This is a genomic window from Nocardia abscessus NBRC 100374 (assembly GCF_000308455.1).
Taxonomy (GTDB): domain Bacteria; phylum Actinomycetota; class Actinomycetes; order Mycobacteriales; family Mycobacteriaceae; genus Nocardia; species Nocardia abscessus.
In genome coordinates this window covers 1-115343 of the sequence record NZ_BAFP01000039.1, presented here as the reverse complement: position 1 = coordinate 115343, position 115343 = coordinate 1, and the positions used below count along the sequence as shown (strand labels likewise).

94 protein-coding genes and 5 tRNA genes (1 of these 99 running past the window's edge) are annotated in these 115343 nt (G+C 68.2%); 32 read left to right on the top strand and 67 right to left on the bottom strand.

The window, feature by feature from the left end; all coding sequences use genetic code 11:
- The 15 genes from ON19_RS07830 to ON19_RS07760 form a co-directional block, all read right to left on the bottom strand.
- Window positions 1–280 carry the 5' portion of a helix-turn-helix domain-containing protein gene (locus ON19_RS07830; protein WP_043688600.1) on the bottom strand. The gene continues 77 nt to the left of window position 1, outside the view, so the window shows 280 of its 357 coding nt (coding positions 1–280); it begins with the start codon at window positions 278–280; its stop codon lies off the left edge, out of view.
- 16 nt (window positions 281–296) lie between these two features.
- On the bottom strand, window positions 297–2018 hold the full coding sequence (gene eccE, locus ON19_RS07825; RefSeq protein WP_043688599.1) for a type VII secretion protein EccE: 1722 nt from the start codon (window positions 2016–2018) through the stop codon (window positions 297–299).
- Window positions 2015–3373: a type VII secretion-associated serine protease mycosin gene (mycP, locus tag ON19_RS07820; RefSeq protein WP_043688598.1), complete on the bottom strand. Its 1359-nt coding sequence runs from the start codon at window positions 3371–3373 to the stop codon at window positions 2015–2017. The genes eccE and mycP overlap by 4 nt, the downstream gene beginning before the upstream one ends.
- The gene (gene eccD, locus ON19_RS07815; RefSeq protein ID WP_043688663.1) at window positions 3373–4896 is read right to left on the bottom strand and encodes a type VII secretion integral membrane protein EccD; all 1524 of its coding nucleotides are present in this window, start codon (window positions 4894–4896) and stop codon (window positions 3373–3375) included. The genes mycP and eccD overlap by 1 nt, the downstream gene beginning before the upstream one ends.
- A complete protein-coding gene (locus ON19_RS07810) occupies window positions 4893–6482 on the bottom strand; it encodes a MinD/ParA family ATP-binding protein (RefSeq protein WP_043688597.1) in 1590 nt (529 codons plus the stop codon). Before ON19_RS07810 ends, eccD begins: the two co-directional genes overlap by 4 nt.
- Window positions 6483–6516: 34 nt before the next feature.
- Window positions 6517–7350, bottom strand: a complete 834-nt coding sequence (locus ON19_RS07805; RefSeq protein WP_043688596.1) for an ESX secretion-associated protein EspG — start codon at window positions 7348–7350, stop codon at window positions 6517–6519.
- An 84-nt stretch (window positions 7351–7434) separates the two neighbouring features.
- Window positions 7435–7737 carry a WXG100 family type VII secretion target gene (locus tag ON19_RS07800; RefSeq protein ID WP_043688595.1) on the bottom strand — a complete coding sequence of 101 codons (303 nt, stop codon included), beginning with the start codon at window positions 7735–7737 and terminating at the stop codon, window positions 7435–7437.
- A 46-nt stretch (window positions 7738–7783) separates the two neighbouring features.
- On the bottom strand, window positions 7784–8149 hold the full coding sequence (locus tag ON19_RS07795) for a hypothetical protein (protein WP_043688594.1): 366 nt from the start codon (window positions 8147–8149) through the stop codon (window positions 7784–7786).
- A gap of 24 nt (window positions 8150–8173) precedes the next feature.
- A complete protein-coding gene (locus tag ON19_RS38755) occupies window positions 8174–9547 on the bottom strand; it encodes a PPE domain-containing protein (RefSeq protein WP_083899212.1) in 1374 nt (457 codons plus the stop codon).
- A gap of 29 nt (window positions 9548–9576) precedes the next feature.
- Window positions 9577–9897: a hypothetical protein gene (locus ON19_RS07785; RefSeq protein ID WP_043688593.1), complete on the bottom strand. Its 321-nt coding sequence runs from the start codon at window positions 9895–9897 to the stop codon at window positions 9577–9579.
- A gap of 102 nt (window positions 9898–9999) precedes the next feature.
- Window positions 10000–14013 carry a type VII secretion protein EccCa gene (gene eccCa / locus ON19_RS07780; RefSeq protein ID WP_051168633.1) on the bottom strand — a complete coding sequence of 1338 codons (4014 nt, stop codon included), beginning with the start codon at window positions 14011–14013 and terminating at the stop codon, window positions 10000–10002.
- The gene (gene eccB, locus ON19_RS07775; RefSeq protein WP_043688592.1) at window positions 14013–15563 is read right to left on the bottom strand and encodes a type VII secretion protein EccB; all 1551 of its coding nucleotides are present in this window, start codon (window positions 15561–15563) and stop codon (window positions 14013–14015) included. Before eccB ends, eccCa begins: the two co-directional genes overlap by 1 nt.
- Before the next feature lie 104 nt (window positions 15564–15667).
- Window positions 15668–17428, bottom strand: coding sequence for a type VII secretion AAA-ATPase EccA (gene eccA, locus ON19_RS07770; RefSeq protein ID WP_043688591.1), 1761 nt, complete (start codon window positions 17426–17428; stop codon window positions 15668–15670).
- A 591-nt stretch (window positions 17429–18019) separates the two neighbouring features.
- Entirely contained in the window at window positions 18020–19696 is a 1677-nt protein-coding gene (locus ON19_RS38750; RefSeq protein ID WP_157229621.1) for a WXG100-like domain-containing protein, read from the bottom strand.
- 28 nt (window positions 19697–19724) lie between these two features.
- Entirely contained in the window at window positions 19725–20672 is a 948-nt protein-coding gene (locus ON19_RS07760) for a C40 family peptidase (protein ID WP_043688590.1), read from the bottom strand.
- Window positions 20673–20848: 176 nt separating this feature from the next.
- Between ON19_RS07760 and ON19_RS07755 the strand changes: the two genes are divergently transcribed.
- Window positions 20849–21973 carry a hypothetical protein gene (locus tag ON19_RS07755; RefSeq protein ID WP_157229620.1) on the top strand — a complete coding sequence of 375 codons (1125 nt, stop codon included), beginning with the start codon at window positions 20849–20851 and terminating at the stop codon, window positions 21971–21973.
- Window positions 21974–22480: 507 nt separating this feature from the next.
- Here the strand turns inward: ON19_RS07755 and ON19_RS38745 are convergent.
- The 9 genes from ON19_RS38745 to ON19_RS43255 form a co-directional block, all read right to left on the bottom strand.
- Complete coding sequence (locus tag ON19_RS38745; protein ID WP_051168631.1) at window positions 22481–24388, bottom strand: type VII secretion target; 1908 nt, start codon at window positions 24386–24388, stop codon at window positions 22481–22483.
- A 162-nt stretch (window positions 24389–24550) separates the two neighbouring features.
- On the bottom strand, window positions 24551–27073 hold the full coding sequence (locus ON19_RS07745; protein ID WP_043688588.1) for a hypothetical protein: 2523 nt from the start codon (window positions 27071–27073) through the stop codon (window positions 24551–24553).
- Window positions 27074–27080: 7 nt separating this feature from the next.
- The gene (locus tag ON19_RS07740) at window positions 27081–27401 is read right to left on the bottom strand and encodes a hypothetical protein (protein ID WP_043688587.1); all 321 of its coding nucleotides are present in this window, start codon (window positions 27399–27401) and stop codon (window positions 27081–27083) included.
- Window positions 27402–27436: 35 nt separating this feature from the next.
- A complete protein-coding gene (locus tag ON19_RS07735; protein WP_043688586.1) occupies window positions 27437–27805 on the bottom strand; it encodes a hypothetical protein in 369 nt (122 codons plus the stop codon).
- On the bottom strand, window positions 27802–28527 hold the full coding sequence (locus ON19_RS07730; protein WP_051168630.1) for an aldo-keto reductase family protein: 726 nt from the start codon (window positions 28525–28527) through the stop codon (window positions 27802–27804). The genes ON19_RS07735 and ON19_RS07730 overlap by 4 nt, the downstream gene beginning before the upstream one ends.
- Entirely contained in the window at window positions 28524–28862 is a 339-nt protein-coding gene (locus ON19_RS07725) for a YbaB/EbfC family nucleoid-associated protein (RefSeq protein WP_043688585.1), read from the bottom strand. Before ON19_RS07725 ends, ON19_RS07730 begins: the two co-directional genes overlap by 4 nt.
- A gap of 22 nt (window positions 28863–28884) precedes the next feature.
- A complete protein-coding gene (locus ON19_RS07720; protein WP_043688584.1) occupies window positions 28885–30354 on the bottom strand; it encodes a PPE domain-containing protein in 1470 nt (489 codons plus the stop codon).
- A gap of 46 nt (window positions 30355–30400) precedes the next feature.
- Complete coding sequence (locus ON19_RS07715) at window positions 30401–32059, bottom strand: hypothetical protein (protein ID WP_157229619.1); 1659 nt, start codon at window positions 32057–32059, stop codon at window positions 30401–30403.
- A gap of 11 nt (window positions 32060–32070) precedes the next feature.
- On the bottom strand, window positions 32071–32553 hold the full coding sequence (locus ON19_RS43255) for a hypothetical protein (RefSeq protein ID WP_043688582.1): 483 nt from the start codon (window positions 32551–32553) through the stop codon (window positions 32071–32073).
- Between the two features lie 750 nt (window positions 32554–33303).
- On the opposite strand from ON19_RS43255, the gene ON19_RS07705 reads away from it, so the two are divergent.
- Complete coding sequence (locus ON19_RS07705) at window positions 33304–34521, top strand: transglycosylase SLT domain-containing protein (protein ID WP_083899210.1); 1218 nt, start codon at window positions 33304–33306, stop codon at window positions 34519–34521.
- Window positions 34522–34546: 25 nt separating this feature from the next.
- Here ON19_RS07705 and ON19_RS38740 read toward each other — a convergent pair whose 3' ends face one another.
- From ON19_RS38740 to ON19_RS38735, 10 genes are all read right to left on the bottom strand, one after another.
- A complete protein-coding gene (locus ON19_RS38740) occupies window positions 34547–35707 on the bottom strand; it encodes a C40 family peptidase (RefSeq protein WP_157229618.1) in 1161 nt (386 codons plus the stop codon).
- A gap of 340 nt (window positions 35708–36047) precedes the next feature.
- Window positions 36048–36941 (bottom strand): NlpC/P60 family protein, encoded by an 894-nt coding sequence (locus ON19_RS07695; protein ID WP_043688581.1) that lies wholly within the window; start codon window positions 36939–36941, stop codon window positions 36048–36050.
- Between the two features lie 57 nt (window positions 36942–36998).
- Entirely contained in the window at window positions 36999–39428 is a 2430-nt protein-coding gene (locus ON19_RS07690; protein ID WP_043688580.1) for a hypothetical protein, read from the bottom strand.
- 47 nt (window positions 39429–39475) lie between these two features.
- A complete protein-coding gene (locus ON19_RS07685) occupies window positions 39476–42004 on the bottom strand; it encodes an ATP-binding protein (RefSeq protein WP_043688579.1) in 2529 nt (842 codons plus the stop codon).
- On the bottom strand, window positions 42004–42531 hold the full coding sequence (locus ON19_RS07680) for a hypothetical protein (protein ID WP_174377673.1): 528 nt from the start codon (window positions 42529–42531) through the stop codon (window positions 42004–42006). The genes ON19_RS07685 and ON19_RS07680 overlap by 1 nt, the downstream gene beginning before the upstream one ends.
- Window positions 42528–42788, bottom strand: a complete 261-nt coding sequence (locus ON19_RS07675) for a hypothetical protein (protein ID WP_043688578.1) — start codon at window positions 42786–42788, stop codon at window positions 42528–42530. The genes ON19_RS07680 and ON19_RS07675 overlap by 4 nt, the downstream gene beginning before the upstream one ends.
- 16 nt (window positions 42789–42804) lie before the next feature.
- On the bottom strand, window positions 42805–43809 hold the full coding sequence (locus ON19_RS07670) for a conjugal transfer protein (protein WP_227954429.1): 1005 nt from the start codon (window positions 43807–43809) through the stop codon (window positions 42805–42807).
- Window positions 43810–43877: 68 nt separating this feature from the next.
- Window positions 43878–45002, bottom strand: coding sequence for a GAF domain-containing protein (locus ON19_RS07665; RefSeq protein WP_043688654.1), 1125 nt, complete (start codon window positions 45000–45002; stop codon window positions 43878–43880).
- A gap of 383 nt (window positions 45003–45385) precedes the next feature.
- Window positions 45386–46276 (bottom strand): ROK family protein, encoded by an 891-nt coding sequence (locus ON19_RS07660; RefSeq protein ID WP_043688576.1) that lies wholly within the window; start codon window positions 46274–46276, stop codon window positions 45386–45388.
- A 50-nt stretch (window positions 46277–46326) separates the two neighbouring features.
- Entirely contained in the window at window positions 46327–46779 is a 453-nt protein-coding gene (locus ON19_RS38735; protein WP_157229617.1) for a hypothetical protein, read from the bottom strand.
- Between the two features lie 267 nt (window positions 46780–47046).
- Here ON19_RS38735 and ON19_RS07650 point away from each other — a divergent pair, with 267 nt between their 5' ends.
- Complete coding sequence (locus tag ON19_RS07650) at window positions 47047–47769, top strand: MerR family transcriptional regulator (protein WP_051168626.1); 723 nt, start codon at window positions 47047–47049, stop codon at window positions 47767–47769.
- Window positions 47770–48170: 401 nt separating this feature from the next.
- Here the strand turns inward: ON19_RS07650 and ON19_RS07645 are convergent.
- Together ON19_RS07645 and ON19_RS07640 are read right to left on the bottom strand one after the other, a co-directional pair.
- Window positions 48171–48247, bottom strand: a tRNA-Pro gene (locus ON19_RS07645).
- Window positions 48248–48294: 47 nt separating this feature from the next.
- Window positions 48295–48368 (bottom strand) — tRNA-Gly (locus ON19_RS07640).
- A 1085-nt stretch (window positions 48369–49453) separates the two neighbouring features.
- Between ON19_RS07640 and ON19_RS07635 the strand changes: the two genes are divergently transcribed.
- Entirely contained in the window at window positions 49454–50404 is a 951-nt protein-coding gene (locus tag ON19_RS07635) for a GGDEF domain-containing protein (RefSeq protein ID WP_043688575.1), read from the top strand.
- 26 nt (window positions 50405–50430) lie between these two features.
- On the opposite strand, the gene ON19_RS07630 is transcribed toward ON19_RS07635, so the two are convergent.
- Both ON19_RS07630 and ON19_RS07625 read right to left on the bottom strand, forming a co-directional pair.
- Complete coding sequence (locus ON19_RS07630) at window positions 50431–51243, bottom strand: Fpg/Nei family DNA glycosylase (RefSeq protein ID WP_043688574.1); 813 nt, start codon at window positions 51241–51243, stop codon at window positions 50431–50433.
- Window positions 51244–51266: 23 nt separating this feature from the next.
- On the bottom strand, window positions 51267–51740 hold the full coding sequence (locus tag ON19_RS07625) for a ribose-5-phosphate isomerase (protein WP_043688573.1): 474 nt from the start codon (window positions 51738–51740) through the stop codon (window positions 51267–51269).
- Window positions 51741–51917: 177 nt separating this feature from the next.
- Here ON19_RS07625 and ON19_RS07620 point away from each other — a divergent pair, with 177 nt between their 5' ends.
- On the top strand, window positions 51918–53027 hold the full coding sequence (locus tag ON19_RS07620; protein WP_043688572.1) for a M48 family metallopeptidase: 1110 nt from the start codon (window positions 51918–51920) through the stop codon (window positions 53025–53027).
- A 38-nt stretch (window positions 53028–53065) separates the two neighbouring features.
- Here the strand turns inward: ON19_RS07620 and ON19_RS07615 are convergent, their stop codons facing one another.
- On the bottom strand, window positions 53066–53707 hold the full coding sequence (locus tag ON19_RS07615; RefSeq protein WP_043688571.1) for a mycothiol-dependent nitroreductase Rv2466c family protein: 642 nt from the start codon (window positions 53705–53707) through the stop codon (window positions 53066–53068).
- A 179-nt stretch (window positions 53708–53886) separates the two neighbouring features.
- Between ON19_RS07615 and ON19_RS07610 the strand changes: the two genes are divergently transcribed.
- From ON19_RS07610 to ON19_RS07590, 4 genes are all read left to right on the top strand, one after another.
- Window positions 53887–55119, top strand: coding sequence for an NAD(P)/FAD-dependent oxidoreductase (locus ON19_RS07610; protein ID WP_043688570.1), 1233 nt, complete (start codon window positions 53887–53889; stop codon window positions 55117–55119).
- Window positions 55120–55228: 109 nt separating this feature from the next.
- Entirely contained in the window at window positions 55229–55630 is a 402-nt protein-coding gene (locus tag ON19_RS07605) for a YciI family protein (RefSeq protein WP_174377672.1), read from the top strand.
- A complete protein-coding gene (locus ON19_RS07600; RefSeq protein WP_051168625.1) occupies window positions 55627–56892 on the top strand; it encodes an RNA polymerase sigma factor in 1266 nt (421 codons plus the stop codon). The genes ON19_RS07605 and ON19_RS07600 overlap by 4 nt, the downstream gene beginning before the upstream one ends.
- A 279-nt stretch (window positions 56893–57171) precedes the next feature.
- The gene (locus ON19_RS07590) at window positions 57172–57654 is read left to right on the top strand and encodes an NUDIX hydrolase (RefSeq protein WP_043688649.1); all 483 of its coding nucleotides are present in this window, start codon (window positions 57172–57174) and stop codon (window positions 57652–57654) included.
- 3 nt (window positions 57655–57657) lie between these two features.
- On the opposite strand, the gene ON19_RS07585 is transcribed toward ON19_RS07590, so the two are convergent.
- A complete protein-coding gene (locus ON19_RS07585; RefSeq protein WP_043688568.1) occupies window positions 57658–58494 on the bottom strand; it encodes a phosphoribosylaminoimidazolesuccinocarboxamide synthase in 837 nt (278 codons plus the stop codon).
- Between the two features lie 219 nt (window positions 58495–58713).
- Between ON19_RS07585 and pepN the strand changes: the two genes are divergently transcribed.
- Window positions 58714–61296 (top strand): aminopeptidase N, encoded by a 2583-nt coding sequence (gene pepN / locus ON19_RS07580; RefSeq protein ID WP_043688567.1) that lies wholly within the window; start codon window positions 58714–58716, stop codon window positions 61294–61296.
- A gap of 66 nt (window positions 61297–61362) precedes the next feature.
- Here pepN and ON19_RS07575 read toward each other — a convergent pair whose 3' ends face one another.
- The 4 genes from ON19_RS07575 to ON19_RS07560 form a co-directional block, all read right to left on the bottom strand.
- Entirely contained in the window at window positions 61363–61827 is a 465-nt protein-coding gene (locus tag ON19_RS07575; protein ID WP_043688566.1) for a DUF5130 domain-containing protein, read from the bottom strand.
- A complete protein-coding gene (ctaJ, locus tag ON19_RS07570; RefSeq protein WP_043688565.1) occupies window positions 61814–62092 on the bottom strand; it encodes an aa3-type cytochrome oxidase subunit CtaJ in 279 nt (92 codons plus the stop codon). Before ctaJ ends, ON19_RS07575 begins: the two co-directional genes overlap by 14 nt.
- Window positions 62093–62196: 104 nt before the next feature.
- Window positions 62197–63801 carry a glycoside hydrolase family 13 protein gene (locus ON19_RS07565; RefSeq protein ID WP_372478623.1) on the bottom strand — a complete coding sequence of 535 codons (1605 nt, stop codon included), beginning with the start codon at window positions 63799–63801 and terminating at the stop codon, window positions 62197–62199.
- Between the two features lie 230 nt (window positions 63802–64031).
- On the bottom strand, window positions 64032–64436 hold the full coding sequence (locus ON19_RS07560) for a globin (RefSeq protein ID WP_043688563.1): 405 nt from the start codon (window positions 64434–64436) through the stop codon (window positions 64032–64034).
- A 243-nt stretch (window positions 64437–64679) separates the two neighbouring features.
- Between ON19_RS07560 and ON19_RS07555 the strand changes: the two genes are divergently transcribed.
- A complete protein-coding gene (locus ON19_RS07555) occupies window positions 64680–65384 on the top strand; it encodes an HNH endonuclease (RefSeq protein WP_174377671.1) in 705 nt (234 codons plus the stop codon).
- Window positions 65385–65388: 4 nt separating this feature from the next.
- Here ON19_RS07555 and ON19_RS07550 read toward each other — a convergent pair whose 3' ends face one another.
- The gene (locus ON19_RS07550) at window positions 65389–65955 is read right to left on the bottom strand and encodes a helix-turn-helix domain-containing protein (protein WP_043688561.1); all 567 of its coding nucleotides are present in this window, start codon (window positions 65953–65955) and stop codon (window positions 65389–65391) included.
- A 53-nt stretch (window positions 65956–66008) separates the two neighbouring features.
- Between ON19_RS07550 and ON19_RS07545 the strand changes: the two genes are divergently transcribed.
- Window positions 66009–66704 carry an AzlC family ABC transporter permease gene (locus ON19_RS07545; RefSeq protein WP_043688559.1) on the top strand — a complete coding sequence of 232 codons (696 nt, stop codon included), beginning with the start codon at window positions 66009–66011 and terminating at the stop codon, window positions 66702–66704.
- Entirely contained in the window at window positions 66704–67012 is a 309-nt protein-coding gene (locus ON19_RS07540) for an AzlD domain-containing protein (RefSeq protein ID WP_043688558.1), read from the top strand. Before ON19_RS07545 ends, ON19_RS07540 begins: the two co-directional genes overlap by 1 nt.
- Before the next feature lie 313 nt (window positions 67013–67325).
- On the opposite strand, the gene ON19_RS07535 is transcribed toward ON19_RS07540, so the two are convergent.
- From ON19_RS07535 to ON19_RS07500, 8 genes are all read right to left on the bottom strand, one after another.
- Window positions 67326–67991 carry a DUF8185 domain-containing protein gene (locus ON19_RS07535; protein WP_043688648.1) on the bottom strand — a complete coding sequence of 222 codons (666 nt, stop codon included), beginning with the start codon at window positions 67989–67991 and terminating at the stop codon, window positions 67326–67328.
- A 47-nt stretch (window positions 67992–68038) separates the two neighbouring features.
- Window positions 68039–68503, bottom strand: a complete 465-nt coding sequence (locus ON19_RS07530; RefSeq protein WP_043688556.1) for an acyl-CoA thioesterase — start codon at window positions 68501–68503, stop codon at window positions 68039–68041.
- The gene (locus ON19_RS07525) at window positions 68500–73440 is read right to left on the bottom strand and encodes an NAD-glutamate dehydrogenase (protein ID WP_043688555.1); all 4941 of its coding nucleotides are present in this window, start codon (window positions 73438–73440) and stop codon (window positions 68500–68502) included. The genes ON19_RS07530 and ON19_RS07525 overlap by 4 nt, the downstream gene beginning before the upstream one ends.
- A 192-nt stretch (window positions 73441–73632) precedes the next feature.
- A complete protein-coding gene (locus tag ON19_RS43620) occupies window positions 73633–73755 on the bottom strand; it encodes a hypothetical protein (RefSeq protein ID WP_255218373.1) in 123 nt (40 codons plus the stop codon).
- A 339-nt stretch (window positions 73756–74094) separates the two neighbouring features.
- Entirely contained in the window at window positions 74095–75771 is a 1677-nt protein-coding gene (gene ettA / locus ON19_RS07515; RefSeq protein WP_043688551.1) for an energy-dependent translational throttle protein EttA, read from the bottom strand.
- 80 nt (window positions 75772–75851) lie between these two features.
- The gene (locus tag ON19_RS07510; RefSeq protein ID WP_043688550.1) at window positions 75852–76349 is read right to left on the bottom strand and encodes a single-stranded DNA-binding protein; all 498 of its coding nucleotides are present in this window, start codon (window positions 76347–76349) and stop codon (window positions 75852–75854) included.
- A gap of 161 nt (window positions 76350–76510) precedes the next feature.
- Window positions 76511–77479, bottom strand: a complete 969-nt coding sequence (locus ON19_RS07505; RefSeq protein ID WP_083899205.1) for a serine/threonine dehydratase — start codon at window positions 77477–77479, stop codon at window positions 76511–76513.
- Complete coding sequence (locus tag ON19_RS07500) at window positions 77476–79509, bottom strand: bifunctional copper resistance protein CopD/cytochrome c oxidase assembly protein (protein WP_043688548.1); 2034 nt, start codon at window positions 79507–79509, stop codon at window positions 77476–77478. Before ON19_RS07500 ends, ON19_RS07505 begins: the two co-directional genes overlap by 4 nt.
- 202 nt (window positions 79510–79711) lie before the next feature.
- Here ON19_RS07500 and ON19_RS07495 point away from each other — a divergent pair.
- Window positions 79712–79785: transfer RNA gene (locus ON19_RS07495), tRNA-Arg, on the top strand.
- Between the two features lie 273 nt (window positions 79786–80058).
- On the opposite strand, the gene ON19_RS40000 is transcribed toward ON19_RS07495, so the two are convergent.
- Entirely contained in the window at window positions 80059–80475 is a 417-nt protein-coding gene (locus tag ON19_RS40000; RefSeq protein ID WP_083899204.1) for an aminotransferase class III-fold pyridoxal phosphate-dependent enzyme, read from the bottom strand.
- 246 nt (window positions 80476–80721) lie between these two features.
- Between ON19_RS40000 and ON19_RS07485 the strand changes: the two genes are divergently transcribed.
- From ON19_RS07485 to ON19_RS07475, 3 genes are read left to right on the top strand one after another with little or no spacing between them, the layout of a single operon-like run.
- Window positions 80722–81495: an ABC transporter permease gene (locus ON19_RS07485; RefSeq protein WP_043688545.1), complete on the top strand. Its 774-nt coding sequence runs from the start codon at window positions 80722–80724 to the stop codon at window positions 81493–81495.
- Window positions 81488–82315, top strand: a complete 828-nt coding sequence (locus ON19_RS07480) for an ABC transporter permease (RefSeq protein ID WP_043688544.1) — start codon at window positions 81488–81490, stop codon at window positions 82313–82315. The genes ON19_RS07485 and ON19_RS07480 overlap by 8 nt, the downstream gene beginning before the upstream one ends.
- Window positions 82312–83298 (top strand): ABC transporter ATP-binding protein, encoded by a 987-nt coding sequence (locus tag ON19_RS07475; protein WP_043688543.1) that lies wholly within the window; start codon window positions 82312–82314, stop codon window positions 83296–83298. Before ON19_RS07480 ends, ON19_RS07475 begins: the two co-directional genes overlap by 4 nt.
- Before the next feature lie 37 nt (window positions 83299–83335).
- On the opposite strand, the gene ON19_RS07470 is transcribed toward ON19_RS07475, so the two are convergent.
- Together ON19_RS07470 and ON19_RS07465 are read right to left on the bottom strand one after the other, a co-directional pair.
- Window positions 83336–84007, bottom strand: coding sequence for a DUF4389 domain-containing protein (locus ON19_RS07470; protein WP_051168622.1), 672 nt, complete (start codon window positions 84005–84007; stop codon window positions 83336–83338).
- 286 nt (window positions 84008–84293) lie between these two features.
- On the bottom strand, window positions 84294–84614 hold the full coding sequence (locus ON19_RS07465; RefSeq protein WP_043688645.1) for a hypothetical protein: 321 nt from the start codon (window positions 84612–84614) through the stop codon (window positions 84294–84296).
- 370 nt (window positions 84615–84984) lie between these two features.
- On the opposite strand from ON19_RS07465, the gene ON19_RS07460 reads away from it, so the two are divergent.
- Window positions 84985–85533: a DUF4254 domain-containing protein gene (locus tag ON19_RS07460; RefSeq protein WP_227954431.1), complete on the top strand. Its 549-nt coding sequence runs from the start codon at window positions 84985–84987 to the stop codon at window positions 85531–85533.
- Here the strand turns inward: ON19_RS07460 and ON19_RS07455 are convergent, their stop codons facing one another.
- Genes ON19_RS07455 through ON19_RS07445 form a run of 3 tightly spaced genes read right to left on the bottom strand, consistent with a single transcriptional unit; the run spans window position 85534 to window position 88141 of the window.
- The gene (locus tag ON19_RS07455; RefSeq protein ID WP_043688541.1) at window positions 85534–85851 is read right to left on the bottom strand and encodes a hypothetical protein; all 318 of its coding nucleotides are present in this window, start codon (window positions 85849–85851) and stop codon (window positions 85534–85536) included.
- A complete protein-coding gene (locus tag ON19_RS07450; protein WP_051168621.1) occupies window positions 85852–87000 on the bottom strand; it encodes a fatty acid desaturase family protein in 1149 nt (382 codons plus the stop codon).
- A 19-nt stretch (window positions 87001–87019) separates the two neighbouring features.
- Window positions 87020–88141: a ferredoxin reductase gene (locus tag ON19_RS07445; RefSeq protein WP_043688540.1), complete on the bottom strand. Its 1122-nt coding sequence runs from the start codon at window positions 88139–88141 to the stop codon at window positions 87020–87022.
- Between the two features lie 172 nt (window positions 88142–88313).
- Here ON19_RS07445 and ON19_RS07440 point away from each other — a divergent pair, with 172 nt between their 5' ends.
- Complete coding sequence (locus ON19_RS07440) at window positions 88314–88934, top strand: TetR family transcriptional regulator (protein ID WP_227954432.1); 621 nt, start codon at window positions 88314–88316, stop codon at window positions 88932–88934.
- 27 nt (window positions 88935–88961) lie between these two features.
- Here the strand turns inward: ON19_RS07440 and ON19_RS07435 are convergent, their stop codons facing one another.
- Complete coding sequence (locus tag ON19_RS07435; RefSeq protein WP_043688537.1) at window positions 88962–90326, bottom strand: MFS transporter; 1365 nt, start codon at window positions 90324–90326, stop codon at window positions 88962–88964.
- A 125-nt stretch (window positions 90327–90451) separates the two neighbouring features.
- On the opposite strand from ON19_RS07435, the gene ON19_RS07430 reads away from it, so the two are divergent.
- The 3 genes from ON19_RS07430 (at window position 90452) to cmrA (ending at window position 93926) form a co-directional block, all read left to right on the top strand.
- The gene (locus ON19_RS07430; RefSeq protein WP_043688536.1) at window positions 90452–91009 is read left to right on the top strand and encodes a PadR family transcriptional regulator; all 558 of its coding nucleotides are present in this window, start codon (window positions 90452–90454) and stop codon (window positions 91007–91009) included.
- 21 nt (window positions 91010–91030) lie between these two features.
- Window positions 91031–93061, top strand: coding sequence for an NADPH-dependent 2,4-dienoyl-CoA reductase (locus ON19_RS07425; RefSeq protein WP_043688534.1), 2031 nt, complete (start codon window positions 91031–91033; stop codon window positions 93059–93061).
- Between the two features lie 61 nt (window positions 93062–93122).
- Complete coding sequence (gene cmrA / locus ON19_RS07420) at window positions 93123–93926, top strand: mycolate reductase (RefSeq protein ID WP_043688533.1); 804 nt, start codon at window positions 93123–93125, stop codon at window positions 93924–93926.
- Window positions 93927–94062: 136 nt separating this feature from the next.
- Here cmrA and ON19_RS07415 read toward each other — a convergent pair whose 3' ends face one another.
- Entirely contained in the window at window positions 94063–95742 is a 1680-nt protein-coding gene (locus ON19_RS07415) for a helicase HerA-like domain-containing protein (protein WP_051168643.1), read from the bottom strand.
- Between the two features lie 201 nt (window positions 95743–95943).
- Here ON19_RS07415 and orn point away from each other — a divergent pair, with 201 nt between their 5' ends.
- On the top strand, window positions 95944–96582 hold the full coding sequence (gene orn, locus ON19_RS07410; protein WP_265336442.1) for an oligoribonuclease: 639 nt from the start codon (window positions 95944–95946) through the stop codon (window positions 96580–96582).
- A 55-nt stretch (window positions 96583–96637) separates the two neighbouring features.
- A tRNA-His gene (locus ON19_RS07405) sits at window positions 96638–96713 on the top strand.
- Window positions 96714–96882: 169 nt separating this feature from the next.
- Here the strand turns inward: ON19_RS07405 and ON19_RS07400 are convergent.
- Entirely contained in the window at window positions 96883–98070 is a 1188-nt protein-coding gene (locus tag ON19_RS07400; RefSeq protein WP_043688529.1) for a L,D-transpeptidase, read from the bottom strand.
- A 350-nt stretch (window positions 98071–98420) separates the two neighbouring features.
- On the opposite strand from ON19_RS07400, the gene ON19_RS07395 reads away from it, so the two are divergent.
- The 4 genes from ON19_RS07395 (at window position 98421) to ON19_RS07380 (ending at window position 100911) form a co-directional block, all read left to right on the top strand.
- A tRNA-Lys gene (locus ON19_RS07395) sits at window positions 98421–98493 on the top strand.
- A gap of 712 nt (window positions 98494–99205) precedes the next feature.
- Window positions 99206–99838, top strand: coding sequence for a transglycosylase SLT domain-containing protein (locus ON19_RS07390; protein ID WP_043688527.1), 633 nt, complete (start codon window positions 99206–99208; stop codon window positions 99836–99838).
- Window positions 99839–99971: 133 nt separating this feature from the next.
- Entirely contained in the window at window positions 99972–100286 is a 315-nt protein-coding gene (locus tag ON19_RS07385; protein ID WP_043688526.1) for a hypothetical protein, read from the top strand.
- A 94-nt stretch (window positions 100287–100380) separates the two neighbouring features.
- Window positions 100381–100911, top strand: coding sequence for a DnaJ family domain-containing protein (locus ON19_RS07380; RefSeq protein WP_043688525.1), 531 nt, complete (start codon window positions 100381–100383; stop codon window positions 100909–100911).
- Between the two features lie 30 nt (window positions 100912–100941).
- Here the strand turns inward: ON19_RS07380 and ON19_RS07375 are convergent, their stop codons facing one another.
- Complete coding sequence (locus ON19_RS07375; protein WP_043688523.1) at window positions 100942–101406, bottom strand: MarR family winged helix-turn-helix transcriptional regulator; 465 nt, start codon at window positions 101404–101406, stop codon at window positions 100942–100944.
- A 58-nt stretch (window positions 101407–101464) separates the two neighbouring features.
- On the opposite strand from ON19_RS07375, the gene ON19_RS07370 reads away from it, so the two are divergent.
- Both ON19_RS07370 and ON19_RS07365 read left to right on the top strand, forming a co-directional pair.
- Entirely contained in the window at window positions 101465–102442 is a 978-nt protein-coding gene (locus ON19_RS07370; RefSeq protein ID WP_043688522.1) for a pirin family protein, read from the top strand.
- A 135-nt stretch (window positions 102443–102577) separates the two neighbouring features.
- Window positions 102578–102874, top strand: coding sequence for an excalibur calcium-binding domain-containing protein (locus tag ON19_RS07365; RefSeq protein WP_043688643.1), 297 nt, complete (start codon window positions 102578–102580; stop codon window positions 102872–102874).
- Window positions 102875–102938: 64 nt separating this feature from the next.
- Here ON19_RS07365 and ON19_RS07360 read toward each other — a convergent pair whose 3' ends face one another.
- Window positions 102939–103160: a DUF3618 domain-containing protein gene (locus ON19_RS07360; protein ID WP_043688520.1), complete on the bottom strand. Its 222-nt coding sequence runs from the start codon at window positions 103158–103160 to the stop codon at window positions 102939–102941.
- 167 nt (window positions 103161–103327) lie between these two features.
- On the opposite strand from ON19_RS07360, the gene bcp reads away from it, so the two are divergent.
- The gene (gene bcp / locus ON19_RS07355; protein WP_043688642.1) at window positions 103328–103801 is read left to right on the top strand and encodes a thioredoxin-dependent thiol peroxidase; all 474 of its coding nucleotides are present in this window, start codon (window positions 103328–103330) and stop codon (window positions 103799–103801) included.
- Window positions 103802–103869: 68 nt separating this feature from the next.
- Here the strand turns inward: bcp and ON19_RS07350 are convergent, their stop codons facing one another.
- Complete coding sequence (locus tag ON19_RS07350) at window positions 103870–105093, bottom strand: DUF7159 family protein (protein ID WP_157229616.1); 1224 nt, start codon at window positions 105091–105093, stop codon at window positions 103870–103872.
- A gap of 296 nt (window positions 105094–105389) precedes the next feature.
- Between ON19_RS07350 and ON19_RS07345 the strand changes: the two genes are divergently transcribed.
- Window positions 105390–106010, top strand: a complete 621-nt coding sequence (locus ON19_RS07345; RefSeq protein ID WP_227954938.1) for a TetR/AcrR family transcriptional regulator — start codon at window positions 105390–105392, stop codon at window positions 106008–106010.
- A 36-nt stretch (window positions 106011–106046) separates the two neighbouring features.
- Here the strand turns inward: ON19_RS07345 and acpS are convergent, their stop codons facing one another.
- Window positions 106047–106484, bottom strand: a complete 438-nt coding sequence (gene acpS, locus ON19_RS07340; protein ID WP_043688517.1) for a holo-ACP synthase AcpS — start codon at window positions 106482–106484, stop codon at window positions 106047–106049.
- A 76-nt stretch (window positions 106485–106560) separates the two neighbouring features.
- Window positions 106561–115343: type I polyketide synthase (locus ON19_RS07335; RefSeq protein WP_043688515.1), on the bottom strand; the 8783-nt coding region annotated here is incomplete at its 5' end.

Sequence of the window (115343 nt, the reverse complement as noted above, 5' to 3'; positions counted from 1 at the left end):
GCCGCGGGATCGCGTCCCCGTGGATCAGCCGGTACAGGCCCGACTGCGACACCGGCACGTCCGGGTAGGCCAATTCCAGATGCTGCGCCAGCGAATAGAGCGTCAACGACCGCGTCGATCCGTCCTCGGTCGAGACGACGGATTCCGCGATCAGCTCCGACAACCGGCTCGAGAAGATCGCCGCGGCCGCCTGTCTCGGGGTCAGCGCGTCCCCGGCGTCCTGATGAGGGAGATCGCCGCCATCGGAATGGGGGGTGTCCGCAACCACGGTGATAGACATTAACCGACCACTCCCATCAGCTCACGCGACGGCCACCGGGTTGCGGAGGTGCAACCACGGATCCCGATGCCCCCGCACCATGCGGAGGCGGCCCGTCGACGGTATCGAAATATCGTGTCTCGCCTCGCGGCTCGATGAGGTCAACCCGCACCGTGCGCATCGGAATGCTTACGTCCACCGCGGTGGCGCTGACCTGGTTGATCGCGAGATCGACCGCACGCCTGCGCGGACCGCCGGGCTCGCTGATGGTGACCGTGGTGTGCGCGCTGGACGCACGCGGCGGCAGGTGGTCGAAGACCGCGATGGTGGCCGGAGTCTCCGTCTCCGCACTGGGGTCGCCGGTTTGCCCGGCACCGGGAGGTGCCAAGCGCATGGAGCGCGGGTCGCCGACCGCGGTCACCAGTTGGCGCCAGTTTTCCGGTCGCGCCGAATGGATCTCCACGTCCGCACCGACCACCATGGCCCGGAGGATGATCTGCTGTGCCACCGGCAGCACGGCCTGCACGTCGATGGTGCGCCTGCGCGGGTTGTACCGGGCCGGGTCGAACAGCGGCAGGGCCAGGGTGTGGCGTGGCTGGCCGCTGATCGCGCCGAGGATCTGGCCGTTCGGGCCGATCGCGATAGCCAGTTCGGCAATGAGATCCTCGGGCGCGATGTCGGCGCCGGACTCGAAGCCGCGCAAGGCGCGGACGGAGGCGCCGGTGGGCAACGACGCCAGCAAGGCCGTGGATTGGTCGCCGCCCAGTAGTCGCAGATACTCCGGAGGTTCTGTGGTCACGGCCGGACCGATGAACCGGACCAGCGCGCGCGGACCGGTCGTGTCGGCGGTCAGGCTCACTACGAGGGTGGTGCGGCCGCGATTCCAGGTCCAGCAGTCGTCCAGGCCCACCCCGCCCAGTTGGCTCCAATCGATCAGGAAGCTGGTCACACACCGGCCGGGCACCGACGACTCGAGATTGCTCCAGGTTTCCCGGAGATCGGAGAGTTCGACCCCGGCGTGCAGCAGGCGCGTGGCGTCTCGTAGCGCGTCCGCGGGCAGGGCGTGGGCGGCGATGCCGCGTTCGCGCAGGCGCCCCGCGATCCGATGGGTGGCGCTGGCCAGTGCTTTGGGAGCGACCACCGAGCACGGGCCGCGCTTGCTCAGCGCAGCCAGGTTGCGTTCCTGGTCGAGCCGGACCACCAGCCAGGTCAGCCGGTCCCCGACCACCGGGTGGGAGCCGATCAGCTGGTCGTAGAGCATGCTGTAGCTGCCGGTGGAACGGACCCGCTGACCGGTCGTGACGATGTCGATGTCGACCGAGATGCCGAACTGATCCAGCATCGGCAGCAGCAGATCGACCGGAATGGTGTCCTCGGTGTAGAGCGTTCGCTCGCCGATAACCGTGGGCAGGTCCAGATCGGGCGCGAGCTGGATCATCGCGATGAGCGTGGTGCCCGCCTCGTTGACGCCGCACACGCCCGCGGCGACCTGCACGTCCCGGATCTCGGCGCGCTGTGCCCGTTCGCGCGCCCGCGCGGTGCGGCCGCTTCGGTAGCCTGCCCAGTCGAGCAGCCAGCGGGCGCCGGTGCGTCCGTTCACCCGGACGGTCACCGTCGTCAGCAGGACGGTGACCACCACCGCGCTCACCCACCACGGCGTCTTGGCCGACAGGCCGACCAGCAGCGGGCTGCCGACGACGACGAAGGCGGCGAACGGACCACGCTCGACGCCGGCGACCCGAACGCTCGGAAAGCTCACCGGCGCCTCCGCTTCCCGGAGTTCAGGTGGCTGCCGGCCAGCCCGAGCAGCACGGCCGCCAGGATGACGACGGTCGCGGTGACGGCGGGTCGCAGATCCTTCGGGCGCGGCGGAGCGGGCATGGGCAGCTCCGCGGACCGGAACAGACCCGCGGGTTGCTGCGGCGGCGTGCGGTAGCTCAGGGCGGCCAGCGGGTCGATCACGCCCGCGCCGACCGCGTTGTCGATACCACGCGCCGGAGCGTGCGCGCTGCCCTGGAGGCGGGCGGCGATTTCCCGCGGGGTTTCGTTGGGGAAACGCGACCGCAGCAGGGCGGCCACCCCGCTGACGTAGGCCGCGGCGAACGACGCGCCACCGACGGGCACGAGCTTGTCCGGTTCGCCGACACCGTTGATCAACCCACCGCCGCCCGGGCCGAGCGACTCGATGCCGGTCCCCGGGGCGGCGACCGAAACCCACGGTCCGGTGAGCGAATCCTCCATGGGTGCGCCGGTCGCGGTGGTGAATCCCACCGTGAGCACGTCGGCGCCGAACCAACCGGGCGTCGAGATGGTCTTCACGTCGCGCCAATTGCGCGGGTCGGCGGGGCGAGTGGGGTCGATGTCCGGATTCGGCGCGCAATTGGCGCTGCCCGAGCTGTTGCCCGCGCCCGCCACGATGAGCGAGCCGCGCACATGGACGGCATAGCCGATGGCGGCCGAGAGCATGGACTGGTCCACCTGGGCGTTCACTGGCATGCAGATAGGCAGTGACACCGTGATCACTCCCGCGCCTTGGTTCGCGGCACGCGTGATCGCCCTGGCCAGCGTTCGGATTTCGATGGCGACCCGCTGGCTCTGATCGGAACTCGGTCGTTCGGGGCTGAACGCGCCGGAACGAGTGCGGATGGAGATGATCCGCGCGTCCGGGGCCACGCCGGCGAATCCGTCGGTGGGATCGGATGTCGCACCGATGATTCCGGCGACCAACGTGCCGTGCGCGTCGCAATCGGACAGTCCGTCGCCACCGGCCGCCAGGTAGTCCCCACCGCCGACCAGGTTGGGCAAGCGCGGATGGGGCTGCACTCCCGTGTCGATGACGGCGACGGTCACTCCGGCACCCCGGCTCAGGGCCCTGGCGCGGCGCAGATCCAGCGCCAGTTCCGGGGGCGGAGTGCGGGTGAGGTCGCTGTCCGGCAACACGCCCGCGGCCAGGCAGCCTTTATCCTGCTTCATCGGCTGCTCGGGCCCTGGCGGGTCGTCGGCGGGCGGCGAACCCACTATCACCTGGGGCGGTTCGAGCGCAACGGCGGGAGCGGCGGTGACGGCGAGCATCACCCCAGCGAGAACGGCCACAGCGGCGCTGCCGACCTTCATCAGATTCCTCGCATCGCGGTGTAGACGCCCATGATCCAGAACGCGATCACCGGAACCACCAGGATGAGTGCGTATTCCACCAGGTCGATGACGCGCCGAGTCACCGGAGACAGCCGTTTGCCCGGCAACCGGAGTGCCGCGAGACAAGCCGCGCACGCCGCCAAGGCCACCACCAGTCCGACCACAAGACGTGCGACCGGCGTCTCATAGGCGCCGACCAGAACGAAACCGACGCCGCACACCGTGACCGCGGACCCCGAGATCAGCGCGATCGCCTGGACCCGATCCGGGTGCCAGCGCGCACGCATCGCCAGCAGACCGCCGACCGCGGCGGCCATGACGATCTCGCGGACGCCGCCGGGGCTGACCGCGGCACAGATCACCACGGAGACCGCGAGCACCGTGGAGATCGCGGCGATCAGGCCGCGCAAGCTGGTCACCGCGAGCCGGGCGCGGCTTTCGATCCCGACCTCGTCGGCCAGGCGCTGCTGCTCGCCAACCGCGGTGTGCTCGTCCCCTTCGCGCACCGTCTCCGCGTCGAAGATGTCGGTCAGCGTGTTCGGCGAGACCTCGGTGCCCGGATCGGGCAGATCGGGGGGCCGGATGCGGGCGATGACCACGGCCAACCGCGGCGCCATGGTCAGCAGCACGATCCCGACGAACACCACGCCGCCCGCGACTTGCCCGACCGAAAGACCCGCGTAGGTCAGCGGTAAGGCCGCGGCGGTCAGCATGATGCCGAGAACAGTCACCGCCATGAGGGTCGCGATGCCCACCCCGCTCAACCGCATCATGGTGGCGGCGGCCACTGCGGCGACCACGGCTCCGGCCGCCAGGTTGGCCGCGGCGAACGGGCCGGGCTGGCCGTAGGCGGGCGGCACCAGCATCGCAGCGCCCGCGAACAGCAGCGGCGTCGCCGCCAGGGTCAAGCCGAGGGAGAGCTTCGCCGGAGCGTCACGACGGCGGGCCAGCGCGGCCGCGGCCCAGCCCAGCCCGCCGAGCAGCAGGGCGGGCAGCCCGCACCACAAGGTCGAACCGGTCATGGTCCACGACCAGGACAGCATCGCGGCCACCGCCGAGGCGCCGACACCGAGCGTGGCCAGACCGACGATCGCGGCGGTGTTCGTGTCGAACTCGGCGAATTCACGCTCGTTGATCAGCGCGAGGGCATCGGTGATGTCCTCGACCACCGGCGTGAACACCTCCGCCGACTCGACGACCGACAGCATCAGCACGCTGCCGTCGGTGACGTCGTGGTCGTCCAGGCTGCGCCAGCGCGGAATCGGCGGCTCGCCAGGGCGAGCCAGGCTCCACTGGCCCTGCGACGGAGTGAAGTCGACGCTTTCGTCGTCGATGGCCGAGGCCAGCACGACCAGCAGATCATCGATGAAGGTCTCGATGGTGAACTTGGTCGGCACCACCACGTCGACCTGATAGGTGGAGACCATCACGGCGATCCGGGCCCTTGCGACCTCTGCCGACGGCTGCGTCCCGGCAGGCGCGGGCGCGACGGCAGTGCTCATCGCCACCCTCCGCGGTCACCGGAGTTGTCCGCGCCGCCGGAGAGGTATCCAGGGAATCCATCGGCCAGCCACGCGGCCAGCTCCTCGAACGCGAGCACGGTCTCCTTCTCCAGCAGCCGCAGGTCGATTTCGCCGCCTTCGGCCAGATGCGCGTCGTAGGGCAGCACGCACGTGGGGCGCTGCGCGGTCTCGAACAGCTTCTCGATCGCGTCCACGTCGACGGTCGGCTTCAGCGGCTGGTGATGCACGATGCCGACGATCGACTTGGCGATCAAGTGTTGCAGGCCATGAGAACTCAGCCAGTTCAGGGTGGCCACGGCGCCGGTCACACCGCCGACCGTCGCCGGGGTGACGACCACGACGGCGTCGCTGGTCTGCAGCACCGTCGACGTCACCGAATCCAGCACACCGGTCCCGCAGTCCACCACCAGCAGGTTGAAGTGCTTGCGCAGCACTTCCACGGCGGTGCTGTACTCGCGGCCCGACAGCGCCTCGGTGGCCTCGGTCGACCACGGCGACGCGATCACGGCCAGGTCGGAGGAGTTGATCGAGGTGAACGACTGCACCGCGGAGAACGCGTCGAGGTTCTGCGACTGCGCCAGATCGCGCAGGGTCAGGCCGTAGGGGTGCCTGCAAGTACGGGTCGACAGGTCGCCGAAGTCCGGGTTCGCGTCGATCGCGACCACCCGGTCCGGGCGCAGACCCGCGAAGGTCGAGCCGAGCGTCGCCGCGGTGGTGGTGCGGCCGACGCCGCCCTTCACGCTGATCACCGCGATCTGATAGGTCGTGGTCAGCTGGCGCCGGATGCGCGTTTTGCGGTCTTCGGCGCGTTGCTCAGCGGGCGACAGGCCGAGGTTGAAGCCGACTTTGTTCAGCGCGCCGCGCATACCGGATTGCGAACGCAGCTGCGCGCGTTTCGCGGCGGAGATGTCGGCGAGCAGTTCGATGGAGCTCAGCGCGGCGGGCAGCACCTCGATCCGCGGCGTGGGTTCATAGGCGGACTGGTCGACGCGCTCGGGCACCCAGGGGGTCGCCGATCCCGAGGACCATTCCTGATTCGTGGACGCGGGATCGTTGCGCGCGAGCGCCTGGGAGGGCCCGACAGCGGAGTGCGGCGCCGGCTGGTGCTGCTCGGCTGCCTGCTGCTGAGCCGAATGAGGTTGTGACGCTTGCTGCTGCGCTACCGGCGGCGGCGGAGCGGAGTAGCTCGACGGCGGCACGTTCGCCTGCGGCGGCTGCGCATTCCCGTGCGCCGACGGCGTGCTCGGAGGCGACGGCGGCGTGTCGGGTCGAGCCGTCTGCGCATGCGCTTGCGGTGGCGGCACGACCGCCCCGGGTGGTGGCGCCACCACGCCCTGCGCGACACGGGAGTCGGGCTCCGCAGCGGGCGCCTGTGGCTCGCGCGGCGCGCCGATCACGGGGTCGACGTGGGTGAACTTGTCGGCATCCTGGGGGGTTTCCGGGGCAGGGCCCTGCGCGACGGCTGCGTCCGACAGCTCGTTCGACGGTGCGAAGTACGCGTCGTAACCGCCGCGAGCGCGCGCGGACTCGGCCGCATGACCGTTGATGCTCGGTGCTCGGTTCATTTCCGTCGTCCTCTCGACAACCATGGTCCGATGTTCAGCTCGTTCTGCTGGTGTCGAACCAACTCCGGCCGGGCAGCAGGTCGATGAGCGCCCCGATACCCGACCGCACGGCCGCATCGTCGCCAGGAGCGTACGTCGACCAGATCTCTCCATCCATCGCCCTGCTCGGGGTGACGATCAGCCTCCCCGAGAGCGTATCGAGCACGCTCAGGAATGCCTCGTTCTGGACCGAGCCGCCGTCCCGATGCTCGATCATCAGGACCTCGGCGCGACGCACCACCTCATCCAGCACCCGGGTCAGCACACCGGCGGTGTGTGGTTGGGCACCCAACTCCAGCAACGCTTGCCGCCGCTCTTCCGGGTCGGTAGGCACCTCACCGAACTGCTCCAGCGTCGCGGTCAGCGGGGTGAAACGCAGCGCCTCCGCCGGTCCCAGCGCGGCGGCCAGCGCGGCCGACACGTTCTCCAGGTCGCGCCCCTCTTGGAACACCGACTGGATGACCACATGGTCGTCACAGCGCACCGCGAGCACATGGGTGTCGTCGCTGCGCACCAGTGAAAACCGCAGCACATTCTCGAATTTCTGGTCCGGTCCGATATCCATGACCATGGCCAGCATTTCCATGTCCGGCCGGTACAGGCAGTGCAGCCAGTGTTCGACCGTCGGATGCACGCTGTCGCCGTCGATGATGCCCACCTCGGTGAGCTCTTGCGCTACGACAGCGCGCACCCGTCGCAGATCCTCGACGTGGTAGACGTTGGGCATCAGCGCCAGCACGGGAGGATAAGCGTCGATGCCGACCATGTCTTTCAAAAGCAGGGCGGCATCGACGTTCAGATCGATCGCTACGGGAGGATCAGATTCCACACTCTCACCACAGTCGTAGTCGGCCTGTGCAGCCTCACCGCACCACGTCCGGCGAAGCCAAGGCGGACAGGGGCTGCGGGCAGGCTAGATACCGAGTGCCAGGAACCGGCCGCCCTGTTCCTTGTCCTTGACCTGCATGCCACCGTTCTCGCCCGCCACCGCCTCGACCGTCTTCTTGAGCGATTCGAGCTTGGCATTGTAGGTTTCGATCTTTGCCATCAAGCGGTCGATCGTCGGATGCCAACCGTTTTCGGCCGCCTCACCGGTGAAGGAGCCCTTGAGGCCGTTCTCCAAAGAACGAAGGGCCCCGTTGTTGCCTTGGATATCACCCACGATCTTCTGGAAGGTGAGGTTGCTCGTCGTGACTGCCGTGTAGTTGTATTTCATGGATTTCTAACCTTTCTCGCGCTGGTAACTGCCGAACGGGCGGCACTCACCAAGTGAGGTCGACTTTGCCTGTCACGGCATCGTTGCCTGCGACGCCATCTATACCGAAGGCGGTCGCCTGCAAGACCCGAGCGGCGTTCTCCATATCCTGGACGTCTACCGCGATACCGGTGTCCAGCAGCGTTTGGATGATCTCCTGCAATTGGCGGCCGAGGTCGGCGCCCGCCTGGTGGGCATCCGTCATCGCCGCCACGATCTGGTTGCCTGCGCCAGGGCTCTTGACCGCAGCCTGCAACTCGTCCTGTACACCGAGAAGGGCTTTCAGGTAGCCCTCGTGATTACCTTGCAGGCCCATCGCGGTCTTCGCGCTGGGAATCAGTTGATCCGGAACCGCATTGAGTTCGCCGGCCATTTTCTGTTCCTTTCCCGTTTCGAACTAATCTCGGCCACGGTGTGTGTCACCGGGGACGTTTTCGACGACCAACGCCTGGTCGTCGTCGGAACTTTGGAGAACACCGGCCAGCACCAACTGTTCATCCACTTGCTCCTCCGGGCGTTCCTCATCGGCGTACTCGATGACGCCTATGACCGGAGGCTGCTCCAGAACGGGTACGTCCTGAGGTTCGCCGGGCACGAAGACCTTCGACTTCTCGCGGTCCTCGTCCCGCTTGCGCCGCCGCAGCTGCGCCTTCGGCGCGGTCGCACCGCGCGGTGGTGTGTTGCGCGAGGCCGGCCCGGCCGCAGTGGGATTGGGCGTCGCGCCGAAAGCGGTTCCGCGGCCGAGTTGCCAGTTCGACGGCATCCGGAACCCGGTCGCGGCGCCCGGCATCGCGCCGAGCCCGCCCTGCGTCATACCGAGCATGACAAGGCTGCCGACTCCGCCGGACAGCCCGGCGAGAGTGGGCGAATCCGGCGACGTTCCCAGAAAACCCTGCTGGTCCAGCGAACTCGTGCCGTCCAGCGACGAGTCGGACAGCGATTCGGGCAGCTGCTGGGACAGCGACTGATCGGCCTGCGACGGCAACTGCTCCGCCGGTTGGGTCGGATCCGGCCCCGGGTCGGTGGGATCAGGAGTCGTTTTCCCGGGGTCGGTGCCGGGATCGCCGGTCTGGTCACCGGTTCCGGTATCGGTGTTGTTCGTATTCGTATTCGTATTGGTGTTCGTATTCGTGTTGTTGGTATTGGTGTCGGTGTTCGAATGGTCACCGACTTGAACGGAGTCGTGCTTGGGGACGAAGTTCTCGAAATCCCTTCCCACCGGAACCGGCTGCTGGCCTCCTCCGGTGGTGATGGGCGTGGGGACGATCGGCGCGGGCAGACCTCCCAACGCCGCCCCGGCAGCACCCGCGTAGGCGCCCATGACACCTGCCGCCGCGCCCCAGATCGCCGCGTATTCGAGCTGATTCGCCACGATCCCCGCTGCGTTCTTGGTCGCGGTGTGGACGAGAAGCTCCGCCCGGTTCTTGGCCAGCCACGCTCCGACGCCCACCATTTGCGCCCGAGCTACCTCGTACGCTGCCGCGGCCATCGTCGTTTGAGCCGCGGCCTTCGCCGCGGCGGCGGCCTGCTGCCGTAACCATCCCGAATGCTTGCGGAATGCCGCTTGCGACATTTCGGACGACGGTCCGCGCCACGACTCCGCCATGTTGCTCATCGAGCCGTCGGTCCCGGACGCCGCTCTGCTCAACGCCGCGGCCAGCTTCGTGTACGCGGTCGAGGTGGCCTCCAAGGAGGCCGAGCCCGGGCCGGTGGTCAACCGGGCGATATTCACCTCCGGCGGCAACGCAGCGAATAGAAACCCTACCGGCATGACATCAGCCTTCGCTCAACCGACTTCGGCTATTTGACGGCAAAAGTAGTGCCCACGGAGCTGACGTGCGCACCGTCGAGGATGTCCTCGCCGGAATAGGCCGCACCGACCTGAGGTAGCTGTGCTTCGCCGTCGACGCCGTATGCGACTCCCTGGACGGTGTGGCCGAAGAACCCGGCTCCATAGACGCCGAATACCTCGGGCATCATGAGGCTGACGTCATCGATCGCCGGTGACATCGGCACCGCGCCCGCGGCGGAGGTACCGATCTCCTGGACCAGATCAGCGGTCGAGATGCCGAGCTGCGCGGCAATGATAGGGAGATGTTCCGGAGTGATCTCGACAAACATGGAATCTCCTAACAAGAGGTGCCGACTCGAATCGAGCGGTACAAACAGAACGCTAAGCCATTCCCAATATTGGGGATGGGACATCGCACAGCCCGGGCACTCTCACTCCTGAGGCGGGGTCCACGCCGCTTGCACGAGGTCCTTCCGCGAGTGCAGCGGTTCGACCAGGATGCCGCGGCCGACCGGTTGTTTCGACGGCTTGACGTCCCCGATGAGCATGCCGTCCAGCTTGGAGCCGTCCATGATGAGACCCGAGGAGTTCAAGTTCTTCATCTGGCCGAGCACGTTGTCGTACATCGCGGAATCGGCCTGCGCGATATTGCGCGCCACGATGAGGTGCAGCCCGGTGTCGCGACCGTCGATGATGACCTCTTTCAACGGCTCCAGCGGGTTGAGCGCGCCGCGCTGCGCGACCATGTGGTAATCGTCGACCACCACGAAGATCTCCGGTCCGGTCCACCAGGAGCGGTCCTTGAGCTGTTGGGAAGTCACGCCGTCGGGTGCCCGGCGGCTGCGCATCTTCCCGACGAATCCGGGCAGGCTCTCGGCCACGTCCCGTTCGGTGGTCAGATATCCGATCAGCTGTTCGTCCGGGATCGCGTCCATGTGCTGACGCCGATAGTCGACCAGCAGAACACGCGCCTGGTCCCGATCGAACTGCTGGCGGATCGATTCCAGCAGCGCGGCCAGCACGGTGGACTTTCCGCACCCGGAGGAACCGAGCACGATCATGTGCGTGGAGACACCGAAATCAATGGTGGCAGGTCGCAAGTCGGACTCTCGCACACCGAACGGCACCATGAGCCGGCGCGCCAACGTGGTGGGCTCCGGCCAACCTGCCCTGATCTCCGCCAGGCTGACCCGGGAAGGCAGCAGCCGCACTTCCGGCGCCCGCCGATTCTGGTAGGACCGCGTCAGGCGGTCGATCGCGGCCGCCAGACCCGCGCCCGCGGACTCGGGGTCCCCGTTCGCATCGGCGCGTGGCAGCGCGGTGAGCATGTGCAGGCCTTCGTTCGAGATGCATCGGCCGGGGCGGTCCGGCGGGATCGCCGTGACGACGTTGCGGTGGGTCATGAACACGGTGTCGGTGAGGTCGCCGAGACGCATCTCCAACCGGGTCTGCACCAGGTCCTTGATCGCGGGCCGGATCGCGGCCCAGCGTGAACTGCTCACCACCAGATGGATGCCGTAGTTGAGGCCTTGCAGGGCGATATTCTCCATCACCGGCATGTACTCGTCGTAGTACGGCCCGGTGACCGCGAAGCCGATGTCCCAACCGTCCACAACGATGAACACGTCGCCGTGCGCGTCACCGCGTGCGCTGAGTTCGGCCGACTCCCGCGGCGAGGTGCGTCTGCGCCGGAACTCGCGCATGGTATCGATGCCGAGTTCGGTGAACAGTGCCTGCCTGCTCGCGAGCAGATTCGTGATCAAGGCGAAGGTGCGGCGGATGCGGTCACCGTCGCGAGAGGACGCGACCGAGCCGACGTGCGGCAGGTTGCGCAGCCCGGACAGCCCGCCGGAGAAGTCCAGGCAGTAGAACTGCACCTGCTCCGGGGTGTGCGTGAGCGCCGCCGACATGACCAAGGTCTGCAGGGCGGTCGATTTGCCCGACTGCGGGCCACCGACCACGGCCACGTGGCCGCCTCCGGCGGACAGATCGACCCACCATACGTCCTGGCGCTGCTGGCGTGGCTTGTCCACGATCGCCAATGGAACTTGCAGCGCTCCTTGCGGAACCGAGCCGATGAGCTGGTCGAGAGTGGGCGGCGTGCCGAGCGGCGGGAGCCACATCTTGTGCGCGGGCCTACCGTGGCCGGCGAACTGTTGCAGCACCGTCTCCATGATGGTCACCGGCTCACCGTCGGCATTCGGCTCCGGCGCGACCGGCTCGGGATCGATGACCTGGACCGGACGCACGTCGACGATGTGCCCCACGGTGAACCGTTGCGGTGGTCGATATCCGCCGCCCGCGCGGCGCACCCGCTGCGCAGTGGCCGTGGAGTTCTGCACCGGCGGCGTATAAGGCGCGCCGACATACGCGGCTTGGAACCGTTGCAGATCCCCGGACCCGACACGCAGGTACCCGGCGCCCGGCTTCTTCGGCAAGTGGTAAGCGTCGGCGGTGCCGATGGCATCACGCGAGTCGCTGGTCTGGTTGGTGCGCAACGCGATTCGGTACGAAAGGTGCGCCTCCAGTTCACCCATCCGGTTGGCGGGCACTTTCTGCGAGGCCAGCAGCAGGTGGATGCGGAGCGATCGGCCCAGGCGGCCGATGGCGACGAACAGTTTGGAGAAGCCCGGATGCTGTTCGAGCAGTTCGGCGAACTCGTCCAGGATGATCAGCAGGGTCGGCAACGGCGGGAGGTCGGCGCCCTGCTCGCGAGCGCGCTCGTAGTCCGCCACGCTGGCGAAGTTGCCGGCGTCGCGCAGCACGCGTTGTCTGCGCGCCATTTCGCCATTGATCACGTCCTCCATACGGGTGACGAGATCGGCTTCCTCTTCCATGTTCGTGACGACCGCCGTCACGTGCGAGAGCCGGTCGAAACCGAGGAAGGTCGCACCGCCCTTGAAGTCGACCAGCAAGAGGTTCAGGACATCTGGCGAGTGCGTCGCGATCGCCGAGAGCACCAGGGTGCGCAGGAATTCCGACTTGCCCGAACCGGTGGCGCCGATGCACATGCCGTGCGGACCCATGCCTTCTTCGGCGGATTCCTTGATGTCGAGGTAAACCAGGCCGCCCGCCGGATCGTGACCGAACGGGATATTCAGCCGCGACCGGTCCGCGTCCCGCCGCCGCGGCCACTGCAGATCGATGCGGACCGCGCCCGGATCGAGCAGTCCGACCATCTCCTCCCACGAGGTGCCGCCGCTGGCCTGCTCGGCGGCTACCGCCTCCACCACCGTGGACAACCGGTAAGGCGAGATATTGCGCGCCATCGCCGTCATAGCGGCCACCGAGAGCGAATCGGCTACGCCGACGCGGCGGATCCCGCGGGTGGTCACCTCGTTGAGCGATCGGTCGTCGCTCACATTGAAGCGCAACGCACGCGGAAGATTCTGCTCCGTGGCGCCCAGCCGCAGCCACGTACAGCCATCGATGCCGGAGATGTCGCGGTCGGTCGCGGGCCCGGCGACGTCGACGATCAGCAGATAATGCGTCCGGTCCAGGGTCGGCTGCGAATTCGCGGAGAACGGACCGCGATTGAGTCCGGCGAGCACCTTGGTGCGCAGCTCGGCGACGGTGCGGTAGACCATCCGGCTCGAGCCGATCGCGTCGGTGTCGCTCGGATGCTGCGTGTGCGGCAGCCACTTCAGCCAAGACCATTCCGGCGCATCCGGATCCGACAGCACCGCCGCGACCGCCACCTGGTCCGGACCGTGCAGCACGACGACCTCGGCGATCATCGCGCGGAGCAGGCCGGCCACCAGTTCCGCGTTACCGTCGACGCCGACCTGCGGCGCCGACAGCAGGTTGATCGCGACCGGCATGCCGCCGACCGTCGAATACGCCTTGGCGAACCGCGTCAACTCGACGACGCCCACCGGGTCGAGATCGGACGTGGGCGCGGCTTCCGGGACGATGACTCGCACTTGATTGGCGATGCGTCCACGGCCGACCCGCACCCGCAGGAACTGCGGACTCGCGACCTGAACCTCCCACATCCGCTTGCCGCCGATCAGGCTGGCGATCTCACCGGGACCGGGGTGGGTGTAGCGCAGGAACGCGTACAGCTCGGCCTCCGCCCCATGCACCGTCTTGCGGTTGTCGGTGATACTGCGCAGGTAGTCTTTGCGTTCCTCGTTGAGGCCGGCCGCGCCGCCGGAGCCGTTGCCCGCGAAAGCGCCACCCATCATGCCGAACATCGACACCATCATCATGGCGGGGAACATCAGCATCATCGGGTTCATAGCCCCGCCGCCGCCGCGGAACATCATGACCATCATCCCGCACATGGCCGCCACCATGACCACGGGCATGATCATCCGCAGCCGCGACGGCGGCACCGGCTTGGGCAGCTCGGTGGGTGGCTGCAACCGCAGCTCGGTCACGGCGGGCGCTTTGGGCCCGCGCACCATCCGGGCGGGTCGCACGAAACGACGAGTGGTGGTCACTACGAACCACCGAGCCCGGCGACGATCTTGTTGTTCGGGATACCGTCGTGCTGAATGCGAGCGTCCTTCTGGGAGAGTGGCGGGCCGACCGCGAACAGGGAGACGATGCTCCACGGCGCGGGGACCGGCGCCCGCAGACCCAGTGCCGTCAAGGTGGGCTCGCTGGCGCCGCCTGCCGGATCGATGACGACGCCGTAGCGAACACCGCTGTCGGACACCCAGTAGAGCGATTCGCGCAGCGGCGAACCCGGTTCGCTGCCGGTGACTTGCACGAAACGGCCGGTGTCACGTGGCATGTAGGCCGCATCAGCGGTTGTGCCGCGCGAAGCGGACGAGGTCACCAGGTCCACCGCGCGGTTCTGCTCGTCCTGCGTGAGCGGCAATTGCCTGCCGACCAGCAGTTCGGTGGCCGCATTCGGATCGTTTCCGGAGCGCGACCAGTGCAAGCAGGTCACGCCGGATCTCTCGGGATCGACCAGCCGGATAGGCCGGGTCGGGTAGCTCGCGGTTCCCGGCCACTGCCCTGGGCGCAGATTCGCCGCGATCACGTCGGGTCCGACGGTCCGGGTGGACACCGCGCCTTGGGAGTCCGCATTGCGGACCATTGCCGCCAACACCGCGCTGATCCGCACCAGCCCCGACTGCGAGACGAGATAGTAGGAAGCGCCCTGGTCCGGCGTCGACACGGTGAGTACCGAGCCGACCGGCGTGGTGAATCCGTTGTTGAGGGTGATCGACTCGCCCTTACCGGGTACGTCGGGTACTCGCAGTGGCGGTGCCTCGGGGATCGCGTTGACCAAACCCTTCGACGCCGCCACCACCGGAGCGGTCGAGTCGATGCCGAGCGCCATGGCCACCGCGGTGCTGGCGAGGTCGATCGAGGCGCGCACCACGCCCTTCTCCGCATCGCCGTAGACCAGCCAGGTCGTGGTGTCGTCACGCAGCAGACGGGCCTCGCCGTCACCGAGCAGGCGGATGGCGTCGCCGTCGACGGTGAGCGGGCCGCCGATCGCGGTCGTCCGCACAGCCGAGCGGCTCACGGTGGGCAGGCCGGTCGCGGGGTTGACCGGCGCCGCCGCACCGGTTCTCGCCGTATCACACACCGTCCACGACGAATCCTTCTCGTCGGTGTCGGCGATGTTGCCGGGCGCACCGGGAATGCCGACCCACGGCCCGCGCGGATACTTCGACAGCTCGTCCCGGGAAACCTGCACCGGCTTGTCGGGAGACCCGACGATGAGCCGAGCGGAGGTCAGATTCAGCGCGGGGAACAGCCGATTGTTCAGACGCACGAACAACGCACCGGTGTCCTTCTCCGCCACGATCTTCGAGTCCCCGACCTTCTTGGCTGGTTTGAAGAATGCCAGAACGGCGGCGCCCGCGATGATCACGCATGCCAGCGCGACGCCGATCGCGAGCGCGGTGGACCGACCGCGCTGCGGGTCATCGATCATCGACGCGTCTCGACGGACGAGCGCGTGCTCGATCCGGCGCAGCAGAAACCGCCAGCCAGAGATCTGGTGTTTCGTCACAACCCGGAAGCGCGCCACCGGTTATCGTCCTTCCGCCGCCCTGCTGCCACATCGCGACCAGCGGTCACATCGTGGATACGACCTTCATTCCCAGCATCGGGAATGCTGGATCAGCGGACGCCTCACGCCCTTGCGCTCGGCGCCAGACCCTCGAGCGCCGCGCTGACGTCGAACGCGTCGATCGTCATCAGTTCCTCGTCGGTCATCGCGGCGATGTCGACGTTTTCCCTGGTGAAGCGGTAGTCACGCTCGGCTTCCGCGGCCTCGACCACGTTGCGCACGAAGCGGCCGTTGCCTGCCAGATCGATCAGCCGTCGACCGTTCTTGGTCTGTCCCGCCAATTCCTCACACCGCAGCCGCAGCACCTCGCGCGCCTGTTCGGACAGTATCGAATCCTTCTTCCGCGCGATGTGATCGGCGATCTGCACCAGTTCGTCGGCGTCGTAGCTGGCGAAACGGATACGCTTGGTGAAACGGGAGGCCAGACCGTCGTTGGACGCGAGGAACCGGTCGATCTGGTCCTCGTATCCTGCGATGATCACGACGAGCTTGTCGCGGTCGTTCTCCATCCGGGCCAGCAGCGTGTCGACCGCTTCCTTGCCGAACGCGTCGCCGCCGGAAAGGCCTTCCTGGATCAGCGTGTACGCCTCATCGATGAACAGCACACCGCCGAGCGCCGAGTCGATGAGCGCGTTGGTCTTGGGCGCCGTGTGACCCAGGTGGGTGCCGACCATGTCGTTGCGGGAGACCTCGATGACGTCGGCGTTCTCCACGACGCCCAGGCCGGCGAAGATCTTCGCGATCACGCGCGCGATGGTCGTCTTACCCGTGCCGGGCGGACCGGAGAAGATCAAGTGCTGCGACTTCGAATCCACGGCGAGCCCGCGCTTGGCGCGAACCTGGTCCATCAGCACACCGGACTTGAGCCGGTCGACCTGCTCCTTGACCGAATCCATGCCGATCTGCGCCTGCAGCAGATCCGAAGCCTCCGACAGGAGGCTCTCACGTTCGGCGCGGGCCGCACTGGCGGCCGCTTCGCGCGGGTCGTCACCGGTCTTGGGATCCCACTTGTTCGTCCGGGACGCGATGAGTTCCGCGGTGGCGACCTCGAACCGGTAGGACTTGTCCCGCACCGCGCGCTGCCATTCCTCGCGCTCGGGCCACAGCGCCGAACCTTGCAGTCCTTTGAGGATCTTGTCGGCGGCGTCGTGATCGCCGTTGTGCCGCATCAGCATGCCGAGCAGGAAATGCGCGTCGGCCCAGATGTAGGACAGATTGCCCGACGAGCTGTCCTCCACGATCCGCTGCGCGCGTGGCATGGCCTCACCGAAGCGCCCGAGGTGCGCCAGTGACTGGGCGGCCATCAGCTCGGCGGCGATATCCAGCAGGCCGTCTTCCAGCACCGGCCGCGCGGTGCGCGCGGCGAGCACCTCCGGCCATTGCTTCGTCCGGAAGAACAGCGACATGCGCACGAAATCCGCGACGTCGTCGCTGGGGACCTCGTCGAGAATCGCCGCGGCTTCCTGCCATTCACCACCCTCGGCATACGAACAAGCCTGCGCGATCGCGATCTGGTCGCGATCGGCCATCGCGACACGCAGCCCGTACATGCCGATTTCGACCTGGCACCACAGGGCGCGGTCGACCAGACCCGCCCGCTGCTGGTCGCGATAGAGGTTGTGCACCGACCGATAGGCCCCGTAGATCACCTCCGAGGTGACCTCCCCCGCCATCGCGCGCCCGAGCCAGGCGTCGCACATGTCCGGGTCGAGGTCGGTGGCGGCCCGAAACGCCGCCGCCGCATGCTGTTCGTTGCGCACGCCACCGGCGACCAACCCAAGATTCTGAACACCCGTGTAGAACGCGTCCTCGGCCGCTGACACTCGGACTTCCCTTCCGCCGAACTAGCCTGCTCGAACGATAGATTCCGGCGGTCACGCCCGGGACTCGACGCCTTCCCAACGATGGGAAGCGACCTCGGCGGCGGCGCACCCGGTTCCGGTCGATGTGCCACGACCGAACCCAAATCGTCTTCGACGCTGTCACGACGAGGGCGAGCCACCATCAACATGCCAATTTTGAACGTGCCGTCAGTTAACGGTATGTTTACTTCGGGGTCGGCGATCATCCCCCACGGACGACCCTTCGGCGGCGGCTGGCCAGCCGCGATCCGGTCCACCAGCCGCCGCGCAGCAGGTCACCGGTAGTTCCGAAAATTTCTTGCCGCTATTTAAGTGCACACTATTGAACGTTCCGACAGAAGAGGGTACTGTCTGAACACAGATCGCCGGTCCCTCATCCCGACGATCTGAACCCAAAGCAACGGCCGGTGGCACCGGCAGGTCACCGGCCGTTGCGGGGGTAGGAGACCCGAGGTATATAGCAACCTCCGGGTTGTGACTACGTTTACCACTCTCACCACTACGACTTCGAGACTCGTTCCCGCCCCTGGGAACGGGTCTCTTTCGCGTGCCCTACCGGGCGGTGGATCGCGCCTCGCCGGCCTGGGCATCCAGTGAGTCCATCCGAGCGGAAGGCGGGGCCGTGGCCCTCGAGGGCGCGGGCTTCGCGTGAACCGGACCGGCGTTCTCGGCGCTGCCCGCTTCGGCGTCCTTCTCCCGTAACGCCGGCATCGGGGGCCCATCGATGACGGGAGCGTGCACCACGGCGGGAACCTCGCGGGCGCGGCGCGCTTCGGCCCATGGCGTGACCGCGGGCCGACGCCCTTTCGGAGCGACCTTCGCCGGACGTTCGGCCTCGAGCGGCAGAGCATTCGAGGTAGCCGACTGCTGCCCGGTGCGCCTCCAAGGGGTAGTCGCAGCCCCTGTGCTCTGCTGCGCGGTGGGCGCGACGCCCAGTGGTCCGCCCTGGAGCGAGCCCTCGACCGCCGGATGCTCCGCGGCCGAAGCCGCCTCGGCTGCCGAGCCGGTCCGGTGGATCCCCGCCTCGTGAGCCGACCTCGCCGAATCGGCGACTGCCGCGTGGCGTGTTCCGGTGTCGGAAGCGGCGACCGCGGATACCGAATGCGGCGTCCCGGTTCCCGGCGGTCGTCCCGCCGCGTCCGCAGATGGGTCGTTCTGAATCCCAACCGGCACCGGCGAGTTTCGCGCGGCGTCCGTGATCGAGTTGCGGTGCTCCGCCGCCACCTGCGGAGCCGACGAATCCGGAGCCGACGAATCCGTGGCGCCGGTCCGTGCACCCGGATCGCCCGCGAAGCCGGCAGCCTTCTCGCTGGCGCCGACCGCGTTCGAGGCGACCGGGACGCGCGTGTCGTGGGGGTGGTCGGCGGCGGAGTCGCTCGGCCGGACCGGAGCGTTCGGATCGACCCGCGACCCGGGGTGATCGCGCGGGCGCAACGGGGCTTCGTCGCCGGGTGTGGTGGGACCGACAGGCGGCTTCGCGTCCGGCACAGCCGAGTACTCGGTGGCGTCGAATCGCGATGGCCTGGTGAAGTCGAGTGTCGACACGTTCGCGGCGAAGGTCGCCGCGTGCTGCAGGATGTCGTCGGCGTGGTCGTCGAGCACCTTCGCGAAGTGCTGCACCGCGTCGGGCTCGATGTGCAGCGGCGGGGTCCGGCCCGAGGAAGGGACGTCGAGCGCATCGCGAGTGGCGTCGTAGACGACGCCCTTGACCATGTCTTCGATGGCCTGCTCGAGCGGTTCGATCGCCTTACCGATGACCTCGGCGATGATGTAGCCGATCAGGTACTGCGACATCTGCTCGCACAGTCTGCGCGCCGCGGCGGCCACCAAGGGCGCGGAGGGGGCGAGCGGCGGCGTCAGCAGGATCGAGGTATAGGCCGCGGCCAGCGCTGCGAGTTCGGCCAGCACGACGACCTTCACGACGGTGATGACCGTCGCCGCCGCGTCGAGTGCCTGCCCGACGATCTCGCACGCGCTGTCGAGTTGCCGCATATGGGTGGCGCTCATGCCCGCCCAGGTAGCGACCAGCTGCTGATACGACTCGCCCGAGTAGAAGTCGCCCATCTGATTGATCACGCCGGTTGCCGAGTCGTGCGTTTCCCGCACCTGTTGGGCGAAGGCTCGGACATACCCGGCGAGGGCGCGCACATCGTCCTCGTCGATGTCCGGGTAAGGGATTCCGCATATGTTCAGGAAGAACACGACCTCGCTGGGAAGGTCTATGGCCACGCCGTGTTCCTCCCCCATGATCACCGCGTCACAGCACCCGCACGACGACGGAGTTGCTGTCCATACGGGACCACTTCACCACCGAGCCGGTGTACGGCGCCTCTATGACCATGCCGTTGCCCGCGGCGAGCTGCACGTGCTCCGGTCCTCTGGTGCTGAAGGATGAACCGGGGAACACCAGGTCTCCAGCACGCACGTCGTCCGGGTGCACCCGAACCCCGCTGTAGATCTGCTCGTATGTAGTGCGGGGCAGCACCACTTCCCCATTGCTGGCCTGGGCGATCGCGTATTGCGTGAGTCCTGAGCAGTCGAAGCCGCCGCCGCTCGGCCCGCCCGCACCTCCCCCGCCCCAGACGTAGGGTGTGCCGAGCCAGTTGCTGGCGGCCGATACGGCGCTGCCTCCCAGCGTCCCGTCCGAGCGCACCCCGCTGTTGCGGCGCAGCCGTGAAGCGGATCTGGTCCTGGATCGCGTTCGGCGCCGTCGGCGCGGCGCGGTGCCGTGCCGTGCCTGCCGCGTCGCCGGCACGGCGGGCGGCATGATCTGCGCGGCCTGCTGCCGAGCCGCCACGACGTCGGCATTGACCTGCTTCGTGGCATTGGAGATGGTGGTCTGCGCGGCGTCGAGCAGCGCGGGACCACTGAAACGGGTATCGCCCACGGAGGCGATCGCCTGCATCCGTGCCTGGAAATCCGCGATGTGGTTGGTCAGGCGGCCACGTCCGTTGACGGTTCCGTCACCGGATTCGCCGACCGCTTTGCGCACGATGCCGTCTTTGCCCGCATGCGATTCCGCGACCGCAAGCTGCATTCCCTGCGCCTCGCCATATCGCAGCGCCACCGCCCCGGAATGGGCACGCAGGTCAGCGGCAAGGGCTTGGGTAACGCTCGCCGCCTGTCCGGCAGGCTGACCATCGCCGTACAGCGCGACCAGCGATCGAAGCACTCCGTCCAAATCGTTCGTCAGTGCCGGCGCCATTCGACCGACTCGTCATCGCTCATCACCGACCGCCTCTCACATTCTCCTAGCTATTGTGTCGCCCGCCCCGATTCGCTCGTATTCCCATTCATGGGTGGGTGATCGAACTATGCACTACTTCCCAGAATCGGGAATCCGAGACAATGGGGGAACTCCTGAGAGGCGGTGGCGAGGGCATGGCTCCAACGGCGACGAAAACCGAAGCCGAGAAAACGGCGACGCTGACATCCACCCCCGTGGCGGCCACCCCCGTGGCAAAGGTCGCCTCCGAGGTCAAGCACTTCTGGCTGGTGGATCTGCATTGCCCGCCCGGCGCTTCGGAAGGCTTGCGCGCCTTCATCGCCCTGGCCGACACCGCTATTCAGACCGCCGTGGATCTGCTCGGCCGTGGCATGACCACTCCACCGCCGGCAGTCGCCGACCTGCTCAAGCCCGCCGTCTACGAAACGCTCGGCAAAGGCGAGGCGGACGAGGCATATCGCAAGACCATCGACAAGGTCGAGGCCAGGCAGCTGAAGTTGCTGCAGATGGACGATCAGGTGGTCAAGACCTCCGTCACGGTAGCCGCCGAGCAAGTACAGGCTCTGCGTTCCATCAAGACCATCGTGGGCGAGCTCAACACGAAGCTGAAGGCCGCGGGCACCGCCAAACTGAAAGCCGCTCAGGAACTCCCCCTGCTCAAGGCGGTCGCCGCCGCCGTAGAGGCGGTGTACGACAAGGTCACCGCGATCGCCGACCTCAACGAGGACATGGCGAACGGCGGCGGAAAAAACAATTCCGGTGGCGGCCAGGCCGGAGGTGGCGGCCAGGCCGGAGGTGGCCAGGCCGGCGGTGGTGGCGGCGGCGATATAGCCAGTAGCTTGGCTTCACTGCTTCCAATGCTCGCGATGCTGCCGATGGCGGCGATGCCGCTGGTCCAGCAGATCCCGGAAATGATGCAGAAAGCCGAAGAGGACAAGGCCAAGAAGGCTGAGGAGAACCAGAACAACGGCGCTCCCGGACAACCTGGCCAGACTCCGCCGGGCAATCAGAACGCGGCCGCCGCGCCGCCCGCGGGGCCTCCGAACGCTCAACCTGCCGCCCCGCAGTCCGGCGACCCCAACGCGGCTCCGGCTGCGAATACCGCGCCGCCCGGCGAGCAGAGTCCGGCTCCCGCGGTTGCCGCGGTGCCCGGTGTGATCCCGGCTCGGCGGACCCGAGACGGGTCACCGGCCGATCGGACGGGCCGAGGAGAGACCACGCAGGATGCGGCCGTCGATGACGAAGAGGACCAAGAGGCGAGTCCCGTCATCGAGGCGTAGCAGCCGTATCGAGGGGCTGCGCGTACGGCCCACAGAGCGTTACCCCTACCGCAGTCTGCGCCGTGTACGGCGCAGCGGGCTCCGGCGAGCGCACTCCCAGCGTTGCCTCAGTCGCGCAGCTCTGATGGACTGAGCCCGGAAACGGTCCGGCCGGTCGCGCGGATCGCCGACAGGTGACTCGATGTCGGCCTCGCGGCATCGCCGGAGCAAGCCGTTGCGGTCCGCTGCGCGGGGGCGGTGCTGCTGACCAGTCACCACGGCTCGCCGCACCGCTGGTCGGCGAATTCCGCTGCCGGGGGCTGTTGCCGTCACAGGATCGCCTCTTGTCCCCCAGCCCCGTCCTGCCGATCCCGGCCACGGTTGCGGCCGAAGCGCTGCAAAACATCTGTCATCGCACCGCTGAGGGTCCGTCCTGTCGGGGAATCGGCTGCGATCCAGGTCGCGGCGCAGGAGGAAACCACCGTGCCGTGACCCGGATACGCCGGATCTCTTACCCCCGTGTCACCTTCACGACCGCTCCGGCGGCGCCACCGACGGCGGTGGTGTCGTCGGCGCGACTACGACGCCGGGCGGCGGCCCGCCCGCGACGTCGGGCGCGGTGACCGCCGGGGCCGCGGGCCGCGTGACGCGCTCGGGCTGCACGGCGGTGGACACGGGTGCCGGTGTCGAGACGAATTGCGGATGCAGCGTGATCTGTTCGTGGGCGTAGACGGCGTCACGCAGCGTCTGCCTGCTCGGTTCGTTCGCCAGCAGCAGCACCAGCTCGTTGCAACGGCGCTCGAAGACCATGCTGCGCAACGGGGAAGCCCCGGCGTCGAGCCGCAGCTGCCCGATCTCCACCCGGCCCACGTCGACCCGCTGCCCGAGCATCGAGGCCGCCAGCAGATCGTCGGCGTCGCGCAGTTCGTCCCACAGTTCGCGTGGCACGGTTCTTCCGGCTTGCAGTTCGGCGAGGATTCTTTCCCGAACCCGGCGTGCCGTGGCCGCTTCCGCGGGTGCCGATCCGGAGCGTCCGACTTGCCCGTGCGCATCCGCGGCGAGTTCCACACACCGGGATCGCACCTGCGCGTCGGGTACCGACGAGACATGTTCCAAGCCTGGGATCGAACCGGCCAGACCGAGCCTGTCGGCGGTGTCCGGGGTGAACTCGCGCAGGTCGACGTCGTAGGACGGACCGACGAGTCCTTCCATCGCCGCCTCACCGAATCGGGAACGCAGGCCGGGGTCGATCGGTCCGGACGATACGAGGGCCGACAGTTGCGCGTTCGCCTTCGCACCCCAGGCCAGGCCGAATTCGGCCAACACCCGGGCCGGGTCCGTGACACCCTCCCACGGCGATCCGCTGCCGTCGTCCGCTGCGAGCAGTTCGTCCCAGTTCCACGGGGTGGAGACCTCACGGGGCAGGAACAGCCCGGCGGGCAGCCAACCACGGCCTTCGTTCGAAGTGATGAATATGCCCGTCCCCCCGGGACCTCGCATCACCGCGACCGCCCACGCCATACCCACCGGAGAGTCCACGGCGGCGAGCACGCTGCCGAGCAGCGTCCTGGCCAGTACCAGGTCGTCGTTCACCGGGTTGCCCACCATGTACGAGGGTTCGGCCTCCTTGTCCTTCGCCGAGGCGACAGCGGCGGCGAATGGACTCGAGACCGGTACGGGCATGGGGGGCAGGTCTGTACGCCCCGTCGCGCCGCTGGGCGGCTGTGTCGACCCACGGTCGTCCGCACCGGAAGTGAGCGGCCCCACCCCGGCGGGCGGCATGCCGCCCGCCGTCGGCGCTGTCACGCCGGTGCTCGACGGCCCACCCGGTGTGGTCCCGGTCGCGTTCGGCGTGCCGTTGGTGCCGACCGAGTCCGTCGGCGCGGTGACCGGACCAGGCAATCCCGTAGCCGACGGAGACGCCGACGTTCCGTTCGGCCCCGCTGCGTTCGGGCCACCGGGCGAAGTACCCAGCGGATTGTTCTGAGTTCCGTCGGGACCGACCGAATCGGGGGCCGATGAGACAGGGCCACTGGGCGGCCCGCCGGGCGGCGGAGTGAACGGCGGGGTCGGCCCGCTCGGGCCGAGGGGGTCGGTAGAGGTTCCGACCGGGCCCGTGAAGGAGGGCTGAGCGGTATCGCCGCCCGCCTGCCGGATCTGACTGGCGAAATCGTCGTCGGCTTGTTCGTAGGCGTTCGCGGACGCATCCAACGACTCGGCGGTGCGGAAGTGTTCAGCGGCCAGGGCCTCGCCCGCACGCTGCCGGGCGTCGTAGTACCGCTCCAGAGCTTCGTAGACCGGATATGCGATCTTGCCGTAGGTGGGCAGGAAGTTCGCGAGCCACTCCGTCGGCGGTTCGGCCCATTTCATGATATCGTCGCCGACCCGGAGGTGTTGGTCGCGCAGATGACGCAAAACCGCAGGGTCGATTTCCATCCCGTTCGGCATGCTCGATCAGATCCTTTCCCACCACACGTCCCCCCATTGTCGATCCTTCCCAGCTATGGGGAGCATGTTGCGGTGGCCGAGTCGTCGAGGCGCGCTAGCACGTTTCCTTGCGACGCTTTTCGACGTATCGACGCAGTGGCTCCGTTCTGCTCAGCGGTCTGGCCCCGCCGTGATCGTCGGGCGGCGAGCCGGACCGCCGGTGGGGGCGGGATCCGGAGCGACGAACGCCGGGTGTCCCACGATCTGCGCGTGCGCATACACCGCGTCGCGCAGACTCTGGCGTGTCGCGGGCTCCGCCAGCAACAGCACCAATTCGTCACACCGGCGCTCGAAGACCATGGCGCGCAGTGCGCTCATCTCCGACGCGTACCGTCCGTCGGATTGTTCGGCACGCAACTCCCCCAGCGCGACCCTGGACACATCGGCGCGCCGCGACAGCATCGTCGCGGTGAGCAAGTCGTCGGCATCCCGGAGCTCTTCCCACCACTCCTGCGGCACCTCGCGCCGCTGCCGCAGCGCGGTGAGGATCCGCTCGCGAACAGCGGGCGCCCCCAGCGCGGCCGGGGAGCCCAGACCGGCTTTGTGCACGCGGACATGCGCGTCCGAAGCCAAGTCCCATCGGCGCGCGACGATCTCCGCTTCCGGTGTCGTCACGGCCCGCTGCACCAGTGCCGGGGCCCCCACCAGTTCGAGACGGTCGACCAGACTCGGCCTCGGAGCGCTGAAGTCCATCGCCGACGAGGCGGCCACTTCGCCCTCGATCGGCACTTCGCCCAACTGCCGCCGCAGGTCGGCATCGATTTCTCCCGACGCGACGACGGCGGTCAACCGAGCGCCGGACTTACGTCCCCACGCGATCGCGAACTCCGCCAGCACGCGCGCGGGGTCACCCACACCCTCCCAGGCATTTCCTTCGGAGACCTCCCACACCCAGGGAGTCGAAAGCTCGCGCGGCAGATACAGCCCGGCGGGCAGCCAACCGCGGCCCTCGTTCGAAGTGACGAACGCACTGATACCGCTCGGATGGCGCATCACCGAAACCGCCCACCCGAGCCCGAGCACCGTGTCACCACCCGCGGCCAGAATCCCGCTCAGCAAGGTCCGGGCGAGCACCAAGTCGCCGTCCACTCGTTCGCCCAGCACGAATGCCGGGGCGGCTGCCGACGTCATAGCCGCGCCGACCACAGCGCGGATCGACTCGTCACTACCCTCGGCCTCGTCCTTCCCGCCGCCCGCGCGTTGCTCGTTCCGCTCCGGCGGCAGCCCTTTGCTTGCGCCGCCGACACCAGGAGGCGGCCCCGCACTCCCCGTGGTGACCTTGGGCGTGACAGCCGGTCCACGTGATTCACTCGGCGGCGTCTGCTTGGCCTGCACCGGTGGCGGGCCCGAGCCGGCCTGCGCCGCCGGAGCGGAGACCACCGGGCCGACGGTATTGGCCGATGCGGCAGGCACCGGTGGTGCGATGGACGCGGGCGGCGCCACCACGGGCGGAGGAAGAATCAAAGGCGGCGGCACGGACGTGGCCGAGTCGGCCACGGACGCAGCCGATGTGGCGTACTGGTCCGATGCCGTAGCGTCGTGCGATTCGGCCGCCGATACGGTGGTGTTCCGGTCTCGGGTCGCGGATTCGGTTTCATCGGCCGAGGCCTCCGAACCCCTTTCGTTCGAATCCCGCACCTCCGAACCGGACTCGTCCTGATGGTCGCCGTCCGCCGGTAGATCCCGGTCCGAAGCTACGGGCTCGGTGTCGGTGACCTGCGCACGAGGCGGGCTGTTCGCGGCGACCGGGCCCGGCCGGTCATCGAGGGATCCGCCAGGCATATCGCGCACGGGAATGGTCGTCGTCCCACCAGGTGTGTACTGGTCGGGTATCGGGCTCGCCGGCGGGGGATCGACCGGGATGTCCTCGGCTCGGACGGGACCGGGTTGCTCCTCCGGTTCGTCGCCGGGCAGGAGCGACTCGACCGGATCGGCAGTCGGTTGTTCGTCGGTTTTCTCGGGGAACACCGCGACCGGCGCATCGTCCTTCGGCGGATTCGTCGGCGGCGGTCCGTCCCGCCGCGGATCGGCGGAGTGGTCTCTCGCGGGCCGGTGCTGTTGGTGATCGTCCGCATCGTTGTGGCCCGGCCCCCACGGTCCCGGCTGCCCCAGCGCGTCGGCGATCAAACCCAAACTGGGCAGGCCCTGCGGGTTGATCGAGCTGAGCGCGGCCTTGACCACATCCTCGACATCATCCCTGGCGGCGGCGATCATTCCGGGAATCCGGCTCCGGACGGCCTGTGCGTCTGCTTCGTCCTCCTCCGCCGCGGCCGCGCGCTTGGTCGCGCTGATCCTGGCTGTGGTTTCGTCGACGATGTCCAGGATCTTGTTGCGAGTCCGATACACCAGGTCGGAGAAGTCCCGAAAGGTGTCCGCGGCGGCCTCCAGCGCGTCGGCGAACGACTGCGGGTTCATGCTTTGCCGCAGCATGTCGTCCTTGACCGGTTGCAGACCGGCACTGGAGCGGACCCGCTCGTCGAAGTCGCGGCGTTTACTGTCGGCGTCGAGCAGGTCCAACGCACCGGCGCCGTCTCGCGCGAGGCGTTCCAGCGCATTCCAGTCCGCCGGCGAGATCTCCGGCCAGTTGTCGCCGACGATCGCCTCCCAATGCGGACTGCCGCGCTCCGGTTCCATCAGCGCATCAGATGGATTCGGTGCTACGACGCACCGCGGCCGCACCTCCGCGATCGGCGTCGTCGTGGGCGTAAGTCGTCTCTCGGGTGAATCGCGTGGTCGCGTCCACACGGCGGCCGTTTGCACGCACGGCACGTTCGAAGGTGGTCTTCATCCACTGTGTATGCGCCACCAGTCGGCGGTCTATCTCCGACTCGGGTCGCCGCGGCGCCACGAAGTTGTCGATGACCTGCTTCGTCTGACCGCCGGCCGTGGTCATCGAGGTTCCCCACTTGTACACGGTGGCGATTACCTCATGCGGCTCGTCGGTATCGAGTTTGTCGGTCATATCGCTGTCCTGTCTCGCGAGTGCGGCGTGCGCGCTCAGGTGTCTCGTCGGAACTCGGACTCCTCCATGGCGCGATACGACGCCTCGGTCGGAAGGTCGAACGAATCGATCGTGTAGGAACGGGTGCCCTTGTACTCCATCTCGGCCCGCAGACCGACGCGCGACTTCGCGTGGGCGAGTCGCGCGAGCTTGACGATCTGGGACGCCAGCCACTCGTCGCCGTTCTCGCGGGCGTCGTCGGTGATGTACAGGCCGATGATCTCCCCGTCCCGGTCGCATCCGACGCCGACGGTGTGGTCGGGGTTGAACACCTCGTAGGTCAGGTTCCGCCAGTCCGGTGGGGTGGCTTCCCGCCCATCGTCATCCTCGACGTCGTCCATATCGAGGGGTTGCATGTCGGTCATCGGCTGCTCTCCGAGAATCGTTCGCCGGTCTGGGGACTGAGGGAGTGGTCGGTCTCGTCGGCCGTGGAGTCCAGGCGGGCCGCGAGCACGGACCAGGCGGCGTCCTCGATCCGCATGACTTGGCGCATCTGCCAGAACCGGGCGCCGAGATACATCTCGCCGGTGCCGTCCGCCGCGACATCGAGATGATCGGGACCTTCGGTCGTCGCGTTCAAGGTCACCGCCGTTACCGGCGGGCGGGTGTCGTCTACGTTGACCAGGGTCGCACCGCCGCCCGGGATGAAACTCTGCCGCAGCCGGCCGCTGGTGCCGATCGCGACGTCGGGGCTGTTGGTAGTAATCGTGACCTCTGGATTCAGCAGCAGTTGCAGCACCCAGGACCGGGCCACCTGCGCGGGATGGTCGGCGTTGATCGCGATCGTGAGGGTGGCCGCCAGATCGATCACGAGCACCGCATCCGTCGACGTGACACCCGCGACCACCAGCCGCCTGGCGGTGCCCACCGGGTAGGGCAGATCGTCGGCGGCCAGCGACACCACGTCCGCGCCGACCCCGCCTCCGGTCGCCGGGTGCGCGGAGACGGTTCCGGTCGCGACATCGATCGTGTAGGCGACGATCGTCTCGGTGATGCCGTCCGCCACCCCCGCCAGCCGGACCAGCCCCTCATCGTGCAGCCACCGCACCGTATCCGCGACCGTGACCTCCGGGGCGGGCTCGGTCATCCGGCCTGCCCCGAAGCAGTCGCGACCGGCTCGGTTTCCTCGACGGGAGATTCCATGACGCTCTGGTACTGCCGCGCCGCGTCGGCGGTGCTCTCCCGAATGGCGGCCATGATCTCGGCGACCAGTTCGGGACTGGTGAGCCGCGCGGCGGTGCCCGGCGCGAGGTAGAGATCGGTCAGCCTGCCCATCGCGTCGACCTCCGGGATGACCGCACCGCTCGGCGAGGGCCTGCGGGCGCGAATGTTGTCGATCTTCTCCCGCATCTCGGCGATCCGGTGCCGCAGATCGCGGGCGGCGTCCAAGGCCGCCTGCACGTCCGGGTGGATGGAACTCACGACTCCACCTCGCTGCGCTCACTCATGCGTTACCTCCGGGTTGAGAAGGGGTCTGGTTGCTCGGTGCGGGCGTCGGCGGAGTCACGGTCGGGGCTATGGTCGGCCGTTCACCGATCACCGCTTCGGTGTGCGGTGTGTCGTCCACGTACATCAATCGGTCGGGATGCCACGCCACGACTCGGTTGCGGTCGTTGTTGCCGCCGGCCCCGTTGCCCATGCCCGGCGCCATCGGCATGTACGGCATCATCGGTGCGCCACCGCGCGCGGCGGCGGCATTGGCGGCCGACGAGGTGGCGAGGGGTTCGATCACCGAGGTGCGCGGCATGCCCGAACCCAGGCCGGCCGCCGTGGCCACCGGCAGGGCGCTCGCTTGGATGGTCGCGGCCTCGACATCCGGGATGCCGACGCCGGGGCTGCCGACAGGCATCCCGCTCGGACTGCCCGCGCCGAGTCCGCTCGGGATGCCGAGGTCGTCGTAGCCGTATTCGTCGAGGCCGTAGTCGTCGTAGGCCTCCGACGAGTCCGACTGCCCGAGCTGGCTCAACGGCATTCCGGCCGAGGCCATCGCGCTCATCAAGGCGGGCAGCATCTGGGTCAAGGCGCTGCTGTCGCCGCTGCCGCTGCCCTTGCCGGTACCCTCGGCAGCGCCTTCGCCCGCACCGACCTTGGAGCCGACTTCGGTGGAATAGCCGGTGATCGTCTCCGCCGAACGGGCGTTCTGCTCGTTGAACTTGGCCAGCGCCGCCTGGATGCCGAGTTCGTTCTTGGAACGCATCGCCTTGATGAGTTCCTTGCGCGCGGCGATGATCTCCTCCGGCGTCGGATGTTTCGCTTTCGCGGTCCGGAATGCGTTGCTGTAAGTATCGATTCCGTCAGCCAGCAGCCCAAGGCCGGTCCCGAGCTGGTCCAGCCACCCACGGCGTTGACCGAGCTCCGCCGCGGCCGCGGCGCCGACCGGTTCCCAGTTCTGCATCGACTTCGCCGCGGAGTTCACTCCATCGATGGCGGCGAGATGCGGGCCACCGGTGAACTTGCGCAGCGCGTCCGCGAATCCCTTCGCCGCACCGGGCCCGGGGCCCGAGTGCAGCTGCTGAGCGAAGGTCAACGGGTCGACGGCGCCGCCCGCGACGGGAAACCGAAGCGCGGGCGGTCGCCGGTGTCCGATCTCCTGGACTTCGCCGACCGGATTGTCGACGAGTTCGCTTCCGCTGCCGTTGATCTCCCGAGCGCCGCGGTCATCGGCGGCGGTGTAGTCCGCGGCCGCCGCGCCGATGTTGAACGCGGTGCGCTGGACATCGGTGAGCACGCCGGCCAATCCGTTGAACAGTGACGCGGCCTGCGCGTTGAGCTGAGGCACCGCCGCGGCCGAGATCGGGTCAGCCCCCGCGGGCACGACCCATCCGCCCGGCAGCGCCGCCGCGGTATCGCGCGCCATCGCGGCGAGTTTCGACGCCGCAGCGACGAGTTCCTGCGGATCCACATTCAGCGCCATCGCGACCTCCTCTCCTCATCTGCCGCCTCCCGCACTGCTCGCGCGATCAGCCCGCCGCGACAACCGGCATTGCCGCGTCCGCGGGCTGATCGGCCGAACCCGACTTCGCCGGGGGCGCGCCCCCGTCCGTCGGCGCGGTCACCTCGATGCCCTTCGGGTGCATGAACCCCTCGAACAAGTTCGTATCGGAGGCGATTTCGGGCATCTTCGGGTCGAAAGGCTTCAGCTCGCCCTTGACGATAACCTCCACTGAGCCGCCCGATGCGTCGCTCCCCTCGGGAGGGAACACAACGAGAACCGCGGTCGTGTTCGTCCACGTGGCGACGTCGCCGGTCATCAGCTGGTAGTCACCGACACGGTCACCGATCTGCTTCTTGTCCGACCACTTCGCCGATGTCTTCTCGTACGCCTTCTGCGCGTCGGTGCCGCTGGCGTTGCCGTACGCCGCGTCGAGCATCTGGGCGACCATAACGGACACCTTCTGCGTACGCCCGTTGGGATGGGTGTAGGTCACGCTGCCATCCGCCTCCGGCGTACGGCCGGGCGCCACCGCGGGTTGCGTGGAAGACGCTGTGCCGGCGGGCGCCGCGCCGTGCTGCGTCGCCGCCGGAGTGGTCGCGGCAGCCTGCTGCACGGTCGCGGGCTGAGTCGTGACCGGCGCGGGGGCGGTCTGGGCCGGGACCGGCGCGTATTCGTCCTCGAAACGGCGCGGGTCCAGATCGGAGCGGCGTTGGTTCATGCCCTGGTCGGCGAGAGCTCGCATCATCATCTGCTGCGCCATCAGCGAACCTATGTCCATCCCACCCATGCCCATCGGCGACATCGCGGACGCGGGCTGCACGGGGGGTGTGGGAGGCGTCGTCACGCCGCCCGGAGTGTTCCCGATATTGCCGATACCGCCGGGCGTCTGGCCGTCGAGGCCGGAGTTGTCCACACCCGGGGGGGTGTTCAAATCCGGAGTGTCGACATCCGGGGTACCCAGGTCCGAGTTGTCCAAAGCAGGCGGCATCATACTGTCGAGACCGCTGCTGTCCAGGCCGGTGGGGAAAGTATTCGGATTCACGTAGGAAGGTTCGGTCGCAGCAGGCGGATAGTAGGGCGCGGGAGTCAGATTGACCGGATCCGCCAGGCGCTGCTTGAGGTCCTGGTTCTCTTCCGTGAGTTTCTTTATCTGTTCCAGCGCATCCTTGAGCTCTTTGCTCACGCCATCGACGTCGTCACCGAGCTTTGCCGACGCTTTGGCGGCGTCCTGCATCAGCCGGTCTCCCTCCTCGAGCGCCAGGGTCAGGAAGTTGAGAATGTGCTCGCTCTCGGACTGGCCCTCCGGCGGATACTGTTGCGCGGCCGTGTTGATCAAATCCACCACCGCGTTGACCTCGACCTTGCCGTTGTCCCCCACTGCTCCGGCCTGTCTGGTCAGCGGTATCAGTTTGCCGGCCGATTCATGGAGAGCGGTAAAGGCCTTCTTCAGCGCGAGGGAGGTCACCTCATAGTTCGCGAATTTCGCCTGATCTTCGCCCTTGACCTGGAGTACCGGCGGCGCCGAAGGCGGGTCGGTCTTGACGTCCTTGCCGCAAGCGTCGAAGTAACCCCGCAGCGTATTCGGCATCTTCCGGTAGTAGTTCTCGATCGAGGCCGGGAACTTGTGCTCGGGTGGAACGTTTGCCGGATCGGGCATCAAGAGATCCGTCATCGTCATCGCCACGGAAACACTCCTCAGCCCGGGCCGTTACCGATGTTGATGGTCGGCATGAGACCGGGCCCCTGTGGCTTGTTGCCGATGCCCAACCCCGGTATGGAATCATTCCATTTATACGCAGCCCATGAGCCGGCGCCGCGCCCGAGAGTTTGCCCGATGTATTGCCCGTTACGGTCCGTACCCTTGAACAAGCCGAGATTGTGCTTGAAGCCGTCTTTATAATCAGCGAATTTTGTCCAGCTATTCGGGCTCATCGGAGACCCCCCGGTCCCCGCGCCGATCTTGCTCAGCAGCTTGCCGCCGACGGCACCGCCGAGTAGAGCGCCACCGGCGCCCAAGGCACCGGCCTTGAATGCGTCGCCCCAGTCGTCGATGTTGCCATCTATGGCTTCGGCCGCGATATTTCCTACTGCGGCCCCGATGAGACCGCCCGCGCCCGGCAGGATCAGGTTACCGACGATGGGTAGGCCGACACTGAGCGCGGTGCCCCAAAAGCCCATCAGAACACTCCCTCTTCGTGACGATCCATCAAGGTGCGAACCAGTGCAGATCCGACCACCACGGGTACCGGGCCGGGGGTGGACCGAATCGGCACGCGCCATGCCCGTGACCGAGAGTCACCCTGGCCAGGCAGTAGGCCCCCCACATCGCGGACTCCGCCCGCTTCGCACACCTTCACGATCAGTCCGCCTTCCGGCCGAAGCCTCGGATGACGAGCCGCCATACCGGGGATCGGCAAACAAGCCATCTCGCCGTATCAGCCCACGGCACTCTCCGGTCGGCGTGCATGGATTCCGTTCCCGACTCACTCATTGTCTGCGATTCCCACCAGTGGGGATGACCCTCCTGCGAGAACACCGGCGCGATACATGCCCCAACGCGCAATGACGTGCACGAATCGGCTTGACGCCAGATTCTTCGAGGCCGGTTCGCGAGTGTCCGCCTTCCCCCCACGAGGCGGCATCCCATATTCCCGCCGCCGGGGATACAGACGGGCGAGAATTCAGCAATCCGAGTTAGGCTGCTGCGAATACGCTACCTGCCGAGTCTCGACCGAGAGTCCTCCTGTGGGCCTGCGCGGCAGGGTGGGACAGGTGATATGAGGCCAGCGGATCGACGGAGGTCACCATACCGATGTCACAGGTCGACACAGCCTCTCGCGCCACCACCGTAGTCGAGGTCCAGGCCGATCGGTACGGCTCGGTCGGCGACGGTGCCGCGCATAGCGCCCGCGCTCACCTGGGGTACTGATGACGCCGACCAAACGGGCCCCGACAGAGACGGACTCCGACGAAGCGGATGACGTACGCGATGGCCGGGCCACCGCCACCACGTCGGCGCCGCGTCGTCCGGCCAAGTCCGCCGGACGGGCCACTCCGGCTCCGGTACCACCGCCGCAGGCCGGTGCACCCGCGACGGCCGCGCCCGCCGCCGTTGCGCAACCACGTGGCCAGTCACCGGCAGTTGCCGAATCGCCGTCCGCCACCGCGGGGTCCATGGCGGCGCCGCGCTCGGACGGGCTCGGCATGGCCGGCTCATCACTGCCGATGGCAGGGGCCGCCATGGGTGCGCTGGCCGCGATCGCCGCCCACTACGGCGACGGTGCACCGACGGCGACGACGGGACAGCAACTCGCGCCGCCCGACGTCTCGGCGGCGCGGCCGAGCGGTCCCGTGCTGTGGGACGGGGCGTTGGGCACGCAATATGCGACGAGCAACCAGAACCGGGCACGCCACGCGGATTCGACGCAGTCGATGAACGCCGAACTGGAGCGCATCCTCGGCGGCGCGGTCGACAGCACCACCCACGGACGGGCCGCCATCGGGGCGATCATCGCCGAGGTGAACACGGCCCTGACGGCCCTGGGCACCATCCAGGACGCCAATGCCAGCAGGCAACTCGTGATCTCGACCCTGGACAGCGCATTGCAGCGGGCGGGAACCGTCCTCGGGCAGGGGCAGACCGCCGCTGTCCTCACCGCCGATCGTGTCGCCGCCTTGGCCGATCGTTATCTGCGGGAATCGCGTCCGGCCGCGCCCCCGCGCAGGCGTCGCTCGACACACTCGAACACGCACGGTCCCAGCGGCGGTCCGCCGCGCGCGCGGCCCACCGGGCAGCAGGGGCAATGGATCAACGAGGCACTGCAGGTCTTGCGCCAGCACGGATACGACACGCGCCAGATCGACCCGGCCGACATCGCGGCGATCATCCAGCACGAGTCCGGCGGCAACCCGCACGCGATCAATCTGTGGGACAGCAATGCCGCTGCGGGCATTCCGTCCAAAGGCCTTATGCAGACCATCGATCCGACGTTCAACGCGTATTCCGTGCCGGGACACCGCGATATCTGGAATCCGGTGGACAACATCGTCGCCGGTGTGCGGTATGCCATCGACCGTTACGGGTCGGTCGGCAATGTGCCGGGAATCGTGCAAATGCGCGGTGGCGGATCGTACGTGGGGTATTGAGGCCGGTCGAGCCCGCAGCGCACGGTCAGGCCCACCGTGCGGCGGCGAAATTACTGGGCAGTCGCCGATACTGGACGTGGCCGCCGGTCCTCGGGGCCTCGACGCACATGCCGTTGCCGATGTACATGATGACGTGGCCGGGATTGTTCGCCCCTTTGAACGAACTCGCGGGGAAAATGAGATCGCCGGGCTTGATGTCATTGGGATGGACCTTCGGGAGCTGCCGGTATTGATCGGCGGCGACTCGTGGAATCCGGACGCCTGCCGCCGCCGCGGCGTACTGCATCAAACCCGAGCAGTCGAAAGCGTTCGGCCCTTCTGCTCCGAAGACATAAGGGTCTCCGAGCTGGGCGAGGGCCACCTGGATCGCTTTCGCGGCGGCCGTGCCGGCGCCTGTTCCCGCCTTCTGAGTCGGTGGTGTGTAGTTCCTGCCCGCGATGTTGTACAGATACTGCGCGGTCAGCCTGTTGATCGCACCCGCGATATCAGTCGATTTGGCCTGACCACCCGCAACGATCGCATGCGCCTTCCGCAACGCCGCGGTCAAGATCTGATGCACCCTCCGCTGCCCGGCCTTCGTATACGCCTGCGGTCCCAACTCCGCCAACGCCACGTTCACCTCACGCACCAACCCCATGATCGCCTTCTTGTCGACCTTGTTCGACCCCGCCAAACCCCGCATATACGACACCAACTGGTTGTCCACATTGTTGAACGCCTTCGCGGCATTCCGCTGGAACAACCGCGTCGCCCGAATCGCCGTCGCCCCCGCACCCCGACTCGACGCATCCTGGCCCGACGACATCCCCAACTGCTGCCGCAACTCCCGCACCTGCGGATCCGACGGATCCGCCTCCCCATACATCTGCTCCAGCCTCTTCAGCACCTCCAACGCCCGCGCCGCCTCCGGCGACAGACCACCTCCCCCATCGGCGACAGCACCCCCGCCATCACCGGCGACCGGTGCGGCAGAACCACCCCCACCGCTACCACCCAAACCCGCCAACGCCGAGGCGATCATCGGCAGCATCGCCATCGCCATCGTCCCGGTCATCGCCGCGACCGGCAACAAACCCGCCACCAACTCCGCATCCACCGGCGGCACCACCGGCTCCGGCTGCCCGGGTCCCGCACCCGGCGCACGCTCCACCTGCGGAGCCACCACACCACCCGGCTGACCAGGCATCACCTCACCCGGCCGACCTGGCACCGACTGGCCCGGAACCCCCTGTGGCGTCGCGGGTCCCCCGACACCCGACGGCCCCACCGAACCAGGCTGACCCGACGGCCCCGCGGCACCCGGCTGACCAGACTGCCCGTGCGGAGCCGGCTGTCCCTGACCCACCGCCGGACCACCTGACTGGCCAGGCCCAGGCACACTCGGCTGACCAGGCATCCCGGTACCGGCACGAGGACGCGGACTGCCGGGACGCTCCGACCACGGTGTCACCGGAGGCGAAGGCGCCTCAGCGTCTTCGCCTGTTTCGATCTGGGGCTCTACATCGGTAGGTGGCATCGCGTACCCATCACATCCCGCCGCCGAGCACCCGCTTCACCCGCACGTCACTCGTGTCGGGTACGACCGACTTCGCCAGCCCTCCTGTCGCCGGATCGGCAGTGACGAGTTCGGTGGCGCTGACGGCGATTCCAACTCGAGTCGGTACGTTGTCCCGGTAATTCCAGAAGACCAGATCGCCCGGCGATACTGCGGAAGGGTCCACACGCTGGCCGCAGGGAGCCTGCGCGGCGATGGTGTCCGGTAGCACCACTACCGTCGTACCGGAGCCGTTGATGTTTCCGCACACTCGCGGTAGCGACCCACTAGCCGCGACCTGTGGGGATGGCTGCCCTGCCTGTCCAGCGACGGGTTCACACCGTCCCGTCGACTGCGCCGCCGAGGCGAGGTAGATGACCGATCTGGTGAAGTCCGCCGCGCCGCCGCGGCCATCGACACCGTTCTGGGTTCCGCTCGCCGACGATGCCAATCGGGCCAGCGCGAGCTCCCGTGCACACGCCGCTCCGATGCCAGAACTGCCCGTGAGCAAGGGCGGATCCTGGTACGGCGCGTCTTTCAGCACGGCAGCACACGCACGCTGCCAGGCGGACGCGCCGGTGTCGTCCGGCGCGATGGTCAGTTCGGCGTACGGATTTGTCGTCGGCGCGGTGGTCACACCGGCTCCAGCAGCGCTGCGTGTAGTCGGGCGCACCGCCGCCGAGGCACGACTCGGGGTCACGGTCACGGAAGGATCGGGCCCCACCGCACTGTCGCACTGGTAATGCAGGTCCGAGGCGATCGCCGAGGTGGCCCCACCCGCCACGAGCACGATCAGCACGACGATGAAGAACAGACCGCTCGTAACCGTCAGCACCACCCATACCCAGAGGGGCAGCAACGCGAGCGCCAAGAGACGACCGATCATCGAGTGCCTTTCTGTGAAATCCGACCCGCGGCCTCGCGCTCGGAACCTCGGTGCTGATCAGGGGCGGAATCTCAGGTTGTTCAGCAGACCCTCCGGGATGTGCTCGTCCGGGTCGAGATTCCCGGGGTGGTGCGGAAGTGGAGTCCTGACGACATCCGGTTGCGCCAACGAGACAGCGCCCGTGATATTTCGCCCTGCTTCCCATTGGTTCGTCATGGCGGCTTTGTCGATCTCGGAACGTAGCACCCGAACCCGCTCCATGTCGGTGGCGTCTTGGGCCACCCAAGTGGTGGCGGCTTGGACTCGAAGCGCGTGCTCGTTCGAAAGCCACTGCCGCAACCGGTCTGCATCGTTTTGTGTAATCGGGACCGGGGTACCCCGGCCGGGGACTGTCAAGTTCCCTCCTGAAGCCGACTTGGCAGCGTCCCGCAGACTCGTGATGAATTCCTCGTCGGGGTTTCGGATGTACGCGTACCCGATATCGTGCAGGGCCTGGTTGATCTGGACGCCGCCGGAGAACTCACCTCGATACCGATCGACGCTGGATTCCAAAGCGTGGAACCGGGCCATTGCCCTGTCCCCGCCCGGATTCCTGATGGCGTCCCGCTCGAAATGCTTGTGGGCGGCGACGACGTGACTGAGGTGCGCCGAAGCGAGCGGCTCCCTATCCGCGTGCCGCATGATGTCCACTCGTGCGTCGGTGGCCAGCTGCGCTTCTGCATCACTGAAGCCGGCCATCCGGAGGGCGGTGTTGAGACCACCTGTGAGGCCTGTCGCGTGCGCGACATTCTCCACGGCGAAGGCGGCCTTTCTCTTCATGCCCGAGCCATACCTGCCAGCGCGTGTTATACCGGTCCGCGCTATATTCGCCGTCCAGATGCGATCGTGCGCATTAGCGTGCGCGGCCTCTCGCAGGTCCTTGGTCGCCAGGCCCCTCGCCTTGTTCTTCTTATCGACCTGGTCCAACCAGGCCCAAGGACCCAACGGGTTGGGGCGGCCCCCGGCCATCCATGCCGTGAGCGGCGAACTGTTGATAGTGGCAGCCGCGGCGAAGAGGCCGAGCCCGGACATCGAATTGTTCGCACCGGCGTTTCCCATTCCCAAGGCGGTGCCACCGCCCGCGCCCCCCGGCGAACCTGGGTGCTGTATCGCAGACGCGAACCGGTTGGCAATCCAATCATTGCCGCTGTCGATACTGGCGCTGAGCCGCCGCAACTGCACGATGGCGACGACCATGACGATCGCCCCGATGACGAATACCGCCATGACCTGGCCGCGCGCCTGCTGGAACAGACTGCCCATGAACAGCTCATAGAGGCCGAGGAAGATGACGAAAGCGGCCATCTTCCCCGCCGCGACGAAGCCGTGCACCACGCACCGGACGGTGAACGTCTGAGTCGGGCCGTATATAAACCCGCCGGCCGCGAATCCGAAGATGGTCATGAAGCCGTAGTAGATCGTGTCGAGCGCGGCCCAGATGATCTTGAAGGCCAGGTACATCCCGAACAGCAGGAGAACGAGCGCGCACAGCAAAAGGAGCAATCCGGCGCCGATTTGGCCCACGCTCGGGTTGTCGGCCGCGGCATAGGCGACGCTGTCACCGCAAGCCTTCAGCCCATTCTTGACCCGGTCTTCGTCACCGGCCATGACGCCGACCGACCACGCCGACTTGCAGGACGGCCGTTCGTCCACGACGTGCCCGAAATTCCACACCTGCAACGGCCGCCGGACGAAATTATCCGCCATCTGGGCCTGCAGCGTGGAAACCAATTGATTCGGATTCGGGTTGCTGTCGCCGTTCAAGCCGGCAGCGACCGAGAGACCCAGGTCACGCCCCTGTACCAGTAAACCGTCGGAGGACAGGACCTCGGCCAGCGGCTCGGCAAGGAACAACGGTCCCACAAGCGCCACGCCCACCATCGTCACGATCTGCATCGTGCCCTTGGCGTAATGACCGCGCGCATAGAACACGCCCACGAATACCGCACCGATGGCCACAGCGGTGGCCAACATCATCGGCGTCGCGATCTGCGCGGTGAAGTTCTCGGCAACCCCACGCAACGGTGCTGAGAACATGTTCAGCCAGCTGAAATCCAGTGTGCCGCCCGGCATCCAGACCCCGACCGTCGCCACGATCAGAAATACCGCGAACACGAAGAGAATCAAGAACGCCAGCACAACGGTTCCGGGACTCAGAACCCCGCCGCGATCGGTCACGAACAGGTACTGCGAGACTTCGACTCCCGACGAGTCCTTGACCCTCATCCAGCTCAGCGCACTATTGGGGGCCGCCCGTGTGGCCACGCCGGTCTGCGCGGTGGATACCGCACCGATGATCCCCGGGAATACGAACAGCACGAAGAGAGCGATGAGAACCGACGCCGTCCAGCGTCGGCGGCGCGTCGCGGCGATCCAGGCACGACCTCGCCGGAAGACCACTTGCGGTCGCCAGCGGTCCGTATCCCAGAACTGCGGTTCCCACGGCATCCCGAATAGCGGCTGATCCGGTGTGGCGCCCCGTCCTGCAGCGGTTCTCACGGCCGTACCGATCGCTCGGGAAGCGCGGCGCGAGAACCGGAGACGGTGGTCGGCGTGCTGGTGATCGCCGCGGCGCGGTCCGGCCGCGCCGGGCCGAGCACCTTGCCCCGGCCGATCCGATTCAGCGCGTCGCGCATGAACATCTCGCCGCGACGTTCCTCGGGAACTTGGCGGCCGGGTCCGACCGGAGGCGAGGTCTCCTCGCGCAGGATCTGCAACAGGAAGGGGGCCTCGTCCAGATCGACGCCGAGCCATTCCAAGCTGTTGCGCGCCAGCGTCTCATCGCGCTGCCGGAAGATGAAGCGGTTCGGGATGAGGTTGTGTGCCGCCCCCTGGAAGTCGGTGGCCGGATCGTGTGAGGCCAGTCCGATCGCCGCCAAGTGCTTGCGGCCGTCACGGCTGAAGTCGGAGGTGACCGCGGAGCCGACCTGGGTTTGCGTGAAGTGGTGCGCCTCGTCGCCGACCAGCAGGCCGAACCTGCCGTTGTCGGTGAGGAACGCCTCCCGCGCCGCTACGCCGACCAGCTCGTACAGCGCGGTACCGAGCCGCTTGGTCAACGGCAGACGGTTGTACAGGTGCGGGGTGGTGAGTTCCTCGGCCGTCGGCAACTGCAGGTTGTGGCTGCGCACGACAGTCGCGGCGGCGTCGAGTCGCAAGGGTCGCAGCTTGGGGTCGAACAGGACGGGCACACGCTCGACCACGGTGCCCAGCCGCGCCGCCAGATCGGCGTACTCCTCGCCCTGACCTGGGTGCTCACGCAACCGGCGCACCACGTGGTACAGATCGAGCAAGCTGCGAATCCCGTGCTCGGCGATGCCTCGCGGCGTCAGCAGATTGCTCGCCGCGGCGCCCGCTCCGGAGGTCGGTGAAAGGTCGAGCAGCGGAAGGATCGAGTCCAGCGCTCGTTCCCCCGCGATCCGCGGGTCGAACAATCGCAGCGGGTCCAGCGACACCGTGGGATTGGCCAGATCGATGATGACCGCGTCATCGATCGACCGCGCGAAGTGCTCCCATTCGCCGACCTGACTTCGGTCGATGGCGAGGAACTGTCCGCCCATGTCGTGGACGAGCACCGCCATCAACTTGAGGAAATACGACTTGCCCGAACCGAGTTCGCCGGTCACCGCGAACGAGGCGGACAGGTCGTGCAGCGCGGCTTCCATGATGCCGAAGTGAATCGGCTCGAAATGGCCCGACAGCAGGTTGACTCCGATCACCGGCCCGCTGTCGTCACCGATCTGGCTGGTGGTGAACGGCACGAAGCCGGCCCACATATCCGAGGGGACGATATGCGCGTAATCGTCATAGGCCCGCCGCGGCGGGCTGCCGGGGATCAGCATCGACCAGAGGTCGACCTGCGCGCCCACCGGAGCGGTCATGTCGACCTGGAACCGCTTGTACCGGCGCTTGAGCGTGTTGACCGCGTCCATCGTGGCGTCCCTGGAGGGCCCGCCGATGGCGATGACGGTGGTGAACGACACCTCCGATTCACCGCCGTTGACCTCGAAATGGTTGTTGTACTCGCCGAGCATCCGCGCCTTGGAGGCCAGCGTGTTCTGCGCGAAGGAGACCTCTTGATCGCGCTGGTCCATCTGCTCGCCGAGCCGGCGCAGGTTCAATTCGTTGTTCTTGAGCACCTGGTCGGCGGGCTTGGTCGAGATTCGCATGCCCCAGTCGACGGTGACGTCGCCGAGTCCCTCGAGCACGTTGAGGAACTCGCTGCCGCCAGGGAAGGTCATGCCCGCGTAGGGGAACGAGTGCGGCGTGAGCATCGCCTGATAGGACGGCATGTACTCGTAATCCGGCTGCACGATCTTGATCACCGGAACGAACGACGGCCGGATGCGCCGATTGCTGTCGGCCTGCGCGCCCTCGTCGAGCGCGGCGGAGCGGAACACGGCCGCTGTCGCGTCGTCCAGCGCGCCCGCCCTGGTCGGAGCCACCGGGTCACTAGCGGCGCCACGGGAAAGGTAGTGCTCCCACAGCCACTGGAACAGGGCAGCGGGAACCGGCACGGGATCGAAGTCGCTGCCGACTCTGGACAGGATCTCGTTCGCTTTTTCGTCGTACTGGTCCAGCTCGGCGCGCGAGATCGCGGTCGCGTCGATCGTGGCGGTGCTGCCGCGCCACACGCGCGACAACGACGAGATACTGGAGTTGCTGGCGCCGACCGGAATCGACAGCAGGAAGATGCGGGTTTGCGGCATGATCGCGCGCACCCGCTCGTAGGAGGCGACCACCTCGTCGGCGTAGTCCTCGCAATCGTCCAGGTCGACGCCCTCGACCATTTTCGTGAGCACGTCGAGCGTGTTCAGCTGGGCCTGGATGCCCAGCAGCAGCGAACCGTTGGGCAGATTGGTGATCAGCGCGTGGTGGGCCAGCTTCACATCGTGCTTGTCCGAGGCCTTGCGTAGTCCGTAGCCGAGCGGATTGATGAAGTAGGTCGCGGTGACCAGGCCCGAGTGAGTGAACTGAAGGTTGCCGCGAATCGCCGCGGTGGGTTGGAGATCTCGTCCGAATGCCATCAGGGGCGTCCTCCGGATGCCGTGCCGTTGCCGTTCAGCCGTCTCCACAGGTCGGTGGCCTTGCCTGCCGCACCGGCCACCTCGAGCAGTCGCAGATCGCGCTTCGGTTTGGCGGCTGCCACCGTGTCGGCGCGGTCGGGCAGCAAGAGCACCACGGTCTCCTCGATGAACATGGTGTGGCGCACCGAATCACTGTTGATCGGCATGCCCGAGGCCGAGACCGGCCTTCGATAGACGATCAGCCTGCCCATCCACAGCGCGCGGGAGGTCATCCGCACGCCGGTGTACGGCACGAGTCCGAGCACGAAAGCCACCAGGATGGTCATCGCGAGACCGGTGATGAAGATGATGGCCGGGTTGACCGGGAGTGTCATGGCGCCTACCGACGTCACCGACATCATTACCACGGCGACCGCGACCTGGGGCAGGGTGTAGGGGCCGAAGGGGAGCTTCTGCCCGTTCTGTGCCTTGCCGATCATTGTGGGCACACGTTTGATCGGCGTGAACACCTTGATGACTTGCGTCATCGATAGCCACCGATAGGGTGATCGGGAACGATGAGGTTCGCGTCCGTTCGCACGTAATTGATGGACGTAGGCAGGATCCAGATCGCGAACCCGGCCAGCAACCCCGAGCCGAAAACGACAATGATCCTTCCCGGGGACAACTTGGATTTCGCTCCCTCGGAAACCAACACCCCGATGCTGACGATGGCGATGACGATCATTCCGCCCCATCGGATAAAGATCAGGAAACCATAGAGGATGTTCGCCAGATTACCCATTGGGCTGCCTCTCGGATCAATTCTGCGTCGCCGGTGGAATCTGCACCGACGACGATGGTGAGGAGGTCGAAGTGGGCGGCGCTGCGCCGCGGGAGTCCTGACCGCCGACCACGGCCAGCGGACTGGACAGGGCGGGTATCGGGTCTATGGACACCACCTGCCACTGGCCGGCGTTGCGAACCATCGTCAGCGGGTAGGCCAGCGTCGCGGTGGCGCCGGTATCGGCCTTGGGGTTGACGGTGGCCAGCACCTGGGCCTTGTTGGCGCCGACACCGCAGCTCGAATCATCCGAGGTGAGCGCGACCAGCTCGACGGCGGTGAACGGAGGAGGTCGCAGGGCGGCCAGCCCGGCATCCGGTGTGGTGTAGCGCGCCACATCGCCGGCGCCGGTCAACATGGCGCCCAAAAAACCGGACGCGACCTGCGCGAGCGGCGTATCCGTCGCACAGGGCCCGCCATAGGCCAGTTTGAGATCGGAGCCCTTCGCCGGGGGCTGAACCACCGCAGGCACCGACAGCGCGCGCAGGCGTCCTTCCGACACCGACACCGCGACTCGGTAGAACTGCCGATTCTCCGGCACGGTGGCGGCGCCGCTCTTGCCGACCCGGACCGATACCGTCACCGACCACACATCGAGCCCACCCACCGAAAGCGTGCGCGAGACATAGACGACCGACGGGTCGGAAACTTGTCGCGCGGACGAAGGTAACGCGATCTGCTGGTTGGAGCCGACGAATTCACCGAGCCGATCCTGCTGTCCTGCAACGGCGGTGAGGTAGGTGACGACGAATTGCTGGGCGAAAGAACCAGCCAATTGTGCGCGCCCGACGATCGCCGTCGTCGAATCGTCCGACGGCGCAGGCGGGCCGGACTCGAAGACACTGAGAATCGCGTGGCCACCGCCCAGCACGGCGAGCACGGCGAGCACGGCGACCGCTATGTTGTCGCGACGGCGGCGGGCGGCCATCCGGCGAAGCAGAGCCTCACCCGAATCTGCCGGTCCACGAACCACTGTCCTCACTCCCGAAATGGTAGAGAGGACAGTCCTTACGTAACCGGCCAGTAGTTCCCACTGATGGGAATCAAACGTCAGCAGGCCGGGTTGCTCTTCATCCTGCCCGCGAGCCAATGCCGCAATTGCTCGTCATAGCCGATCGGCGCGCTGCGCTGCCGCGGCTCCAGGACCTGACGTTGGGTTTCCAGCAGCGGAACGTCATCGGCGACGCGGACCAGTTGCGCGATGGCCAGCTGCCTGCTCGAGTACCCGGGATACGGGTAGAGCAGCAGCGACGTCGGCGTGTAACCGCCACCGTAGTTGAGCACCCGCAACGTCACACCGGCGCTGTCGCCCGACCGCAGCCGTTCGCCGAGCTCCGTCAGCCGGGACCGGTCATCGGGATGGAAGACGTCGACAGGCCGGAACAGATAATCCCACCGAACCCACGGCGCGGGATCGGTGAGCCAGTGCGAAATGCTGGTGTGCTCGAGTTGCACCACAGCCAGATGCGTACCCGCCCGGCGATGCGCCTCCCGCAACCCGATTCGCTCCAAGGTGGGCCACGCCGACGGCGCGTTTTCCGACGTCACGTCCTCGATCAGCCACCAAGCGCCGCGCGTGCGCTCGTCGTCGCGGGCGCGAATGGTGATCCGCCACTGGGCGGGGCGCCCGAACCCGTGCACCACGGTGGTGTCGAATTGCATCCGTTCACCGGGCTTGGGGTCATAGAGCAGATCGAGGACCTCCGCGTGCCGGTCGAAGCTCGATACCCGATGGAACAGTTCCGCGATCGACATTCTCGGGACGTACTGTTCGACGGTGCTGCCGGACAGTCGCGTGATGCCGCTGGGCTGCTGGATGGTCTGACTGCCCAGGTCCCAGATGGCGCCTACCGCCGGGCGCAACGTGGGTACCCGCTCGGACGCCGGACCGAGCCACAGCCGCACGGCGTGCACATCGCCGGCCGGGCCGAAGATCGGGCGGATGAGCAGTTGATGCTTCCCCGCGCGCGTTTGAATGGCCACGTCGACGTCCTGCGCTTGGTCGTGCGCGGTTTGAATCGCCTCCGTCAGTCCCGCGGTCGTGAGTTTGTCGTACAGCGCGGGCGTCTTGGACAGCGTTCGCTGCAACACCCGCTGCCAACTCGCGAACTCACGCGGTGCATCCCCCACCGACGCCACGGACATGCTGTCCGGCGCCAACGTCTCGATAGTCACCCATGGAATCACTGCGCCACTTCGCTTCGCACTTGCCCGTACCAGCCGTTCCTCCGGATCCGCTCCAACCCGGATGATCCAACATGTGACGTTAGGCAATGTACCGTTATTTAGCGGCTCAATCAACTCCCAACAGGCACGCCGCGTTGCTATGAAGTCTGCGGGACGTTCATCGAACACCGTGGGGATGTTCATTTTGTTCACGTTAAGTTCAGTGCCGATCGGGCCGAGACCGGCCCACGACCTGACGGCACACCGAGCGCAAACCGGCGGCAGCGACTCGATCAGCGGCGAAACACTACATGAGCGGCATTCGCGTAGCTAATCCTGCAGCTGGCTGAATCCCTCTCTCTCCATGGGATATACCGAAGTACGGAAAGGCGTCACGCACCGATGGATGCCGCCAGCACGCCGACGCCCGCGAGCACCGCGACATCGCCGAGCTCGGAAGGAATGACTCGCAACCCGGGCAGATAACTCAGTCTGGCGTGCGTGGCGACCGCCTCGCCCAGCGGTTTCCACAGCGCGGGACCGCCTTCGGCCATCGAGCCGCCGATGACGACGAGATCCATGTCGAGCAGCGCCGCGACCGATGCGACAGCTCGGCCGAGCGCCGTACCCGCTCGGCCGAGCGCGGCGGCGGGAATGGCTTCTCCCGCACGGCCGGCCGTTACGAGTTCCGGCACCGAGGTGCCGGTCCAACCCTGCTCCCGAGCCCAGCGCACCGCCGACGCCCCACCGGCAACGGCCTCCAGGCAGCCGCGCCCGCCGCATACGCAGCGTTCGTCGAAGCCGGGAACGAGAACATGGCCGACATGTCCCGCGTTGCCGGTCCGCCCGACCACCGTGAATCCGCCGACGACGACTCCGCCACTGATGCGGTCGGACACGGTGATCACCATGGCGTCCATCACCGTGTTCAGGACGCCCAGACTCCGCTCGGCGAGTGCCAGGCACGCCCCGTCCAGCGCGAGCTGAACCTTCGCCGCTGGAAACAACTTCCGCGCCGCGTCCACGATGGCGAAGCCTGTCCGCCACTCGGGCACCTCCGCGGGTGCGACAATGCCCGCCGCCATATCGATCGGCCCGACCGAGGCGATGCCGAGGGCGGTGACCTCTCCACCGCCCGCGGCTTCGAGCAGGATGTCCCGGCAACGGTCCCACGCGCCGGAGCTGGGGATCGGGATCTTCCGGATCTCGTCCGCCTCGACGTCGTCGGCCACTCGGCTCGCCGCGAACGTGGAAGACCCGATCTCCAGGGCCAGCAGTGTCATGATTTACGCACCGTTCGAGGGACTAGGCGGCAAAGGTTCACGGAGCATAGTCACAGACCGTCGGTTCCAGTCGGCTTCAGGGGCTGCCCGAGCACGATGTGCCGGCGGGGTGCGGGAAGGGTGGACACGGTGCGCAGTGGGCGAGGCCCATTGCGGATGATCCGCATGGGGCGTTTGTGGTCGATCGGGGCGGCACGGTGCCGGTCCAAGTTCTCGATGACGCCACCGGAGTTGTCATAGGCGACACCGGCCCAGATCATCGCGCGGGGACCGTCGCCGCGGGTCGTGAGGGTCTGCGCCAACTGCTGGCACTGCGCGAGCAGCGGGCAACTCTGACAGGTGCGCACTGCCGCTCTCCAGGCATCCGGGTTGCCGGTGTCCATGTCCCAGTTGTCGGGAACATCGGCGCACGGTGGCCGCAGGTTCGACTTTGCCGGAATCGACGAGATCTTTGCCGGTGCAATGGATCCCGTGTCCATCGGAAGGGTTCGCGTAATGCTCATAGCCATCTCCGGGGATGCCGAGCACACACCTCTGGCAGGTGCGTGGCCCATGGAACGGACGGTCATCAGGGCTGCTCAACAGTCCCCGGAACCCAGCCGCGATAAGCTGGTCTACGCACGGTAGCCCACTGTTGCCCAGCACACAACCTCTTGTGCCGCTATGTAACGGCTCGTTGACCTTGAAGCAACACCCAGCTACCGTTTTTAACGGCACGTTATGAAACGGAACGTTTTCCACGGAGGCACGACTATGGTTTCCTTTTAAACATGGCTGCAGACTCTGAATTCACGATCGACGAACTGGCACGGGCAGCCGACACCACCGTGCGCAGCGTCCGCGTGTACCACGAGCGAGGTCTTCTGCCCTCGCCGGAGGTGCGCGGGCGGATCGGGTACTACGGGTCGGACCACCTCAACCGGCTGCAAACGATCAGCCGCCTGCTGGGGCGTGGCATGAAGCTGAACGGGATCAGGGAGTTGCTGGAAGCCTGGGACCGCGGCGACGGACTCGCCGACGTGCTCGGGGTGAAGAACGCGAACGCAGCCGAAGCGGAGTCCGAAGCCACCACCGAACCTCAGGACAGCTACGCCGAGCTGCCGGACTACGCGAAGCAGGCATTGGCCTCCAGCGAGGATCCGCTCGAGGCCTACCGGGTCACCAACCCGCGGTGCTGCGATCTGGCCACTCGGCTCACCGACACCGGACTCCCGATGCAGGAGACCTTCCAGTTGGTCGAGCGCCTGCGCACCGACTGCGATCGCATCGCCGACCGCTTCGCCACCGAGTTGTTCTACCGGCTGGCCGGGCAGACCTACGAGGAATCCGCGCGGACCCCCCGGGACCGCACGAAGCTGGAGACCGACCTGGCGATCGCCCGGTTGATCGTCACCCGCGCCGCTTCCGAACTGATCGATCAGGCGTTCGCCCGCCACTCCGAGTTGCCGCCCTCCTCGGTGGCCTCCGGCCCCAAGGCGCAGGCCGAGCAGTAACAGCCGCGGCCGCTGCCTTCCGCGGCCGCCCGCTGTTCCGGTATTTCCATCCGGCACTGTCGAATATTTACGTAGACAAACGCGTTCACGTCTTTTGAGCAGCTCGCCGACAGCGGCGGGCCGAATGTCTCGTATCCCAGGTCTTGTTCGTCGAACACATTGGCCGGCGAATCGACGAAGTCACCTACGTATGACCTGTGCCGAAGAGTTGCCACAAGATGCCCGACGGCGGCCCCTTCGGCAGTGGCGATGCGAGACTTCCCCGGCGAACCCGGCACCTCTCGGGCGGCGCTCCGGTAGGGCGAACCCCCTCTGGCATACCTACGCATACCGATCCGAACGATCGAAGACGCCGAAGCGGAACAACAACCTGACGACGCGAACCCCCGCCCCCCGAACGATGGTCGGGGTGACAGGATTTGAACCTGCGACCCTCCGCTCCCAAAGCGGATGCGCTACCAAGCTGCGCTACACCCCGTGGCCCTCGCGGCGGCGGGGCGGCCGACGACGAGGATGATTACTCCGTGGAGCGGGTGACGGGAATCGAACCCGCACCATCAGCTTGGAAGGCTGAGGTTCTACCATTGAACTACACCCGCAGGCATACGACACCGATGGGATCGCCACGATGCCGTGTGCGATCCGACTGTACCGAACCCGGCTTCCGAAACGCCAATCAGCCCCCCGCGCAGCGAGATCTCGCAGGTTGCCCGCCGGAGCGCTCCGGGGTTGCCGCGTACAGTCTCGCACGGCGGTCCGGCCGGCGCCCGGCGGCGCGCTGACGGAAATTTTAGAGGTTATTTTTCATTGAAACTCTGGCGTGTCGGATTCCGGTGGGCGAAACTCGAACGACACGTGACGACCCCGTCGGGGAAGCGTGGCCCACCGCCACCTGTCACACCGGGAACTTCGCTCGAGGGAATTCCGATGAGGACCGCACGACTCGCCGTCACGGCCGACGCGCTCGGCGTGTCGCAGAGCTGCGCCCACCACACCCGGAGCGAAGGTCGGCGAGCCGCCCCGAGCACGAGTCCGTCCCGCGAATTGTCGGCTGATCGCGCGGCAACCCCGGCTCCGGACGCGCCGCCGCGGCGGCCGGTGACCCGACGCACCGCCCGGCAGCACACCGCGCGGCCGTCAGCACGGCTGTGGCCACCCGCAAGCGGCGCACACAGCGGCCCGCGCCGCGCCGGCGGGAAGACCACGAGCATGCGCCCACCGTCGCACGATCGCTCAGAACAATCATCGGGAACACGACACAGAAGACGAGGACCTTGCGTGCGGGAACAGATTCTCGTGAAACCCGCGGCGCGGGGTCGGTCCGGACGATCACCGTGGCGGGCGCACCGCGGTCCACACACCTCGTACAGCGTGTCGCCAGCGCGTCGCAGCGCGATTTTGCAGCGAACGAAAAACGGGTGTAACACCAACGCATCGGGAACGATCACATACCCGATCGCCATTCGCGAGGTATTGAGAACACGTTGCAAATCGCCGCTTTTCGATGCCGAGTGGCTTGCTAGGATCCTTTTTGCCGGACGGGGGTATCTGGAAAGGGGGCGGTGAGCGTGCGCCGAACCAGGTGGACACAACCGCGTAGCAGTGGGAACGATCAGGGTGACGCCGGCACCTGTGTCAGTACAGGGCACCTGGGTACCGACGTCGTCCACACCGGGTGAGTCCGATGTCGACCGACATCGAGCCCCCGGTAGCCGCCATGGCCCGAGCATGGGCCCGGGCGGTCTGCGCCGAGCCCGGTTGCGGCACGGCGCCCCAGCAGTTGGAGCCGGTGCTGGTGGAGATCGTCGAGCGCCTGCTCACGCTCGCCAGGTCCGAGCCCTTCCCGGTGCCCGAAGCACGGATGCTCGGGGCCAGGCTCGCCGAGGAGCCGTTCGACCGGATCCGGATGCTGGCGCAGGCCACGCGCTGGCTGCTCGGTTTCCCCTCCGGCGCGCCCGGTTCCCTGGTGGCCACACGCTGGCCGTTCATCGCCAGCCAGGCCATCGACAGTTACGCCCAGGCGCTGCAGGAGCGGGCGCTGGCACAGCAGGAGCAGAACCTCTCGGCCAAGGTGTCGTTGCGGGTGCAGGAGATCGCCGCGTTGCAGCACCGGCTGCGCCACGAAGCCACCCACGACGCGCTCACCGACCTGGCCAACCGGACGCTGCTGCAGGACAAGGTACGCATGATGGCCACCGACCCGACCCGCGGCGTCGGACTGCTGCTGATCGACCTGGACCGGTTCAAGCAGATCAACGACGGATACGGACACGCCATCGGCGACGAGGTGCTGGTCGAGCTGGCGAGCAGGCTGCGCGAAGCCTGCCCCCCGGACACGGTGATCTGCCGGTACGGCGGCGACGAGTTCGTGCTGGCGACCAATCCGCACCGCAACACCCTGGGCGACCTCGCACACCGGATCGTGGCCGCACTGCGGGACCCGGTCTGGTCGTCGGCTGGGCCGGTTCCGGTCTCGGCCAGCGTCGGCACCGCCTACAACCCGCCGGGTAGCCCGTTCGACTTCACCGATCTGCTCCGCCGCGCCGATCGCGCCATGTACTCGGCGAAGACGGCGGGCGGACGCCGCTTCGCCATCGCGGACGAGCCGGATATCGACACCGCCGTCGCGGGCTGATCGGTCCACGGCCGGCCGCCGTCCGGTCAGCTGGGCTGACAGGTGGGGCACCAGAAGAGATTTCGCGCCTGCATCACCTGATGGGCGATCAGCGTGCCGCACAGGCGGCACGGCGCGCCCGCGCGGCGGTAGACATAGGTGCGCGGACGATCGGGAGCATACGAGGGCTCGCCGTGATCGTGCTCGGGCCGCACCACGACCATCTTGCCGACGCGCACCCCCACCTTCATCAGCGCGAGGAGATCGGTCCACATCTCGGACCATTCGCCGACCGACAGATCCGTGCCGGGACGATGCGGCGAAATGTGATGCCGGAACAGCAGTTCGGCGCGATAGACGTTGCCGACCCCGGCGACCACCTGCTGGTCCATCAGCAGGGCGCCGATCGGTCTGCGCGAACGACGGATGCGCCGCCATGCACGGTCCGGGTCGGCGCCGCGCCGCAGCGGATCCGGGCCGAGCCGGTCGGTGAGCGCGGCGACCTCGGGCGGGAGCAGGATCTCGCACGCGGTCGGCCCGCGCAGGTCGGTGCCGAATCCCGGCTGCCCGTCCGGCCCGCCGAACAGGCGCATCCGGACCTGGCCCACCGGCTCCCCCATCGGCACCTCGGATTCGGTGAACGCTCCGTACAGGCCGAGGTGCACGTGCACGACCAGCCCGGAGTCGTAGTGGTGCAGCAGGTGTTTGCCCCACGCCTCGGACCTGATCAGCACCCGGCCGTCCACCCGGGCCGCGCCCTCGGCGAACTTGCCCTGCGGGCTGGATACGCGCACCACACCGCCCGCGAGGCGGCGCTGATGCAGCCGCGCGAGGCGGTGCAGCGTATGTCCTTCCGGCACAGCCGGTTACAATCGCGGGTCGCTCAGTACGCGGGAACCGCCGGGGCGACGCCGGTCTTCTCGTACTCGGCCAGGATGTCGATGCGCCGCTGGTGGCGCTCCTCGTCCGACCACGGGGTGGTCACGAACGCGTCCACGATGGCCAGCGCCTCCTCGGTCGAGTGCATCCGGCCGCCGATACCGATCAGCTGCGCGTTGTTGTGCTGGCGGGCCAGCTTCGCGGTCTCCACGCTCCAGGCCAGCGCGCAGCGAGCGCCGGGCACCTTGTTCGCGGCGATCTGCTCGCCGTTGCCGCTACCGCCGAACACCAGGCCGAGGCTGCCCGGGTCGGCGACGGTGCGGCGGGCCGCCTCGATGCAGAAGGCCGGGTAGTCGTCGAGCGCGTCGTATTCGAGCGCGCCGCAGTCGACGACCTCGTGACCCGCCTGCTCCAAATGGGCCTTGACGATGTTCTTCAGTTCGAAACCGGCATGATCGGCACCCAGGTAAACGCGCATGGCAGGCATTGTGTCAGGCGGCCGCGGCGCCGACGGCAAGAGGGCGTGCCCTACCGATCAACACCGCGCCGGGCCTGCGCGAATCGACTGATACGCCAGTTGTGTTCGCGGCCACACGGCCCGGTGACACGGCAGACGCACCGACCCCGTTCCCGGCAACTGAATAGAGTTCATCCCATGCAGCCGTTCGAACCCCAGCCGCCCGATCAGGCGGGCCGACAGGCCGACCCGTACGCCCCGCAGGGCGGGTGGGTCCCGGTTCAGGATTCGCCCGCCGCGTCCTCCGGCGGGCCGTACACCTCGGGCTCGTATCCGGCCGCACCCCCGGCTCCGTACCCGGCGCCGTACGGCTCCTACCCCGGCGTTCCTGTCCCGCCCCCGGCGCCGCCGCAGCGTCAGCCCCGCGGTCTATCGCCGTTCGGCATGCCCGCTCGGCACAGCTGGGAGATCCCGATGCTCGTCCTCGTGGTGGTGCTGACGGTGTTCGCCTATCTGATCGCGCTGCTGCTGCTGGCGACCGGCAACTTCGACCAGTACGTCCTGGCGTTCGCGGCCGCCCCGCTGCTGCTGTGGTTCGGTCGCGGCATCAACTACGCGAGCCAGCGGGTGAACGGCGTGAAGATGTCACCCACCCAGTTCCCCGAGGGCTACCAGCTGGTGGCGGACGCCGCCGCTCGCTTCGGCATGGCGAAGGTGCCCGACGCGTACGTCGTGCTCGGCAACGGCCAGATCAACGCGTTCGCCAGCGGACACGGCTTCCGGCGCTACGTGGTGGTCTACAGCGACCTGTTCGAGATCGGCGGCGCCGCACGCGAACCCGACGCGCTGGCATTCATCATCGGCCACGAGGTCGGCCACATCGCGGCCGGGCATACGTCGTACTGGCGGCAGCTGGGCATGTTCCTCGTACCGTTCCTGCCGATCATCGGCAGCAGTCTGATCCGTGCGCAGGAGTACACCGCCGACAACCACGGTTTCTGCAACCGGCACACCGGGGCGCCCGGCGCCATGGGCACCCTGGCCGCGGGCAAGTACATGAACAGGCTGGTCGGCTTCGACGAGATGGCCGATCGGGCGCCGTCGGAGAAGGGCTTCTTCGTCTGGATGGTGAACGCCCTGTCCAGCCACCCGGTGCTCACCTGGCGGATGTGGGCGCTGCGCGATCGCAGCAGGCACGGGAAGCTGTTCATGCGCCCCGAGCGGCCCAAGGGCGCCGGTGCGCCGATGGGCGGCTATCCGAGTTCCTACGGTCAGGTACCGGCGAGCCCGCCGAAATCCGTGCTCTGATCGGGGCGGGTGCCGACGAAGCCACCCGCCCCCCGCACTCAGTCGAACGACGGCGCTTCGGTCCGCGTGCGCTTCAGCTCGTAGAAGTGCGGGTAGGAGGCCAGCGCCACGGCACCGTCCCAGACCTTGCCCGCCTCCTCGCCGCGCGGAATCCGGGACAGGACCGGACCGAAGAACGCGGTGCCGTTGATGTGGATGGTCGGGGTGCCGACATCCGGTCCCACCTTGTCCATGCCCTCGTGGTGGCTCTTGCGCAGCGCCTCGTCGTAGTCGGTGCTCTCGGCGGCCGCGGCCAGCTCGGCGGGCAGACCCACCTCCGCCAGTGAGTCGGCGATCACCGCGGCGAGCGTCTCCTTGCTGGTCTCGCGTTCGTACTCCGCACGCCGATTGTGGATACGCGTGCCCATCGCGGTGTACAGCGGCGCGAGCACCTTGTCGCCGTGCTCCTGCGCCGCGGCGATCGCGACGCGGACCGGGCCCCAGCCCGTCTCGAGCAGTTCCTGGTACTGCGGGGACACGTCCTTGCCCTCGTTCAGCACCGCCAGGCTCATCACATGGAACCTGGTCTCGATGTCGCGCACCTGCTCGACCTCGAGGATCCAGCGGGACGTGATCCAGCACCAGGGGCACAACGGGTCGAACCAGAAATCGGCGACGTCCTTGGCAGCTTTGTCGGTCACGGGCGGCTTCCTCTCGATCGCATAAGACGGACGGCACGCACACGTCACCGCCCCTACCGAGCAACCATGGCGGCTCCCGATTCGTTCCCACCCGGCTCGCCGTTTTCCCGAGCCGCCCGGACGGCTGCCAGTAGGGTTGGTCGGCAGGAGCCTGGTTCCCTTCGGAGAAGGAGTCCGCTATGAGTTCTGACCAGCATTTCGTCATCGTCGGCGGCGGACTGGGCGCGGCCAAGATCGCGGAAGCGTTGCGAGCCAAGGATTTCGACGGAATCGTGACGCTGATCGGCGCCGAGGAGCACCTGCCCTACGAGCGGCCGCCGCTGTCGAAGGAGCATCTCGCGGGCAAGAAATCGTTCCCCGAGTTCATCGTCGATCCCGCGCAGTGGTACCGCGACCACCACATCGATGTCCGGCTCGGCACCACCGTCACCGGGCTCGACCCCGCAGCGAAGACGATCACCCTGCCCGACGGTTCCACACTGTCCTACGACAAGCTCGCGCTGGCCACCGGTTCCACGCCGCGAACGCTGCCCGTTCCCGGCGCCGACGCGCCCAACGTGTACACGCTGCGCACCATCGAGGATTCCGACACGTTGATCGAGCTGTTCGGCAGCGCGCGGCGGATCGTCATCATCGGAGCGGGCTGGATCGGCCTGGAGGTCGCGGCGGCGGCCCGCGCGGCCGGCGTCGAGGTGACCATCGTCGAACGCGGCGACCTACCGCTGCGGGCGGCGCTCGGTCCTGAGATGGGCCAGGTGTTCGCCGACCTGCACCGGGCCAACGGTGTCGACTTCCGGTTCGAGGCACAGGTCGAGGCGATCACCACCGAGGAGGCCATCGCGACCGATGTCGCCAACGGCGTCCGGCTCGCCGACGGCAGCACGATCGAAGCCGACGCGGTGCTGGTCGCCGTCGGCGCGCGCCCGAACGTGGAACTGGCCGCCGATGCCGGGCTCGCGGTGGACGACGGCGTGCTCGTCGACGAACGCCTGGCCACCAGTGATCCCGACATCGTCGCGGTCGGCGACATCGCCGCGCAACAGCACCCGGTTCTCGGCAGGCGGATTCGCGTGGAGCACTGGGCCAACGCACTCAACCAACCCGCGGTCGCCGCCGCCACCATGCTCGGCAAGCAGGCCGCCTACGACCGGCTGCCCTACTTCTTCACCGACCAATACGACCTGGGCATGGAGTACACCGGGTTCGCCGCGCCGGAGGAGTACGCCAAGGTCGTGGTGCGCGGCGACGCGGCGGCGCGCGAGTTCGTGGCGTTCTGGCTGGACTCGGCCGACCGCGTGCTCGCCGGGATGAACGTGAACGTCTGGGATGTGACCGACCGGATCAAGGAACTGATCCTGGCGGGCGAACCGGTCGATCCGGACCGGCTGGCCGACACGACGACGGATCTGTGACCTGGATCACTGAGAGGATGTGTCGAATCCGAATACCGGGCTCCGACCTCCTCGCGAGCGTCACCGAGGCGCTCCACACGGCCGAGCGCCGGAGGAGAGGAAACGAATCATGAAGTACATGCTGCTGAAGACCTACGGCCCCACCGCCTACTGCGACACACCGATCAACGAATGGTCCCCGGAAGAGATCCAGGCACACATAGACTTCCAGCGCGCACTAGGTGCACAGCTGGCCGAGGCGGGCGAGTTGGTGGACGCGCAGGGTTTGGCCGGGCCGGACGAGGCGCGCATCGTCAGTTCGGACGGGCGGTCGGCGCCGGTGGTCACCGACGGGCCCTTCCCGGAGACCAAAGAGTTCCTGGCGGGGTACTGGGTCGTCGATGTGGACAGCCCCGAACGGGCCTACGAGATCGCCGCGCAGGCCTCCGCCGCGCCCGGGCCGGGCGGTAAACCGATTGGCGAGTACATCGAAGTTCGCGCGGTGATGGGCGCCCCCGCCACCGAGCAATGAGCGACCGGCGTGCGGTGCCCGACGACACACCGCTCCCGGCGAGCACCGAGGACCTGCTGCGCGCACTGGCGCCGCAGGTCCTCGGAACGCTCGTTCGCCGGTTCGGCGACTTCGACACCGCCGAGGACGCGCTGCAGGAAGCACTGCTGGCGGCCGCGACCCGGTGGCCGCGGGAGGGCCTGCCGGACAATCCACGGGCCTGGCTGATCCAGGTCGCGCAGCGTCGCATGGCCGACGCCGTGCGTGCGGAGGTGGCCCGGCGCCGCAGGGAGACCACGGCCTTCGACCGCGAGGTGACCGATGCCGTCCCCGTGGACACCGACGACACGCTGACCATGCTGTTCCTGTGCTGCCACCCGGCGCTGTCGCCCGCCGCCGCCATCGCCCTGACGTTGCGCGCGGTGGGCGGGCTCGGCACCGACCGGATCGCCCGCGCCTTCCTGCTGCCGGAAGCGACGATGGCGCAACGGATCACCCGCGCGAAGAAGAAGCTGGCCACGGTCGAGCGCCCCTTCGCGCAGCCGGGTGACGTGCAGTGGCGGGAGCGGCTCGGCGCGGTCCTGCACGTGCTGTACCTGATCTTCAACGAAGGCCATACCAGCAGTTCGGGCCAGACGTTGCAGCGTACGGATCTGTCCGACGAGGCGATCCGGCTCACCCGGGCGGTGCACCGGCTGCTGCCCGAGGACACCGAGGTCGCCGGGTTGCTCGCGCTGATGCTGCTCACCGACGCCCGCCGCGCGGCGCGCACCGGGGCGCACGGCGAACTCATCCCGCTAGCCGAGCAGAACCGTGCGCTGTGGGATCGGGCGCTGATCACCGAAGGAACGACCCTGATCACCAGCACGCTGGCGGGCGGTTTGCGCGGGCCCTATCAGATCCAGGCAGCCGTCGCGGTTCTGCATGCGCAGGCCGCGCGCTCTGAGGACACCGAGTGGCCCAAGATCCTGGCGCTGTACGACCGCCTCGAACAGCTCTCGGACAATCCGATGGTGACGCTCAACCGTGCGGTGGCGACGGCGATGGTGGCGGGGCCGGAAGCCGGTCTCGCGCTGGCCGGGACACTCGACGCGCACCTGGCGAATACGCACCGGCTCGACGCCGTGCGCGGCCACCTGCACGAGATGGCCGGCGACCTCGACGCGGCCGTCGGTTGCTACACCAAGGCCGCCGCCCGCACGACGAGCGTGCCCGAGCGCGACTACCTCACGATCCGTGCGGCACGGCTACGCCACGACGTCCGCGCGAATCCGGCGAGGTGAGCGCTTCCTACCCGCTCACCCGGCGGTGTGGACGATCGACGGGAGCCCGGCTGGGTCCAGGACGCCCACCCCAGCCGCTCACCTGCCGGAGCCGAAGGCTGCACCGAAGCACGACCGGCGTCGACCGCATCACCCAGCGCTGCCGGGCGATGCGTAGGGCCACTCGCCGTGGACCCCGCAGCACGGCGGTGGCCGTGCGTTCATCGGGCACTGGTCGCTGCGACGACGCGCCGGGTGGTCGCGGGCGGACGTGACGCGCGGCCGGGGCAGACTACGCGTGTGGCAGACAAACACAGTGCCGGAGTCCTGGTGTTCCGCCGAAGCTCGAACGGAGCCGTCGAGGTGTTGCTCGGGCACATGGGCGGCCCGTTCTGGGCGCGAAAAGACCTGGGCGCGTGGTCGATTCCCAAGGGCGAGTACGAGCCGGAGACCGAGGACGCCCGTCTCGCGGCGAGCCGCGAGTTCACCGAGGAGCTGGGACTGCCGGTTCCGGACGGCACCTGGCTGCCGCTGGGCGAAGTGCGCTACGGCAGCGGCGCGGGCAAGAAGACCCTCACCGTCTGGGCCGTCGAGGGCGATCTCGACCCCGCTGCCGTCGTGCCGGGAACCTTTCAGCTGGAATGGCCGCCGCGCTCCGGCCGGTTCGCGGAGTTCCCCGAGATCGATCGCGCCGAATGGTTCGACGCGGCCACCGCACGCGACAAGCTGGTCGCGGGCCAGCGGCCATGCCTGGACCGGCTGGCCGAGCACCTGCCGGCCTGACCGCTAGCTCGACACGCCCGCCCAGGTCAGGCCGGTGATGAGCTCGTAGGCCTCGACATACTTCTGGCGCGTCGCCGCGACCACGTCGGCGGGGATCTCCGGGCCGGGCGGCTCCTTGTCCCAGCCGGTGGAGGTGGACCAGTCGCGGACGAACTGCTTGTCGAACGAGCGCTGCACCCGGCCCGGCTCCCATTCGTCAGCGGGCCAGAACCGCGAGGAATCCGAAGTGAGCACTTCGTCGCCGAGGGTGAGGACATCGCCGTCCCAGCCGAATTCGACTTTCGTGTCGGCGACGATGACGCCGCGTTCGGCGGCGTGCGCTGCGCCCCGGGTGTAGATGTGCAAGGTCAGCTCGCGCAGCCGCTCGGCGACCTCGCGCCCCTCCTGGTTCACCACGTCCGCGAAGGTGATCGCTTCGTCGTGCCCCTCGGAGGCTTTGGTGGTCGGTGTGAAGATCGGCTCGGGCAGTTTGTCGCCCTCGCGCAGCCCGGGCGGCAGCGCGACTCCGGAGACCGAGCCCGTGCGCCGGTACTCCACCAGCCCCGACCCGGTCAGGTAGCCGCGCGCGATGCACTCCACCTGCACCATCTTCAGCGGCTTGACCCGAATGCCGCGGCCGGCGAACTCGGCGGGCACGTCGGTGGCGGAGACCACGTGGTTGGGCACGTCGGTGAAGTACTCGAACCACCAGTTCGACAACTGCGTCAGCAGCGCGCCCTTGTCCGGGATCGGCGTCGGCAGCACCACGTCGTACACCGACACCCGATCGGACGCGACAAGCAACAGCGTGTCGCCGTCCTCGTACAGGTCACGCACCTTCCCGGCGTGCACATGCTTCAACGTCGAGCCTCCGAATCCGTGGTGGTGAACCTGCGCTGCACCAGGCAGAATACCGCCGCCGCCGGAGCGCGGCCGTCACGCCGTCGGTCTCGGCCGCGGTACCGGCCTGGCAGGGGCGGGTGTCACTAGGGTTGGTCGGGAAAGTCCCGCGCGGCCTGCCACACCGAAGTGGCATTGTGGTTGTCGCCCGTGCCAGTTCTTCGACCACGAAGGAGCCTTATGTCCGCACCCAACCTCACTCGCGACCAGGCGATCGAACGCGCCGCGACGGTTTCGGTCGAGAACTACCGCGTCGAGCTGGATCTCACCGACGGGGCGGGCAAACCGGGCGAGCAGACCTTCTTCTCCCGCAGCACCGTGACCTTCACCGCGACGCCAGGCGCGAGCACGTTCATCGACATCGTGGCGCGCGGCGTGCGCTCGGCGGTGCTCAACGGCACCGCCCTGGACGTCTCGGGCTACGACGAGTCGACCGGGATCACGCTGCCCGACCTGGCCGAGCGCAACGAGCTGGTGGTGGAGGCCGACTGCGAGTACTCGCACACCGGCGAGGGCCTGCACCGCTTCATCGACCCCGCCGACGACGCGGTGTACCTGTACTCGCAGTTCGAGACCGCCGACGCCAAGCGGATGTTCGCCTGCTTCGACCAGCCGGACCTGAAAGCCACCTTCGACCTCGCCGTCACCGCGCCGGAAGACTGGCAGGTCATCTCCAACGGCGCCGTCGTGCAGACGCTCGCGGCCGACCCGGGCAAGCACGTCTTCCGCACCACCCCGAAGATGAGCACCTACCTGGTCGCGCTCATCGCCGGTCCGTACGCCCAGTGGACCGACGTCTACACCGACGAGCACGGCAGCATCCCGCTGGGCATCTACTGCCGCGCATCGCTGGCCGAGCACATGGACGCCGAGCGGCTGTTCACCGAGACCAAGCAGGGTTTCGGCTTCTACCACGAGAACTTCGGCGTCCCGTACGCGTTCGGCAAGTACGACCAGCTGTTCGTCCCCGAGTTCAACGCGGGCGCGATGGAGAACGCGGGCGCGGTGACCTTCCTGGAGGACTACGTCTTCCGCTCCAAGGTCACCCGGGCGTCCTACGAGCGGCGCGCCGAGACCGTGCTGCACGAGATGGCGCACATGTGGTTCGGCGACCTGGTCACCATGAAGTGGTGGGACGACCTCTGGCTGAACGAGTCGTTCGCCACCTTCGCCTCGGTGCTGTGCCAGTCCGCGGCCACCGAATACACCAACGCCTGGACCACGTTCGCGAACGTCGAGAAGTCCTGGGCCTACCGGCAGGACCAGCTGCCCTCCACCCACCCCATCGCCGCGGACATCCCCGATCTCGCCGCCGTCGAGGTGAACTTCGACGGCATCACCTACGCCAAGGGCGCCAGCGTGCTGAAGCAGCTCGTCGCCTACGTCGGTCTGGAGCCGTTCCTGTCCGGTCTGCGCGCGTACTTCGCCGACCACGCCTACGGCAACGCCACCTTCGACGACCTGCTGTCGGCGCTGGAGAAGTCGTCCGGGCGCGACCTGTCCACCTGGGGCTCGCAGTGGCTGAAGACCACCGGACTGAACATCCTGCGCCCGGACTTCGAGGTGGACGCCGACGGGCGGTTCAGCTCGTTCGCGGTCGTGCAGGAGGGCGCGCAGCCGGGTGCCGGCGAGCGGCGCGTGCACCGTCTCGCCATCGGCGTCTACGACGACCAGGACGGAAAGCTGGTGCGCACCGAACGCGTCGAGCTCGACCTCGACGCCGCCGAGCGCACCGAGGTGCCCGCGCTGGTCGGTGTGCCGCGCGGCAAGTTCGTGCTGGTCAACGACGACGACCTCACCTACTGCTCGATCCGGCTGGACGCCGATTCGCTCGACGTGCTGGTCAACCGCATCGCCGACATCGCGGAGCCGCTGCCGCGCACGCTGGCCTGGTCGGCGGCCTGGGAGATGACGCGCCAGGCCGAGTTCCGCGCCCGCGACTTCGTCGCTCTGGTCGAACGTGGCGTCGGCGCCGAGAGCGAGATCGGTGTGGTGCAGCGGCTTCTCGTGCAGGCCAACACCGCGCTGAGCAGCTACGCCGATCCGGAGTGGGCCACGACCACCGGCTGGCCGGAATACGCGAACCGGCTGCTGGAGCTGGCCCGCGAAGCGGAGCCCGGCTCGGACCACCAGCTGGCCTTCGTCAACGCGCTGACCGGCGCGAAGTTGTCGGCCTGGCACACCGAGGTGCTGCGCGAACTGCTCGACGGTGATCCGGCGAAGGTCGGGTTGCCCGGCCTGGCGGTGGACACCGACCTGCGGTGGCGGCTGCTGTCCGCGCTCGCGGCGTCGGGCGAGATCGATGCCGACGGGCTGGACACGCCGGTCATCGATCAGGAGCTGTCCAACGACTCCACCGCCGCGGGCAAGCGCCAAGCGGCCGCCGCGGCGACGGCGCGTCCGATCGCCGAGGTGAAGGAGCAGGCGTGGGCGACGGTGATGGGTGACGACTCGGTGCCGAACATCACCGCCCGCTCGATCGTCGGCGGCTTCGCGCCCGCCGGACAGGGCGAGCTGCTCACGTCGTATGTGGAACGATATTTCGCCGAGGTCCCCGGCGTCTGGGAACGTCGCTCCAGCGAGGTCGCTCAGACCGTGGTGGTCGGACTCTACCCGCACTGGGCGATCAGCGAGGACGCGGTGGCCGTCGCCGACAAGTTCCTCGCGGGCGACCACCCTCCGGCGCTGCGCCGCCTGGTCAGCGAAGGCAAAGCGGGCATCGAACGCTCGCTGCGCGCCCGCACCTTCGACGCCCAGCCGTAAACGAAACCGGCGCGTCCACCCGATCGGGTGGACGCGCCGGATCACGATACGGACGGGAGCCGACCGCTACCTCCCGATCGCGGCTGCCATCACGCGCACCGCGGAGACCAGGCCGTCGATCAGCTGGCCCTGCCGGAACGAACTCAGCGCGGCGGTGACGCCGAGCTGGCAGACGCGGTCGTTCGCGCGGTCGGCGACTTCGCGGCCCGAGCGCACCTCGATCGCCTTGTCGTTGGGCGAGACGGCGATGAGCACCGAGTGCGCCGCCTCCGGCGTGCCGGGGAAGATCGCGTCCGCGCCCGCGGCCGGGTCCGCACCCAGATCGCCGATGTAGACGTTGAACCGCACCTTGGTCGCGCGGGTCGCCTCGGTGAGCACGTTGTCCATGGTGAGCCGCTCGTAATCGTCGAACGGCGCTTCCTTGAACACGTCGCCTGCCTCGTGCACGCCGGAGACGCGCCCGCTGCTGGTGATCGCGTATCCGTGCGGCAAATCGGCTTCGACCACCGCGGGCCACTTAGAACCTGCCACTTGCCCGTCCTCCGATCAGCTCCACCTCGGTGGACTCGATGGCCGCATGGTGTCCATGCGGCGTTTCCGGAAAGTGGTGACCCGAGCCGATCACCTCTTCAGTGGCACTCCACAGCACCGGCTGCTGGGTCCACTTCTGGCCGAGGGCGAAGTGGACCGGCTTCTCGCCAGGCAGTGGCTTACCGAGGAACGACAATCCGGCGATCACGCCGTAGATCACCAGCGGGATGCCGGCGAAGATCAGCACTGTCTCGAGAATGCTCACGGGTCAAAGGTAGACGATGCTCTGTAGTAGTTCTCCGTCCGGTCGAGCCGGGAGGCCGTCTGTGTCGACTCCACCCGGCTCGAGCTGGGACTTTTCGGCGTGCCTCAGACCAACCAGGCGGCCGAGTTCGGCGGCAACTGGCCGCCCTCGGCCGGCGCGCTGGCCAGCAGCACATCTCCCGGCGGTAACTGGATGGGCGCGTCGGAGGCGTTGAGTACGCAGACCAGTCCACCCGGACGGCGGAACGCGAGACAACCCGGCGGGCTGCCGTACCACTCGATCCGGTCCCCGGCGAACTCCGGCCGAACCGAGCGCAGTTCGATTGCCAGGCGATACAGCGACAACGTCGAGTCCAGCTCCTCCAGCTGCGCTTCGACGGTCAACGACGCCCAGTCGGGCGGGATCGGCAGCCACGGCGTCCCGGTGGTGAAACCGAACGGTGGCGCGGCGTCCTCCCACGGCAGCGGCACCCGGCAGCCGTCGCGGCCGCGCTGGGTGTGCCCGGAGCGCTCCCACACCGGATCCTGCAGCACCTCCTCCGGCAGGTCGTCGACGTTGGGCAGCCCCAGCTCGGAGCCGTTGTAGAGGAACACCGCGCCGGGCAGCGCGAGTTCCAGCAGGATCATCGCCCGCGCCCGCGCGACTCCGAGCGCGCCGCCGCCGTACCTGGTGACCTCGCGCTCGATGTCGTGGTTGGACAACGTCCAGGTCGGCACGGCGAAAACCGGTCCGACGGCGGCGAGCGAGTTGTCGATCGCGTCGCGCACCGCCTCGGCGTCGAACGCCGACTCCGCGAGCCGGAAGTTGAAGGCCAGGTGCAGTTCGTCGGCGCGCACGTACTCGCCGAAGCGGGTGTTGTCGTTCACCCACACTTCACCGATGAGCACCGCGTCGGGGTACTCGTCGACCACTTTGCGGATCCGGCGGTGGATATCGTGCACGGCGGGGTTGTTGAACCGCGGGTCGCTGTCGTCGTGCGCGAGCATGGCCGAGACGCTCAGCTCCGGCATGTCGGGCAGGCCGTCGGGCTTGGCCATGCCGTGCGCCACGTCGATCCGGAACCCGTCCACGCCCCGGTCGAGCCAGAACCGCAGCGTCTGCTCGAAATCGGCGGCGACCTCGGGGTTGGCCCAATTCAGGTCGGGCTGCTCGCGGGCGAAGATGTGCAGGTACCACTGGCCGGGCGTGCCGTCGGGTTCGGTGATCCTGGTCCAGGCGGGCCCGCCGAAGATGCTCGGCCAATTGTTCGGCGGCTGGGCGCCACCAGGCCCACGGCCGTCGCGGAAGATGTATCGGTCGCGTTCCGGGCTACCCGGAGCCGCCGCCAGCGCGGCGCGGAACCACGAATGCTGGTCGCTGGTGTGGTTGGGCACCAGGTCCATCGTCACCCGGATCCGGCGGGCGTGCGCTGCGGCGATCAGCGCGTCCATCGCGGCGAGCCCGCCGAAGAGCTCGTCGATGTCGCGCGGATCGGCAACGTCGTAGCCACCGTCGGCCATGGGCGAACGCATCACCGGACAGATCCACAGCGCGTCGACGCCGAGCAGTTCGAGATAGCCGAGTTTGTCCCGGACGCCGCCGAGATCACCGACCCCGTCGCCGCTCGAGTCCGCGAAGGATCTCGGATAAACCTGGTAGAACACGGCCGACCGCCACCACGGTTGCGTGGTGGGATCCACCGGCGCCTTTAAGGCTGGTGCATCACTCACATCCGCAATAGTGCCAAAGTTTTGTGGTGAAAGCCCCCAGGCGACGCGCGGCCGCGAACTGCGGGCAAACATTCAGCACCGCAGCCTGACGCGGTGAAAATATCGCCGCTGCCACGGCTCTCGGCGGCAACGCCCTCGTCACCTGTTGTTCATCAGCGAATTCACCGCGACCTCAACGCGGTAGAAAACACATTTCCGGCGAGCTCGTCCGGCCAACGGCGATCACCTTGTCAGAAAGGCGCGTTCACCAAGGAGTTGGCCGCCATCTCCAGGTAGTCCAGCAGCGTCTTGCGGTGCTCGTCGTCCAGCGTCTCCGGCTCGATCTCCGCGACCGCGATACGCATGCACCGCAGCCACGCGTCCCGCTCGATCGGCCCGATGGTGAAGGGCATGTGCCGCATGCGCAGGCGCGGGTGGCCGCGCTCGTCGGAGTACGTGCGCGGACCGCCCCAGTACTGCTCCAGGAACATCCGCAACCGGCGCTCCGCAGGGACCAGATCCTCTTCCGGATAGAGCGGGCGCAGCACCTCGTCGGCGGCCACCTCACGATAGAACGTCGCGACAAGCCGCCGGAACGTCTCCGCCCCACCGACCGCCTCGTAGAACGACGTCGCCGTTTGCTCGCCCGAAGTCATAGACCCTCTCGATTCACCGGATGCGCCGGTGTCCATTGTGCCCGCGCCGGAGCACCGCCGCCGCACTGCCCTTGCGCCGCCGCTCGGCAACCCGAGCAACGCCCCGAAATGGCACTTCAGCCACAGTTAACCGGACATTGTCGAAAATCACCGTGCATCGCCCGACATTCCATGGTCAACTGGGGGACAGTCTCTGCTTTGCAGATACCACATGATCCTGCCAATCATGAAATCGAGGTCGAGATGAAGCAGCGGCACAGCGCCCGGTCACACGAGGCGCGAGCACACCGACAACTCCAGCCCGCCGACGTCCACAATCGTGGGTCGGGGGCTACTCCGCTGCACATCTTGTCCGAACATCATCCGGGTGGACATCGTGGCCATCACGACCACGGCCCCCGCCCCACCGCCCCGCCAGCCGAGGGCACGAACTGGCTCAAGACCAGGGTGTTGCTGTTGAACGCCACCTACGAGCCGCTCACCGCTTTGTCCGCGCGCCGCGCGATCGTCCTCCTCATCTGCGACAAGGCCGACGCCGTTCACCACAACGACGAAGGGCCGGTAGTGCACTCCGCCGAGACGTCGGTGGTCATTCCGTCGGTGATCCGCCTGCGCAGCTACGTCCACGTCCCATACCGGGCCCGGGTCCCGATGACCAGGGCGGCCCTCATGCACCGGGATCGCTATCGATGCGGTTACTGCGGCGGCAAAGCCGAGACCATCGACCACGTCATCCCGCGTAGCCGCGGCGGGGAGCATTCCTGGGAGAACTGCGTCGCCAGTTGCGCGCCGTGCAACCACCGCAAGGCCGACAAGCTGCTCAGCGAGCTGGGCTGGACGCTGCGATCTCCACTGGTCTCACCGAAGGGCCCGCACTGGCGCCTGCTATCCACCACCACGGAACTCGACCCCGTGTGGTTGCAGTATCTCGGCGAAGGCGCGGCCTGACCGGTCAGGTGTACTCCACCACCAGCGTCGCCCAGGTCGGCGATGCCAGCGCTTCGAACACGTGCGGCCGATCGCCCGGGTAGGCGATGTAGTCGCCGGGGTGTAGTTCGACGGGCGCGTCGACCGGGCCGACCAGCGCGCGACCCTCGGCGAGCAGCACGTGCTCGACCACCCCGGCGATATGCGGGTCCGATCGGCGCGCATGCCCGGGTTCCGCGGTGATGCGAAACAGGTCGCGGCGGGAATTGGCGGGCCCGGCCGCCAGCAGGGTCGCCCGGTACTCCGATTGCTCGGCCGCGACCACGGGGCCTTCCCCGGCGCGGATGACGTGCACGCTCGGACGCGGCGGGTCCAGCAATCGGGAGAACGGCATGTCCAGCGCGACGCACAGCGCCCACAACGTCTCCAGACTCGGGTTCCCGGCTCCCGATTCCAGTTGCGACAACGTCGATTTCGCGATGCCCGCCCGGCTGGCGACCTCGCTCAACGACAACCCGGCCCGCGTGCGCTCGCGGCGCAGCGCGGCGGCGATCACCGCCTGGGGTGTGGTCGTCGCGTCCTGCCGCGTCATTCCGACAGAAAACCACATTGACGAAGCGCCGCGCCATGTTCACTATAAACAACATGCGTTCGATATGGCGAACACTGGATCGGGACACACTGGCGGGTATCGGGGCGGTGCTGCTCGCCGTCGGCGTGATCGGGATCTCCTACGGAGCGACCGCGGTGGGCGCGGGCTTTCCGGTCTGGCTGCCGATCCTGCTCGGATGCGTGGTGCTCGCCGGGAGTTCGGAGTTCCTGTTCATCGGGATTGTCGCCGCGGGTGGTAGCCCGATCGCGGCAGTGCTGGCGGGTTTGCTGGTGAATGCGAGGCATGTGCCGTACGGCTTGTCGATTCCCGACGCGGTCGGCACGGGATGGCGCAGACCGCTGGGCGTCCATCTGATGAACGACGAGTCCGTCGCCATGACCATCGCGCAGTCCGACACACACCGCAGGCGAGCCGCGTACTGGATCACCGGCGCGGGTGTGCTTCTGGCCTGGCCCGGTGGCGCGGCCATCGGAGCGTTGATCGGATCGGTGGTCACCGACACCTCGGTGCTCGGACTCGATGCGGTGTTTCCCGCGGTTCTGCTCGCCTTGGTGCTGCCCGCCCTGCGTGACCGAACCACCCTCGCGGCGGTGTGCGTAGGCACCGCGATCACGCTGATCAGCGCTCCGTTCCTGCCCACGGGACTGCCGGTGCTGCTCGCCCTGTCCGGAGTGCTGGTCGCGGCACGGGAGAAACCGGAACCAGCGACCACAGCGGGAGCGGCGTGATGCTGGCCGCCGGAATCGTCGCCCTGGCCGCGGGCACCTATGCGTTCCGCTGGGCCGGTCCCGCGTTGCGCGACCGAGTGCGCCCTCCGGCGCGCGTGGTGCGCCTGCTGGAGATCGCCGCCGTCGTACTGCTGACCGCACTGGTGGCGGTGACCACGCTGCCGCTGGGCACCACGAGCCTCGGATTCGCCGTGCCCGCAGGCGTTCTCGTCGGCGGCGTGCTGGCCTGGTTCCACCGGCCCATCCTGGTGGTGATTCTCGCCGCCGCCGCGACGACGGCACTGCTTCGCCTGATCGGCGTCTCCTGACCGACCGGATCACTGTCCCTGCCACCATGCTTCGCCCACGAGGGCGGCGCCGTCCCCTCCTGCCGACGGCGCCGCCTATCTCATCGATCGCTCCCGGGAGGTCAAGTGCTACCGGGTATTTCGTCCATGCCCCTTACGCCCTGCACACCAGCGAAGTTCGTCGCGTGCGGCGGCGGTAACGCGGCGGGGAAGCCGGCCGCATCCGCTCTCGAGTCGTCAACTGATCCGGCGGCAGCGAATCGACCCGAGCGACAGGAGAATTCGCGGGAATTTGCGGACTCCGAGCCCGGCCCACCTTCGGCTCGTGGCGCGGTCATTGCGCCAGCAGGGGAATCCCCCCACCGATGCGGCGAGCGACGGAACCGTAGCGGGCGTCGAGCCGCAGCCATGTCCTGGTCGCACGGACGCGCACGATCTCGGCGGGCGGGATGCGGCGCGGATCGGCCTTATCCCCCGAGTGGGGAATGAAATCCATCGCCGTGAGCGCGAAGACGACCCGCATCGGCACCTGCACCTGGGTGCCCGCGCCGGACACGGTCAGCACCGTTTGATCCAGCAGCGAGGCGGGCGGACCGTGGCCGCTGCCGTGTTCCTTCGCCAGCTGCGCACCCTGCTCGGCGAGTTCGACCAGGGTGCGTGCCGGCACGTCCTCGACGTGCGAGAAACCGTCCGTCGGCGGCAACGCGCCACGCCACGCGGAGTCCATCGAGTATCCGAGGTCGATCGGACTTCCGCTCGCCGATCCGGCCAGCACGACCTCGGCGCCGACCGTCACGTCGTCGACGCCGAGTTCGGCGACCACGGTGCGCATCGCCAGCGCCTCGAAGCCCGTCGCCACCCAGGCGGAGACGTAGTTCTCCCCGCGACGGCGCAGGCGCACCACCGCCGCCGGATCCAAGCGCACGGCCCTGGTCAGGAACGTGGCGAGATTCTCCCGCTCCGCGGGATCGGGCACGTGCAGTACCCGTTGTTCCGATATCACGGCTGCTCCACCGTCATCATTCGACGATCACCGACGCGGGTCGCTCACTCCATCCATTCGGACAGGTAATCACGCTCGGCGTCGGTGAGCCTGCGCAACCGCTGCGCAGGCATGTCGAACGCGGCGATCTGCGTGGACGCGACCACCGCCGCGGGCGAATCGGGCGCGGCGCCCGCAGCGCGCACCTCGTAACCGATGGTGAAGTCGACCGCGCGCAACTGCTCGATCCACATGGCGATATCCAGCGGCGTGTCCTCATGACGCAGCTGGCCGCGGTAACGGACCCGCAGGTCGGCGAGCACGCAGCCCTCGCGCAGCGGGGCGGTCGGGCGGCCGTCCTCGAACAGCCACGGGATTCGCGCCTCCTCCAGCAGCGTCACCATCCGGGCATGGTTGACGTGCTGGAACACGTCCATGTCCGACCATCTGACGTCCACTTTGGCGTGAAAACGCCTGGGCAGCACGAGGCTGCCCGCCGCCGTCCCGTTCCGGTTCACCGAACTCGTCAACGTGGTACCTCCGATTGAGCGCCCACCCCGCTCACCATGCTCCGCACTTGCCGCGCTGCAACCGACAACGTGGCGAGATCGTGGGTTCCGGACTCGAACAATTCCGACAGCGCCGCCCTGGCTCGGCCGAGGCGGGACTGATTCTTCGACTCCCAGTATGCAATCTTCTCATCCGCCGTCTCCTCGGGGTCGCCGCCGGAGAGCACGTCGAGGGTCAGCGAGCGCAACGATCCGTACATGTCGTCGCGCAGCGCGAGCCGCGCCAGCGCATGCCAGCGGTCGCCGCGCTCGAGGTGGCTGACCGCCTGCAACAGCCAGTCGATCTTGAGGTGGTCGTTGAGCGCGTAGTACAGCGAGCCGACCTCGTCGCCGTCCCGGTCGGTGATGTCGGCGATGTCCACGATGTCCAGCAGCGGGAAGAGGTTCAGCAGGCCGAATACCTCGGTGGCCAGATCGGTCGGGGCGCCGCGGGCGATCAACTCGGCAGACCGGTCGGTGAGGATGGACACGTGGTGCCCGCGCAGCCAGCCCGCGACCTTGGGGGCGAGTTCGCGCACGTCGGCGCGGTACCGGCTGATCTCCGAGCCCACCGCGATCGGCTGCGGCCGGTTGCTCAGCAGCCACCGGGACGCCCGGTCCAGCGTGCGCTTCGTCTCCAGTTCGAGCAGGTCGCGCACCGACGTGGGCGCGTCGCACGCGCGGATGGCCGTCCACATCTGGTGCAGGTCGAAGATTCCGCTGGCCGCGGCGAAGGCGCGCACCGCATCGGTGGGGCTGGCGCCGGCCTCTTCCGCGAGCCGGAAGGCGTAGGTGATACCGCCGTAGTCGACCATCTCGTTGGCGATCATCGTGGTGACGATCTCCCGGCGCAGCCGGTGCCGCTTGATCGCCGCGCCGAATCGTCCGCGCAGCGGCGTCGGGAAGTAATCCGGCAGGCGCGCGGCGAAGTACTGACTGTCGGGCAGGTCGGAATCGAGCAGATCGCCCTTCAGCGACAACTTCACGTGCGCCATGAGGTTGGCCAGCTCCGGCGACGCCAGTCCGGAGCCTTCTTCGATCCTGAGCTTCATCTCCTGATCCGAGGGCAGCGCCTCGAGTTCGCGGTCCAGACCGCGACGCTGTTCGAGAGCCTCGATGAGCCGCGTCTGCACACTCGACATCTGCGACGCCTCGGTGCGCGAGATGCCCATGAGGAAGTTCTGCGCCACGTTGTCCCGCAGCACCATCTGCGCGACCTCGTCGGTCATCGAGGCCAGCAGCGGATTGCGCTCGGCGACCTCGAGTTCACCGCTGGAGACCACGGCGTCGAGCAGGATCTTGATATTGACCTCGTGGTCGGAGCAGTCCACACCCGCCGAGTTGTCCAGCGCGTCGGTGTTCATCCGTCCGCCGTTGCGGCAGAACTCGATCCGGCCCAGCGCGGTCGCACCGAGGTTGCCGCCCTCGCCCACGACCTTGACCCGCAATTGGTTTCCGTTGACGCGAACCGTGTCGTTGGACTTGTCGCCCACCTCGGCGTTGGTCTCGGTACTCGCCTTGATGTAGGTGCCGATACCGCCGTTCCACAGCAGATCGACCGGCGCGAGCAAGATCGCGCGGACCAGGTCCGGCGGCGACAGCGATGTGACGTCCTCGCCCAGTCCGAGGGCCGCCCTGGCCTGCGGGCTGATCGGCACCGCTTTGACAGTGCGGTCCCACACACCGCCGCCGGGGCTGATCAGCGCTGTGTCGTAGTCGGCCCACGACGACCTAGGCAACGCGAACATCCGCTGCCGCTCCCGATAGGAACGGGCGGCGTCCGGAATCGGGTCGAGGAAGATGTGGCGATGGTCGAAGGCGGCCACCAAGCGAATGTGCTCCGACAGCAACATGCCGTTACCGAACACGTCACCACTCATGTCACCCACACCCACCACAGTGAAATCCTGCGTCTGAGTGTCGATCTCCATCTCCCGGAAGTGGCGTTTCACGCTCTCCCAGGCGCCCTTGGCGGTGATACCCATCGCCTTGTGGTCATAACCCGCCGAACCACCAGACGCGAACGCGTCACCGAGCCAGAAACCATAACTCTGCGCCACATCATTGGCGATATCGGAGAACGTCGCGGTGCCCTTATCAGCCGCCACGACCAGATAGGTGTCGTCACCGTCCCGGCGCACCACCCGGGCGGGAGGCAATACCTCCCCGGTCGCCCGATCCACGTTGTCGGTGACATCCAGCAAGCCCGAGATGAACGTGCGGTAGCAGGCGACGCCCTCCGCGCCCAACGCCTGCCGGTCCGCGACGGGATCACCGGTAGCCGTGGGGGGTTGCTTCACCACGAAACCACCCTTCGCACCCACCGGCACGATCACCGCGTTCTTCACCGCCTGCGCCTTCACCAAACCGAGGATCTCGGTACGGAAGTCCTCCAAACGATCCGACCACCGCAAACCACCACGCGCCACCGGCCCGAAGCGCAGGTGCACGCCCTCTACCCGGGGCGAGTACACGAAGATCTCGAACTGCGGTCGCGGCTTGGGCAGTTCGGCGATCGCGTGCGGTTCGACCTTGACCGAGACGAAGTCGCGCGGACTGCCGTCCGCGTCGGTCACGTAGAAGTTGGTACGCAGCGTCGCCGTGATCAGGCCGAGGATCGCACGGAGGATACGGTCGGCGTCCAGGCTGACCACCTCGTCGATCCGCCCACGCACCTGGGTCTCCAACTCGGCGGCGCGCTCGGCGGAGACGGTGTCGGGGTCGAAACGCGCAGCGAAAAGGTCGATGAACAGGCGCGCGATATCCGGATAGGTGAGCAGCACACGGCAGATGTTCGCCTGGCTGTACGGAAAACCGGCCTGCTGCAAGTACTTCGCGTAGGTGCGCAGGATCGAGACGGCCCGCCACGGCAGCCGGGCACGCAGCACCAGCTCGTTCAGCCCGTCCGCCTCCGCGCGGCCGTACCACATGGCCTCGAACGCTTCCACGAACCGCTCGCGCAGCCCGCGTACCTCCGCGTCCAGCACTTCGGCGCGCTGAGAGGATTCGAGCAGTTCCGCGTCCAGATCCCGGTCGAGCGAACTGCGCAGCAACTCGGGGCGGGCGAGCAGACCGAAATCGTAGATCCATCGCTCGCCACCGGCGCCGCCGTCGGCCGCGGCTTCCAGCTCGATCTGATACGGCCGCTCGTCCACCACTTCGACGCCGAGGCTCTGCAACACCGGAAGCACCTGGCTCAACGAGATACCGATGCCCCCGATGTAGAGCGTGAAGCGCCACGAACCAGGCGCCGAATTCGGCTTGCGGTAGAGGTACTGGTCGATACCGCCGTCACGCAGTCGCTGCAGGCGAACGATGTCCCTCAGCGCGCGAGCTGCGGCGAAATCCTGTTTGTAGCCCTCGGGGAAGGCCTCCGCGTAGCGCTGCACGACGGCGGGATCGATCACCGTCGACGTGCTCACCTCGTCGTTCAGACGGTCGTCCCACGTACGGCTGGCCTCGGCGAGGAGATTCTGCAGGCGCAGCCGGTTGGGCTCGGAAGTGTCGGCCACGGGGAGCGCCTGACGCGGGGCGCCGAACTCGACTTCCGGCATACGCACCGTGAAATAGACTCGGGCCAGGTCGCTTTCGCCCACCCGCGCGGAATAGTCGATCGACACGCCACCCAGTTCGCGGACCAGGATCTCCTGCATCTCCAGCCGGGAGCTGGTGGTGTACCGGTCACGCGGCAGATAGACCAGGCAGGCGACATAGCGGCCGTAGGTGTCCGCGCGCAGGAACAGGCGCACCTGGCGGCGCAGGCCCACGCTCAGCACCGCGGTAGCGGTGCGGCGCAGCGTCTCGGCGTCGGCGGAGAACAGCTCGGTGCGCGGGAAGGACTGGATGACCTCGAGCATCGCCTGACCGGAGAACGAATCCAGGTCGAACCCGCTTTCCTCGATCGCCGAGCGGACCCGGCGTTCGATCACCGGTATGTCCAGGACGTTCTCGTGCACGGCGGTCACGGTGAAGACGCCGATGAACAGGTGCTCGCCGATGACCGATCCGCTTGCGTCGAAGTCGGCGACGCTGACGAAGTACGGGTACACCGCACGGTGCACGGTGGCGGGGACCAGTCCTTGGGTCAGCGTGAGCAGCGGGCGGTCGCCGCCGTTGACCGGCACGTGGAAGTCGGTGCCGACGTCCGGGCGCAGCACGCCGAGGCAGGTGGCGGGCAGAACGGTGGACAGCTCGCGGCCCTCGTCGCTGTTCAGCCGATAGCGCGCGTAGCCGAGGAGGGTGAAGTTTCCCTTCGCCAGCCAGCGCAGCAGCTTGGCGGTGTCGGTCAGCTCGGCCTGCTCGAACGGCGCGGACCCGGATTGTGCGGCCAGATCCAGGTCGTCGGCCAGCTTGCCCTGCACGTCCTCGATGGCTTCGGTATCGCCGATCACCTGACGGACGTCGTCCACCACATCCGGCACCGCGCTCTCGACCTTGGCCAGCAGTGCCGCGCTGGTCGACGGATGCAATTGCACGTGCATCCAGGATTCGCGCAGCCCGGCCGCGCCGGTGCCGTCCACCTCGTGCGCGGCGGCGTGCGTCAGGCGCCCCTCCTCGTCCCGCTCGACCTCGAAGATGGGATGGATGATCTCGCTGACGCTGACGCCGATCCGGCTCAGCGACGAGCTGATCGACTCCACCAGCAGGGGCATGTCGTCGGTGACGACCTGCAGCGCCGCACCGATCCCCGAGCCGTCGTCCGGGTGATATACCCGCACCAGCGCACGACCGGGCCGACGCGTGACGGCCAATTCCAGGTGCCTGCGGAAGATCTGGGTGATGCCGGTGATCGCACAGTCCACATCGCCCGCGTCGACGTGGCGGAAGTATGCCTCCTCGAGCGTCGCGAGTTCGCCGCGCAAGGTCTGCGGCAAACCCGCGGCCCACGCCGCGCTGGACAATTCGGACGAGACGGTCATTTTTCGCCAACTCCCTCGGATATCGGTTCCGTAACAAAGTGACGCCGGTCCGAGGGTAACTGTGCGCCGATGACGCGTGGGTGAATTCCCTTTCGACATCCGGGTGTTCACCACGACCGCGGAGTTCGCCGCTCGTGTGCCGAGATCGGACGGGATGACCTCGGGCACAGCACAGAATCGGACCCGCGAACGTCAGGTGAGCGCTACAGGTCGTATCCGCGGCGGCAGCGGCGCCGCACCGGTACCTCGGGTCAGCTCGGCCAACGCATCGGCGGTCGAAGCCACCGATTGCTCGAACTGCGCCTGCGCATTCACGACTCCACCCTAGTGGGCTACGCGCGGGTAGGTGTCACTCCTGTTCCGCGTTCGGCGAGAAACCTCGTCGCCCCGCCTTGCCGAGGCGCTTCTCCCTCGGTTTCGCCGTGCATTTCCGGCCCGATCTCCCCCTGCGCCGATACATCAGCAAACGCCGGGCGGTGAATGAAACCCACCCCGGCTCCGAGCGCTCCCTCGCACCGGCAGAGGAAGTCGCACACAACGAAATAATTTCGCCGGCACCGCGATGGACGCTCGGACGAACGCGAAGTCCGGCCGATGCGGCGAGTAAGCCCCGGGTGGGTGCGGGCGGAACCGCACCCACCCGTCGCGGCGAACTCAGCCGCGGGTCAGCTTGCGGTGCGTAACCCGATGCGGGCGAGCCGCTTCCGGGCCGAGCCGCTCGACCTTGTTGGCCTCGTACGCCTCGAAGTTGCCCTCGAACCAGAACCAGTTGGCCTCGTTGTCCGAGTCGCCCTCCCACGCGAGGATGTGGGTGCAGGTGCGGTCGAGGAACCAGCGATCGTGCGAGATGACCACGGCGCAGCCGGGGAACTTCTCGAGCGCGTTCTCCATCGAACCCAGGGTCTCCACGTCGAGGTCGTTGGTCGGCTCGTCGAGCAGGATCAGGTTGCCGCCCTGCTTGAGGGTCATCGCCAGGTTCAGCCGGTTGCGCTCACCACCGGACAGCACGCCGGCCGGCTTCTGCTGATCGGGGCCCTTGAAGCCGAACGCGCTCACGTAGGCGCGTGAAGGCATCTCCTGCTGGCCGACCTGGATGTAGTCCAGACCGTCGGAGACCACCTGCCACACCGTCTTCTTGGGGTCGATGCCCGCGCGGTTCTGGTCGACGTAGCTCAGCTTGACCGTATCGCCGACCTTGACTTCGCCGCTGTCCGGCTGCTCGAGCCCCACGATGGTCTTGAACAACGTGGTCTTGCCGACGCCGTTCGGCCCGATCACGCCGACGATGCCGTTTCGCGGCAGGGTGAACGACAGGTCCTTGATCAGCTGGCGGTCGCCGAAGCCCTTGTCCAGGTGTTCGACCTCCACCACCACGTTGCCCAGGCGCGGGCCCGCGGGAATCTGGATCTCCTCGAAGTCCAGCTTCCGCATCTTCTCGGCCTCGGCGGCCATCTCCTCGTACCGCCCGAGGCGGGCCTTGTTCTTGGCCTGCCTGGCCTTGGCGCCGGAACGCACCCAGGCGAGTTCTTCCTTGAGCCGCTTCTGCAGCTTCTGGTCCTTCTTGCCCTGCACCTCGAGCCGCTCGGCCTTCTTCTCCAGGTAGGTCGAGTAGTTGCCCTCGTAGGGGTAGGCGCGGCCGCGATCCAGCTCGAGAATCCACTGGGCGACGTTGTCCAGGAAGTACCGGTCGTGGGTGACCGCGAGCACGGCGCCCTGGTACTGCGCGAGGTGCTGCTCGAGCCAGTTCACGCTCTCGGCGTCGAGGTGGTTGGTCGGCTCGTCGAGCAGCAGCAGGTCGGGCTTGCTCAGCAGCAGCTTGCACAGCGCGACCCGGCGGCGCTCACCACCGGAGAGGGTGGTGACCGGCTCGTCCGGCGGCGGGCAGCGCAGCGCGTCCATCGCCTGCTCGAGCTGGGAGTCCAGGTCCCACGCGTCGGCGTGGTCCAGATCCTCCTGAAGCTTGCCCATCTCCTCCATGAGCTCGTCGGAGTAGTCGGTGGCCATCAGCTCGGCGATCTCGTTGAAGCGATCCAGCTTCACCTTGATCTCGCCCATGCCCTCTTCGACATTGCCGCGGACGGTTTTCTCCTCGTTGAGCGGAGGTTCCTGCTGCAGGATGCCGACCGTGGCGCCGGCGGCGATGAACGCGTCACCGTTGTTCGGCTGGTCCAGTCCGGCCATGATCTTCAGCACGCTGGATTTACCTGCGCCGTTCGGGCCGACGACGCCGATCTTGGCGCCGGGAAGGAAGTTCAAGGTGACATCGTCGAGCACGACTTTGTCGCCGTGCGCCTTGCGAACCTTCTTCATCTGGTAAATGAACTCAGCCATAAGTGTGAAGCCTATCGGTGCGGGAGATGAGGGGACGAAGCAGAGCTACCCTGCCGCCGGGACGGAAACCGGTCGTGCGATCACGCGTCGACGGGCTCGGGTGCGCTGCCGCGGGGCGGCGCCGAACCGGCGGCTGCGACATTCTCCCCCGGCGCGTCGCCGACCGGCACCCGACCTTCAGCGCTCGCGGCCCCGGAAGTATTCCGCGACGGCAGATCGGCCAACCGGGTGAGTTGCGCGGCGCAGCGGGACAGGTCCGGTCCGACCACGCTGGCCCGCATCTCCAGATCCCGTCGTTCGACGCCGTCCTTGCTCCGGTACTCATGGGAGCGCAGCTGGCCGTAGGCGATGATCGGATCGCCGCGCCGCAGCGAGGCGTCGACACCCGCCACCAACCGGCGCCAGCAGCTGACCGTCAGATACAGCGTGCCGTTGTCCACCCACTGCCCTGACGCGTGATCCAGCCGCCGGGAATTGCTCGCCAGCCGGAAGGTGACCACCTGCTCGCCATTGGTCAGGTCGCGCTTGACCGGATGGGTGGCGATGGTGCCGATCACGGTCGCATTGGCCTCGTACATGATTACGCCCCTTCACATTCGGATCCGGGCCTGCCCGGAAGTTCCTCCCCCTCCAGGAGGCTCTTCCAGGGTGCGCCGAATCCGGGAGCGCCGAGCGATCCGATCCGGAAATGTGCACAACCCGCCGGAGTGTGAAGATCGCGCTTTTCACACCCGCGCGATCAGAACACCGCCACGTCGGTGTTGGCGCCGCAGAGCACGATCACCGGCCGCTCGTCCGGCGCGGGAACGTAGGCGCCGCTGTGCACCGCGGCCAGCGCCGCGGCGCCGGCGAGTTCGACGAGGATGCGGAACTCGCGCCAGAGATACTCGCGCGCCGCGCCGATCGCGTCGTCGGTGACCAGCAGCGACCGCACGCCGTGGCGGCGCGCGACGTCGAGGGCGATGTCGCCGATCCGGGTGGGGCCGAGGGTGTCCACGGTGATGCCGGAACCGAGGATGTCCACCGGGCCGTCCGCGTCCAGCGCCGCCCGCAGGATCGCGGCGCCCTCGGGCTCCACCCCGATCACCTGCTGACGGCGCCCCAGCGCGGCCGCGATCCCGGCCACCAGTCCGCCTCCGCCCACTGCCGCCAGCACCGGCGGCCGCCCGCGCACCTGCTCCTCGAGTTCCAGCCCGACCACGCCCACACCGGCGACCACGGCGGGCAGGTCGTAGCCGTGCAGCAGCAACGCGCCGCGTTCGGCGGCCAACTCGGTGGCGTGCTGCAAAGCCTCGGCGTAGGTGGTGCCGTACCAGAGCACTTCGGCGCCGTGCGACCACATCGCGGCGACCTTGGTGTGCGGCGCCGTCTCCGGGACGACGACCGTGCAGGCCTTGCCCAGCCGCGCCGCGGCCAGCGCGGCCGCGATACCCGCGTTGCCCGCGGAGGCGATCACCACGTGATCGGTGCCGCCGCCCGACTCCAGCAGCGCGTTCAGACTGCCGCGCACCTTGAACGTCCCGCCGTGCTGGAGGTGCTCGAGCTTCATCGTGACCGGGACCGGCCCGGCCGGGGTCGCGACGGAGGTGTGGAAGACCGGCGTCTTGCGGATATGCCCGGCCAGCCGCTTGCGCGCGGAGCGCACGTCCGACCGTTCCACCCGCCCTACCGGCCTGTGTGGGGAGACCACGGTGGCGCGTTCACTCACTTACGCACTTCTCCATCTCGCTTGGCCAGTTCGGCGTACATCGCGTTGTATGCGGCGAGTGCGGCGTCGTTGTCGCGTTCGGCGGCTCGGTCGGTGCGTTGCGCGAGCCGATGGTCGCTGCGGGACCATTGGATCAGCAACGCCAGCATCACCACCACCAGGGGGACCTCACCGCTCGCCCAGGCGAGGCTGCCGCCGGTGCGTTGGTCGCCGAGCAGATCGCCGTTCCACCCGAGGCCGAGACCGCGGTAGAACCAGCCGCCGAGCACGGTGGTCATGCTCATCAGCGCGACGCCGAAGAAGGCGTGGAACGGCAGCGAGCCGAACACCATGGCCAGCTTGGTCAGCGGCTCCACCTGCCTCGGCTTGGGATCGATGCCGATCACCACCCAGTAGAACAGGTAGCCGCTGAGCAGGAAGTGCACGTTCATCAGCAGGTGGGCCGCGTGCGAGTCGGCGTACGTGTCGAAGATGCCGCCCAGGTACAGCGCGTAGAACCCGGCGACGAAGATCGCCGAGGCGACGATCGGATGGGTCAGAAAACGCGACACCGGGTTGTGCACCGCGGCGAGGAGCCATTCGCGCGGCCCCGGCACGCCACCGCGGCCCGCGGGCGGCAGCGCGCGCAGCGCCAGCGTCACCGCACCGCCCAGCGCGAACAGGATCGGCGCGAGCATCGACAGCGCCATGTGCGCACCCATGTGCACGCTGAACATCGCGGGCGAGTACCTGCCGACTCCGGACGAGGTCGCGACCAGCAGCACCACGCAACCGGACAGCCAGGCGAGCGTGCGCCCGACCGGCCACGCGTCACCCCGCGCTCGCAACCGCCGCACCCCGAGCAGGTACAGCACAGCCAGCACGAGCGACAGCGTTCCGAAGATCAGATCGAAGCGCCAGTCGAACAGCATCCGGGTGAGATTCGGCGGCCCGGCCAGCTCGTAGCCCAGTTCCACTTCGACGGGGGTCGGGACGGAAACCGGGGGTGGTGGCGGCGTGCGGCCGAGCCCGACCGCCAGACCGATCGTCGCGGCGAAGATCAACACCTCCACGCCCGCGTACCTGACCAGCGCCGAGCGGTCGCGGGGATCGGCCGCGAGAGCGGGCAGTGCGGCGCGGCGCTGCAGATAGCCGAACACGCCCAGCAGCGCCAACGCGGCGGCCTTGGCCAGCACCAGCCTGCCGTAGGTGCTGGTGAACAGCTCCTCCGGTGGCACGCGGACCCAGGAGTTGATCACGCCGCTGATCGCGATCACGGCGAACGCGACCGTGGCGGTCAGCGAGAAGCGCCGCGTGGCCACGTCGGTGTACGCGCCGCCGCGCAAGGCGTGCGCGAGCACCGCGAACAGGCCGCCGACCCAGACAGCGGACGCGATCAGGTGCAGGATCAGGCTGTTGGTCGCCACGTCGTGCGACCCGCCCGAGGACGAATGCCCGGTCAACGCCAGCGGCATCATGGTGGCGATCGCGCAGCCGAGCAGGACCGGAGTCCAGCCCCAGCGCAACGCGAGCCGGCAACCCACGGCGACGATGAGGGCGAAGATCACGGTCGTGCGCCAGGCTCCGGCCAGCTCGATCTGACCGATCGCGCGCCACAGACCCTCCGGCCGCAGGACCTCCCCCACCGGTTGGCCCGTGGTATCCGAGACCGTCAGGGGCACGAGAAGCGCCGCGCAGCATGCCCAGACCACGGCGAAGTTCGACGCCCGGCGCACCGCGCGGTACCCGCCCACGTCCAGCAGCCCGTTCGGCTGCGGTGGCACGAGGAAGGCCGCGAAAAGCAGGGAACCGACGGTCAGCGCCGCCGAAAGATCGGCGAGCGCCCGCACCGCGGGCAGGCCGTAGGTGGTCGGCGCGCCCGGATCGGGAATGCCGAGCAAACTCAGTGCCTGCGCCGCCGACAGCCCCACCACCAGCGCCGCCACCACGGCCGCGATGGCGCCCGCCAACGCGGTGACCGTCGCGAACGTCGCCCCGGACCGGGTGGTCTCGGCTTCCGGAGCGACGGACGAGGTGGCGGCGGACGACATACGACTGAGCGTAGTTCGGCGAGTATTCCGTGGCCCGGTCGGGTTTGTACCGATATTGTGGGCCGCGCACCACCACGGGCGCGTCACCTACTGTCTCGGGATGGCTGAAACGTTGCTAACGCTAAGAGTCTGGGCACCTGGACGGTCGCTATAATCGACCCGCTGGACAGCACGGCCAATGTCGGCCATCGTGGAACCCGCTGCCTCCGTAGCTCAGTTGGATAGAGCAAGGGCCTTCTAATCCCTAGGTCGCAGGTTCGATTCCTGCCGGGGGCGCAGCACACTGGAGACCTGCAGCTATGCGGGTCTCCAGTGCTATTACCCGCGCAGCGGGTCGCTCAAACACGAAGAAATTTTCGTTCGATGCATCGCACCGCCAGGGCAGTGCCGGCGATCCAGCCGCGGCCACTCCGAGACTTGCGAGCCGGTTGCAGGACCGGACTTCCCCCGATCAGGACCTGGCCGTACCCCGAGCGGCGGCGCGACCGACGTCGACGGCACGCCGGTGGGCAGCGCTGCGAGACTTCCGAAACACGTCGATGCGACGTGTCAGCCGCAGACCGCCTCCATCGCTACCGTCAGCAGGTGGATGCCGTGATCGATTTCCTCGCCGGTGATCGTCAACGGCGGCATCAGCTTGATCACCTCGTCCGCCGAACCCGAGGTCTCCACGAGCAAACCGCGGTCGAAAGCGGCCTGACCGACCTTCTCCGCCAACGACGCGTCCCCGGAGACGACACCGTGCACCAGGCCCCGCCCGCGCGTCGTGACGCCCGGGAACGCCACCGCAAGCTCACTCAGCGCCCGCACGATCCGCTCCCCCTTGACGAGAGTCGCGCGTTCGAGTGCGGAATCCGACCAATAGTGTTCGAGCGCTACGCGACCGGTGACGAAAGCCGCGTTGTTGCCGCGGAAGGTGCCGTCGTGCTCGCCGGGCGCCCACTGATTCGAGTGCCTCGAAAACAGTCATCTCGGCGACGGTCATCGGCGATCCTTACTCGTCGTGCGCGAGCGCTCCAAAATCTGAAGTGCCAGTGTTTCTAACACCGTAGACGGCTGGATGTGGCGCTTTTCCGCAAACAGCGCCGAAGCCTTCCCCGCGCTCACCGGGGTCAGTAAAGTCAAACTCTTGTGCGCGGCAGACCGGAGGGGGGCGGACAGCGTGCCGTCGGGAAAAGATTTCGCAGCGCCGTCGCCCTCTACGCATCGCTCGTGGGCGCCGGATTCCGCAGGCAGTGGCAATACAAACTGGCCATGTTCGCGGGGCTGTTCACCAACTGCGTGTTCGGGTTCGTCCGCGCGGCCGTCCTGATGGCCGCGGTGGAGGCCGCGGGCGACTTCGGCGGATACGACCAGGGCAGCATCGGCGCGTACGTGTGGCTCTCGCAGGGGCTGCTCGGCGCGATGCAGTTCATGGGACCGCTGGGACAGCTGGACGATCGGGTCAAGAACGGCGACATCGCGATCGATTTCCTGCGCCCGGTCGATATCCAGTGTGGTTATCTCGCCGACGATCTCGGGCGAGCGGCGTGCACCTTCCTGCCGCGCGGGGTGCCGAGCGTGCTGGTCGGCACGCTCACCTTCGGCCTGGCGATGCCGGTCACGCCCGGCCCGTACCTGCTCGGCGTGGTGAGCGTGCTGCTGGCGGTGGTGGTTTCGTTCCTGTGCCGGTTCGTCATGGTGCTGATCGGATTCTGGGTCGTGGAGACCCGCGGCATCCGCCTGCTCTACTACACCTCGGGCACCTTCCTGGCCGGACTGTTCGTGCCGGTGCACATGTTCCCTTCGTGGCTGGGCGCGATCGCGGCCGCCACGCCTTTCCCCTCGATCCTGCAGTCTCCGGTCGACGTGCTCTCGGGGCGGGTCACCGGCGCAGAGGCGCTCTCGGTCGTCGGTGTGCAGGTGTTCTGGGTGCTGGTGGCCGGAATCGCCGGGCGCGTGCTCCTGGTCGCCGGGCGGCGCAGGCTGGAGGTACAGGGTGGTTGAGGTCGCGTCCCCGCGCGCCGGGTCGTGGTCGACGCCCTACGTGGCGGTGTTGCGCTCCAGGATCCGAGCCCAGCGCAGTTACCGGTTGTCCTTCGCCACCGAGATTTTGAGCGCCTTCATCGTGGGCTTGGTCGAATTGGCCGAAGTGTGGCTGATCTTCCGCACCGCGCGCGTCCTCGGCGGGATCGACCTGGACGCGGCACTGCTGCTGTTCGGGCTGAGCCACTCGAGTTTCGCCCTGTCCCAAGTGCTGTTCGGGCACCTGGACACATTGCCGGTACTGATCAGGATGGGCCAGCTCGACGCCTATCATCTTCGGCCGCAACCGCTCCTGCTGCAACTGATCACCAGCGACATCTCGCTGCGCAGGTTCGCTCGCGCTTCGGTCTCGATCGTCGCGCTCGCAGTCGGCCTGGCGCGCAACGACATCGAGTGGTCCTCGGCCACGGCCGCGCTGCTGACGCTCACGCTCGTCGGCGGCATCGCGTTGTTCGGTGGGATGTTCGTCTGCGCGGCCGGGTTGCAGTTCTATCTGATCGACGGCTCCGAACTCACCAACAGCTTCACCTACGGCGGCTCGTTCGCGGCGACGCAACCGGCGTCGGTGTTCCCCACCCCGATGCGGCTGCTGTTCGGGTTCGCCATCCCGGTGTCGTTCACGGCCTACCTCCCCACCCTCGCACTGCTGGGACTACCCGGGCCGCCGCTGCTGCCCGCCTGGCTGGCCTGGTTGACGCCGGTCGCCGCACTGTGGGTCTGGCTGCTGGCACTGGGTCTGTGGCGATCAGGCACACGGCACTACCAGGGAGGCGGCGGATGAGGACGGGGCGTCCGGAGGCGATCATCGACATGAACGAACTGACCAGGCAGTTCACCCTGTATCGCAAGGACGGCAACCGCTGGCGCAGGCGGCGGGAGACGCTCACCGCGGTCGACCGGATGACCGTCCGGATCGAGCGGGGCGCCGCCGTCGGCTACATCGGCGCCAACGGTGCGGGCAAGTCCACCACCATCAAGATGCTCACCGGCATCCTGGTGCCCAGCTCCGGCGCCGTGCGCACCTGCGGTCTGGACCCGGTGCGGCAGCGCCGCGAACTGGCCGGGCGGATCGGCGTGGTGTTCGGCCAACGCTCGCAGCTGTGGTGGGATCTGCCGCTGCGCGAATCGTTCGCGATCCTGGCCGCGATCCACCGGTTGGCGCCGCAGGCCGCACGCAAGCGCGCACACGAACTGATCGAGCAACTGGAAATGGCCGACACCCTCGACACACCGGTGCGGCAGCTGTCGCTGGGCCAGCGCATGCGCGCGGAAGTGGCCGCCGCGCTGCTGCATTCACCCGAGCTGGTGATCCTGGACGAGCCCACGATCGGCCTCGACGTGCTGTCCAAGCAGCGGCTGCGCGAGTTCCTCCGGGCCGAACGCGCCGAGCGCGGTACGACCCTGCTGCTCACCACGCACGACATGGGTGACATCGAACGGCTCTGCGGACGAGTGCTCGTCGCCGACCACGGCCGCCTGGTGTACGACGGCTCGCTCACCGGCTTGGCGGCCACGGTCGGCGCGCGCCGGGTCCTGGTGGTCGACTTGGCCGAACCGGCGCCGGACCTCGATGATCTCCCCGCGGCTCAACTGCTGGGCACCGAAGGCGACGGCATGCGGCAGCGGCTGGCCTTCGATCCGGAAGAGATCACCGCCGCGCAACTGCTGGCCGCCGTGTCCGACCGCGCCGAAGTCCGGGACCTGTCGATCGAAGAGCCCGAGATCGAGGACGTGGTCCGGCGGATATACGAGTCCGCCCGCTGAGGCGGCGGGCGGACTCGATGCGGTCGGCGCTGCCGATTCAGTCGGCCTCGCGGGCTCCCTGGTCGAGACGGAAGGGCGGGTACTCGTCCCGCATCAGACCGGCATAGGCCTGCACGCGGATGATCCAGCGATTGAGGCCCATCACGAAGTCGTAGACGCCCTGCGGGTAGCGCGCCGTGAACAGCAACGCGATCAGCGCGACGATCAGCAGGATGCCCAGCAACGAGATCGAGGCGCCGCCCCACTCGTCACCGCCTCCGATCAAGAGGCCGCCGCTCACCGCCGCGCCGACGATGAGATAGTGCGGAATGGCCAGCAGCCACCACTTCACCAGCACCAGTCCGCGGTGCAGCGTTTCCGGATAGTCGATCTCCAGGTCGGCCGGGTAGTCCGCGTCCGGCCGCAGACTGAACGGCGGATACTTGTCGGTGCCGAGCACCGAGAGCGCGTAGAAGCTCACCCGCCACCCCCAGCGCATGACGCCGACGTTGAAGTCGAACAGCTTGCGTGGGTACCTGCCGGTGATCAGGATCGCGAAGAAGGCGACGATCGTGAGGACCACGTACGCGACGTGCAGGAAGAACAACACGACGTAGTGCGGTATGGCCAGTAGCCACTTGACCAGCCACATCCACCGCGACAGCGCGGGGTCCAGATCGCCCCGGACGCGAATCGGGTCGGGCGGCACGACGGGCTTCTCGAGTTCCATGATCGACGCTCCTCACGGTTGCTGTGATCCAAGCCACAGTGTCCTGATTGTCGCGTATCCGGCCGATCGGGAACGGCACCATCTGATACCGACACGCCAACGAATAGGGGTGCACGGCGGCCGGTGGGAGACACAGAGCCCGACTCACATTGAGCAGCGGCCTATTCCATGCGAGCCGCTGAGCGCGGCCGATCTCGGCGTGATGACGGCCCGCGCGCGCCCGTGGAGCACAGCTCAACCGGAAGATTCTGTGGGCCAATGGTTTCCGGCCCTACGGACGATCCGGTCAGGCAGGTCCGTTCGCCTGCGCCGAATACAGGCTGACCTCGCCTTCCTCGCTGAGGAAGGCGTTGACCAGCATGGTGCGGGTGGCCCGCAACTCCTCTTGATCCGGCGCGGCGGTGGTGATCGAGATCTGTGGGATGACCGCCCAGTTGACCACGTAGCGCTCCGGCGGGCCGTCATCATCGGACAGCCGGGCCAGCCGGAAGACGGAGACCGTCTTGCGGACGATCAGGTTGCGCACGACCTCCGCGATTCGCTCGGGATCTTCCAGCGCGAACATGAAGCCGAATGTCAACTCCGGCGATGACACGTAGGCGGGCACGAACACCGAGGCTAGCGGATCGGGCGGCCACGCGCAGCGGTCGGATCGGATCGGTTGCCCATCGTGCGCTCGCTAATTGGCGGATGCGCTTGCCGCGGGCGCGGACCGGGTGACCGATCCGTAACGGAACATAACGATTTCCCGGCAGCTTTCGGATTCGTCCGGCAGAGTATTGCGCCGATTCCGCTACCGCGCTTTCCTGAAAGTGTCCCGATATTCCGGACCGTCTTCTCTCGCATCGTCGCGGATTTCCCGGTTTCTCTGCCGTGCTGGTGGACCGTGGGATGGCGTCCGGTTGCGGGACTGCGCCGGAGCCGAGGGGCGCCCCTCCCCGAAATCCCCCTCGGCCCTGGCGTACCCAGGATTCATCGTGTCGCAGAGGTATGCCATGCCCACCGAATACGCTCAGCGCAGTTTCGGAGCCGAGGAGCTGCCACCGCCCGCCGCCCTGTTTCGCGCGATTCGCGAACCCGGCGAGGACCAGCACCTGCACAGCGTGCTGCACGCCGCCCGGAAACTCGTCGAGTGCCACGAGCGGCGGCAGCGGGCACTCGAGCGAGCGCACGCACCGGGGGCCTCCAGCACTCATGTCGCGGCGTGCAGCCGGCAAGTGGAGGACATCGACGGCTGCCGCGCCGAGTGGGTCGGCCGGATCGACGCCTGGGTCGCGGCGAACGTGCAGCACCGAGAGGGCGCCTCACTGCACACCGAAACGCTCGGGGCGGTCATCGATCGAATTGCGGCGAAATGGGTTGCGGCTCGACACTCTTTGGGCGACGAGATCACGACTCGGCCGCATCCGATGCAGGCGGGCGGGGAAGCCCACCTGCAGTGGACCAGGCTGGCCGAGCTGATCGACGGCTATCAGGATCTGATCGCCGACGTCGTCGCACACCGGCGCAGGCTGCCGGTGTGGTGATCAGCGCGGCTCGTCGACCCCCGGCTCGACGACTTCGGCGTCGAGGAACCCCTCCGTCTCGGCGACCGGCGGCTTCGTGACCGTTACTTCGGTCTCCGCACCGAGGTCGTGCTCGAGATCCTGCTGCGCCTCGGCGTCCCGGCGAGCCGCGGCGGCCGCCTCGTTCATCTCGATCGCGTCGGTGATCCACTCACCGATCTCCCGGGTGACCTCGGCGACGGTGCCCGTGATGATGTTCGCGATATTGCCCACGTGCCGGGCGCCGGAGGACGTCAATTCCTGAATGAGATCCTTGTTGCTTTCGAATTTCCCGATCATTCACACGCCCGCTTCGCTCGCCTTCGGCTGACGCATCACGATAACACCGGGAGACGGCTCGCTCCGGACCCAGCGCGGCGGCAGGGCCAGCTTGAAGATTTTCTTCCACACCGAGCCGATCTGCTGACCGAGCGAGCCGGTGTTGTACGGCAAACCGTACTTTTCACACAATGCGCGCACGGTCGGCGCCATCTCCGGATAACGGCCGGCGGGCAGGTCCGGAAACAGATGGTGCTCGATCTGGTGCGACAAATTGCCGGACATGATGTGGAACAGTTTGCTTCCGGTGATGTTCGCCGAGCCGAGCATCTGCCGGATGTACCACTCGCCGCGGGTCTCGTCGGCGGTCTCCTCCTCGGTGAACGTTTGTACGCCGGCCGGGAAGTGACCGCAGAAGATGATGGCGAAGGCCCACACGTTGCGCACCAGGTTGGCGGTGACATTTCCCGCGAGGGTGTGGAAGAACAGCGGCCCGGTGAGCGCGGGGAACACCAGATAGTCCTTGAGCACCTGCTTGCCGGCCTTGTTCCACTGGCCGAGGAGCAACTGCTTGACCTCCGGCCACTTCTTCTTGCCCGCCAGGATGTTCTCCACCTCGAGGTCGTGGCCCATCACGCCCCACTCGAACAGCATCATGAGCACGAAGGCGTACACCGGCTGCCCGAGGCGCAGCACGTTCCACTCCTGGGCCTCGTCCATGCGCAGGATGGAGTAGCCGATGTCGCGGTCCTTGTTGTGAATGTTGGTGTAGGTGTGGTGCAGGTAATTGTGCGAGTGCTTCCACTGGTCGGCCGGGCAGACCGTGTCCCACTCGAACACCCGGGAATTCAGGCCGGGCTCGCGCATCCAGTCGTACTGGCCGTGCATCACGTTGTGGCCGATCTCCATGTTGTCGAGGATCTTCGACACACTCAGCGCCGCCACCGCGGCCAGCCAGAACGGCGGAAGAAAGCCGAGATACATCAGGCCGCGCCCGGCGATCTCGAAGCCGCGCTGCGCCTTGATGATCGAGTACAGGTACTCCCGGTCGCGTTCGCCGAGATCGGCGACGATCGCGGCGCGCAGTTCGTCGAGTTCGCGGCCGAGCTCCTCGATCTGATCCGGGCTCAGGACCAGCGGTCCGTTGTCGGTTTCGGTCAGGATGGTCATGATTCGCTCCCTTTCGGGGTCAGATGTCGACCTCGACGTCGCCGACCGGCGCATTGATGCACAGCTGGATCGGCTGGTCGGGGTCACTGTCGGTCTCGCCGGTGCGCAGATTGCGCGTGCAGCCGGAGCGGCGCACCGCGGTGCAGGAGAAGCAGATCCCCATGCGGCAGCCGTACTCGGGACTGAGCCCGGCGGATTCGGCCTGTTCCAGCAGCGTGGCGCCGTCGTTGCGCGCGCTCACCCCGCTGGCCGAGAAGTTCACCGTGCCGTGCGCTTCACCGGCGTCGGCCGGCGCGAGCGCGATCGTGAACTCCTCGGTGTGCAGCCGGTCCTCCAGCTGCTCGGCCTGATAGATCGTGCGCACCGCGTCCATCAGCGACTGCGGACCGCAGACATAGGTCTGCGCGTCGGCGAACCAGGGCGCGACGCGCTCCAGTTCGTCGTAGTCGAAGTACCCGCCGCCCTTCGCAGGGGCCAGGTCCACCCACGGCGCATCGGGGTCGACCCGCGGTGCCACGTTCTCGATGCGGTGCGGATACCGCAGCTCGATGCGAAAGTTGCGGTGCCGCCGCGCGATCGCGTCCAGTTCGGCTCGGTGCGGCAGCACTGCCGGCGACTTCGCGTAGTGCAGGAACACGACCTCGCCCGGATGGTCCTCCGCGGCCAGCGTGCGCAGCATGGACAGCACCGGCGTGATGCCGCTGCCGCCGCTGATCAGCAAGACGCGCTCCGGCCGTGGTTCGGGCAACCGGAACACACCGTCGGCGGGCGTCAGATCGACCACCATGCCCGCGGCGGCGTGGCGGTAGAGGTACTGCGACACCAAGCCGTCCGGATGCGCCTTGACGGTCAACTGAATATGACGATCCAGACCGCCTTCCGGATTCACCGGCGAGTAACACCGCATGTGCCGCACGCCATCGATCACCACGCCGATCTGGACATACTGTCCGGCGACATGGCCCTTCCACTGCCGGGTCGGGCGCAGGGTGAGCGTCACCGAACCCGGCGCCGAGCGGCGCACGTGAGTGATTTCGGCCCGCATGTCCCGCACCGTGAGGGTGGGGCGGATCAGTTCCAGATACCGGTCCAGCGGGTGGGGCGAGGTCAGGGTCTGCACCAGGTTGATCAGATCCACCATTCGTTCTCCGTACCTCTTGTCCGGGGCTGACGACGTGCGACCGATTTCAGTGCACGTCTGTACACTCAACTAGTGTGACGGATGACGGGGGCCTGGTGTCAACCGGCGAAACATGTGACTCGAACTACATCTAGGGATAGGGCGAATGGTGAACGGATGTATGCTCACCGGGATGAGTGAGCAGGCGGCTACCCGAGGCGAACGCAAGGAGCGGACCAGGCAGGCACTCCTGGACGGCACCCTCGCGCTGTCCGCCGACCGCGGATTCGCCGCGCTCAGCCTGCGTGAGATCGCCCGTTCGGCCGGCATCGTGCCGACCGCGTTCTACCGGCACTTCGCGTCACTGGAGGACCTCGGCGCCACCCTGGTCGACGACGGCGTCACCGCGCTGCGGCTGGCGCTGCGGGAAGTCCGCCGCAACGCGGACGCCAGCCTGTCGGACACCGTGCGCTTCGTGTTCGCGCAAGTGGGCCCGAAGCGGGAGCTGTTCGGCTTCCTCACCAGGGAGCGCCACGGCGGGTCCGCGGCGCTGCGCACGGCCATCGCGCGGGAGATCCAGCTGATCGTGCGGGAACTGGTCGCTGATCTGTCCCGGATCAGGGCCCTGGACTGCTGGACGCCGCGCGACCTGGAGATCGCCGCCGACCTGATGGTCACCACGGTGACCGACGGGATCGCCGCCTACGTGTCGGCCGCGCCGCGCGACGAGCAGGCGATCATCGATCGCACCGTCCAGCAGATGCGGTTGATCGCGCTCGGCATGGGCGGCTGGCGGCCGCCGAAGCGCCGCTGATCCGGCGCTCGGCCGCGAGCCGCGGTATCACCCGGCGGACCGGGACTGCTCGGCGTTACCGTCGCTGGCCGCGATCCGATCCGGCGGACGTACCGGCAGCAGCACCGCGAGCCCCGCCGCGAGTACCACCAGCAGACCCGCGATGCCCGCGCGGTCCGCGCCGGACAGCCAGACGAACAGGCCGAACAGCGTCGGCGCGAGGAACGACACCGCGCGCCCGGTGGTCGTGTACAAGCCGAAGAGCTGGCCCTCGCGCCCCGGCGGCGCCAGACGGGCCAGGAACGAGCGCGCCGCCGCCTGGGCGGGACCGACGAAAACCGTGAGCAGCAAGCCGAAGATCCAGAACATCAGCGGGCCGGACACCACGAGTAGCGCCAGTCCGCACACCAGCATGGCGGCCAAGGACCACACGATGACGAGCTTCGGCCCCACCCGGTCGTCCAAGCGTCCCGCGACGATCGCGCCCAGCGCCGCGACGACATTGGCGGCGATGCCGAACAACAGCACGTCCGAGTCGGCGATGCCGTAGACGCGCACGGCGAGCACCGCCCCGAAGGTGAACACCCCGGCGAGACCGTCCCGGAACACGGCGCTGGCCACCAGGAAGCCGACCGTGCGCCGATCGGTGCGCCACAGCTCGTTCAGGTCGCGCCACAGCACCCGGTACGAGCCGAGGAATCCGGCGCTCGCCGCACCGGGATCCGCATCCGTGCGGGGCAATTCCGGCACCGCGAACAGGACCGGCAACGCGAAGGCGGCGAACCAGACGGCGGCCAGCACGGCGACCAGGCGGATGTTGATTCCGTCGTCGGTGGGCACACCGAGCAGCCCGCGGTTGTCGCCCTCGCCGGCGATGAAGCCGAAGTAGCAGATCAGCAGCAGGAAGATGCCGCCGAAATAGCCCATCGCCCAGCCGAATCCGGAGACCCGGCCCACCGTTTGCGGTGTGGACACCTGCCGCAGCATCGCGTTGTACGGCACGTTCGCCAATTCGAAGCAGGCCGACGCGAACGCCAGCAGCACCAGACCGAGCCACAGGTCGCGATAGTCGTCGTGCACGAAGAACATCAGCGTCATCGCCGCGACGGTGAGCGCGGTCAGCATCCCCAGGGAGCGTTTGCGTTTCGCCGAGGCGTCGAAGCGCTGGCCGCTGACCGGCGCGGTCAAGGCGACGATCAATCCCGCGATACCCAGCGACCAGCCCAGCCAGGCGCTGGCGGAGACACCGCCGGGCAGGTCGTCACCGACCTTGTCGGTGAGATACACCGAGAACACGAACGTGAGGATGACGGCGTTGAATGCCGAAGATCCCCAGTCCCACAGCCCCCACGCCACCACTTGCCCGCGCCCGGCAGCCTGCCCGACCGTTGCCCGGGCGTTCACCTCGGTCATGCGCGCAGCTTAATGCGCGCGGACGTTCCGGGTCGGCCCTCAGCCACATCGTTTCGCGGCGGAGCGATCCGGGTTGGCTATGCACCCAGTTGCATAGTACCGAGTGTCATGGCTATTCTCGCCGCATGGCCCTCGAGCATGCGTTGCTGGTATCGCTCACCGAGCGCGCCGGATCGGGATACGAGCTGGCGCGGCGCTTCGACAAGTCCATCGGCTACTTCTGGAGCGCGACCCACCAGCAGATCTATCGCGTCCTCAAACGCATGGAGGAGTCCGGCTGGGTCGACGGCGAGTCGGTGGCGCAGGAGGGCAGGCCGGACAAGAAGGTGTACTCGGTGAGCGAGGCGGGGCGCGGCGAACTCGCCCGCTGGATAGCCGAGCCGAGCGACTCGGGCACCCCGCGCAACGAACTCGCGGTGAAGATCCGCGCCGCCGCCTACGGCGACATCACCGCACTGCGCGCCGAGGTGGCCCGCCACCGCGACCAGCACGCCCAGCGGCTCGAGCTGTACCGGCACATCGAGAAACGTGACTTCCCCGCCCCGGACCGGCTCGGCGGGACAGCCCTGCACCAGTACCTCGTCCTGCGCGCGGGCATCCGCGTGGAGTCGGGGTTCGTCGAATGGTGCGACGAAGTTCTGCACGCACTGCACCCGCGCGCGACAGCCCCGCACGCGGATTGACGGAGAAAGGCGACCTCACCGATGAGCTCCTTCCCCCATTTGTTCGAGCCGCTCGATCTCGGCTTCACCACCCTGCGCAACCGAGTGGTGATGGGATCGATGCATACCGGGCTGGAGGACCGCGCCTGGGACACCAACAAGCTGGCCGCCTACTTCGCCGAACGCGCACGCGGTGGTGCCGGCCTGATCATCACCGGCGGCTACGCGCCCAACCGTGCGGGCTGGCTGCTGCCCTTCGGCGCCAAGTTGACCAACAAAACCGAGGCCTACCGGCACCGGACGATCACCAAAGCGGTGCACGCGGAGGGCGGCAAGATCGCCATACAAATCTTGCACGCGGGCCGCTACTCCTATATGCCGGGCAGTGTGTCGGCGTCGTCGATCAAGGCGCCGATCAATCCCTTCCGTCCGCGCAAACTGTCGGCCAAAGGCATCGAGCGAACCATCGACGACTACGCCCGCTGCGCGAAGCTCGCCCAGTTCGCCGGTTACGACGGCTGCGAGATCATGGGCGGTGAAGGCTATTTCATCAACCAGTTCCTCGCACCGCGCACCAACAAGCGCACCGACGCGTGGGGCGGTTCGCCGAGCAACCGGCGCCGGATCGCGGTGGAGATCGTGCGCCGCACCCGCGCCGCGGTCGGCCCGGACTTCGTCATCGTGTTCCGGCTGTCCATGGCCGAGCTGGTGGAGCAGGGGCAGAGCTTCGACGAGATCATCGCGCTGGCACAGGAACTCGAAGCCGCCGGGGTGAACATCCTGAACACCGATATCGGCTGGCACGAGGCGCGGGTGCCCACCATCGTGACCTCCGTGCCCCGCGCGGCCTTCGTCGAGTTCACCGCGAAGATCACCGCGCGGGTGAGCATTCCGGTATGCGCGTCCAACCGGATCAACATGCCCGAGGTGGCCGAGGAGATCCTGACCCGGGGCGACGCGCAGCTCGTCTCGCTGGCCCGCCCCTTCCTGGCCGACCCGGAGTGGGTGAACAAGGCCGCGCAGGATCGCGTCGACGAGATCAACACCTGCATCGCGTGCAATCAGGCCTGCCTGGACCATGCCTTCCAGCACAAGACCGTCTCCTGCCTGCTCAACCCGCGCGCCGGGCACGAGACGGAACTGACGCTGCTGCCGACCCGCCGTACCAAGCGCGTCGCCGTGGTCGGCGCGGGACCGGCCGGGCTCTCGGCGGCGGTGAACCTCGCCGAACGCGGCCACCGCGTCGAGCTGTTCGAGGCCGACGACAAGATCGGCGGCCAGTTCGACATCGCCCGCCGTATCCCGGGCAAGGAGGAGTTCAGCGAGTCGATCCGCTACTACAACCGGATGCTCGAGCTGACCGGCGTCACGGTGCACCTGAACAAGCGGGTCGGCGCCGACGAACTGATCGCGGGGAGCTACGACGAGGTGGTACTCGCCACCGGCGTGCAGCCGCGCATCCCCGACATCCCGGGTATCGACCACCCGATGGTGCTGTCGTACGCCGAACTGGTCCGGGAGGAGAAGCCGGTGGGCAAGCGCGTCGCCGTGATCGGCGCGGGCGGCATCGGCTACGACGTCAGCGAATTCCTCACCGTCGACGGGCATCCCACCCTCAAATTGGACGAGTGGAAAGAGGAGTGGGGCGTCACCTCCGACGACGAGCAGGTCCCCGGACAGCTCGCCACGCCGCGGCCCGCCCCCGCCGCACGCGAAGTCGTCCTGCTGCAACGCAAAACCTCCCCGTTCGGCAAGGACCTGGGCAGGACTACCGGTTGGGTCCACCGCGCCGCGCTGAAGGCCAAGGGCGTCGAGCAGATCGGCGGCGTGAACTACGAACGCATCGACGACAACGGCCTGCACATCAGCTTCGGCGAGAAACGGCAACGGCCCCAGCTCATCCCGGTCGACAACGTCGTCGTCTGCGCGGGGCAGGAATCCGTGCGCGATCTGGAGGCCCCGCTGCGCGCCGCCGGTGTCAGCCTGCACGTGATCGGCGGCGCCGAACTCGCCGCCGAACTGGACGCCAAACGAGCCATCGACCAGGGCACCAGGCTGGCCGCACGGCTCTGAGGAGCGCGGTGGCCGGGCTCGATTTCCGGCCACCGTCGCCGCATCGCCTAGGCTGCACCGGGTGAGCCTGCCCTCCCCCACCTCCGAGAACCGCGCGGTCGTCACCGGCGCCTCCTCCGGCATCGGCACCGCGCTCGCCGCCGAACTCGCCGCCCGTGGCTACTCGCTGATCCTGGTCGCCCGCCGCGACGAACTGCTCACCGAGCTCGCGCAGCGGCTGACCCTCGCCCACGGCATCACCGCCGAGGTGCGCCCTGTCGACCTGGCCGACCGCGACCAGCGCGGCGCGCTGGTGGAGGAACTGTCCGCCCGCGACATCGCCATCCTGTGCAACAACGCGGGCATCGCGACCTTCGGCGCCGTCGCCGAACTCGACCCGGCCTACGAGCGCGCGCAAATGGAGCTCAATGCCGTCGCCGTGCACGATCTGACCCTTGCCGTGCTGCCCGGCATGCTCGCGCGGGGCGGCGGCGGCATCCTGATCAGCGGCTCGGCCGCGGGCAACATGCCGATCCCGAACAATGCCACCTACGCCGCGAGCAAAGCGTTCGCCAACACCTTCTCCGAATCGCTGCGGGGCGAACTGAAGGGCTCCGGCGTGCACGTCACGCTGCTGGCGCCCGGCCCCGTGCGCACCGAAATGCCGGATCCCGCCGAGGCGTCCATCGTCGACCGGATGGTGCCCGACTTCATGTGGGTCTCCTCCGAATACACCGCCAAGGTGTCCATCGACGCGCTCGCGCGCAACAAGATGCGCGTGGTTCCCGGCCTGATCAGCAAAGGGATGAGTGTGGCGGGCCAGTACGGACCGCGCGCGGTCACCGCACCCATCGCCGGCGCGTTCTACAAGAAGCTCGGCAACTGAGCCGTCGGCGTCAGCGAGCTGTCGAGAAGCGACGCCGAGTGGTCAAGGATCCGCAAACGACCAGCCCACCGGCCCGGCACCCGGCGTAGCCCTGGCGGCCCCGCAATCCGAGAAAGCGCTGACCCGGCCGGGGCGCTCAGCGGCGCCTGGTGCCGAACAAGCTGCGGGTGATCTGGCGGCCGGCCGCGCTGGCGGCCGAGCGCAGGAAGCTGCGCACCGCGGGGTTGTTCATGATCCGTTCGGCGGCGGATTCCTCGTCCGTGCGGGTCGCGGCGCGCCCGGGAACGGGAGTGGCCTGCGGCTCCCGCGCCGCGGCGGCCATCTTCGCGGCGAGCAACTCGTAGGCCGACTCCCGGTCGATGGCCCGGCCGTACTTCGAGGCCAGCGGGCTGGACAGGGCCCGCGATGTGATCGCGTCCGCGCCGATGGTGTCCATCAGCGATCGGGGCGGCCACAGTCTGGTCCAGGCCACCGGTGTCGGCGCGCCCTGTTCGGAGAGCACCGTCACGATCGCCTCACCGATGCCGAGCGATGTCAGCGCCTGCTCCAGGTCGTAGACGGCGGTCCTGGGATAGGTGCGGACGGTCTTCGCCAACGCCTTCTGGTCGTCCGGGGTGAAGGCACGCAGCGCGTGCTGGATGCGCGCGCCGAGCTGGGAGAGCACCTGATTCGGGATATCGGTGGGCAGCTGGGTGCAGAAGAACACACCGACGCCTTTGGACCGGATCAGCTTGACGGTCTGCTCCACCTGCTCCAGAAAAGCCTTCGAGGCGTCGGAGAAGAGGAGATGGGCCTCGTCGAAGATGAAGACCAGCTCGGGCTTGTCCGCGTCGCCGATCTCGGGAAGCGTCTGGAACAGGTCGGCGAGCACCCACATCAGGAAAGTGGAGAACATCACCGGCCGCGCCGCCTGCGCGCCCAGCTCGAAGAGGGTGATCACGCCCTTGCCGTCCACGATCCGCACCAGGTCGGCCGGGTCGAGTTCGGGCTCGCCGAAGAACGTGTCGCCGCCGTCGGCCTCCAGATTCACCAGCGCGCGCAAAATCACTCCCGCGGTGGCCCCGGAGACGCCGCCGATGCCTTTCAGGTCCTCCTTGCCCTCGGGGCTGGTGAGATGTGTGATCACCGCGCGCAAGTCCTTCAGGTCCAGCAGCGCGAGACCGTTGCGGTCGGCCCAATGGAAGATCAAGCCGAGGGTGGATTCCTGCGTCTCGTTCAATCCGAACACCTTGCTCAGCAGCACCGGGCCGAAGGAGCTGATCGTCGCGCGGATCGGCAGCCCGGCGCCGGTGGCGCCCAGTGCGACGAACTCGGTCGGGAAGCCGGTCGGCGCCCAGTCCGCGCCGGTCTGCGCGGCGCGTGCCGTGAGCTCGTCACTCCGCCGCCCCGGCTCGGCCAAGCCGGACAGATCGCCTTTGATGTCGGCGAGCACCACCGGAACCCCGGCGCTCGACAGCTGCTCCGCGATGCCCTGCAAGGTCTTGGTCTTCCCCGTGCCGGTCGCCCCGGCGACCAAGCCGTGCCGGTTGATCATCCGCATCGGAATGCGGACGCGCGCGGTGGGGTCCACCGTGCCGTCGACCACGACGGCTCCCAGCTCCAGCGCACTGCCCTCGAAGGCGTAGCCCGCGGCGATCTCCTGCGCGGCGGGCAGGTCTTCCGCCTCGGCGACCGGCTCGGCTCGTGCCGCGGTCGCGGTCTGCTCGGCGACTTCGCGTTCCGCGGCCTCCGCGGCCGCGGCTGCCTCCGCCGCGATCCGCGCCGCCTCGTCGGCGGCCTTGCGCGCCGCGGCCGCCTTCTCCTGCGGGGTACTCATCGCGCGTCCTCCGTCCTGGTTCGACTCGAACTGCGTCACGCAGTGTTTGCTGTCGCACCGAAAACGCCGAGTGCCGATCTGGGAGCACTGTATCCCCGCGGTTCGGATCCGGGGCCGCATCAGTAGCTTTGCGGTTGCCGTGCCGCGTCGCGAGCCCCGGACCTCGGCCCGGCTAATGTTGCACGAGTGTCCGACAAATACATGGTGTGGATGGATTGCGAGATGACCGGCTTGCGCTTGGACAGCGACAAGCTGATCGAGGTGGCCGCGCTCGTGACCGACAGCGATCTGAACATCCTCGGCGAGGGCGTGGACATCGTCATCCACGCCGACGACGACGCGCTGGCCGCGATGCCCGCGGTGGTCGCCGAGATGCACGCGCGCTCCGGGCTGACCGACGAGGTCCGCCGCTCGACGGTCACCCTCGAAGAGGCCGAGCAGCGCGTGCTCGACTACATCCGCCAGTACATTCCCACCCCGCGCACCGTGCCGCTGGCCGGTAACTCGATCGCCACCGACCGCGGTTTCATCGCCAGGGACATGCCCCTGCTGGACGCGCACCTGCACTATCGGATGGTCGACGTGAGCTCGATCAAGGAGCTGTGCCGCCGCTGGTACCCGCGCATCTACTTCGGCCAGCCGGAGAAGGGCCTGAGCCACCGCGCGCTGGCCGACATCCAGGAGTCCATCCGGGAGCTGGAGTACTACCGGCGAACCGCGTTCGTCGCGCCGCCCGGGCCCTCCACCACCGAGATCGCCGCCGTCGCCGCCGAGGTCTCCGAGATCGCGGAAGAACGGACCGAATCGGCCCAGGTCAACGGCTCGCGAGAAACCGATTAGGGCGTAGGCGGGTTGACACGCTAATATCTAGCCCGCCGGTTTTTCACCGGTGATGGTGAGCGTAGTTCAGTTGGTAGAGCACCAGGTTGTGATCCTGGCTGTCGCGGGTTCGAGTCCCGTCGCTCACCCCAAGGGCCCGGGCGGCTCCGAGATATCGGAGCCGCCCGGGCCTTTTCCATTGCGTCTCGAGTTCTTTCTCGAATGCCCACCTGGGCTGCGACATGCTGCCCTGACTCCCTCCCGAAACGCCGAACGGGCCACCGGATTCGCTCCGGTGGCCCGTTCGGCGTTCTTTGCCGCTCAGCGATTGTCGTCGGCGTTGCCCGCCTTCCAGACCGGCCACGGGATGTTCCAGTCCCCCAAGCCGTCCACGCCGGAGAGGGTGCCGCCCACGGTGTTCTTCACGATCGTGATGTCACCGCGCTTGGCGTTCTGGAAGACCCATTGCGCGTTCGCCGGGCTGAGGTTCAGGCAGCCGTGACTGGTGTTGCTGTACCCCTGCGCGCCCACCGACCACGGCGCCGAGTGGAAGAAGATGCCGCTGTAGGACAGTCGCGTCGCGAAGTCCACCGGCGTCTTGTACCCGTCCGGCGAGTTGACCGCCACACCGTAGGTGGAGGAATCCATGATGATCTTCTCGTGCCGGTCGGCGACGATGTAGACGCCGTTGTCGGTCGGCGTGCTGTCCTTGCCCATCGAGGTCGGCATGGTCCGGATCACCTGACCGTTCTGCTCGACGGTCACCTGCTTGGTGTCGTCGTCGGCGGTGAAGATCACCGCGTCGCCGATGGTGAAGAAGGAATGGACGTTGTCCTGGCCGTACAGACCGTTGCCGAGATCACGTCCATAGACGTTCACATCGATCGTGACCTTCGTCCCCGGCGCCCAGAAATGCTCCGGCCGCCAGCGCACCTCACGGTTGTTCACCCAGTAGAAGGCGCCCTCCACCGGCGGCTCGGTGGTGATCTTGATCGCGTCCTGCGCGGCCTTGCGGTCGGGGATGTTCTCGTCGAACTGGACAGCCACCGGCTGGCCGATACCGACGATCTCGCCCTCTCCCGGGATCAGGTAGGGCTTGGTCTGGTTACCGGGCGAGCTCGTGGTGAAGCTGAGCGTCGCGGAGTTCGCGCCGCCGAGCCCGATCGCGTCCGCCTTCAACTGGTAGGTCTTGCCGTAGCCGAGCACCTCGGTGGTCTCCCACGACCTTCCGTCGGCGGCGAGCTTGCCGTTCACGGTCTTGCCCTGCGGACTGACCAAGCTCACATTCGTGAACTTGCCGTCCTCCACCTTGAACGTCATCGGAACGCCCGGCGAGACGCCGACCTCGCCGTCCTTCACCGGGGCCATCAGCTTGGGCTTGATCAATTCCGTGATGGGGTTGCGGTCGATGGCCGCCTGCGCCGCCTCGGTGGCGTCGGACGCCGAGCATCCCGTCAACGCCAGCGCGGCGACGGCTACGACGATCACCGGTCCCGCGATAGTGCGCATCGACCACCGTCTGGCCGACTTCCGCCGACCCTGACCACCACTCATTTCAACCCCGTTTCAAAGTCTCGGTGCTCCAGGACACACCGATGGCTTCGGATACCGACCGCCACGCCGCTCACCCCGCCGTGTACGCGGGCGGTGGAGACCACAACCGGACATTCTGCCAGTGCGTCACGTCCAGGCCAATGTGAACACCACGTCCGTCACTGCAGCGTTACCACCTGTAGATCAACTCGGCGACCCCCGGCGTTACCGGCGCGGGAGCACATCACGTCAGAGCCGGTCAGGACGCGATTTCACTTCTACGGCCCCCGCCTGTTAAGGTTTGTCCCGCACCGGAACACGGGCAAGCGCCATTAGCTCAATTGGCAGAGCAGCTGACTCTTAATCAGCGGGTTCGGGGTTCGAGTCCCTGATGGCGCACAACACAAAAACCGTGCCCTTGCCAGTCATCATCTGGCAAGGGCACGGTTTTTCTCTCTCCGCACCGCCGGAATGTCCGTGACATCACCGTGACCTGGACTTTTTCCCAGATGCACCACGGGTCCCAATTCGGACAGCGATACGCCTCCTCAGCCGCCGAAATCCAGTCCAGCGGGCGAAAAGTTCTGTGATCTACCACACAAGACGTTTAGCAGCAAACTCCCAGCTTGGATAACGATTCGGCAACCGCGTCCTGGGCTTTCCAAGATCGGTAGCGCCTCCCGTTCAGAATTCGTTCATCCTCCGTTAACCAAGCGTGACCATTCTGCAATCAGGTCACAAAGCGACCTGAAGTTTGGTCAGCCCGAGGAGTTGTAGACACCGATTCGGTAACGATCACACGGCCAAGGCAAGCCGGCCACGTGATCGGCGGAGCGGAATCCGGCAACGGACCCGCAATCCCATACTTCCGCCCGTCTCTTCGCATCGAGGATGCGGAGTCCCGCGCGACACCGCGGCCGAGCCCACCGAGGGCGATCCGGCGCCGCACGCACGAAACGTCGCGTTCCGGGGACCTGAATGTCCCCCACAACAAAACCACACAACAGCACATGGCCGTTTCGGCGAACGCTACCAGCGTACGCGCCGCAGGATCCGTGCTGCCCTACCGCGGCCGGATCGAGTATGTCCCCGAACAAGGAACCGATTCGCAATGCCTGACAGACGCCTTTCCACCCTTCGCCGCCCCTCGCTTCGCGAGACCATCACCGTCGCCGTCGCGGCCGCGGGTGTCGTTGCCGTGGCCGCCTGCTCCGCGGCGTCCGTTGCCGACGACAGCGTCCCGTCTCGCATCGCCATGGTGGCCGAGCAGCAGCCCGCCGCCGCACCCGCTCCGGTCGCCGCACCGGCCGCGGAGGCGATCCCCGCGCCGCTGCCCGCCCCGGCCCCTGCCCCTGCCCCGGCGCCCGCTCCCGCGCCGGAGCCTGCTCCGGCCCCGATGCCCGCCCCTGCCCCGCCGGTCTACGAGAACAACCTGGACGGCTGGATCCGCGAGGCGCTCGACATCATGCGGGCGAACAACATCCCGGGCACCTACGAGGGCATCCACCGCAACATCATGCGTGAGTCGACCGGCAACCCCCAGGCCATCAACCTGTGGGACTCCAATGCCGCCATGGGCATCCCGTCCAAGGGCCTGCTGCAGGTGATCGACCCCACCTTCGCCGCCTACCACGTCGCGGGCACGCCCTTCGACGTCTGGGATCCGGTCGCGAACATCGTCGCCGCCTGCAACTACGCCGCGCACCGCTACGGCTCGATGGACAACGTCAACAGCGCGTACTGAGTCCATATCGCTTCGCAGCCTCCTCATCCGCCGATGGGGAGGCTGCGGCCTTTTCCGGCCGTGCGCGGGCAACCGACGGACGACGTCCGACTGCGTCCACTATCGTGATGCACCTGCGACCCGTGGACAGGCAATGACCGACTACGCACACAGCGACACGGCGGCCAAGAGCCGCGCCGAGAAAGCGCGGCGGCTGGCGAGCTACCTCTGGCAGCGCGGCATCACCGGAGCCGAGGTGCTCGCGATGCCCGCGCCGGTTCGGCGCAAACTGGCCAGGGCCGCCGAAACGAATCCGCCGAGCACCGACGAGACCTGGACGACGGTGGCGCAGCTGCTGGCGGAGAAGGACAGCTGGGCCGCCCGCCATCCGGAGCATCCCGCGGCTCGGCGCGAACACACCGACGAGAAGCTGCTCTGGGTGAAGCCGCCGATCACGCCTTGGAACTGAGCTTCCGGCGAAATGTGCTGTAGCACAACAATTCTCATGACTACTACAGCCTTCCGTAGACTGGTGTCATGCACCCGCCGACACTGCCGTCGCAATGACCGAGCGCAAGCCGCCGAAGGAGACCTTCGAATCGTGGATCGATAAGCAGATCCGCGAGGCGGCCGAGCGCGGCGATTTCGAAAACCTTTCCGGCGCCGGTAAACCGATTCCCGGGGCCGGCTCGGCATACGACGAGGACTGGTGGCTGCGCGGGTATCTGCGCCGCGAGGGGGTGAGCGGCGATGCCCTGTTACCGCCGTCGCTCGTACTGCGGCGCGATATCGAGCACCTCCCCGATGCCGTGCGTGACTCGACCACCGAACGGGAGGTGCGCGCCACGGTGAGCGAACTCAACCAACGCATCGTGGACTGGCTGCGGATGCCCGAAGGGCCGTACGTCCCGATCGCCCCCGTGAACGCGGACGAGATCGTCGCGCGATGGCGCGATGAGCGCGAGGCGGCGCGGCCGATGCGTGCCCACCCGTCCGGGAAAACCACACCGCCTTCGCGTGCGCCGTCCGGCGAGGGCACGGCACGTCCATCCCGCCGGTGGTGGCGCCGATGGTGGGGGCACGCAACCGACTAGCGTCGCCCCCGGGGGAACGAACGCCGCCGATCAAGCGCCGAGTTCGGTCACCTGCTCCACCTCGGCGACCACCTTGTCCGCCAGCGCGCGCAGGACCCGAGCCTCGCCCGCCGTCATCGGCTCGACGAAGACGCGACGGACCAGATCGACGTGGTTCGGCGCGGCCCGCTCCAGGGCGACGCGGCCTTCCGACGTGAGCTGGACGATGATGCCGCGGGCATCCTCCTCCGCGGGCCTGCGCTCGACCAGGCCACGGGCGTCCATCCTGGCCAGATGCTTGGACAACCGGCTCTTCTCCCAGCACACCTCGGCCGCCAGCTCCTTGGCGCGCAGACAACCGTTCGGGGCCGCGGACAACGCCACCATCAGTTCGTAGTCCGCCAGGGACAAGCCGTCCTCGGCCAGCCCGGCGGAAATCGCCCCATCCAAACGCTGGCGCAGCCGCACATAGGCCTGCCAGGTCGCCTGCTCGTCGTCACTCAGCCACCGGACCATGGGAATGAAGTGTAGTCACGGTTGGTTGACATGGACACCAACTCTCCAGGAGGTCTCGATGCCCGCCGTCACCGTTCCCGACATCATGGTCCTGCCGCGGCTGGCCCGCCCCGACGTCACTCTGCGCGCACGGCCGGTCCGGAGCGTGGTCACCGCCCACAAACAGCGCGAGGGCGCGGGATTCGAGGTGCGCAGGCCGTTCCCGAGCATGGACCTGCGCGCGGCCGACCCCTTCATCCTGCTCGACCAGATGGGCCCGGTCGCCTATGAACCACACGAGGCGAAGGGCGCGCCCTGGCATCCGCACCGCGGCTTCGAAACCGTCACCTACATGCTCGACGGCACCATGGTGCACCACGACTCGCAGGGCGGAGGGGGCATCATCGGCGAGGGCGACACCCAGTGGATGACCGCGGGCTCCGGCATTCTGCACGACGAGGTCCCGCCGGAGGAGATGGTCGCCTCGGGCGGCTGGTTCCACGGCATCCAGCTCTGGGTCAACTTGCCGCGCGCACTGAAGTTCGCGACGCCGCGCTACCAGGATCTGCGTGCCCGCGAACTGACCCTGCTGAGCTCGCACGACGGCGGCGCATTGATCCGGCTCATCGCCGGGGAGGTCGGCGGCTTCACCGGTCCCGGTTCGACCTACACCCCGATCGCCTACGCGCACGCGTCGATCACACCCGGTGGAATGCTCGAAACCCCGTGGCCGCAAGAGTTCACGGCGATGGCGTACGTGCTGTCCGGCAGCGGCACGGTCGGCGCGGAGCGCAGACCGCTCGGCGAAGGGCAGCTGGCGGTCTTCGGCCGCGGAGACGCGATCACCGTGACAGCCGATGCGCGCCAAGACAATCGGACCGGAGCGCTCGAGGTGTTGCTGCTCGGCGGACGACCGATCCGGGAACCCGTGGTGCAGTACGGCCCGTTCGTGATGAACACCCGCGCGGAGATCATCGAAGCGATGGCGGACTACCAGGCCGGACGCATGGGAAACATCCCGGCGGAGCACATCGGCGGCGCGGCGACGACCGCCTGATCGGCGTCGCGGGCGCGATCCCCTAATGCCCTAGTTCCGTCCCCCCGAGGTTGACAAGAGAGCGGCCCGTCACAACAGTGGATGCGGCGTCCGGTCGGACGCCCCATCCACCGCAGCAACCACATAGAGGAATACATGAACGTTCGCCGGCTCTCCGTCAGCGCGGCCGTCGCGGGACTGACCTTTCTCGCGGCTCCCGCCGCCCTAGCCGCCCCCCCGTCCGGTTCCGCCGGAACCGGCTCCTCGGCCGTCGACACCGGCTCCGCCGCGACCGGCTCGGCCGGTCTGTCGCAGACCGGTTCGGCCGGTGGCGCCTTCGCCAACTGCGACGACGCTCGCAACGCCGGACGGGCGCCGCTGTTCCGCGGGGAACCGGGCTTCGGCCCGCACCTGGATCCCGACGGTGACGGCTTCGCCTGCCCGACGGTCTGAACCGAAGGTGGAAAACGACGACACCCGGTGGGCAGCGCCCACCGGGTGTCGTCGTTTTCCCAGCTCAGCGGAAGATCTTGAGCAGCACCAGCCCGACGAACAGGGTGGCGGCGCCGATCAGGCTGTACTTCACCTTCGGCTCGTTCAGCTTCGCGACCACGATGTGCTTGGTGTCGTCCGCGATGCGATGCGGGTCCGCGCGTACCGCGAGTTCGTCGAGCGTGCTCGCCAGCCGAGTGCGGGCGGCCTCGATCTCCTGCTCGATCCGCTCGGTATCCCTTGCCACGTTCCACCCTCCTGTTGTCGATTGCCGCACCTGGGGCACGAAGCACGCCGCATGCTCGGCCGTTCGTGGAGCGCCCAGGGGCTCGCGGACGAGTCTATCCGCCCCCGCGCCGCGTTATCCGGCCGCGCGAGGATCTCCGGTCGCGACGTTCGGATACCGTGCTGGAGGTGACCACCACCCAACGACTCGCCCCCGGCGACACCGCCCCCGACTTCACGCTCGCCGACGCCGACGGCAAGGACGTCTCGCTGTCGGAATACCGCGGACGCAAGGTGATCGTGTACTTCTACCCCGCCGCGAGCACGCCCGGTTGCACCAAGCAAGCCTGCGACTTCCGCGACAACTTGGCCGACCTGGACGGCGCGGGCATCGACGTCGTCGGCATCTCGCCGGACAAGCCCGCCAAGCTGGCCAAGTTCCGGGACGCCGAGCAGTTGACCTTCCCGCTGCTGTCGGATCCCGACCGCGCCGTGCTCACCGCGTGGGGCGCGTTCGGCGAGAAGACGATGTACGGCAAGACGGTCGTCGGCGTCATCCGTTCGACCTTCCTGGTGGACGAAGAGGGCAAGATCGCCGTCGCGCAGTACAACGTCCGCGCCACCGGCCACGTCGCCAAGTTGCGCCGCGACCTGTCGGTGTAACCCGCCGGCAGCGAAAAGCCCGGCGCCGCAGCGGCGCCGGGCCGAGTTCGGGAGCCCGCTCGGGTGGCTCAGCTCTGCCACACCTGCTGGGCCGCCCATTGCGCCATCAAGCGGAGATGTTCGTCCCACCAATCCGCGGCTTCCGGGGTGAACGCCGCCGGCGGCGGGGTCTCACCGGGGAACAGCAGCGCGCCGTCGGGCGCGCCCACCTTGCGATCGGCCGGGAGCCCGGTGCCCGGCACCAGCGGCGCGGGCGGGCTCGTCTCCGCCTCCTTCGCGGCGTCGACGGGCACCAGCGGCAACGGACGATTGCGCGCGGCGGCCCCCCAGCGTTGCTCCGGATACTGCGCTCCGGTCGTGCCGGAGTCGAGTGGTCCGTCGAACGATCCGTGTGCCCCGGCGCCCCCAGCCTGGACCGGCTCACCCGGATGGACCGCACCGGCGCTCTCGATACGGCCGTCCGCGAGGACGACGGTCGGCCTCGGCGACGAGGAATCGTTGAGCAGGTAGCTCCCGCCGACGACCATTCCGCTGGCCAGCACCCCGGCCGCGGCGAACACCGCGACTCCGCCACGCGCCCGGTACGGCTCGCTCACCGGCTCGACGTAACCGTCCTGCTCGAGTCGCGCGCTCAACGCCGCACCCGCGGCGGACGCGAAAGCGCCCACCGTGCACGGGATCACCGGCGCCCCGAAGTCCTCCAACGCCTTCAGCACCGCCGGCCCGGCGCCCGCCGAGCCGATCAGTGCCACCGCGTGCGGCCGGGCGGCGGCCGCGTCCAGCTGTTCCCACGCCGCCGCCACGCCCATGCCGAGCGAGCGCGGCGTCGCCCGCCCCGCCTGCCCCACAGCGGCGAGCACCCGGCGGCGGCCGCGATCGACCAGGGTGAACGCCTGGTAGCCGGGCACCACCTCGCAGATCAGCAGGTTGTCGTAGGCGTCGAGCCACGTCATCATGCTCGCCGCGCTCAGATGGGCCGATTTCGCCGAGACCATCGAGGCGCTGTGCCACGGACCCGTCGCCAACCGGGTCACGATGGCGCGCCGCTCGGCGGCGTCCCGGTAGGCGACCGCCACGCCGCCGATCTCCCGGTCCGAGCCGAGGCCCGCGGCCAGGGCGTCCAGCGCGGTCTCGACCGCCGCGGCCACCTCCGCCTTACCGTCACCATCCGTTCGTTCCACCCGACGCAGCAGCACGCGGTCGGCCAGCTTCTTGCCGTCCGCGAGCGCCACCGCGTGCACGGCGCCGCGTTCGGTGGAAACGCCGAGAGTCACCACAGATTCAGCTACCACTGATCACGCCTTCCCTCTGCGCATTGACCGAGCTCATGGACTGCCGAAAGCCATGAGCCCCATGGATTCCCCTGCTCGGAACACACGTCGCGATGCACGCGCGCTCGGTAAGTGTTCGGCACCACATCGGTTACGGATGGGTAGCGGAAATCCAGCCGCCTGGACTCGAACGGCGGATGCGCGTATCGCACGCGTGCCCCTACCGTTAGCCTGGATGCGTGGAAGTACGCGCGGAGGCCAGGTCGAAGCACCGTCTGGACCCTGCGTTGGAGCTGCAGGACGACCCACAGGAGCTCATGCCGCGACGCCGGCCGACGCAGGAACGCAGCAAACGAAAGTTCGACGCCTTACTCCAGGCGTCCAGGGAACTGCTCGTCGAGGTCGGGTTCGAGTCGTTCACCTGTGAGGAGGTGGCGGCCAGGGCCGAGGTGCCGATCGGCACGCTGTATCAGTTCTTCGCCAACAAGTACGTCATCGTCTGTGAGCTGAATCGTCAAGACCTGGTTGCCGTTTCCCAGGAGTTGGCCGACTTCCACGGCGAGATCCCGTCGCTGGACTGGCTGCGGCACATGAACCAGTTCGTCGACCATCTGGCCAACCTCTGGATGACCGACCCGTCCCGGCGGGAAGTGTGGCTCGCTATGCAGTCCACCCCGTCCACCCGGGCCACCGGCGCGATCCACGAGAAGCAGTTCGCCGAGGTCGTGTCGCAGATGCTGCGGCCGCTCACTCCGCGCACCCCGCGGGTGCGGCGCACCATGATGGCAGAAGTGCTGGTGCACGTGGTCTATTCGATGCTCAATTTCTCGGTGCAGGACGAGCAGAGCAGCGCCGAAGCCGTCGCCGAACTCAAGCGGCTGATGGTCGCCTACCTGCTCGTCGCGGAGAAGGAATCGCGCACCGGCAGCGAACGATAGCGGGTGGTCCCGGGGGAACCGGGACCACCGCGCGGCTCAGCCCGCGTTGTCGCGGCCTTCGATGAGGTCGGCCAGCTCGCCCGGGTCCTCGAGCACCACCATCGCGGCGGCGGTGTCGCCGTCGTGTGTCAGCGACAGGTGAACCCGGACCCGGGGAAGGAACTCGGCGGCCAGGCCGTGCAACTTGATGCTCGGCCTGCCCCACGCGTCGTTGACCACCTCGATCAGCGGATAGGGGTTGTCCCCGATCTGCGGGCGGCGGGCGAACCGCGACGATGCCCAGGCTTTGAGCACCGCCTCCTTCGCCGCCCACCGCGCCGCGTAGCTGCGCGCCGGATCGGTTCCCTTGCTCTGGCAGTAACGCCGCTCACCCGCGGTGAAGCTTTCCCGGAGCATGGTGGTTCCGGCGCGTTCGAGCTGTTCGGCGAACTCGGAGATGGTCACCAAGTCCAAGCCGATACCGAGGATCGTCATAGGCGGGCAGCCTACGACTTACTCGGCGAGACCGTGCGCGAACCCGGCGCGACGGGTTGCCCCGCCGCGCTTCCGGTTACGCGCATCCCGGGCCGTTCGCCCGGTAAGCGCCGTCCTCCGCCAGGCGCGCCTCTTGCGAGAGCAGCATGTCGGCCTCCAGCTGGCGGGCCCGCCCGGACGGCGTGCCTTCCCCGCCGAGCCTGCGGTCGGCCGGACGCTCGTACAGCGGCGCCCCGCCGCACATGGCCTCCACGAACCGCTGGCGGCCGCTCAGCTGACGCTCCTGCGCCCTGCGCTGGTACTCGTCGCGCCGCCCCGGCTCGATGGCCTGGATGAACGCCTGCGGGTGCACGATCGCCAGCAGGCCGTTCACATGGCCGAAGCCGAGCGAGGTGACCAGACCGGCCTTCAGCGGAAGCCGATCGCCCAGGTGCAGCGCTTCACGCAGCCACACCAGGTGCGGGTACGGCCGCATCTTCTCGTCGACGCAGTCCAGGCTGCGGTTCGGCGGGATGACGCCCTGCTCCAGCACCTGGCACAAGCCGATGAGCTGGAAGGCCGCCGCACCACCCTTCGCGTGACCGGTGAGGGTCTTCTGCGACACGACGAACAGCGGAGCGCCGTCCGAGCGTCCGATGGCCGTGGCGAGGCGCTCGTGCAGCTCGGACTCGTTCGGGTCGTTGGCGGCCGTCGAGGTGTCGTGCTTGGACACCACCGCGATCTCGTCCGGGGTCACGCCGAGCTTGCGCAGTTCGACCGCCAGCCTGGACTCGGTTCCGCCGCGACCCGCACCCAGCGCGCCCAGGCCCGGAGCCGGAATGGAGGTGTGCACGCCGTCCGCGAAGGACTGGGCGTAGGCCACCACGCCGAGCACCGGCAGGCCCATCTCCAGCGCGACGCTGCCGCGCGCCAGGAGCACGGTTCCACCGCCCTGCGATTCGATGAATCCGCCGCGACGGCGGTCGTTGGCGCGGGAGAAGTAACGGTCGCTGATGCCCTTGGCGCTCATGGCCGCCGAATCCGCGGTGGCTGACATGTCACCGAAGCCGACGATGCCCTCGATGCCGAGATCGTCGTAACCGCCTGCCACGACCAGGTCGGCCTTGCCGAGCCGGATCTTGTCGACACCCTCCTCGACCGACACCGCGGCGGTGGCGCAGGCCGCCACCGGGTGCACCATCGCGCCGTAGCTGCCGACGTAGGACTGCACCACGTGCGCCAGCGCCACGTTCGGCAGCGCCTCCTGCAGGATGTCGTTCGGGCGCGGCTCACCGAGCAGGTTGTCGACGTACAGCGAGCGCATCGAGGACATGCCGCCCATGCCGGTGCCCTGCGTGTTGGCGACCAGCGAGGGGTGCACCCAGCTCATCAGCTCCGCGGGACTGAAGCCGGAGCCGATGAACGCGTCCACCGTGCACACGATGTTCCACAGCGCGACCCGGTCCACCGAGGCGGCCATATCGGGCGAGATGCCCCAGATGGTGGGGTCCCAGCCGGTCGGGATCTGGCCACCGACGGTGCGCGACAGCTTGGCCCGGCGCGGCACGCGGATCTCGGTGCCCGCCTTGCGCGTCACGGTCCAGTCGCCGGAATCGGCGACCGGCGTGATGACCGTGTGCTCCGGATCGGCGGCGTGGAAGGCGCGGGCCTCGGCCTCGCCGCCCACCGTGAACGACAGATCCTGGTCGAGGAAGACCGAGGTCATCAAGGGCGCCGAGTTGTCGGTCATGGCGCCGTCGTCTTCGTAGCGGCGCACACCGCAGCGGGCGACCACCGCGTCGTGGTAGCGCTCGGCCAGCTCGTGCTCCGGTACGTAGTCGCCGGAGTCGGTGTCGTACCAGCCCGGCTTCGGGTCGTTCTCCCAGGCCACCATGCCGGTGGTCCAGGCCAGCTCCAGCACGCCCGCCGCCGACAGCTCGTCGGAGACCTCCATCTCGAAGCGGGTGCGCGCCGAGCCGTACGGCCCGAGCTCGCCCGCGCCGACGATGACCACCATGTCGGCCGGATCCGCGGTCACCTCGCCCCACTCGGGCACCGGAAGCGCGGAGGTCACCGTCGGCGGCGCGGGCAGCGCGGCGATCGTGCGACCCGCGTCGGCGTCGGTCTGCGCCTCCGCCTGTTGTTCCGCAGCCTGCTTGGCCAGCTCGGGCAGGTCCAGCTTGGCCCTGGCCAATCCGCCGGTCAGGTCGATCTGCTGCGGGCCGCTCGCGGTCACCTGACGCGCCCGCGACGTGCACCACTTGAGCAGCTCGGCGGCCATCTCGGCGGTGGACCAGGTCTGCACGCCCGCCTTCTCGACCGCCTCGACCATCGGGTCGTTGTGGCCCATCAGGCCGGTGCCGCGCACCCAGCCGATCAGCGCGTGCACCAGGGTGACCCGGGTCGACCACGACTTCTCGGCCCGCCACTTGGCGACCACCGCGTCCAGCGCCGCCTTCGACTCGCCGTAGGCGCCGTCGCCGCCGAACATGCCGCGGTTGGGCGAACCCGGAAGCACCACATGCAGTTTCGCGTCCACGTCGTGATCGGCGCCCAGCTTGGACAGTCCACCGATCAGCCGCTCGACCGACCAGAGCAGCACTCGCATTTCCATTTCGGCGCGAGCGCCCGCGTCGGCGAGGTCACCGGCCACCCGCGGCGCCGCGAACGGCAGCAGCAGCGTCGGCGTCATCGCGTCCTTGATCTTGATCTTCGACCCGCCCGCGCTGTCGACCTGCTCGGTGCCGATCCAGTCGATCAACGCGTCGACGTCCTGGTAGGACGCCATGTTGGCGGGCACGACCCACAGGGCCGCGCCGTGGCGGGCGTTGTCCCGGTACAGCTTCCGGTAGAAGGCGAGGCGTTCGTCGTTCAGCGCCGAGGTGGTCACCACCACCGTGGCACCGCCGCTGAGCAGGATGCCGGTCGCCGCCGCGGCGATGGATCCCTTGCTGGCGCCGGTGATCACCGCGATGTCCGAGGACCACAGGCCGGGCTCTTCGACGCTCAGCGCCGCCTCGGCGATGCGCTCGTACAGCCCGGCGAGCACCGAACGGGCCTCGTGCATCGCCCGCTGCCGCCACCAGTTCGCCTGCGCGGCAACGGCTTCGCCCGCCCCGAGGAAACCGGTGACCGGTCCGTTCGCACTGCCCGCGTCGTCGGCCAGCCACAGCCGGGCCAGATCCTCGCGCGCCGTGGCCCACCGGTCGTCCAGCAGCACCGCCTTGCGCGCGTCGAACGCGGGCGCGACCAGACGCGGCCAGTCCGAACCCAGTTCGGCCGCCACCAGATCGACCAGGGAGTCCGCGGAAGCCTCCGGTGCGGAGACCCGCTCGGACAGGCCGAGCTGTTCGAGCACCACGCGCGCGGCCGTGGCCAGCACGCCGTCGCGTCCGGTGATCTGCTCGGTGAACTCACCCAGCGCGGCAGCGTCGACGGTCGCACCGCCACCGCCGCCCGCCGAGGGCAGCGACACCGCGACACCGCGGCGGGCCGCGACGGCCTGCACGGCGGCGTCGATGGCCGCGTCGACCGAGGCGGCGTCGCCCAGCGCGCCGGAGACCAGCCCGCCCAGGTCACCGCCCCGCACGCTGGTGCCTTCCCTGGTGCCCAGCGACACTTCGGCCGTCACGTGGCTGGCCCAGCCGTCGCCGAGTTCCCAGACCTTCTTCACCCGATCGGCGATGGCGGCGGGACGCTTGCCGGACGGGCCGAAGACTTTGCGCAGATGATCGCCGATGGCGTCGGTGAGCACCGTGCCGAAGGGACGGTAGGTGCGGGCCAGCCGCTCCACCGTCGCGGACAGCGCGCCCATGTCGGCGTCGGCCGCGCCGTCGATCGCGCCGAGCGACAGCTCGGAGCCGAGGTCGACCAGCAGCTGGTTGCGCCGGGAGGACACACCGTCGCAGAGGCCCTCGATGGTGTCCACCGGGCCGATCTGGTCCAGCCGCAGCTTGGTCCACAGCGCGATCAGCACGCGGGTGGCGTCGGCGGCGGTGAACGCGATGTCGTCCGGACGCGGGCCGCCCGAGCTCGGGGCGGGCGCGGCGACCGGGGCGGCGGCGACGGCCGCGGCCGCAGGCGCCGTGGCGGCCGACTCGTCCATGGGCTCGTCGACCGGCGCGGGATCGGTGTCGGTCGCGTAGACGATCGCCGCCTCGCGCTCGATGTTGAGCACCTCGACCGTGGCGCCGCTGAACGCGGGCAGCTTCAGCGTCTGGGAGGCCAGGTTGGCCACCGTCGGCGTCGCGCCGAGACCGATCTCGACGAACCGCTCGATACCGAGGCCGCCGTGCATGGGGTCGGTGAACAGCAGGTCTTGCGTCTCGATCCAGCGCACCGGGCTGGCGAACTGCCAGGCGAGCAACTCGATCAGCACCACGCGGCACAGCTCGGTCGGGCGGGCCGCCCAGCTGTCGAAGTCGGCCAGCACCTCCGCGAGCGGTTCGGACGGCACCAGGTCCGCGATCTCCTGGACGAACCCCCGCTCGAGCGAGAACAGTCTGGGCACCAGGTTCGGGATGTAGCGGCCGACCAGCACCTCCGGGCGCAGGTCCACCGGCAGCAGCTGTTCGAGCTTCTGCCGGAACTCCGGGACGCCCTTGCGCAGCACCGTCGAGTGGAACGGCACGTCGATGCCGGGGACCAGGATGAACGCCCGCTTGCCGCCGAATTCGGCACGGCGGCGGTCGATCTCCTCCTCCAGGGCGTCCAGCCCGGCCACCGTGCCCGCGATCGCGTACTGCGAACCGCGCAGGTTCAGGTTGACCACCTCGAGGAACTCCCCGACCCGATCGCCGACCTCCTTGACGAAGTCGACGACCTCGCCGTCGGGCAGCCCGATCTGCGAGGGCCGGATCGCGGCCATCCGGTAGTCGCTGCGCCCCTGCGAGTCACGCGGCACCAGCTCGTGCATCGCGGAACCGCGCTGGAACACGACCTCGAGCACCGCCTCCAGCGGAAGCACTCCCGCGACGGCGGCGAGCGCGTTGTACTCGCCCACCGAGTGGCCCGCGAGCAGCGCGTCCTCGACGAACGCGCCGGCCTCACGCAGTTCCGCCACCTGGGCGACACCGAGGGTCGCCATGGCGACCTGGGTGAACTGGGTCAGGTGCAGCACGCCGTCGGGGTGCCGGTGCTCGACGCCCCGCGCCTTCAGGTAGGTCGGGTTGTCGCGCACCACGGCCAGGATCGAGAAGCCGAGCGCGGCACGGGTGTGCTTGTCCGCGCGCTCCCAGATCTCCTTGGCCGCCTTCGACCGGGAGCGGGCGTCCAGCCCCATCCCCTTGCGCTGGATGCCCTGTCCGGGGAAGGCGTACACGGTCTTCGGCGCCGCGGTGCGACCGGTCGCGGTCATCACCAGTTCGCCTTCGGTGCGGCAGGAAACCTCTACGATCTCGCTGCCCGCGTCGACCGCGACCCGCTCGACGCGCACATCGATCTCCGCGCCGGGGCGGACCATGCCGAGGAACCGGGTGGTCCACGCGGTCACCGTCCGCGCGGGCACCGAGCCGGCCGGATCGACCGCCGACACGACGTGCTGCGCGGCGGCCGACAACCACATGCCGTGCACGATCGGACTGCCGAGCCCGGCGAGCTTCGCGGCGGCATCGCTGGTGTGGATGGGGTTGTGGTCACCGGAGACGGCGGCGAAGGCGTGCATGGTGCGCGGCGCCACGATCGTGACATCGCGGCGGCGCCTGCGCGGAGTGTCGGTGGCCGCGTCGGACACCGTGCCCGCGGCGCGCGGCGGAGCGGCGAGTTCGCCGGTGCCGTTGCGCCCGCGGATCGCGAACCGTTCGGTGAGCGTGGCCAGCACCGGCATCGACATCCCGGTCTCGGGCTTGTCCAGCATGGCGGTGATCCGCACGTGCACCTCGACGACGCGGCCGAGGTCGGTGTCGAGGGTCTCCCCGGCCTCCGCGCGCACCGCGAGCACGCTGGTCTCGGCGGGCAGGTCGGCGGCGAGGTGCACCTGATGGTCGAGGTGGACCAAGTCGAGCATGCCCTCGATGACGCTCTCGCCCTTGGCGGTGCGGGTCGCGCCGAGCACCGCGAACACGGCGGGCCAGCAGGCGCCGACCAGCACGTCGGGCACGGTCCGGCCGAGCGTGCTCAGCGTGCCGGGCAGGCCGGAGCCGGTGACGCCCGCGTGATCGGCGATCAGGTCCGGCGTCCAGGCCAGGTTCACGTGCGCGACCTTGCCCTTGACCTCCGGAAGATCCTGGCCCGCGGCGACCGCGAGCAGCGCGGCCATGGCCTCGTGCGCGTCGGCCTCGGTGACGACCGGGGCGCCGCCGTTGTGGACCGAGGCCGGCACGGTGATCCGGATGCGCACCGCGTTGCCTGCCAGCAGCGGAACGGTCAACTCCAGGTAGGCGTGCTCCGGCTCGGGGCCGGTGGTCTCCACCAGCGTCGCGCCGCTGGGCGGATGCACCGCGCCCTTGCCGTCGACGACCCATTCGGGCAGATCGCCGAGCCGGTGCACCGGGCTGATCGTGGTGCGGCCTGCCCACTGGACGTCCGGCGCGGCGAGGACGGCGTCGATCGGGCCGCTGGTGACGCCCGCCGTGCGGCGCGCGTCCACCGCGGCGGGCACCGCGCCCGCGCGCACCAGCGAGTACGCCGTGTCCTGTTCGAAGCGGTCGAGCAGCTCGCCGACCGGCTCGTCGACCCGCGTGATGCCGGCGACCGAGACGGTGCCGGGAATGACGCACACCTGATCGGCCGAGTAGCGCGGATCGTGCGCCTGCCACAGCGAGTCCGAGCGCCACCAGCGGCGCACGTCGGCGTCCACGACCGGCACGAAGTTCACCGGCTTGCCCGGTGTCTTGCACAGCGCCACGAAGAACGGAACGTCCGCCGGATGCAGCAGGGTCTGCTCCGCCGCAGGGTAGGCGTCCTTCAGGGTGCACAGCGCGGCGACCGGGTCGTCGAAGTCCTCGTCGCTCGCGAACAGCGTGGGGATCTCGCCGCGGTCGGCCGGATGCAGCCGGGATTCGGTGCGGCGCATCATCTCCGCGAACCGGTCGCGCCAGGTGATGTCCAGCCACACCGAGCTGGTGGCCTCGGCGATCGCGTCGCCCAGGTCGCTGCCGCAGTCGAAGTCCTTGCGCCGGTCCAGGCCGACCGCGAGCTCGACGTAGCGCTCCAGCCAGTCCTGGTAGGTCATGGTGACCAGGTCGCCGAAGTACGGCTTCGCGGTGGCGTTCAGCGCCGCGATGATCTCCTCCCGGCGAGCCGCGACCGCGTCGGCGTCACCCGCGACCTCGTCCAGCAGACGGCCGGTGCGCGAGGCGGCGTTGTCGATCTCGTGGATGTCGGCGCCCAATTGGCTACGGCCCGAGGCCATCCCGCCGGACGCGGTGCCCGCGCCGACCCAGTCGGGGGTGCCGGGAGTATCCACCAGCAGTTGCTTGACCTCCGGCGCGGTGGTGGCTTCCAGCGTGGCCATGGCCGCCGTGCCGACCAGCACACCGTCCAGGGGCATCACGGGGTAGCCGTGCTGGACCGCCCATTGTCCGGTGAGGTATTCCGTCGCCCGTTCGGGGGTTCCGATGCCACCGCCGACGCACACCACCACGTTGGCGCGGTTGCGCAGCTCGGCGTAGGTGGCCAGCAGCAGATCGTCCAGGTCCTCCCAGGAATGGTGCCCACCTGCCTTGCCGCCCTCGATGTGCATGATCACCGGGTAGTCCGGAACCTCGTCGGCGATGCGCAGCACGGCCCGGATCTGGGCGACCGTACCCGGCTTGAACGCCACATGCGCGATGCCGACCTCGGTGAGCTCCTGGATCAGCGCGACGGCTTCCTCCAGCTCCGGAATGCCCGCGGTCACGATGACGCCGTCGAACGGGGCGCCCGCCGAGCGCGCCCGCTGCACCAGCCGCTTACCGCCGAGCTGCAGCTTCCACAAGTAGGGGTCGAGGAACAACGAGTTGAACTGCACCGAGCGTCCCGGGTGCAGCAGCTTCTTCAGCTCGGCCACCCGGTCGGCGAAGATCTGCTCGGTCACCTGGCCACCGCCGGCCAGCTCGGCCCAGTGGCCCGCGTTGGCCGCGGCCGCGACGATCTTCGCGTCGACCGTCGTGGGGGTCATGCCCGCGAGCAGGATCGGCGAGCGCCCGGTCAGCTTCGTGAAGGCGGTCTCGACCACGATGCGCCCGTTGGGCAGCCGCACCGGCTGCGGCGCGAATGCCGACCACGGGGTCGCGGGCTCCGGCGCGGCGCCCGGGGTGAGCAGGCTGCGCTGGCCGGCCCGGGTGGCGACCGCGACCATGCCCAGGCCGGTGCCCTTCACCGTGCCCGCGGTGACGCGGGACAGCAGATCGCCCGGGCCGAGGTCCAGAATCCATTGCGCGCCTGCGGTTATCACACCCTCGACGACGTCCACCCAGTCGATCGGGTCGACCAGGATCTCGCGCGCCAGCCGGCCCGCCAGCTCGGCGTCCAAGCCGCACTGGGTAGCCCAGCTGCTCACCAGGTCGACGGTGTCGGCCAGCGCGGGGTGATGGAACGCGACGTCGACCGCCACGTCCTCGAAGACCGGAGCGAACACCGAGCCACCGCGTGTTTTGGCGTCGCGCTCCCGCGCCTGCTCGTCGTGGATCCGGGCACACCGCTGGTGCACCCGCTCCAGCTGCGCGGGCGGTCCGGACAGCACCGCGCGGCGCCGCCCGTTGCGGATCGAGATCACCACGGAGGCGGCAGGATCGACTCCCGCGCACACCTCGGCCACCACGGCACGCAGCTGCTCGGGATCGACGTTCGACACCGCGGCCATCGGCGAGCGATCGCCCACCGGCATCAGCCCGCGCCGGCGCGCCACCAAACCCGCTGCCGCGCCGATCATCTGGGCCACCGCGAGCAGCTCCGCGTCAC

Bases quoted from the DNA above. Each gene is read 5' to 3' on its own strand.
- mycP (WP_043688598.1), bottom strand. From the start codon at position 3,373: ATGAAGGTCGGCAGCGCCGCTGTGGCCGTTCTCGCTGGGGTGATGCTC.
- eccD (WP_043688663.1), bottom strand. From the start codon at position 4,896: ATGAGCACTGCCGTCGCGCCCGCGCCTGCCGGGACGCAGCCGTCGGCA.
- ON19_RS07810 (WP_043688597.1), bottom strand. From the start codon at position 6,482: ATGAACCGAGCACCGAGCATCAACGGTCATGCGGCCGAGTCCGCGCGC.
- ON19_RS07800 (WP_043688595.1), bottom strand. From the start codon at position 7,737: ATGAAATACAACTACACGGCAGTCACGACGAGCAACCTCACCTTCCAG.
- ON19_RS07795 (WP_043688594.1), bottom strand. From the start codon at position 8,149: ATGGCCGGCGAACTCAATGCGGTTCCGGATCAACTGATTCCCAGCGCG.
- ON19_RS38755 (WP_083899212.1), bottom strand. From the start codon at position 9,547: ATGCCGGTAGGGTTTCTATTCGCTGCGTTGCCGCCGGAGGTGAATATC.
- ON19_RS07785 (WP_043688593.1), bottom strand. From the start codon at position 9,897: ATGTTTGTCGAGATCACTCCGGAACATCTCCCTATCATTGCCGCGCAG.
- ON19_RS07760 (WP_043688590.1), bottom strand. From the start codon at position 20,672: ATGGCGCCGGCACTGACGAACGATTTGGACGGAGTGCTTCGATCGCTG.
- ON19_RS07755 (WP_157229620.1), top strand. From the start codon at position 20,849: ATGGCTCCAACGGCGACGAAAACCGAAGCCGAGAAAACGGCGACGCTG.
- ON19_RS38745 (WP_051168631.1), bottom strand. From the start codon at position 24,388: ATGGAAATCGACCCTGCGGTTTTGCGTCATCTGCGCGACCAACACCTC.
- ON19_RS07745 (WP_043688588.1), bottom strand. From the start codon at position 27,073: ATGGAACCGGAGCGCGGCAGTCCGCATTGGGAGGCGATCGTCGGCGAC.
- ON19_RS07740 (WP_043688587.1), bottom strand. From the start codon at position 27,401: ATGACCGACAAACTCGATACCGACGAGCCGCATGAGGTAATCGCCACC.
- ON19_RS07735 (WP_043688586.1), bottom strand. From the start codon at position 27,805: ATGACCGACATGCAACCCCTCGATATGGACGACGTCGAGGATGACGAT.
- ON19_RS07730 (WP_051168630.1), bottom strand. From the start codon at position 28,527: ATGACCGAGCCCGCCCCGGAGGTCACGGTCGCGGATACGGTGCGGTGG.
- ON19_RS07720 (WP_043688584.1), bottom strand. From the start codon at position 30,354: ATGGCGCTGAATGTGGATCCGCAGGAACTCGTCGCTGCGGCGTCGAAA.
- ON19_RS43255 (WP_043688582.1), bottom strand. From the start codon at position 32,553: ATGGGCTTTTGGGGCACCGCGCTCAGTGTCGGCCTACCCATCGTCGGT.
- ON19_RS07705 (WP_083899210.1), top strand. From the start codon at position 33,304: ATGACGCCGACCAAACGGGCCCCGACAGAGACGGACTCCGACGAAGCG.
- ON19_RS38740 (WP_157229618.1), bottom strand. From the start codon at position 35,707: ATGCCTGGTCAGCCGGGTGGTGTGGTGGCTCCGCAGGTGGAGCGTGCG.
- ON19_RS07695 (WP_043688581.1), bottom strand. From the start codon at position 36,941: ATGATCGGTCGTCTCTTGGCGCTCGCGTTGCTGCCCCTCTGGGTATGG.
- ON19_RS07690 (WP_043688580.1), bottom strand. From the start codon at position 39,428: ATGCCGTGGGAACCGCAGTTCTGGGATACGGACCGCTGGCGACCGCAA.
- ON19_RS07685 (WP_043688579.1), bottom strand. From the start codon at position 42,004: ATGGCATTCGGACGAGATCTCCAACCCACCGCGGCGATTCGCGGCAAC.
- ON19_RS07680 (WP_174377673.1), bottom strand. From the start codon at position 42,531: ATGACGCAAGTCATCAAGGTGTTCACGCCGATCAAACGTGTGCCCACA.
- ON19_RS07675 (WP_043688578.1), bottom strand. From the start codon at position 42,788: ATGGGTAATCTGGCGAACATCCTCTATGGTTTCCTGATCTTTATCCGA.
- ON19_RS07660 (WP_043688576.1), bottom strand. From the start codon at position 46,276: ATGACACTGCTGGCCCTGGAGATCGGGTCTTCCACGTTCGCGGCGAGC.
- ON19_RS38735 (WP_157229617.1), bottom strand. From the start codon at position 46,779: ATGAGCATTACGCGAACCCTTCCGATGGACACGGGATCCATTGCACCG.
- ON19_RS07650 (WP_051168626.1), top strand. From the start codon at position 47,047: ATGGCTGCAGACTCTGAATTCACGATCGACGAACTGGCACGGGCAGCC.
- ON19_RS07635 (WP_043688575.1), top strand. From the start codon at position 49,454: ATGTCGACCGACATCGAGCCCCCGGTAGCCGCCATGGCCCGAGCATGG.
- ON19_RS07625 (WP_043688573.1), bottom strand. From the start codon at position 51,740: ATGCGCGTTTACCTGGGTGCCGATCATGCCGGTTTCGAACTGAAGAAC.
- ON19_RS07620 (WP_043688572.1), top strand. From the start codon at position 51,918: ATGCAGCCGTTCGAACCCCAGCCGCCCGATCAGGCGGGCCGACAGGCC.
- ON19_RS07610 (WP_043688570.1), top strand. From the start codon at position 53,887: ATGAGTTCTGACCAGCATTTCGTCATCGTCGGCGGCGGACTGGGCGCG.
- ON19_RS07605 (WP_174377672.1), top strand. From the start codon at position 55,229: ATGAAGTACATGCTGCTGAAGACCTACGGCCCCACCGCCTACTGCGAC.
- ON19_RS07600 (WP_051168625.1), top strand. From the start codon at position 55,627: ATGAGCGACCGGCGTGCGGTGCCCGACGACACACCGCTCCCGGCGAGC.
- pepN (WP_043688567.1), top strand. From the start codon at position 58,714: ATGTCCGCACCCAACCTCACTCGCGACCAGGCGATCGAACGCGCCGCG.
- ON19_RS07560 (WP_043688563.1), bottom strand. From the start codon at position 64,436: ATGACTTCGGGCGAGCAAACGGCGACGTCGTTCTACGAGGCGGTCGGT.
- ON19_RS07555 (WP_174377671.1), top strand. From the start codon at position 64,680: ATGAAGCAGCGGCACAGCGCCCGGTCACACGAGGCGCGAGCACACCGA.
- ON19_RS07550 (WP_043688561.1), bottom strand. From the start codon at position 65,955: ATGACGCGGCAGGACGCGACGACCACACCCCAGGCGGTGATCGCCGCC.
- ON19_RS07545 (WP_043688559.1), top strand. From the start codon at position 66,009: ATGCGTTCGATATGGCGAACACTGGATCGGGACACACTGGCGGGTATC.
- ON19_RS07540 (WP_043688558.1), top strand. From the start codon at position 66,704: ATGCTGGCCGCCGGAATCGTCGCCCTGGCCGCGGGCACCTATGCGTTC.
- ON19_RS07525 (WP_043688555.1), bottom strand. From the start codon at position 73,440: ATGACCGTCTCGTCCGAATTGTCCAGCGCGGCGTGGGCCGCGGGTTTG.
- ettA (WP_043688551.1), bottom strand. From the start codon at position 75,771: ATGGCTGAGTTCATTTACCAGATGAAGAAGGTTCGCAAGGCGCACGGC.
- ON19_RS07510 (WP_043688550.1), bottom strand. From the start codon at position 76,349: ATGTACGAGGCCAATGCGACCGTGATCGGCACCATCGCCACCCATCCG.
- ON19_RS07500 (WP_043688548.1), bottom strand. From the start codon at position 79,509: ATGTCGTCCGCCGCCACCTCGTCCGTCGCTCCGGAAGCCGAGACCACC.
- ON19_RS07475 (WP_043688543.1), top strand. From the start codon at position 82,312: ATGAGGACGGGGCGTCCGGAGGCGATCATCGACATGAACGAACTGACC.
- ON19_RS07470 (WP_051168622.1), bottom strand. From the start codon at position 84,007: ATGGAACTCGAGAAGCCCGTCGTGCCGCCCGACCCGATTCGCGTCCGG.
- ON19_RS07455 (WP_043688541.1), bottom strand. From the start codon at position 85,851: ATGATCGGGAAATTCGAAAGCAACAAGGATCTCATTCAGGAATTGACG.
- ON19_RS07450 (WP_051168621.1), bottom strand. From the start codon at position 87,000: ATGACCATCCTGACCGAAACCGACAACGGACCGCTGGTCCTGAGCCCG.
- ON19_RS07445 (WP_043688540.1), bottom strand. From the start codon at position 88,141: ATGGTGGATCTGATCAACCTGGTGCAGACCCTGACCTCGCCCCACCCG.
- ON19_RS07440 (WP_227954432.1), top strand. From the start codon at position 88,314: ATGAGTGAGCAGGCGGCTACCCGAGGCGAACGCAAGGAGCGGACCAGG.
- ON19_RS07435 (WP_043688537.1), bottom strand. From the start codon at position 90,326: ATGACCGAGGTGAACGCCCGGGCAACGGTCGGGCAGGCTGCCGGGCGC.
- ON19_RS07430 (WP_043688536.1), top strand. From the start codon at position 90,452: ATGGCCCTCGAGCATGCGTTGCTGGTATCGCTCACCGAGCGCGCCGGA.
- ON19_RS07425 (WP_043688534.1), top strand. From the start codon at position 91,031: ATGAGCTCCTTCCCCCATTTGTTCGAGCCGCTCGATCTCGGCTTCACC.
- ON19_RS07415 (WP_051168643.1), bottom strand. From the start codon at position 95,742: ATGAGTACCCCGCAGGAGAAGGCGGCCGCGGCGCGCAAGGCCGCCGAC.
- orn (WP_265336442.1), top strand. From the start codon at position 95,944: ATGGTGTGGATGGATTGCGAGATGACCGGCTTGCGCTTGGACAGCGAC.
- ON19_RS07400 (WP_043688529.1), bottom strand. From the start codon at position 98,070: ATGCGCACTATCGCGGGACCGGTGATCGTCGTAGCCGTCGCCGCGCTG.
- ON19_RS07390 (WP_043688527.1), top strand. From the start codon at position 99,206: ATGCCTGACAGACGCCTTTCCACCCTTCGCCGCCCCTCGCTTCGCGAG.
- ON19_RS07385 (WP_043688526.1), top strand. From the start codon at position 99,972: ATGACCGACTACGCACACAGCGACACGGCGGCCAAGAGCCGCGCCGAG.
- ON19_RS07380 (WP_043688525.1), top strand. From the start codon at position 100,381: ATGACCGAGCGCAAGCCGCCGAAGGAGACCTTCGAATCGTGGATCGAT.
- ON19_RS07375 (WP_043688523.1), bottom strand. From the start codon at position 101,406: ATGGTCCGGTGGCTGAGTGACGACGAGCAGGCGACCTGGCAGGCCTAT.
- ON19_RS07370 (WP_043688522.1), top strand. From the start codon at position 101,465: ATGCCCGCCGTCACCGTTCCCGACATCATGGTCCTGCCGCGGCTGGCC.
- ON19_RS07365 (WP_043688643.1), top strand. From the start codon at position 102,578: ATGAACGTTCGCCGGCTCTCCGTCAGCGCGGCCGTCGCGGGACTGACC.
- ON19_RS07345 (WP_227954938.1), top strand. From the start codon at position 105,390: ATGCCGCGACGCCGGCCGACGCAGGAACGCAGCAAACGAAAGTTCGAC.
- acpS (WP_043688517.1), bottom strand. From the start codon at position 106,484: ATGACGATCCTCGGTATCGGCTTGGACTTGGTGACCATCTCCGAGTTC.